Origin of the sequence: Geobacillus sp. Manikaran-105, from assembly GCF_002809955.1 — a bacterium.
Taxonomy (GTDB): domain Bacteria; phylum Bacillota; class Bacilli; order Bacillales; family Anoxybacillaceae; genus Geobacillus; species Geobacillus thermophilus.
In genome coordinates, this window is sequence record NZ_PIJG01000032.1 from 1 (window position 1) to 93342 (window position 93342).

Annotated in this window: 80 protein-coding genes, 9 pseudogenes and 2 riboswitches; of the genes and pseudogenes, 49 read left to right on the top strand and 40 right to left on the bottom strand. The window is 53.5% G+C overall.

The window, feature by feature from the left end; genetic code table 11:
- Positions 1 to 2: 2 nt before the first annotated feature.
- Positions 3 to 152, top strand: a pseudogene (locus CV945_RS10440) (terminase gpP N-terminus-related DNA-binding protein); the annotation flags it as partial.
- A 154-nt stretch (positions 153 to 306) separates the two neighbouring features.
- Positions 307 to 462 (top strand): hypothetical protein, encoded by a 156-nt coding sequence (locus tag CV945_RS17070; RefSeq protein WP_155116435.1) that lies wholly within the window; start codon positions 307 to 309, stop codon positions 460 to 462.
- Positions 463 to 620: 158 nt separating this feature from the next.
- On the opposite strand, the gene CV945_RS10445 is transcribed toward CV945_RS17070, so the two are convergent.
- The gene (locus tag CV945_RS10445; RefSeq protein WP_050368183.1) at positions 621 to 1499 is read right to left on the bottom strand and encodes an IS982 family transposase; all 879 of its coding nucleotides are present in this window, start codon (positions 1497 to 1499) and stop codon (positions 621 to 623) included.
- Positions 1500 to 1611: 112 nt separating this feature from the next.
- On the opposite strand from CV945_RS10445, the gene CV945_RS10450 reads away from it, so the two are divergent.
- The 5 genes and pseudogenes from CV945_RS10450 to CV945_RS10470 all read left to right on the top strand — a co-directional run bounded on the left by CV945_RS10450 (position 1612) and on the right by CV945_RS10470 (position 9293).
- A complete protein-coding gene (locus CV945_RS10450; protein WP_050368184.1) occupies positions 1612 to 1854 on the top strand; it encodes an N-acetylmuramoyl-L-alanine amidase family protein in 243 nt (80 codons plus the stop codon).
- A 192-nt stretch (positions 1855 to 2046) separates the two neighbouring features.
- Positions 2047 to 2691 (top strand): Rpn family recombination-promoting nuclease/putative transposase, encoded by a 645-nt coding sequence (locus CV945_RS10455; RefSeq protein ID WP_232722078.1) that lies wholly within the window; start codon positions 2047 to 2049, stop codon positions 2689 to 2691.
- A gap of 405 nt (positions 2692 to 3096) precedes the next feature.
- Positions 3097 to 4546: pseudogene (locus CV945_RS10460) on the top strand (UDP-glucose dehydrogenase family protein).
- A 151-nt stretch (positions 4547 to 4697) separates the two neighbouring features.
- Complete coding sequence (locus CV945_RS10465; RefSeq protein WP_033009537.1) at positions 4698 to 7769, top strand: efflux RND transporter permease subunit; 3072 nt, start codon at positions 4698 to 4700, stop codon at positions 7767 to 7769.
- Positions 7770 to 8039: 270 nt separating this feature from the next.
- Positions 8040 to 9293 (top strand): methyl-accepting chemotaxis protein, encoded by a 1254-nt coding sequence (locus tag CV945_RS10470; protein ID WP_100659715.1) that lies wholly within the window; start codon positions 8040 to 8042, stop codon positions 9291 to 9293.
- A 135-nt stretch (positions 9294 to 9428) separates the two neighbouring features.
- Positions 9429 to 9542, top strand: a riboswitch (TPP riboswitch).
- 18 nt (positions 9543 to 9560) lie between these two features.
- Here CV945_RS10470 and CV945_RS17075 read toward each other — a convergent pair.
- Positions 9561 to 9719, bottom strand: coding sequence for a hypothetical protein (locus tag CV945_RS17075; RefSeq protein ID WP_155266780.1), 159 nt, complete (start codon positions 9717 to 9719; stop codon positions 9561 to 9563).
- Between CV945_RS17075 and thiC the strand changes: the two genes are divergently transcribed.
- The 5 genes from thiC to CV945_RS10500 all read left to right on the top strand — a co-directional run bounded on the left by thiC (position 9697) and on the right by CV945_RS10500 (position 17798).
- Entirely contained in the window at positions 9697 to 11385 is a 1689-nt protein-coding gene (thiC, locus tag CV945_RS10475) for a phosphomethylpyrimidine synthase ThiC (protein WP_100659716.1), read from the top strand. The genes CV945_RS17075 and thiC overlap by 23 nt on opposite strands.
- 712 nt (positions 11386 to 12097) lie before the next feature.
- A complete protein-coding gene (locus CV945_RS10485; protein ID WP_157807521.1) occupies positions 12098 to 13276 on the top strand; it encodes an aminotransferase class I/II-fold pyridoxal phosphate-dependent enzyme in 1179 nt (392 codons plus the stop codon).
- Positions 13273 to 14928, top strand: a complete 1656-nt coding sequence (locus CV945_RS10490; RefSeq protein WP_100659718.1) for a thiamine pyrophosphate-binding protein — start codon at positions 13273 to 13275, stop codon at positions 14926 to 14928. The genes CV945_RS10485 and CV945_RS10490 overlap by 4 nt, the downstream gene beginning before the upstream one ends.
- A 70-nt stretch (positions 14929 to 14998) precedes the next feature.
- On the top strand, positions 14999 to 16480 hold the full coding sequence (locus CV945_RS10495) for an aldehyde dehydrogenase family protein (RefSeq protein WP_100659719.1): 1482 nt from the start codon (positions 14999 to 15001) through the stop codon (positions 16478 to 16480).
- Between the two features lie 157 nt (positions 16481 to 16637).
- Positions 16638 to 17798, top strand: coding sequence for a saccharopine dehydrogenase family protein (locus CV945_RS10500; protein ID WP_033009544.1), 1161 nt, complete (start codon positions 16638 to 16640; stop codon positions 17796 to 17798).
- Between the two features lie 227 nt (positions 17799 to 18025).
- Here CV945_RS10500 and CV945_RS10505 read toward each other — a convergent pair.
- From CV945_RS10505 to CV945_RS10530, 6 genes and pseudogenes are all read right to left on the bottom strand, one after another.
- Positions 18026 to 18397 (bottom strand): annotated as a pseudogene (locus CV945_RS10505) ((2Fe-2S)-binding protein); the annotation flags it as partial.
- A 54-nt stretch (positions 18398 to 18451) separates the two neighbouring features.
- A pseudogene (locus CV945_RS10510) lies at positions 18452 to 19954 on the bottom strand (xanthine dehydrogenase family protein molybdopterin-binding subunit); the annotation flags it as partial.
- Positions 19941 to 20574, bottom strand: a pseudogene (locus tag CV945_RS10515) (NTP transferase domain-containing protein). The pseudogenes CV945_RS10515 and CV945_RS10510, both read right to left, overlap by 14 nt.
- Complete coding sequence (locus CV945_RS10520; protein ID WP_063329893.1) at positions 20571 to 21599, bottom strand: XdhC family protein; 1029 nt, start codon at positions 21597 to 21599, stop codon at positions 20571 to 20573. Before CV945_RS10520 ends, CV945_RS10515 begins: the two are co-directional and overlap by 4 nt.
- Positions 21600 to 21802: 203 nt before the next feature.
- The gene (locus CV945_RS10525) at positions 21803 to 21982 is read right to left on the bottom strand and encodes a type II toxin-antitoxin system antitoxin (RefSeq protein WP_050368189.1); all 180 of its coding nucleotides are present in this window, start codon (positions 21980 to 21982) and stop codon (positions 21803 to 21805) included.
- Positions 21983 to 21997: 15 nt separating this feature from the next.
- Positions 21998 to 22843 carry an SPFH domain-containing protein gene (locus CV945_RS10530; protein ID WP_100659720.1) on the bottom strand — a complete coding sequence of 282 codons (846 nt, stop codon included), beginning with the start codon at positions 22841 to 22843 and terminating at the stop codon, positions 21998 to 22000.
- Between the two features lie 260 nt (positions 22844 to 23103).
- Here CV945_RS10530 and hutP point away from each other — a divergent pair, with 260 nt between their 5' ends.
- The 7 genes and pseudogenes from hutP to CV945_RS10570 all read left to right on the top strand — a co-directional run bounded on the left by hutP (position 23104) and on the right by CV945_RS10570 (position 30075).
- Positions 23104 to 23550 carry a histidine utilization transcription antiterminator HutP gene (gene hutP, locus CV945_RS10535; protein ID WP_100659721.1) on the top strand — a complete coding sequence of 149 codons (447 nt, stop codon included), beginning with the start codon at positions 23104 to 23106 and terminating at the stop codon, positions 23548 to 23550.
- 523 nt (positions 23551 to 24073) lie between these two features.
- Positions 24074 to 25588 carry a histidine ammonia-lyase gene (gene hutH, locus CV945_RS10545; RefSeq protein ID WP_100659722.1) on the top strand — a complete coding sequence of 505 codons (1515 nt, stop codon included), beginning with the start codon at positions 24074 to 24076 and terminating at the stop codon, positions 25586 to 25588.
- A gap of 582 nt (positions 25589 to 26170) precedes the next feature.
- The gene (locus CV945_RS10550; RefSeq protein ID WP_100659748.1) at positions 26171 to 26857 is read left to right on the top strand and encodes a TerC family protein; all 687 of its coding nucleotides are present in this window, start codon (positions 26171 to 26173) and stop codon (positions 26855 to 26857) included.
- A 23-nt stretch (positions 26858 to 26880) separates the two neighbouring features.
- The gene (locus CV945_RS10555) at positions 26881 to 27813 is read left to right on the top strand and encodes a D-2-hydroxyacid dehydrogenase (RefSeq protein WP_100659723.1); all 933 of its coding nucleotides are present in this window, start codon (positions 26881 to 26883) and stop codon (positions 27811 to 27813) included.
- Positions 27814 to 28109: 296 nt separating this feature from the next.
- Positions 28110 to 28286: pseudogene (locus CV945_RS10560) on the top strand (response regulator transcription factor); the annotation flags it as partial.
- A gap of 231 nt (positions 28287 to 28517) precedes the next feature.
- Positions 28518 to 29654, top strand: coding sequence for an amidase domain-containing protein (locus CV945_RS10565; protein WP_100659749.1), 1137 nt, complete (start codon positions 28518 to 28520; stop codon positions 29652 to 29654).
- Between the two features lie 82 nt (positions 29655 to 29736).
- Positions 29737 to 30075, top strand: a complete 339-nt coding sequence (locus CV945_RS10570) for a hypothetical protein (protein ID WP_100659724.1) — start codon at positions 29737 to 29739, stop codon at positions 30073 to 30075.
- 144 nt (positions 30076 to 30219) lie between these two features.
- On the opposite strand, the gene CV945_RS10575 is transcribed toward CV945_RS10570, so the two are convergent.
- The 4 genes from CV945_RS10575 to CV945_RS10590 all read right to left on the bottom strand — a co-directional run bounded on the left by CV945_RS10575 (position 30220) and on the right by CV945_RS10590 (position 33942).
- Positions 30220 to 30942 carry a LutC/YkgG family protein gene (locus CV945_RS10575; RefSeq protein ID WP_055358365.1) on the bottom strand — a complete coding sequence of 241 codons (723 nt, stop codon included), beginning with the start codon at positions 30940 to 30942 and terminating at the stop codon, positions 30220 to 30222.
- Positions 30939 to 32369, bottom strand: coding sequence for a LutB/LldF family L-lactate oxidation iron-sulfur protein (locus CV945_RS10580; protein ID WP_100659725.1), 1431 nt, complete (start codon positions 32367 to 32369; stop codon positions 30939 to 30941). Before CV945_RS10580 ends, CV945_RS10575 begins: the two co-directional genes overlap by 4 nt.
- Positions 32370 to 32387: 18 nt before the next feature.
- Complete coding sequence (locus tag CV945_RS10585; RefSeq protein ID WP_023633721.1) at positions 32388 to 33107, bottom strand: (Fe-S)-binding protein; 720 nt, start codon at positions 33105 to 33107, stop codon at positions 32388 to 32390.
- A 109-nt stretch (positions 33108 to 33216) separates the two neighbouring features.
- Positions 33217 to 33942, bottom strand: a complete 726-nt coding sequence (locus CV945_RS10590; protein ID WP_100659726.1) for a FadR/GntR family transcriptional regulator — start codon at positions 33940 to 33942, stop codon at positions 33217 to 33219.
- 306 nt (positions 33943 to 34248) lie between these two features.
- Between CV945_RS10590 and CV945_RS10595 the strand changes: the two genes are divergently transcribed.
- From CV945_RS10595 to CV945_RS10605, 3 genes are all read left to right on the top strand, one after another.
- Positions 34249 to 35925, top strand: coding sequence for an L-lactate permease (locus CV945_RS10595; protein WP_100659727.1), 1677 nt, complete (start codon positions 34249 to 34251; stop codon positions 35923 to 35925).
- Positions 35926 to 36006: 81 nt separating this feature from the next.
- A complete protein-coding gene (gene glcD, locus CV945_RS10600) occupies positions 36007 to 37443 on the top strand; it encodes a glycolate oxidase subunit GlcD (protein WP_369827714.1) in 1437 nt (478 codons plus the stop codon).
- Positions 37440 to 38804: a (Fe-S)-binding protein gene (locus CV945_RS10605; RefSeq protein ID WP_100659729.1), complete on the top strand. Its 1365-nt coding sequence runs from the start codon at positions 37440 to 37442 to the stop codon at positions 38802 to 38804. The genes glcD and CV945_RS10605 overlap by 4 nt, the downstream gene beginning before the upstream one ends.
- A gap of 113 nt (positions 38805 to 38917) precedes the next feature.
- On the opposite strand, the gene mreBH is transcribed toward CV945_RS10605, so the two are convergent.
- Both mreBH and CV945_RS10615 read right to left on the bottom strand, forming a co-directional pair.
- Positions 38918 to 39925, bottom strand: a complete 1008-nt coding sequence (gene mreBH, locus CV945_RS10610; RefSeq protein ID WP_095858853.1) for a rod-share determining protein MreBH — start codon at positions 39923 to 39925, stop codon at positions 38918 to 38920.
- A 329-nt stretch (positions 39926 to 40254) separates the two neighbouring features.
- Positions 40255 to 40707 carry a C40 family peptidase gene (locus CV945_RS10615; protein WP_100659730.1) on the bottom strand — a complete coding sequence of 151 codons (453 nt, stop codon included), beginning with the start codon at positions 40705 to 40707 and terminating at the stop codon, positions 40255 to 40257.
- Between the two features lie 437 nt (positions 40708 to 41144).
- On the opposite strand from CV945_RS10615, the gene CV945_RS10620 reads away from it, so the two are divergent.
- The 4 genes and pseudogenes from CV945_RS10620 to CV945_RS10635 all read left to right on the top strand — a co-directional run bounded on the left by CV945_RS10620 (position 41145) and on the right by CV945_RS10635 (position 44184).
- Positions 41145 to 42797: a PAS domain S-box protein gene (locus tag CV945_RS10620; RefSeq protein ID WP_100659731.1), complete on the top strand. Its 1653-nt coding sequence runs from the start codon at positions 41145 to 41147 to the stop codon at positions 42795 to 42797.
- Between the two features lies 1 nt (position 42798).
- Positions 42799 to 43170 (top strand): DnaJ family domain-containing protein, encoded by a 372-nt coding sequence (locus tag CV945_RS10625; RefSeq protein ID WP_063211824.1) that lies wholly within the window; start codon positions 42799 to 42801, stop codon positions 43168 to 43170.
- A gap of 9 nt (positions 43171 to 43179) precedes the next feature.
- A pseudogene (locus CV945_RS10630) lies at positions 43180 to 43392 on the top strand (PX domain-containing protein); the annotation flags it as partial.
- Positions 43393 to 43542: 150 nt separating this feature from the next.
- Positions 43543 to 44184, top strand: a complete 642-nt coding sequence (locus CV945_RS10635; RefSeq protein WP_100659732.1) for a precorrin-2 dehydrogenase/sirohydrochlorin ferrochelatase family protein — start codon at positions 43543 to 43545, stop codon at positions 44182 to 44184.
- 160 nt (positions 44185 to 44344) lie between these two features.
- On the opposite strand, the gene bshB2 is transcribed toward CV945_RS10635, so the two are convergent.
- Both bshB2 and CV945_RS10645 read right to left on the bottom strand, forming a co-directional pair.
- Positions 44345 to 44998 (bottom strand): bacillithiol biosynthesis deacetylase BshB2, encoded by a 654-nt coding sequence (gene bshB2, locus CV945_RS10640; protein WP_033009572.1) that lies wholly within the window; start codon positions 44996 to 44998, stop codon positions 44345 to 44347.
- Positions 44999 to 45011: 13 nt separating this feature from the next.
- The gene (locus CV945_RS10645) at positions 45012 to 45359 is read right to left on the bottom strand and encodes a YojF family protein (protein ID WP_025949074.1); all 348 of its coding nucleotides are present in this window, start codon (positions 45357 to 45359) and stop codon (positions 45012 to 45014) included.
- 163 nt (positions 45360 to 45522) lie between these two features.
- On the opposite strand from CV945_RS10645, the gene CV945_RS10650 reads away from it, so the two are divergent.
- Positions 45523 to 46293 (top strand): arginase family protein, encoded by a 771-nt coding sequence (locus tag CV945_RS10650; protein WP_100659733.1) that lies wholly within the window; start codon positions 45523 to 45525, stop codon positions 46291 to 46293.
- A gap of 99 nt (positions 46294 to 46392) precedes the next feature.
- On the opposite strand, the gene CV945_RS10655 is transcribed toward CV945_RS10650, so the two are convergent.
- From CV945_RS10655 to CV945_RS10690, 8 genes are all read right to left on the bottom strand, one after another.
- Positions 46393 to 46677, bottom strand: a complete 285-nt coding sequence (locus tag CV945_RS10655) for an acylphosphatase (RefSeq protein WP_100659750.1) — start codon at positions 46675 to 46677, stop codon at positions 46393 to 46395.
- Between the two features lie 70 nt (positions 46678 to 46747).
- A complete protein-coding gene (locus CV945_RS10660; RefSeq protein ID WP_100659734.1) occupies positions 46748 to 47494 on the bottom strand; it encodes a sirohydrochlorin chelatase in 747 nt (248 codons plus the stop codon).
- Between the two features lie 10 nt (positions 47495 to 47504).
- The gene (gene cobA, locus CV945_RS10665) at positions 47505 to 48281 is read right to left on the bottom strand and encodes a uroporphyrinogen-III C-methyltransferase (RefSeq protein ID WP_100659735.1); all 777 of its coding nucleotides are present in this window, start codon (positions 48279 to 48281) and stop codon (positions 47505 to 47507) included.
- Positions 48282 to 48697: 416 nt separating this feature from the next.
- Positions 48698 to 49309: an adenylyl-sulfate kinase gene (cysC, locus tag CV945_RS10670; RefSeq protein ID WP_047817773.1), complete on the bottom strand. Its 612-nt coding sequence runs from the start codon at positions 49307 to 49309 to the stop codon at positions 48698 to 48700.
- A gap of 12 nt (positions 49310 to 49321) precedes the next feature.
- On the bottom strand, positions 49322 to 50482 hold the full coding sequence (gene sat, locus CV945_RS10675) for a sulfate adenylyltransferase (protein ID WP_033009578.1): 1161 nt from the start codon (positions 50480 to 50482) through the stop codon (positions 49322 to 49324).
- A 31-nt stretch (positions 50483 to 50513) separates the two neighbouring features.
- Positions 50514 to 51587: a sulfate permease gene (locus tag CV945_RS10680; protein WP_055358377.1), complete on the bottom strand. Its 1074-nt coding sequence runs from the start codon at positions 51585 to 51587 to the stop codon at positions 50514 to 50516.
- Between the two features lie 15 nt (positions 51588 to 51602).
- Positions 51603 to 52310: a phosphoadenylyl-sulfate reductase gene (locus CV945_RS10685; RefSeq protein ID WP_033009598.1), complete on the bottom strand. Its 708-nt coding sequence runs from the start codon at positions 52308 to 52310 to the stop codon at positions 51603 to 51605.
- A gap of 121 nt (positions 52311 to 52431) precedes the next feature.
- Positions 52432 to 52538: riboswitch (SAM riboswitch) on the bottom strand.
- 127 nt (positions 52539 to 52665) lie between these two features.
- Positions 52666 to 52890, bottom strand: a complete 225-nt coding sequence (locus tag CV945_RS10690; RefSeq protein ID WP_033013939.1) for a DUF1128 domain-containing protein — start codon at positions 52888 to 52890, stop codon at positions 52666 to 52668.
- A gap of 203 nt (positions 52891 to 53093) precedes the next feature.
- Here CV945_RS10690 and CV945_RS10695 point away from each other — a divergent pair, with 203 nt between their 5' ends.
- Positions 53094 to 53582 (top strand): low molecular weight protein-tyrosine-phosphatase, encoded by a 489-nt coding sequence (locus tag CV945_RS10695; protein WP_033009583.1) that lies wholly within the window; start codon positions 53094 to 53096, stop codon positions 53580 to 53582.
- A 39-nt stretch (positions 53583 to 53621) separates the two neighbouring features.
- Complete coding sequence (locus tag CV945_RS10700; RefSeq protein WP_276521832.1) at positions 53622 to 54443, top strand: YihY/virulence factor BrkB family protein; 822 nt, start codon at positions 53622 to 53624, stop codon at positions 54441 to 54443.
- Positions 54444 to 54672: 229 nt separating this feature from the next.
- On the opposite strand, the gene CV945_RS10705 is transcribed toward CV945_RS10700, so the two are convergent.
- Positions 54673 to 54819, bottom strand: a complete 147-nt coding sequence (locus CV945_RS10705) for a BH0509 family protein (protein ID WP_033008327.1) — start codon at positions 54817 to 54819, stop codon at positions 54673 to 54675.
- Between the two features lie 118 nt (positions 54820 to 54937).
- Complete coding sequence (locus tag CV945_RS10710; RefSeq protein WP_100659751.1) at positions 54938 to 56071, bottom strand: MFS transporter; 1134 nt, start codon at positions 56069 to 56071, stop codon at positions 54938 to 54940.
- A 151-nt stretch (positions 56072 to 56222) separates the two neighbouring features.
- Here CV945_RS10710 and cax point away from each other — a divergent pair, with 151 nt between their 5' ends.
- Positions 56223 to 57275, top strand: coding sequence for a calcium/proton exchanger (gene cax / locus CV945_RS10715; RefSeq protein WP_033013951.1), 1053 nt, complete (start codon positions 56223 to 56225; stop codon positions 57273 to 57275).
- 141 nt (positions 57276 to 57416) lie between these two features.
- On the top strand, positions 57417 to 58205 hold the full coding sequence (locus CV945_RS10720; RefSeq protein WP_047817777.1) for a YfkD famly protein: 789 nt from the start codon (positions 57417 to 57419) through the stop codon (positions 58203 to 58205).
- Between the two features lie 90 nt (positions 58206 to 58295).
- Here CV945_RS10720 and yfkAB read toward each other — a convergent pair whose 3' ends face one another.
- Positions 58296 to 59420 (bottom strand): radical SAM/CxCxxxxC motif protein YfkAB, encoded by a 1125-nt coding sequence (yfkAB, locus tag CV945_RS10725; RefSeq protein WP_094239570.1) that lies wholly within the window; start codon positions 59418 to 59420, stop codon positions 58296 to 58298.
- Between the two features lie 231 nt (positions 59421 to 59651).
- On the opposite strand from yfkAB, the gene CV945_RS10730 reads away from it, so the two are divergent.
- The 5 genes and pseudogenes from CV945_RS10730 to CV945_RS10750 form a co-directional block, all read left to right on the top strand.
- Positions 59652 to 61199, top strand: coding sequence for a fumarate hydratase (locus CV945_RS10730; RefSeq protein ID WP_094239571.1), 1548 nt, complete (start codon positions 59652 to 59654; stop codon positions 61197 to 61199).
- A gap of 142 nt (positions 61200 to 61341) precedes the next feature.
- The gene (pdaA, locus tag CV945_RS10735; RefSeq protein WP_050368757.1) at positions 61342 to 62133 is read left to right on the top strand and encodes a delta-lactam-biosynthetic de-N-acetylase; all 792 of its coding nucleotides are present in this window, start codon (positions 61342 to 61344) and stop codon (positions 62131 to 62133) included.
- A 99-nt stretch (positions 62134 to 62232) separates the two neighbouring features.
- Positions 62233 to 63099 carry a DNA-3-methyladenine glycosylase family protein gene (locus CV945_RS10740; protein ID WP_100659736.1) on the top strand — a complete coding sequence of 289 codons (867 nt, stop codon included), beginning with the start codon at positions 62233 to 62235 and terminating at the stop codon, positions 63097 to 63099.
- Entirely contained in the window at positions 63096 to 64499 is a 1404-nt protein-coding gene (rlmD, locus tag CV945_RS10745) for a 23S rRNA (uracil(1939)-C(5))-methyltransferase RlmD (RefSeq protein ID WP_100659737.1), read from the top strand. Before CV945_RS10740 ends, rlmD begins: the two co-directional genes overlap by 4 nt.
- Before the next feature lie 148 nt (positions 64500 to 64647).
- Positions 64648 to 64908 (top strand): annotated as a pseudogene (locus CV945_RS10750) (PspA/IM30 family protein); the annotation flags it as partial.
- A gap of 170 nt (positions 64909 to 65078) precedes the next feature.
- Here CV945_RS10750 and CV945_RS10755 read toward each other — a convergent pair.
- Positions 65079 to 65546, bottom strand: coding sequence for a hypothetical protein (locus tag CV945_RS10755; RefSeq protein WP_050368217.1), 468 nt, complete (start codon positions 65544 to 65546; stop codon positions 65079 to 65081).
- Positions 65547 to 65734: 188 nt separating this feature from the next.
- Between CV945_RS10755 and CV945_RS10760 the strand changes: the two genes are divergently transcribed.
- The 7 genes from CV945_RS10760 to CV945_RS10795 all read left to right on the top strand — a co-directional run bounded on the left by CV945_RS10760 (position 65735) and on the right by CV945_RS10795 (position 76646).
- Positions 65735 to 67192, top strand: coding sequence for a protein adenylyltransferase SelO (locus CV945_RS10760; RefSeq protein ID WP_050368218.1), 1458 nt, complete (start codon positions 65735 to 65737; stop codon positions 67190 to 67192).
- 495 nt (positions 67193 to 67687) lie between these two features.
- On the top strand, positions 67688 to 69403 hold the full coding sequence (locus CV945_RS10770) for a putative bifunctional diguanylate cyclase/phosphodiesterase (protein WP_063211288.1): 1716 nt from the start codon (positions 67688 to 67690) through the stop codon (positions 69401 to 69403).
- A gap of 83 nt (positions 69404 to 69486) precedes the next feature.
- Positions 69487 to 71193 (top strand): ABC-ATPase domain-containing protein, encoded by a 1707-nt coding sequence (locus CV945_RS10775; protein WP_050368221.1) that lies wholly within the window; start codon positions 69487 to 69489, stop codon positions 71191 to 71193.
- Between the two features lie 158 nt (positions 71194 to 71351).
- Positions 71352 to 71720, top strand: coding sequence for a Na-translocating system protein MpsC family protein (locus CV945_RS10780; RefSeq protein WP_020754892.1), 369 nt, complete (start codon positions 71352 to 71354; stop codon positions 71718 to 71720).
- Positions 71721 to 72058: 338 nt separating this feature from the next.
- Complete coding sequence (locus CV945_RS10785; RefSeq protein ID WP_100659738.1) at positions 72059 to 73561, top strand: NADH dehydrogenase subunit 5; 1503 nt, start codon at positions 72059 to 72061, stop codon at positions 73559 to 73561.
- Positions 73554 to 76178: a DUF2309 domain-containing protein gene (locus CV945_RS10790; protein ID WP_100659739.1), complete on the top strand. Its 2625-nt coding sequence runs from the start codon at positions 73554 to 73556 to the stop codon at positions 76176 to 76178. The genes CV945_RS10785 and CV945_RS10790 overlap by 8 nt, the downstream gene beginning before the upstream one ends.
- Before the next feature lie 150 nt (positions 76179 to 76328).
- Positions 76329 to 76646, top strand: coding sequence for a DUF3870 domain-containing protein (locus tag CV945_RS10795; RefSeq protein ID WP_033005473.1), 318 nt, complete (start codon positions 76329 to 76331; stop codon positions 76644 to 76646).
- An 85-nt stretch (positions 76647 to 76731) separates the two neighbouring features.
- Here CV945_RS10795 and CV945_RS10800 read toward each other — a convergent pair whose 3' ends face one another.
- The 3 genes from CV945_RS10800 to CV945_RS10810 all read right to left on the bottom strand — a co-directional run bounded on the left by CV945_RS10800 (position 76732) and on the right by CV945_RS10810 (position 81557).
- A complete protein-coding gene (locus CV945_RS10800) occupies positions 76732 to 77931 on the bottom strand; it encodes an acyl-CoA dehydrogenase family protein (RefSeq protein ID WP_100659740.1) in 1200 nt (399 codons plus the stop codon).
- A 111-nt stretch (positions 77932 to 78042) separates the two neighbouring features.
- Positions 78043 to 79224, bottom strand: a complete 1182-nt coding sequence (locus tag CV945_RS10805) for a CaiB/BaiF CoA transferase family protein (protein ID WP_100659741.1) — start codon at positions 79222 to 79224, stop codon at positions 78043 to 78045.
- A gap of 320 nt (positions 79225 to 79544) precedes the next feature.
- Positions 79545 to 81557 carry a penicillin-binding transpeptidase domain-containing protein gene (locus CV945_RS10810; RefSeq protein WP_100659742.1) on the bottom strand — a complete coding sequence of 671 codons (2013 nt, stop codon included), beginning with the start codon at positions 81555 to 81557 and terminating at the stop codon, positions 79545 to 79547.
- A gap of 181 nt (positions 81558 to 81738) precedes the next feature.
- On the opposite strand from CV945_RS10810, the gene CV945_RS10815 reads away from it, so the two are divergent.
- Positions 81739 to 82569, top strand: coding sequence for a glycosyltransferase family 8 protein (locus CV945_RS10815; protein ID WP_033009875.1), 831 nt, complete (start codon positions 81739 to 81741; stop codon positions 82567 to 82569).
- Between the two features lie 53 nt (positions 82570 to 82622).
- Here CV945_RS10815 and CV945_RS10820 read toward each other — a convergent pair whose 3' ends face one another.
- The 4 genes from CV945_RS10820 to CV945_RS10835 form a co-directional block, all read right to left on the bottom strand.
- A complete protein-coding gene (locus tag CV945_RS10820; RefSeq protein ID WP_033009876.1) occupies positions 82623 to 82808 on the bottom strand; it encodes a YfhD family protein in 186 nt (61 codons plus the stop codon).
- 89 nt (positions 82809 to 82897) lie between these two features.
- Complete coding sequence (locus tag CV945_RS10825) at positions 82898 to 83026, bottom strand: YfhE family protein (RefSeq protein WP_078172606.1); 129 nt, start codon at positions 83024 to 83026, stop codon at positions 82898 to 82900.
- 131 nt (positions 83027 to 83157) lie between these two features.
- Positions 83158 to 83712 (bottom strand): GNAT family N-acetyltransferase, encoded by a 555-nt coding sequence (locus tag CV945_RS10830; protein ID WP_100659743.1) that lies wholly within the window; start codon positions 83710 to 83712, stop codon positions 83158 to 83160.
- Positions 83713 to 83980: 268 nt separating this feature from the next.
- Complete coding sequence (locus tag CV945_RS10835; RefSeq protein WP_100659744.1) at positions 83981 to 84874, bottom strand: TIGR01777 family oxidoreductase; 894 nt, start codon at positions 84872 to 84874, stop codon at positions 83981 to 83983.
- A gap of 93 nt (positions 84875 to 84967) precedes the next feature.
- Here CV945_RS10835 and recX point away from each other — a divergent pair, with 93 nt between their 5' ends.
- Positions 84968 to 85795, top strand: a complete 828-nt coding sequence (gene recX, locus CV945_RS10840) for a recombination regulator RecX (RefSeq protein ID WP_100659745.1) — start codon at positions 84968 to 84970, stop codon at positions 85793 to 85795.
- A gap of 2 nt (positions 85796 to 85797) precedes the next feature.
- Positions 85798 to 86136: a YfhH family protein gene (locus CV945_RS10845; RefSeq protein WP_033009882.1), complete on the top strand. Its 339-nt coding sequence runs from the start codon at positions 85798 to 85800 to the stop codon at positions 86134 to 86136.
- A gap of 80 nt (positions 86137 to 86216) precedes the next feature.
- Here CV945_RS10845 and CV945_RS10850 read toward each other — a convergent pair whose 3' ends face one another.
- From CV945_RS10850 to fdhF, 5 genes are all read right to left on the bottom strand, one after another.
- The gene (locus CV945_RS10850) at positions 86217 to 86378 is read right to left on the bottom strand and encodes a YpzG family protein (RefSeq protein WP_071880153.1); all 162 of its coding nucleotides are present in this window, start codon (positions 86376 to 86378) and stop codon (positions 86217 to 86219) included.
- 71 nt (positions 86379 to 86449) lie between these two features.
- Positions 86450 to 86611, bottom strand: coding sequence for a small, acid-soluble spore protein K (locus CV945_RS10855; protein WP_033009883.1), 162 nt, complete (start codon positions 86609 to 86611; stop codon positions 86450 to 86452).
- Between the two features lie 116 nt (positions 86612 to 86727).
- On the bottom strand, positions 86728 to 87708 hold the full coding sequence (locus CV945_RS10860) for a metal-dependent hydrolase (protein WP_100659746.1): 981 nt from the start codon (positions 87706 to 87708) through the stop codon (positions 86728 to 86730).
- A 247-nt stretch (positions 87709 to 87955) separates the two neighbouring features.
- Positions 87956 to 88444: a helical membrane plugin domain-containing protein gene (locus tag CV945_RS10865; RefSeq protein ID WP_033009885.1), complete on the bottom strand. Its 489-nt coding sequence runs from the start codon at positions 88442 to 88444 to the stop codon at positions 87956 to 87958.
- Positions 88437 to 91400 (bottom strand): formate dehydrogenase subunit alpha, encoded by a 2964-nt coding sequence (gene fdhF, locus CV945_RS10870; RefSeq protein ID WP_100659747.1) that lies wholly within the window; start codon positions 91398 to 91400, stop codon positions 88437 to 88439. The genes CV945_RS10865 and fdhF overlap by 8 nt, the downstream gene beginning before the upstream one ends.
- Before the next feature lie 268 nt (positions 91401 to 91668).
- On the opposite strand from fdhF, the gene CV945_RS10875 reads away from it, so the two are divergent.
- From CV945_RS10875 to CV945_RS10885, 3 genes and pseudogenes are all read left to right on the top strand, one after another.
- Entirely contained in the window at positions 91669 to 92016 is a 348-nt protein-coding gene (locus CV945_RS10875; RefSeq protein ID WP_100659752.1) for a Na-translocating system protein MpsC family protein, read from the top strand.
- A 261-nt stretch (positions 92017 to 92277) separates the two neighbouring features.
- Positions 92278 to 93069 carry a formate dehydrogenase accessory sulfurtransferase FdhD gene (gene fdhD, locus CV945_RS10880; RefSeq protein ID WP_050368230.1) on the top strand — a complete coding sequence of 264 codons (792 nt, stop codon included), beginning with the start codon at positions 92278 to 92280 and terminating at the stop codon, positions 93067 to 93069.
- Between the two features lie 16 nt (positions 93070 to 93085).
- A pseudogene (locus tag CV945_RS10885) lies at positions 93086 to 93259 on the top strand (MFS transporter); the annotation flags it as partial.
- Positions 93260 to 93342 lie beyond the last annotated feature (83 nt).

A 93342-nucleotide genomic window follows, 5' to 3' on the forward strand; every position in this document is an offset into this window, starting at 1 on the left:
AGATCGAAAAGTTGTCCACTGCCATGAAAGAAGCAAAAAGTAAACGAGCATATGAACGCTACCAAGCGATTTATCTTCATTTGCAGGGATATACCAAAGAAGAAATCGCAACGATTATTGGTCGATCCAAGAAAACTATTTATAACTATATAAGTTGCAATAAAGATTTTCCGATTGTTCGATTCTGTTTTTCTTCATAACAAGTCATTTTGATAGAATGCAGCGGGCGTTCTACTGGATGTAAAACAAAGTTTCAACTTATATATGTGTTATAATATGATAAACATCTGTTTTGGGGGGAAGATTGTGAAAGTATCTTTGGGGTTACTAATATTTTGGTGTCTTCTTTCAGGGTTAATTTTATATGTAATAATTGAAACAGCAGTTAGAAGAGCTATAGATAGCTCTAGATTAACTGAAAAAATAGATAAAATTTTAAATGAAAAGAACAAAAGAGATTAAAGTTCTGATTGATAATTCCCTACGTATCTGTACTTGAGCAAATTTACTAACATAAAACCCGTGGTGCTATATAAATCAAACTTGGTTTTTCAACTAATTAATATTACATTACGACAACGATAATCATTCACCTATATACCCGTGGTGCTAGTTGAGCGTTAGAACTCAACTAGCCCTAGTGTGACCAGCGAATAGGCTAACAATATGCCGTCGAGCGCTACTTCAAATCCGATCATGGAATTCGCTCGAATCTCTGTGATCCGGTATTGGTCAACCAGAACCGAGAACACCGTCTCGATCACTTTGCGTTTTTGTTGGATCCACTTCTCCCATGCCTCGGACGGGCGATGTTTCTGGTTTTTTCGAGACGGAGTCCAAAGCGCCATTTGGTATTCTTCGTACAGCCTTTTTTGCAAGTCACGGCTAATGAACCCTTTGTCCCCGAGGTTATAGGGATGAGGAATTTGGGTCATCACGCTTTCGGCTGCGATTCGATCGTGGCAGGATGCTTCCGTCACCACATATCCCATTGGCAAACCTTGATCGGTCACTTGAAGGTGCAGTTTCAACCCGTAGTACCATTGCTTTTTTGAAGCGCAATACCCGATGTCGGCGATCCCTTGAAACCGTTTGACACGATGCATTCTCGCAGCATGGCACAACTCTAACGGCAAGCTATCGACCACGGCATAGGCATGATGTTGGCCGCGTTTCGCCAGTTCATGGCGGATCCATTTGATCGCAAAGCGCAGCGCTCGACAACGGCGATTGTATCGAGAACGTTCGAGAAAATGTCCATCCGTAAACAAGTTCCCAGTCACAAAGCGATGCCATGCACGTTCGGAAGAGAAGCCAAGCAGCTTTCCTAAAAGATGAATAGCAATGATCACCGTATCTTCTTGTTTCACCAAATGACGATTGCGACGTTGAAGATAGAATTGAATTTGTGACAGCTGGGCAGAAACAAAAAAGAAAATGACTGTATATTGTTTTTGAATCTTTGCTTGATCTGTAGTAAAATGAAAGTGCTCTTGCATGGGGATTCTCCTTTCGAATGTTGGGTGACACTTTCATTCTACTGGAGATCCGCCAGCAAGGGCTATTTTTATGCTTGTCTGAGTTTTATCTAGCACCACGGGTTACTATGATATGTTTTCCGACTATTTGCTTGCATTGTCGCTGGAACATCCGTTTTCCCGCATGATGTCGATTCCGTTTCGCGGGGCGAGTTTCGGAGATTATTACGTGATTCGCGAAAACGAGCTTCCGTCCGTGCTAGTAGAATTAGGATATTTGAGCAATCCGACGGAAGCGAGCATCATTGCGACAGATCGTTACCAGCAGGAAGTGACAAGCGCGATTTCCACTGGGCTTCGCAATTATTTTGAATAATGAACGAAAAGGCAGGGTGTGGGAGTATCCTGTCTTTTTCTATCTTTAGAAGCAAAGAGACAACATTGTTCTAATAGAATCGTATATGGGGTTGGGAAATTGCTAAAATAGTATAACAGTCAGGGTGAGGGGAGAAGTCGATTGCGTTTCCGGTACTTGAGATAGTAGGAGCATGGCCGGGAAGTATGATGAGTGTATCACCGACACCATTACAAGCGCAAAAAAGTGATTTTGGTTGAAGAAGTGTATTCCGAACTTCCTCCAACCATTATGGTTACGATCCTCAACTACCCTTTATTTCCTCATGAAACAGACCGTTTTCATACCGTGTTTCATTTACGTGAAGATGAGGAACATTTCCTTTGGAGTGCTCATATCGAATTCCATGCGATTGATTTGTCGCAGTTTATGGTACAATGGAAGAAATATAGACGGGAGATGAAAAAGTCAGCAGAAGTGCCGTGGCTGATGATGTTATCGGTGGTAGACGGCCGTGATAGCAGATTAGATGAAACGATGTGGAGCGAATTGGAGGAGTGGGCGATGAATGAACAAGAAATTCGCGAAGCGTTAGAAGAATGGGAAAAGCTAAGTGTCAGTCCGGAAAACCGATATGCGTATGAAATGCGTTTAAAATGGCTGCGCGATCAGCTTTCCAATCTTCTTGGGGAGCGGCGTGCAGGACTAGAGGAAGGATTGAAGAAAGGGCGGGAAGAAGGACGAGAGGAAGAACGGAAGAAAATGATTCGCCATATGGCGGCAAAAGGAATGACAGCGAAAGACATCGCCGATCTCACTGGCCTTACCGAAGAGGAAGTGCGAAAGTGGATGAAATAGTACCGGTGTAGCGCATTGTTCCTTTTCGAGTTTTACCAAAGAGAAGGAGAGCTTGCCACAGTCAGAAGTGGACGGCTCTCCTTTTTGTTTTTTCAATAATTAGAAGTATCAAGCACATTAGTAACTTATAATAAAATCAACAAAAAACAATGAATTTCGTCATAAATAGGTAAATCGAATAAACCTTTAGAACACTCACATGGAATTCCATATGATGGATCTGCACTTACATACACAATCACGGAAAATGCAAAAGAGGTTCATTATCAGTTATAATAACTTCATATATGAATGAGAATATCATGGACGAATGCGAGCGTTTGGCAGAAATGATGGGTTATTGGATGGCCATATGCCATGAATCGCATTTGCGAGCGGAGTAAACCATCAAAGGTGTGATCGAATATGGATGTTGCCGTAGCGGGTGCGGGGTATGTAGGACTTGTCACCGCCGCGTGTCTGGCGGAAAAGGGGCACAAGGTGGTGTGCGTGGATGTCGATGCGGAAAAAGTGAGGCTGCTTCAGCGCGGGAAGCCGCCGATCTATGAGCCAGGGTTGGAGGAGTTAATAAGGAAAAATGGTGAGCGGCTGCTGTTTACGACCGATTATGCGGCAGCGTATCGGCGGGCAGATGTCATCATCATCGCTGTTGGCACTCCGGAAGAGCCGGATGGATCGGTGAATTTGCGGTATGTGTAGGAAGCGGCAAAGCAAATCGCCCAGACAGCGGAAAAAGACTGTGTGGTGGCGGTGAAATCTACCGTCCCCGTCGGTACGAGCGATGAAGTGGAACGTTGGATATATGAACATCAGAAGCACCCTGTCCACATTGAGGTTGCCGCGAATCCCGAGTTTTTATCGCAAGGGACAGCAGTCAAAGATATGCTGCATGCATCGAGAATTGTGCTGGGCGTGGAATCGCCGCATGCGGAGAAGGTCATGAAAGAGCTGTACGATCCGTTTTATCTTCCTTATGTCGTGACAGACCGGAAAAGTGCGGAAATGGTGAAATACGTATCCAACGTTTTTCTCGCCTTGAAAATATCCTATATAAGTTGCAATAAAGATTTTCCGATTGTTCGATTCTGTTTTCCTTCATAACAAGTCATTTTGATAGAATGCAGCGGGCGTTCTACTGGATGTAATGTATATTAATGAAATCGCGAATGTATGCGAAATGGTGGGCGCCGATATCGAAGACGTCGCGAAAGGAATGGGAATGGATCCGCGAATCGGGAGCCGCTTTTTGCGTGCTGGCATCGGTTATGGCGGGTCGTGTTTTCCGAAAGATACGAAAGCGCTGCGCTGGCTTGCGGACGGTCACGGTTATGAGCTGAAAACGGTGCAAGCGGCGATGGAAGTAAATGAAACTCAAAAAGTCAAATTGATCGAAAAGGCGAGAACGTACGTGAGCCATTTTCGCGGACTGGAGGTGGCGGTGTTAGGCCTTACGTTTAAGCCGGGAACGGACGATATCAGGGAGGCCCCTTCCCTCGCCAATATCGCGATCTTATTGGAGGAAGGCGCGAATGTAAGAGTGTGGGACCCGGTTGGGATGGAAAACGCAAAGCGCGTATTCCCGCAGGAGCTCACGTATTGTTCAACGATCGAAGAGGCGATTACGGACGCAGATATTTGTTTTATTTTCACGGAGTGGCCGGAAATCCGGCAATTTGATGTCCGCCAATATGCGAACTTAATGAAAACGCCGTTCGTGTTTGATGGCCGGAATTGTTACAGCCTAGAAAGCGCGCGCGAGGCAGGAATCATTTATGAATCGATCGGCCGGAAGCGGATGTGTCCAGCGGAAGACCACTACCGTCTGCGTGAACACGAGGATGTGTTAAATCGCTAGGCAAACAGGTTGTACTGTTATTGATCGCTTTGCATCGATGGACAAGCGTCTACATCTCCATCCGCCGCCATGGATGAGGACGGCGCGAATGGGAGTGGTGGATGCGGCTTATAGAAGAAAACTTTTTTGTTTACATAAGAGGGGGAAGACGATGAAAATCAGTGACTTTTCGATACGAAGACCGGTTTTTACGCTCGTTTCGATGATTTTAGTGTTGATTTTAGGAGCAGTGTCGCTGTTCAATATCCCGATGAAGCTGATCCCGGATATTAATCCGCCAGTCGGGGTGGTCGTAACGAGCTATCCAGGGGCGGGACCGAAGGAAGTGCTTGAGAAAGTCACGAAGCCGCTGGAGGCGAATTTGTCGACATTGCCTGGGCTAAAGTCGATCACATCGACATCGCAGGAAGGTTCTAATTTGATTTTGCTGCAGTTTTCGTGGTCGACATCGATTGATGATGTGCAAAACGATGTATTGCAGCGGATCGATCAGACGGCGCTTCCGGATGATGTCAACAAGCCGCGGTTTTTGAAGTTTGACCCGTCACAGTTCCCGATTATTCAGCTAACATTAACATCGAAGAAAGGGAACGAGGAACTTTTAAAACAATTAGCGGATCAGCTGCGAGCAGAGCTGACGAAGGTAGAAGGGGTCGCCAGTGTGAATGTTTCCGGCACGTTGACGAAAAACGTGCGGGTGCTGTTGGACCAGGAGAAATTAAAAACGTATAAGCTGAGCCAGCAAGATATTGCCAACTTTATCTCCGCCAACGATATTTCGCTTCCAGGCGAGACGGTCGTGATCGATGATAAGCAGTTAACGACCCGGATTATCAGCACGATCGACTCCATTGATACGTTAAAACAGCTCGTTGTCACGGTGAATCCGCTCAACGGCGAAAAAGTTCGTTTGCAAGATATCGCCGATATTGCGATTGTGCCGGAAAAAGAAGATACGATTACGCGCACGAACGAGAAGCCTTCTGTATTATTAAGCGTGCTGCAAAAAGCGGATGCCAATACAGCAGAAGTGTCGAAAGCGTTCGAAAAACGCTTGAACGAATTGTTGGATACGAAAAAATTTTCGGCGGTTCATGCGGATGTTTTATTTGACCAAGGCGATTTTATTCAGCGGACGATTCAGAACATTTTTCAGTCGCTCGTTCTTGGCGGAGTATTCGCGATGCTGGTGCTGTTTTTATTCTTGCGCAGTGCAAAAAGCCCGCTTATTATCGGCATCGCGATTCCGTATTCGGTCATCGTGACGTTTGTGTTAATGTATTTTGCTGATTTTACGTTAAACATGATGACGCTTGGCGGTCTTGCGCTCGGTATCGGAATGCTCGTCGATAACTCGATTGTCGTGATCGAAAATATTTACCGCCATTTATCAATGGGGAAAGATCCGAAACAAGCGGCAAGAGACGGGGTAAAAGAAGTCGGCGCTGCGATCACCGCGTCCACGTTGACAACGGTGGCCGTGTTTGTACCAGTCATTTTCATTACGGGATTAATCGGCGATTTGTTTACCGAATTTGCGTTAACGATTTCGTTTAGCTTGCTTGCGTCATTGTTCGTGGCATTGACGGTCGTGCCGATGCTGGCGAGCCGCTGGTTAAAACCGCCTCGCGAAAACATCGAGGAAAAACGCCAGTCTTCGCGCATGCTTGTCGGTCTGGACAAGATAGTGAGATGGTCGCTGCGCCATCGGATCATTGTGTTGTTGCTTGCGATCGGTACGTTAGCTTTCGGGTTATTTGGCGTTACGAAAGTCGGCATGCAGTTTTTGCCGAATACGGATGAAGGCTTTTTCTCCATCCGCGTCAACCTTGCCAACGGCAGCGCCCTCCGCGAAACGGAAAAGGTTGTTTCTTCCATTGAAGACGAGTTGAAAAAAGTAAAAGAAATTGATGCGTATGTCAGCTTAATCGGCTCGACGCAGGAGCAGGCGTTCCGCGGTACATCGCAAAGCAATGTTGCTGAAATATATGTGAAAATGAAAGACTTGGACGAGCGAGACCGTTCCGTATTTGACGTTGTCGATGACATAAAGAACGATATGGAACAGGCAGCGAAAAAAGCGAATCAAACGGCGGAAGTATCGATCAACTTGCAATCGACTGCAGGAAGTACGCCGAATACGCTTGTGTTCAGCGTGAAAGATACGAATGAAGCGCGGCTGGAAAAAGCGGTGGAAAAAATATACGACCGCTTAAGCAAACTCGATGAAGTGAACGAACTGACGACCGATATTTCGGAAACAGTCGACGAAATTCAAATCAAAGTCGATCGCGAAAAAGCGCTCGCGCAAGGGTTTACTCCAGCGCAAGTGGCGACGATGGTCAACGATATGACACGCGGTGTGACGGCGACACGCATGCTTGATAAAGAGTCGAATTTGTACAACGTTAACGTCGAATACGACGAATCGGTGAAAAACTCGGTCGACAATTTGAAAAAACTGCTGATCAAAAAGCAAGACGGCACGTTTATTCCGCTTGGCGACATTGCGGATATTACGATCGGGAAAAGCCCGGTTCAAATTCATCGCATCGATGAGCAATACGCCGTTCAGTTTACATTAAAATACAAAAACACGACGAATTTAGGGGAGATGTCCGCGATTGTCGATAAAGAAATCGCGAAATTGCATCTTCCGGAAGAGACGGAAATCGTCTTTGGCGGCGACCGCGAATTGTTAGAATCGGCGTTGGGTGATTTGCTGCTTGCCTTTGCCTTAGCGATTACGTTCGTGTACCTTGTCATGGCGGCGCAATTTGAATCGCTGAAATATCCGTTTGTCATTATGTTCACCGTGCCGCTGATGGCCATCGGTGTCGCGCTTGGCTTAATGGCAACGAAAACGCCAGTTAGCGTTATGGCGATTATCGGCGTCATCGTGCTTGCGGGTATCGTCGTCAACAACGCGATCGTGATTGTTGATTACATTAATCAAATGAAAGAAAAAGGTTTGGCGAGCTACGATGCGATTGTCACATCGGTGAAATTGCGCGTCCGTCCGATTTTGATGACGGCCTTGACAACGATTTTAGGGTTGCTGCCGCTGGCGTTTGGCATTGGCGAAGGAGCGGAAATGAACCAGCCATTGGCCATCACCGTCATCGGCGGCTTAATTAGCAGCACCTTTTTGACATTGTTCGTCATCCCTGTCGTATACAGTTTGTTTGATAAGGAAACGAGAAAAATGAAGCATAGCGGTTAAAGAAAACGATCTCCCAGCCTCGATTGGGAGGTCGTTTTTTATGGAAACGTACAAAGGAATTTCATATTATATGAAGAAAGAATTGTAATACATTTCCGTTTTGCACTCCGCAAAGTGCTACTTGCTTAGAAAAAGCGGAGACATTACTATATAAGTTGAAACTTTGTTTTACATCCAGTAGAACGCCCGCTGCATTCTATCAAAATGACTTGTTATGAAGGAAAACAGAATCGAACAATCGGAAAATCTAGAAAAAAGGAGGAGAATGGATTGTCGTTAAGCACTTATATCATTCGCACAATGTTCGTTGTCATTCCTGGCACAGCGGCGATCGGCATGGCCACATGCCTGGTCAACGGCATTCGCGGGGCGGCATTTTGGTGGACGCTTGTTGCTATGGTGCTGTTTGGCGCGATGCTCGGCTTCGTTTCGGCAACGCTCAACTATCGACGGTTTGTTGCCCCGATTGCCGTTATTAACGAACATTTAGGCAAGATGACAGGCGGAGATTTGACGGTGCGCATACCGCTTGATCGCGTGCAGCAGCTGCGGCCGATTGCGGCGTCGTTAAACGATATGGCAGACGCTTGGCAAAGTGTGATGGGGCAAATCCAACATCATGCCGAAGAAGTAGCGCAATATTCTCAGCAGCTTGCCGCCGTTGCTGAACAGACGACGAAAGCGACAGAGCAAATTGCGACAACGATGGAAACGCTTGCGGCAAGTGCGGAGGAACAGGCCGATGCTGTCCGCACCACCGCCGCGTCCGTGCATGATATTTCCCAAACATTGAGCGACGTCGCTTGCCATACGAAAGATGTGGCGCACCGCGCCGAGAAAACGTCGGCGAAAGCAGAGGACGGCAAGCAGTCAATCGGACAAATGTCCGAGCAAATGCAGTTCATTTACGACCACGTTCAAGCGCTTGGCCAGGTCGTTCAAAGGCTCGGGGAGCGCTCGAATGAGATTGGACAAATTACGGAAGCGATCACCGGCATTGCGTCGCAGACGAATTTGTTGGCGCTCAATGCCGCGATCGAAGCGGCGCGCGCCGGCGAGCAAGGGAAAGGGTTTGCGGTTGTCGCGGATGAAGTGCGCAAGCTCGCAGAACAATCCGCGCGCTCCGCGCAACAAATTTCCGAGCTGATCGGTTACATTCAAGAAGAAACGAAGCGGGCAGTTGCGTCTGCCGAACAGGTGATCGCCGAAGTGGCGAAAGGATTGAACGTGGCGGCGGCATGCGGCCAATCATTCGCCCATATTCGTGAGGAGGTCAGCCAAGTGAGTCAACAAATTGGACAAGTCTCATCCGCCATCGAGCAAATGAAGGAGCATGCCCGCCAAGTGAACGACGCACTCCAACAGATGACCAATATTGTCGAACAGTCAGCGTCCGGTGCGGCCAACGTATCGGCAGCGACGCAGGAACAAATGGCTTCCGTCGAGGAAATCGCCTCTTCGTCGACATCGCTCGGTCAGATGGCGGACGAGATGCGGGCAATGCTGAAGAAATTTTCTGTGTGAGTAAGGAAAAGGACGCTTTCTTCGAGAAAGAGGGGCTTTCAAACGACGTGTGGGAGTCAACGTTTGGAATAAAATGGTTTGCATCTTTGCCAATTGCCTGATAAAATAAAAAAAGTCAGTCATCATTGTGATACGCTCATCTGCTAGGGGAGTCCGAGAGCCGGGCTGAGAAAAGAACGCGATGAAGTTCTTTGACCCTTTGAACCTGATCTGGGTCATGCCAGCGTAGGGAAGCAGGCAGCGGGAACAGATGGACGCACAGGCTGTTCATTTGGCCTTTTTGCCTTGATCGGGTTCCGTTCGTTTTGCGGAACCCGTTTTTGCGTAAATATCCCCCGTTTTTGCCTCTCTTTTGCTGGTGCGGCTGCAGGTCTCAACCACCATTTCAAAGGAGGAAAGCCGCATGGAAAACATCCGCTCGTTCATGTCATTTCCAGCTAGCCGCAAGGTGTACATTGAAGGATCGCGCAAGGATGTGCGCGTGCCGATGAGAGAGATCGTGTTGTCGCCGACGAAAACGCCGCAAGGAACGGTGGAAAACGAGCCGGTGCGCGTCTATGACACAACCGGTCCATACACCGATCCTCATTTTGAGCCGGACGTCGAAAAAGGATTGCCGCCTCTTCGCCGCAACTGGATTGTTGAGCGCGGCGATGTCGAAGAAGTGAAGCCATCAGCGACCGCCGGCGTCCGCCCGCTGCCGTTCGTGCGCCGTCCATTGAGGGCAAAGCCCGGAAAAACCGTAACGCAAATGCATTATGCCAAACGGGGAATCATCACACCAGAGATGGAGTTCGTCGCCATCCGTGAACGAATCGACCCCGAAATCGTTCGCCAGGAAGTAGCGGCCGGACGGGCGATCATTCCGGCGAACATTAATCACCCCGAGAGCGAACCGATGATCATCGGACGTCGTTTCCATGTGAAAATTAATGCCAATATCGGCAACTCGGCTGTTTCTTCATCGATTGAAGACGAAGTGGAAAAATTGCTTTGGGCAGTGCGTTGGGGCGCCGATACGGTCATGGATTTATCGACCGGCAAACACATTCATGAAACGCGCGAGTACATCATCCGCAATTCGCCGGTCCCCGTGGGAACGGTGCCGATTTATCAGGCGCTCGAAAAGGTAGGAGGGGTGCCGGAGAAGCTGACATGGGACGTGTACCGCGAGACGCTCATCGAGCAGGCTGAACAAGGAGTCGACTACATGACGATCCACGCCGGTGTGCGGCTTCATTACATTCCGCTCACCGCCAACCGGACGACCGGAATTGTCTCGCGCGGCGGCTCGATCATCGCCCAATGGTGTTTGGCCCATCATGAAGAAAACTTTTTGTATACGCATTTTGAAGAAATCTGCGAGATTTTGAAACAATACGATGTCGCGATCTCCCTTGGCGACGGCTTGCGCCCCGGCTCCATCGCCGATGCGAACGATGAGGCGCAGTTTGCCGAACTGGAAACGCTTGGCGAGCTGACGAAAATCGCCTGGAAGCATGATGTGCAGGTGATGATCGAAGGGCCGGGCCACATTCCGATGCATAAAATTCGCGAAAATGTCGAGCGGGAACAGGACATTTGCCATGGAGCGCCGTTTTATACGTTAGGGCCGCTTGTCACCGACATCGCGCCGGGATACGATCACATCACGTCGGCGATTGGCGCCGCCATCATTGGCGCTTATGGAACGGCGATGCTTTGTTACGTAACGCCGAAAGAGCATTTAGGGCTGCCGAATAAAGAGGACGTACGCGCCGGGGTCGTGGCCTATAAAATCGCCGCCCATGCGGCTGATCTGGCGAAAGGGCATCCGGCCGCCCAGCAGCGTGACGATGCGCTCTCGAAAGCGCGCTTTGAGTTTCGTTGGAACGATCAGTTCAATTTATCCCTCGATCCGGAACGGGCCCGCGAATACCATGATGAAACATTGCCGGCTGAGGCGGCGAAAACGGCTCATTTTTGTTCGATGTGCGGGCCGAAATTTTGTTCCATGAACATTTCACATGAACTGCAACGGAAAATCAAAGAGGAGGGGATGAAAGAAAAAGCGCAACAATTTATTCGGCAAGGGTCATCGCTGTATCAATGACAAGAAGCGGGCTGCGATGCTCGGCATGGTGGAGAGGATATGGAAGTTCGATCAACGGAAAAAGCATGAGCTGGAAAGCGCTCAGTGCTGATCGAAGCAGCGGAGGGGGGCGAACGTTCATCGCCCCTCTTGTTTGTTGTGCAAATGGGTGTGGTTCTTTATTGTTTTTAAAATATATAATTTTCAAAAAATATATTTACAAATCGTTTCAGATGGATTATGATAATGGCATAAGGTGCAAATTTTGAATCATAGAATGATCATGCGGGGAAAACTGCGCAGTCTATCGCGGCGCCTTCGCCGGCGCTTCGCTTCCATAGACAGCGGCCAGTTGCGTCATCGAACCGTGGATGATGCCGGCCGCTTTTTTTTATGGCGAAAGGGCCGGGTTTCAGATGGTTGGATCGCGTTTTTCCAGAAGGCTGGTGAAAAACCGCTGTTTGCCTTGATCGATGGGTGAACGTGTGAAAATAGGGGCGATGCTACAAGCTTTTTCTACTTGAGAAGCGATTCCAGTAAGCTGTTGTTCCAGTAAATCACCGGCCTTCTAGCAGCTTCGTGAAAAAGCCTGCTATTCGAGAAAAAAGATTTTGATGATGTCTTGATGTGCGCAAGCCATTAATATTATAGGCTGCTTCTGGAACGTGAGACGGGCATGAGGGGGATGGGCGTGCGCATAAACTGAAACGAAGGGCCATGAGGAGGGATGGGATTGAACACATTTTCCGATATTGTGCAGACGATGCCGCCATATTTGTTCTCCCGATTTCAGAAGAAAAAAGAAGAACTGCTAAAGCTCGGGGTCGATGTCATTGATTTAGGGATCGGCGCCCCCGATTTGCCGCCCCCTTCCTTTATCATCGAAGCGTTGAAAGAAGCGCTCGATGCGCCAGAACACTATACGTATTCGCCGTATGGCGGCTGCAGGGAGTATCAGGAAGCGGTCGCGCGTTTTTATGAACGGGAATATGGCGTCAAGCTCGATCCGGAGACCGAGGTGTTGGCGTTAATCGGCTCGAAAGAAGGAATCGTCCATTTGCTGCAAGCCGTTCTCAATCCCGGCGAGCTCGCCTTAGTGCCTGATCCAGGCTATCCTGTCTACCGGACGGCCGTCCATTTTGCCCGCGGCCAGAGCCGATCGCTGCCGCTCGATGCGCAACATGGTTATATTCCTCGGTTTGATGCGCTTCCCTCGTCCGTTTATGACCAAGCGAAAATCATGTTTCTCAATTATCCGAGCAATCCGACGGCCGCCGCTGTCGATTTGGATGTATTGGCCGAAGCCGTTTCACTTGCCCGTCGGCACCGGATGTTCATTGCTCATGATGCGGCCTACTCGTTCGTGACGTTTGCCGGTTTTCAAGCGCCGAGCATTTTGCAGGTGGACGGGGCAAAGGAAGTGGCGGTGGAATTTGGATCGTTGTCCAAAAGCTATAACATGGCCGGCTGCCGCATCGGATACGTGGTCGGAAACCGGGACATGATTCGGGCGCTTTCGGTGATCAAGAGCAACACGGATACGTGCCAGTTTATTCCGATCCAGAAGGCGGCGGTGGCCGCTTTGATGAACGGACAGACGTTTATTCGAGAAAATAGCCGCATTTATGAACAACGCATGAATAGGATGGTCGAGAAACTCCGAGAACTGGGCATCGACGTGCAGCGGCCGAAAGCGACCTTTTTCTTGTGGATCCCGGTCTATGACGGATACTCATCCGAACGATTTGCCGCCAAACTGCTCGAAGAAGCGGGAGTCATCGTCACACCGGGAACAGCGTTTGGACCCGCAGGGGAAGGATATGTCCGCGTATCGCTGTCAGCGCCGCTCGAGCGTCTAGAGCAAGCCGTTGAACGATGGAAGCAAGTGAATTGGGAGGAATCGGCGCCATGAAGCGAACGATGCGTCACATCACGGTGGCTCAAGCCATCGTCGAATGTTTCAAACAGGAACAAATCCGTTATGTGTTTGGTGTGCCGGGGGAAAGTTATTTGCCCCTCCTTGATGCCATCTATGATGAGCCATCCATCGAGTTCATCTCCGCCCGCCATGAAGGGGGTGCTTCCTTTATGGCGGAAGGGTATGCGAAAGCGTCGCAAAAGTGCGGCGTCGTGCTGGCTACAAGGGCGGTCGGCGGAGCGAATTTGGCGATTGGCGTCCATACCGCGAGGCAAGATTCCACTCCGATGGTCGTGTTTTTGGGGCAAGTGAACAGCCGCTTCCTAGGGCGTGAAGGATTTCAGGAAGTCGATATGGAAGCGTTTTTTCGTCCGATCGCCAAATGGGCGGTCGAAATTCGCGAAGCCGAGCGGGTGCCAGAGCTGGTGCAAAGGGCGTTTCGCACCGCGAAAACAGGGCGGCCCGGCCCCGTCGTCGTTTCACTGCCAGAAGATGTCTTTTCCAAAACGATAGCGGAAGCAGTGATAGCCGAGACCGATGTGCCGAAGCCGGCACCAAGGCAAGAAGATATACAGCACATTGAAGAGATTCTGAAGCGCGCCAAACGGCCGCTCGTGATTGCTGGCGGCGGCGTCAAATGGTCGGGAGCGGAGCAGCTGCTGCGCTTATGGGCGGAAAAGTATGCACTTCCGGTCATGGCGGCGTTCCGGCGGCATGACGTGTTTCCCCACAACCATCCGTGCTATGTCGGACACCTAGGTCTAGGGTCGCCCAAAGCGGTCATCGAAACGGCCGAGCAGGCGGATGTGGTGATGGCATTGGGAACGCGGCTATCGGAAGTAACGACACAAGATTACCGTTTGCTCTCTCCCAATCAGACGCTGATTCACATCGATATTGACAGCGATGGGCTCGGAAAAGTGTATGCACCGGATCTCGCGGTTTGGGCTGACTGTCAGGAAGTGCTGTCCCGTTTGCTCGATCTCGCGGTGCGGCCGTCTTGGCAAGAATGGGCGGCTGAACGGAGGAAACGGTACGAACAAACAGCCAGGCTGCCGGTGGAACATCGCAATCTCTATGAAGCTGTGATGGCAAGTTTGGCGCGCCATTTGCCAAAAAATGCGGTCATTACGAACGATGCGGGGAATTTCGCCGGTTGGCTCCATGCTTTTTTCCCGTTTGGGGATGGGCACACGTACATCGGCCCGACGTCAGGAGCGATGGGATATGGCATGCCGGCCGCCATTGGCGCGAAACTGGCCTTTCCCGACCGGACCGTCGTTTCTTTATCCGGGGATGGCGGCTTTATGATGACGGTGCAGGAGTTGGAAACGGCCGCTCGATACGATATTCCGATCATCAGCATTGTGTTTAACAATCATATGTACGGCACCATCCGCATGCATCAAGAATTGCAGTTTCCGGGGCGGGTCATCGGCACCGATTTAGGCCGCGTGTCGTTTGCCCGTTTGGCAGAATGCCTAAACGGCCGCGGGTTCCAAGTACAGACGGAACAACAGTTCACGGAAGCGCTTCTGTTGGCGCTTGAAGCCAAGAAGCCGACGGTGATTGAAGTGTTGACCGATCCGAACCACATTTCGGTGGCGGCAACGATCCAAGACTTGCGGGCCAAGAGGAAGTCCTGACGATCATCGCTCGGCGTTCAATGTATAAATTATCTCAATAAATCATCTAGAAAAATGGGGGGAGTATACAGTGAAAATCCAAAACTATATCAATGGAGAATGGAAGGAGCCAAGCACCGGGCAATTTGCGCCGGTGATCAATCCGGCGACGGGGGAAACGATTGCCGAGGTGGCGATGTCCGGGCCAAACGATATCGATGAAGCGGTTCAGGCAGCCAAAGAAGCGCAAAAACAGTGGGCCCTCGTGCCGGCGCCGAAACGCGCGGAAATCTTGTATAAAGTTGGGATGCTGCTAAAGGAGCGGAAAGAACAGTTGGCCCGGCTGTTGACGATGGAAATGGGCAAGGTGATCGAGGAAGCGCGCGGCGAAGTGCAGGAAGGCATTGATATGGCGTTTTACATGGCGGGGGAAGGGCGGCGGTTGTTCGGCGATACGACGCCGTCTGAACTGAAAGACAAGTTTGCGATGAGCGTCCGCGTGCCGGTGGGGGTTGTCGGCATCATCACTCCTTGGAACTTTCCGATTGCCATCGCAACGTGGAAGTCGTTCCCCGCGATTGTGGCCGGCAATGCGGTCGTATGGAAGCCCGCGCCCGAGACACCGATCATGGCGCAGGAATTAGCTCGCATTTTTGAAGAAGCGGGCTTGCCTCCGGGAGTGTTTCATGTGGTCCACGGTGACGGACCGACAGTCGGCAATGCGCTCGTCGAGCATCCGGATGTCAAGGTCATCTCATTTACCGGATCGAATGAAGTCGGGCGGATGATTGCGGAAAAATGCGGACGGCTGTTGAAAAAGGTGTCGCTTGAAATGGGAGGAAAAAACGCCGTCATTGTGATGGATGATGCGGATTTGACATTGGCGGTTGACGGCATCATCTGGAGTGCGTTCGGCACATCAGGCCAGCGGTGCACGGCGTGCAGCCGGGTCATCGTCCATGAGCGGGTGAAACAGGAGCTTGAGCGGCGTCTGCTTGAAGCCGTGAAAACATTGAAAATCGGCAACGGGTTGGATGAAACGGTCAAAGTCGGACCCGTCATCCATGAAGAGGCGCTGCAAAAAATCGACCGCTACGTGCGCATTGGTGTAGAAGAAGGGGCGAAATTGCTGATTGGCGGTCATCGACTGCGCGAGGGCGACTATGCGCGCGGCTTTTATTACGCGCCGACGATTTTCACCGATGTCACGCCGAATATGCGCATCGCCCGCGAAGAAATTTTCGGCCCGGTTGTATCGATCATGTCCGTCCGCAGTTTGGACGAAGCGATCGCCGTCAACAACAGCGTCGATTATGGGCTGTCAAGCGCCATTTTCACCCGCGATGTCAACAATGTATTCCGAGCGATGCGCGATTTGGACACCGGCATCGTGTATGTCAACGCCGGCACGACAGGGGCGGAAATTCATTTGCCGTTTGGCGGCACGAAAGGGACGGGCAACGGCCACCGCGACTCCGGCGTCGCTGCGCTTGACGTCTTCACCGAATGGCGGAGCATTTATGTCGATTTCAGCGGCAAGCTGCAACGGGCGCAAATCGATACCGATGATTGAATCGGGCTGTCGCTTGCAACATGGCCGGCAAAAGAGAAGCGAAGATCAACGTGGAACCTATATCGTGAATCGAAGCGGCGGCCGCGGCAACGATGTGAAAAAAGCGGCTGTCATGTAAGCGTATGGCAAACAATCGGTGACAGAGGGGGAGAGAACGATGAAAGTGCTCGTGCTTGGAGCGGGGCTGATGGGCAAAGAAGCGGCGCGCGATTTAGTACAAAGCCAAGATGTTGAGGCGGTGACGCTGGCGGATGTCGATTTGGCTAAAGTGGAGCAGACGGTGCGGCAGCTTCATTCCGAAAAGCTTGCCGCTGTGCGGGTGGATGCCGGCGATCCGCAACAACTGGCAGCGGCCATGCAAGGGCATGATGTCGTCGTCAATGCCTTGTTTTACCGCTTCAATGAAACGGTGGCGAAAACAGCTATTGCAGCTGGCGTCCATTCTGTCGATTTAGGCGGCCATATCGGCCATATCACCGACCGGGTGCTTGAGCTGCATGAACAAGCCCAAGCCGCTGGGGTGACGATCATTCCGGATCTTGGCGTCGCGCCGGGGATGATCAACATTTTATCCGGCTATGGGGCGAGTCAACTCGATGAGGTGGAATCCATCTTGCTGTATGTTGGCGGCATCCCCGTCCGCCCTGAGCCGCCGCTCGAGTACAACCATGTGTTTTCGCTCGAGGGGCTGCTTGACCATTACACCGATCCGTCTCTCATTATCCGCGACGGCCAAAAGCAGGAAGTGCCGTCGCTTTCGGAAGTCGAGCCGATTTATTTCGACCGGTTCGGGCCGCTTGAAGCGTTTCACACCTCAGGCGGGACGTCGACGCTCTCGCGCTCGTTTCCGAACTTGAAGCGGCTCGAGTACAAAACGATCCGCTACCGCGGCCATGCAGAAAAATTTAAGCTGCTCGTCGATTTGAACTTGACGCGCCACGATGTGGAAGTGGAGGTCAATGGATGCAAAGTCAAACCGCGCGATGTGCTGCTTTCCGTCCTGAAGCCGCTGCTTGATTTGAAAGGGAAAGATGATGTGGTGTTGCTTCGGGTCATCGTCGGCGGCCGAAAAGGCGGGAAGGAAACGGTATTGGAATACGAGACCGTCACGTTTAATGACCGCGAAAATAAGGTGACGGCGATGGCGCGCACGACGGCCTACACCATTTCCGCTGTCGCCCAGCTCATCGGCCGCGGGGTGATCACAAAGCGCGGCGTCTATCCGCCGGAGCAAGCCGTGCCAGGAGAGGTGTATATTGAGGAAATGAAAAGGCGCGGGGTCGTGATTAGCGAGAAACAAACGATTCGCCCTTGCTAAAAGGAGAGGGAGCGAATGAACAGGCAGCCGATGGGAAGCCGCGCGAAACCCGAACAGGCTGCCGATAAAGAAGCGCCCGTTTTCAGGTGAAAACGGGCGCTGATCCATGCCAGCCAGCGGGTCTTCCAGCTTGCGTCAAGTTGTGCTGTTTTGGCCTTGTCGTTGGTCAGACTGTTTTCGTCGCCGACGGTTCGTGTTTGTGCCAGACGAGAAAGAGAAAAGCGACAAGCTCGATCCGCGCCCGGATGCCGCTCGATGAGTGCGTGGGCGTTCATAATGAATCCAGGAGTGCAATAGCCGCACTGAAAGGCGAAGTGGCGGACGAAGGCGTGCTGGATGGGGGCATCATCAAGCCCTTCGATCGTGGTGATTTCTTTGCCGACCGTTTCGATAGCCAGCATCATGCATGATTTGATCGGCGTGCCGTCGACTAAGACGGTGCAGGCGCCGCAGTCGCCGTTCAAACAGCCTGGCTTGGCTCCGGTCAGCCCCAGCCCATCGCGCAAAACAAACAGCAGCGTTTCGGCTTGGCGAGTGACGATCGATCTTCGTTCTCTATTAACGTGCAGCACAAGCTCCCGCTTTGTCGTTTCCTCCATGTCCGCATGCTCACCTCCTGTTTAGACGGTTTCTCCGTCTCCGAGCTCACGAAGCATATCTTCAAGCAGCTGGGCGGCGATGATTTGCGCAAGCACTGTTTTCGTGCCCGTGCCGATTTCGACGACGCCGGAGATGACGTTGACGCTGCCGTCGGAGTTGAACGTTAAGATGACGCCCGAGCTAGCATCTGTGTCGATCGTCGATGTTTTCCAGCCGCCGCTGATGCCTTTGGCCCGTACGGTATAGGCGTCAAGCTCAACGCACTGCCATTCGTCCCAGCGCATCAGCTCGCGCAGGCGGTCAAGGCAGGCTGGCATGTTGCCGACGTTGCTTTTCGTGAGCCGCACTTGTGTGGGCGTCGTGTGGCCCGGGCGAATGGCGTTTTTGCGCCGCACCTCCCATGGGTCAAGTTGAAGCGTCTTCGCCAACTCATCAATGGCCCGTTCGACGGCAAATGCCTGCTCGCAATGGCCAAAACTGCGAAACGGTGTCGCGTACGGGCGATTCGTATAGACGCACAAAGAATCACAAAAGACGTTTTCGACATGGTATGGGCCGGTGCAATCGACGGCTGCGGCGCGGCTGACATCGATCGCCTTGTCGGAATAAGCCCCGCCGTCAAATAGAAATAAGATTTCCATGGCCTTGAACAAGCCCTCTTTTGTCGCGCCGATTTTGACGGTTGCCTCCAACCCGATATGAACGGGGGAGGTGACCATGTCGCATTCCCGGTTGTTCCAGACGCTCACTTTTCGGCCGCCGACCGCTTTGGAGGCAAGGTAGGCAAGCAACTCAAGCTGGACGGGCGCTTTTCCTCCGTAGGCGCCGCCGACAAGCGGCGTATGGACGATGACTTTGCCGGTTTCTTCGCCAAAGTACGTATGGAGCAGTTTTTTGATCATAAACGGCGACTGCGAAGAGGCAGAGATATGGATCATGCCGTCCGGCCAAATTTCTGCCGTGGCGCAGCGTGTTTCCATCGCGATATGATCGGAAGGGGCGAACGATACGCTTGTTTCGACGATGACGTCGCTTTCCGCAAACCCTTGTTCAATGTTGCCTTTTCGGATTTTCGTCCGGTGGGCGACGTTTGTCCCTGGCTCAGGATGAGTCGTTTTGTTTTTTTCATAGCGGTCGAGATGTTCATGCAATAATGGAGCGCCTTCTTTCAACGCCTCGCGCGGCGAGCCGACGGCTGGAAGCGGTTCGTAAACGACGCGGACGAGGCGGGCCGCTTGTTCGGCTTGCGCGAGCGTATCGGCTACGACGACGGCGACGACTTCGCCATAGTAGCGCACTTTGTCGACGGCGATCGGCGGACGATCGCGCATGTCTTCACCGGTAAGCGGCAGCCCCTCGCCGGTCACAACAGCATGGACGCCGTGGACGGCGAGCGCGCGGCGTGCATCCAGCGAGAGGATGCGCGCATGGGCGTATGGGCTTGTCACCAAGGCAGCGTGAAGCATTCCTTGTTCTTTGAAATCGTTCGTATACTTCGCCCGGCCGGTCACTTTATCCCACGCTTCTTTGCGGATGATGCTTTTACCGATGGCCATGGGGGCGTCCCTCCTTTTCTTCTCGATAGATGGTGGCGCGTTCATAATCGTCTTTTGTGTCGATGTCAATACCGGTTGACGCATCACCTTCGTACAAAAGGCCATGCCAGTGGGGATCGCGAAAGAGCGTGCGCCCACCGGCATCGCCGTCCAGCGCCAAGAGAGCGGGAAACATTGGGCTTCCAAAAATAACTGGGGGCATCGGCACACCGGAGCAGGAGAAGGCGGCGTAATCGGGACGATGGCGTCGATAAAGGCCGGCCAGCGCATTGATCGTGTCGGATGTGACGAACGGCTGGTCGGCCAATAAGACAGCAGCGGCGTCCGCTCTTTCCTCCATCGCTCGGCGCAACCCGCAGGCCAGCGAATGAGCCAGGCCGCGGTGACAGGCGGCGCAACGGACAAGGCGGCATTTGCCTAGCAGCGCGTCAGGAAGCCAGGCGAGCGTATCGGACGGGGGGATGACGACGATGACAGGCGCTAGACAGGAACGAAGCGCCGCTTTCAGGCCGGCGGTGCCAAGCGTCCCATCCCCCCCATGGCAGGGCGCGTTTATCGGCCCCCATCCGCCGGCTTTGTCCGGCCGCTAAATAAATGGCGGCGATCGTGATGTCCTTCATTGGGCAGCCTCCGCTCCATGCCTGCGCAACACGCTGATCAGCTCGGCGGTGATGCTGATGGCGATTTCATGTGGGCTGCGCGCGCCGATGGACAGCCCAACCGGCGAACGGACAAACGGCGGGGCGGAGCCGGAAGGAAAGAGGCGGTCGGTGCGCCGCCGCGGGCCGAGCACGCCAAGGTAGGCGAGCGGTTTGTCAGCCAGCAGCGAGACGAGTTCGCGGTCGCGTTCAAATTGGTGGGTCATCACGATGACAAAATCGCGTTCATTCAAATGGAGCATTGGCACCGTTTCATGCGGAAAGCCAACCACCCATTCATCAGCGTCGGACACATGGGATGGATGGCAAAACGCTGGACGCCAATCGCTTACGGTGACGGAGAACCCGGCGGCTTTGGCGGCTGAGACGAGCGGCGGGGCGTCCGGACCGGCGCCGAATACGACAAGGCGAGGTTTTGGCCAAAAGTGCTGAACGTAAAATGTTTCCCCGTCCACTTCGTACAAACCGCTTCGCCCTTGATAAAACGGCGTTTTGTGAAGCCATTCGCGCCATTCCCGATGCGGCGTCCGACGGCAACCGCCGAATTGTTCGCCTGTTTCGCTTTGGAAAAACGGCCGCTCGTCTGGATACATGATGCTTCGGACCATCAGTACATGTTCGCCGCGGTCAAGGCAACGCTTGAGCGCCAGCCAATCGAGTTTTGCGTCGCTTGTGACCGGCTCGAGCCAAATGTGGACGAGGCCGTTGCAGCCGGCGCCCTGCCCCCACGACCAATCATCCTCAGTCCGCAAGTCAAACGAAACAGCGGCTGCCTGGCGGTTCGCCAATACCTCACGCGCGTAAGCTGCCGCTGCTTCTTCCAGGCAGCCGCCGCTCAGCAGCCCGACTGTTTCTCCGTTGGCGCCAATCCACATGCACGTCCCTTCTTTTTGGTAGGCTGAGCCTTCCACACTGATGATGATGGCTAACACACCGTCGACCGGCGCGGCGGCGATCGCCTCGAGCACAGCATGGTAACTCTCCATGGCTCATCCTCCTTTCGCATTGCGCCAAAGGCGGCCGAGCTGTTGAAAGCGCGGTGGGATGATGCATCAACTTTCGCAATGGCCGTAAGCGGCGGCAGCGGATGCGGCATCGGTTCGCCCCCTTTCAAAAAAGGCTCTGCTATCGTTATATTTCTGTAACAAATGCCCATGACTGAAAAACAAAAGAAGCCAGCCGTCATCGGCTAGCTTCCTTGTTGTTGATCTGTTTTTCCTTTTCCGAGCCGTCCGGCCCGCTTTGCCGCCTCCCGCAGCAAATACTCGATCTGGGCGTTGACGCTGCGAAACTCGTCCTGCGCCCATTGTTCGAGCGCGGCATATAATTCATGGTCAATGCGCAGGGGAAATTGTTTTTTCTTTGTCATCGCACTCCACAACCGTTAATATAGACTGCCGGTATTGATCACCGGCTGGGTGGCGCGCTCGGAGACGATCGCGACCATTAAGTTGTTCACCATTGCGGCTTTTCGTTCATCATCTAACTCTAAAATGTTTTCTTTGTCAAGTTGTTCAATCGCCATTTGCGCCATCGAGACAGCGCCTTCGACGATTTTTTTCCGGGCGGCCAAAATGGCGGCTGCTTGTTGACGCTGCAACATGGCGCTCGCAATTTCCGGGGAGTACGCCAAGTGAGTGAGGCGCGCTTCCATCACCTCGACTCCGGCGACACGCAATCGCTCCTGCAGCTCAGCGGCGAGAACATCGGAAATAATATCGGCGTTGCCGCGCAACGTAATCTCGTTGTCGTCTTCAAACGTGTCGTATGGATATTTCGTTGCGACATGGCGGATGGCCGCTTCGCTTTGAATCTCAACAAATTGTTCATAATCATCAACGTCAAACACCGCCTTGGCTGAATCGATGACGCGAAAGACGACGACGGCGGCGATTTCAATTGGATTGCCTTGAACATCGTTCACTTTTAGCTTCTTGCTCGTGAAGTTGCGCACGCGCAGCGATACTTTCTTGCGAACGGTGAGCGGCACGGTGAAAAACAGCCCGCTGTCGCGAATCGTGCCAAAGTAGCGGCCGAAAAAAATGATCACTTTTGCTTGATTCGGCTGAACGATCGTGATGCCAGTCGCCAAGAAGGCGGCAAGGGCGAAGCAGAAAACGGCCAATAAGAGCTGCGCTTGAATGAGGCTGACAAAACCAGCCAGAACGAAAAGGGCGACGCATCCGATGCCGATAAATCCATCTATGCGCCATGCTTCTTGTTCTCTCATCCCTATCCCCCTTATAATGTCGATTTGATATTTATATGATATCATATAATCAAAAAAATGGAAAGCTGAAGATGAGAAGGTGGAGTGGTTGATGGCTCGCCGCGAAGCACATGTTTCCCCTAATTTTTCATCCAGAGGCATCAACGGCGATCATTCATCCTGTTACTGTTTTAATGAACTAAAAAATGGAAATTCATCATTGACATCGCTTTCATTGTCATCATACAATAGAAAAAAAGACCAATAGGTGTGTAGAAGCAATGGAACCAAGACAAGCGCGCATCGGCCGGCAGGCGTTGCTGCTGGCGATGCTGGATGAGGGGGAGGAAGGCCCGGTCTTGAGCCAGCTTGAGGCGCTTTCGTGGCGCTATTGCCAAGGGCGGGTCGGGGCGATGGAGCCGCAAAAAATCGTCGCGGCGATTGAGACGGCGGCAAAGCGGCATGGAGTGGTGGACGGCGGCTTGTACCGCGAGATGCACGCCTTATACCATGCGATTTTAGAGGCGGTGCATGGCGTGACGAGGGGGCAGGTAGAGCTGGGAGATTTGTTGAGAACCGCTGGCCTTCGTTTCGCCGTCGTGCGCGGCATGCCGTATGAACAGCCGAACGAAGGGGAATGGATCGCCGTTGCGTTGTACGGGACGATCGGCGCCCCGGTGCGCGGGCTCGAGCACGAGGCGGCGGGGCTTGGAATCAATCATATATAAGCACGCTCCATGCCTAGAGCGATGAGTCATGAGGAGGCGAACACTGCCATATGGCAGGCCGCCTCCTTTTTAATTGGGAAAGGAGCTTGATTGGGAAAACCAGTCAACTACCCCCACTTCGCTCACGCTTGAAGTGGAGGCTTGCAACTCCCCAGAAGTGCAAACGGACTTCGTCCTCCTTCCTTGACTTGGGGTTGCATTAGGGGCAGGTTGACAGCTGCTCAACGACGCAGGTCATGCCTGCATCGTTACCGATTCTCTTGGTGTGTCTGTTGGCAGTACTTGGCTTCCACACACAACAGACAGACCTACGCTCGATGTTTGACGGTTGCAACGTTTCCTGCAGCCAACTCCATCCATCGAGCAGCCGTGATTGGAGTGCCTTTATTGAACGGTTTTCTCCACGTCTTTATTCTATCATACACAAAAGAAAGGGGGAACGCGCATTCCTCTCCCACTTACTTTCTTTGGTCGTTGAAGTGGGAGTCTTCTGCGCGAAATAGGATGAAAGGGGATGGGAATGATGGTTGTGTTGACCGGACATACATTGACGATTGATGAGGTAAGACGTGTTGTCTATGAGCAGGAGAGGGTGGCGGCTGCGGAGGAAAGTATGAGGGCGGTCGCGAAAAGCCGCGCGGCAGTGGAGCAAGCGATCTCCGATGGGCGGACGATCTATGGCGTGAATACCGGTTTTGGCAAGCTCGCCGATGTGCGCATTGAAGGGAGCAGTCTTGAGCAGCTGCAACTGAATCTTCTCCGCTCGCACGCCTGCGCGGTCGGCGCGCCGTTTGCCGAAGATGTCGTGAGGGCGATGCTTCTTTTGCGAGCCAACGCGTTGTTAAAAGGGTACTCCGGCGTGCGGCCGGCGGTCATTGAGCAATTGCTTGCCTTTTTGAACGCCGGCATCCATCCGATCGTGCCGCAGCAAGGCTCCCTCGGCGCGAGCGGCGATTTGGCGCCGCTTGCCCATTTGGCGCTGGCGCTGGTCGGCGAGGGTGACGTGATGTACGAAGGGCGGCGGATGTCTGCTCATCAAGCGCTCTCACAAGCAGGGATTTCGCCGCTTTCGTTGCAAGCGAAAGAAGGGCTGGCGCTTATTAACGGCACGCAGGCTATGACAGCGGTTGGGGCGCTCGCTTGCTTGGAAGCGGAGCAGCTTGCGTATGAGAGCGAGTGGATCGCATCGATGACAATCGAAGCGCTGTACGGCATTCTCGATGCCTTTGACGCGCGCATCCACGAAGCGCGCGGATTTTCGGAGCAGGCGGAGGTGGCGGAACGAATGCGCCGCTATTTAGCTGGCAGCCAGCTTGCCACAAGGCAAGGGGAGCGGCGCGTGCAAGATGCGTACTCGCTCCGCTGCATCCCGCAAGTGCACGGGGCGTCGCTTAGGGCGCTTCGTTATGTGAAGGAAACGCTTGAAATCGAAATGAATGCGGCGACGGACAATCCGCTCATTTTTGCCGACGGGGCGGTGCTCTCTGGCGGCAACTTTCACGGCCAGCCGGTGGCGATCGCTATGGATTTGCTGAAAATCGCGGCGGCGGAGCTGGCCAACATCAGCGAGCGCCGCATCGAACGGCTCGTCAATCCACAGCTCAGCGAAGGGCTGCCTGCGTTTTTAAGCCCAGAGCCCGGCTTGCAGTCAGGAGCGATGATCATGCAATATGTCGCGGCTTCACTTGTTTCAGAAAACAAGACGCTGGCTCACCCTGCCAGCGTCGATTCGATTCCATCATCGGCCAACCAGGAAGACCACGTCAGCATGGGAACGACGGCCGCCCGCCATGCGTACATGATCGTGCAAAACGCAAGAAAGGTGCTGGCGATTGAGCTCATTTGCGCGTTGCAGGCTGTTGAAGCGCGCGGCATCGAGCGTATGGCCACGTCAACGCAGCGACTTTACCACGAGGCGCGCCAAATCGTCTCTTCGATTGCCGCAGATCGCGTCTTTTCCGATGACATTGAAGCGGTGGCTAAGTGGCTTGAGGAAAGAGCCAAACATGGCGTTGTTTGCCAGGAAGTGCGGGTGTAAAAGAGAAATGGTGGGGAATGAGGAGGGGAAGTGAAGTGGACAAATGGGAAAGAGCTTCGATCTCGCCAAAGGATAGGTGTTTGGAAGGAGATGGCCAAAGAACGGTGAGGAGATCGTAGAACGCTCAATAGGATCAGAGTGAAACGAGCATGGATTCGTGCTCTGTCTCAGGAAAGATAAGGAAGACGCATTCGTGAAAGCTGGCTTCCTTTTTTTAGAGACGACTTCATGGGCCTTGGACCGTCCATTCACGTCTCTTTAGAAAACGGGAGACGAATGTTGGCTAAGCGCAGCCAAAAAGGTTGGTGAAAGATGACCAATTTCGCCAAACCCACTGCTTTCGGCTGAAAGAGAAGTCCGTTTGAGAAGAGAGTCCGTTTTCTGCGACTTTTCACGAGATGGACTCGGGAAGCTTCTGCTTTCAGTGTCAGTGTAGGCAACGGGATCATCGCCCATTGTGTATCATCTCATCCGAGATTTTCGGTTGATTTCCAGTGAGGCAGTGGATGGGTTGATAGTTGTCCCCCACTGAAATTTGCAGTATGATGAAGAAGAAAAGCAAAGGGGAGAGGGGGGCTTTTGTTGACTATTTCTGCCGCGGCGCTGTTGGCGTTATGGAAGATTATTGCAATTGATATCATTTTGTCGGGGGATAATGCGGTCGTCATTGCGATGGCGACGCGCCGGCTGCCGAATGACCAGCGGAACAAAGCGATCGTATGGGGAACGGCGGGGGCGGTGCTGCTCCGCATTTTGTTTGCGGCGGTCATCGTCTTTTTGCTCAACATCCCGTTCGTTCACTTTGTGGGCGGTTTGCTGCTTGTCTGGATCGCCTATAAAGTGCTTGTTGAGCGGGAGGAGGAGGCCAAAGTGCAAGCGGCAGACCGGTTGCTGAAAGCCATCATGACGATCATCATCGCCGATGCGGTCATGAGCTTGGACAATGTCGTCGCCGTCGCCGGGGCGGCGGAAGGGCATCTAGGCATGCTAGCGCTTGGGGTCGCCATCAGCATCCCGATCATGATTTTCGGCTCCAAAGCGATCGTCCATGTGATGGAAAAACATCGTTGGATCGCATACGTCGGCTCGGGCATTTTGGCGTGGACGGCCGGAAAGATGATGGCAGGGGATGAAGGGGTATTGCATTGGTTTCACCTTTCTTACGGCCCGTTCGTCTACGCGGTGGCCGTTGGCGTGACGATTTTGGTCGTGTCTGCCGGCTACATCACGAATAAAAGAGCCGAGCGTGAAGAAGGGACGTTGATTTGAGCGGTTGGGGGTGGTGTGATGCCATGAACATCCGACGCATTCTCGTGACGGGAAGGCTTTATGCCGAGCTTGCCGCCCTTCTTCCGGACAAGCGGCCCGATAAAGCGTTTCGCTTTGTGGCGGAGGAAGAACTGACGGACGATGATTTCGTCTGGGCGGATGCGTACGTCGGCTTTCGGCCGGCCGGGCCGTTTTCGCTTGCCAACTTGCGCTGGGTGCATTCGCTTGGCGCGGGCGTTGACGCGTTTTTATGGAAGCGGGAATGGAAGAAGGACGTGCTGCTGACGCGGACGGTCGGCTCGTTCGGCGAGCAGATCGCCGAATATTGTCTCAGCTACTTGCTGCGCGACGCCCAATGCCATGACGTTTATGCATGGCATCAAGAGCAGCGGCAGTGGAAGCCGTTCGCTCCGAAGCGGCTTGGTGAACAGCGGATTGTCATTTATGGGACGGGTGAGATCGGCCGGCGCATCGCGGAAACGCTTCGTCTGTTCGGCGTTTCGCCGATCGGCGTCTCGCGAAGCGGCCGAGACACGCCGCCGTTTTCGGCTGTTTACCGCCATGAAGAGGCGGGGGAAGCGCTTGCCCGTGCTGATTGGGTGATCGCGGCCCTTCCACTCACCAAGGAAACGCATCATCTCTTTGACGAGACGTTTTTTGCCTGCCTGCACAATGCAGGCTTTATCAATGTCGGCCGCGGCGCGACGGTTGATGAGACGGCGCTTGTCGGCGCGTTGGAAAACCGAAATGTGCGCCTCGCCGTGCTCGATGTGTTTGAAGAAGAGCCGCTTCCGCCGCACTCGCCGCTTTGGGTTCATCCGAACGTCATCATCACCCCGCATATCGCGGCGCTCACGTCAGCCGAAGACGCCGCCCAAAGCATTTTAGACACGCTCCGTTGCATCGAAACCGGCGAACCGCTTGCCAATGCGGTCGATGTCAGCCGGCAATATTGAAGGGAAAAGGTGTCTCAAAAACACAATGGGACGCCTTTTTTCTATGGCATCATTGTGAAAGGAAGAAGGAATGTTAGAAATCTCGTTGAAATTTATAGAAAAAGCTATCTGAAAGCCCACGGTTTCAATCGAGGGATGAAAGACGGCATTGCTCGGCAATCCCTTAAGAGGATGGCTTCGAGCCACCATTTTTCTCTTTCGGTGTGAAATCTCAAAAGAAAAGGGGGCGAAGCCATGTCCACGATCACACTCAGGCTGGAGCGGCACAACCTAACGAAAGTTGCCAAATTTGTTAATGCAATAAAGACATTGCCAAAAAACATCACACGAGCCAACGAACGATAGAAAGACGCTTATCGCGGACCTTCACGAAGCTGCATGTATCTTCGAGGGTAGAAGCCGTGGAAAAAGCAAAGCAATTAGGGCTCATTCCAGAGTTTCATATGTTGCGAACGCCTTCACCGGATCGGTGAGGGCGTTTTCTTTTTGAAGTCCGCCATTTCGTGTCGGTATCCGCCAAAAAATGGCGGGGTTCCGACACAAATTGGCGGTGAAAAAATGATCATGTTGATTTATATTAAAAATTAAACCACTAAAGAAGGGGGGATCGATAAATTAGGGTGACTTCGAGATATCTTTTTTATAAACTGACTTGGTGTTGATATGGTGATGAAAAATGGTGTAGAGGGGGGAGAGTGAAGGTTATGTTTCACCCATTATATTTGAGACGATTGGTTATTTCACTGATTGTGTTTGCAGGAGGATTAGCGGGTCTATTCATTTCAGGAGGCAACTCAGTTGGAGCTTCCAACTTAGTGGAAAACCCTTCAAGCGACAGTGATCTTGCTGCTGTGCAGCAGAAGGTTGTCCATGCTTTAGAGGCTCGATGGCAGTTGATGATTGATCCGCAAGTGAACGTGAAACGGTTTTATGATCCGAGTGTTTCCGAACAAGAGGAAAGCCGTGAGCGTGCTTACGTAAGAAGACATTACTTGGAACCTGCTTATCGTGCTGGATTTCGATATTCAAATGTGGAGGTTCACCCCGTTTTCGAAAGTGTTGAGATCAACGGTAAAATGGCTAAGGTCCGGGCTCTGGTTTCTGTTGAGTATGAGTCCGTGTTTCCAGGATCGAATGAATCTGTGATCACCAAAGAGGCCAACATTCCTTATTCAGCTACATTGATCAAACGTGATGGAGATTGGCTGATTGTTGGGATGAACTACCAAGATACGTATTCGAAAAGAGGACAGGAAAACGGGCGGAAGGTTGGGGCATCAGGTTCAGAGAATCTGCCTATCTCAATCGCTGGAGGCGATGTTGTCATTCAGGGTTTTTACACCTATTACTCTCGCCAAGGAGCTGTCAACTACGCGAATCGATGGTGGAATGGACGTAACCCGAAGTACCGATTCTTTTCGAATGACTGCGCTAATTTCGTGTCTCAGTCGTTCTACGAAGGAGGCTCCGCTCGGCAAGCTTGGGTGGAACCGTATGTTTGGTGGTACAATGCCAAGGGGACTTCGGGAACCGGGGATGATGCGTGGACTTACAGCTGGTCTGTAGCCCACGATCAAGCGTATCATCTTTCCCGCAATAATGAGACAGATGAGCATCGCGGCACATACGTTTCCAAGGCAACTGATCTGCAATTGGGTGACAGCATATATTACGATTTTGACGGTGATGGCATCTTGGATCACAGCGCTATTGTCGTTGAGATCAGGAATGGTCAGCCGTATGTCAACTATCATACCAATGATACGTATCATCGCTATTGGGATTTGGGGGCCAAGACGACCCGGTTCCTCCATGTGACAGATTACTATTGGGTGAACTGATGAGAAATCGCGATGGATGATCAATCCATTTGGCCGTCAAACGGGCTAATTCCAAAGCTAGTATCCTATGGGAGGGGATGAAGTGCGTATAGGCATCCCGCTAGTTTTGCTCCTTGTCATGATTTTCTTTTCAGGGTGTCAGCAACAACAGACGGTCCCAGGGTATGAAGATATTCCCCTGCACCCAAAGGCGAGTGACATTCGTTCGGTGGATGAACGGGTGGAGTTTGTTGTTGCGTCTTCTTCGGCGGAGGAAGTGGCTGACTATTATCTTGACGAATTGGAGAAACGTCAATGGACTCAAGTTGACCGGTGGGGGTCAGCTTTTGTGTATGAGAAGAAGGGAAGGCAGATTTTGCTGGTCGTTACGGATGTGAAAAATCACGCGAAAGTGTCTGTCAGTCCGTTCCATCCGAATTGATCAAGACGTCAAACCGTTGCGAACAACGACTTTCGCTGCATCGAAACCGGCGAACCGCTTGCCAATGCGGTCGATGTCAGCCGGCAATATTGAAGGAAAAAAAGGTGCCCCATGATATCAAGAAGGGGCACCGTTTCGTTTTGGTCAACGGTCGGTGACGACGATATACGCCGCTTTCATCGGCCCGTGGACACCGACGACCAAGTTCATTTCAATGTCGGCCGAGTTGCTCGGGCCGGTGATGAAGTTGATGCACGACGGGACGAGCCCGCCTTTTTCGATTTGCTCGTGAATGACCGCCGCCGCTTGCGTCATGCGCGGCACGACCGTGCTTTTCGGGACGATGGCGATATATGTTTTCGGCAAAAAGTGAATGGCCCGCCCTTGTTCATTGCGCGAAAACAACACGACTGTCCCTGATTCCGCGAGCGTGATGTCGCTGAAGACGATGCCGACGTTCGCCTGCTCGGCGGCGTCAATGTTTTGGCGTCCAAGCGCCGGATTCCAAATATGGACGGTCGTTTGTTCCGCGGGCCATTCGTCGCGAAGCAAGGCGGACAGCCCGTACTCAGCAAAGCGCGGGTCATCCGGCACGATGACCGGACCGCCGCCATAGGCGGCCACTTGCCGCCTCAGCGCGCCGGCAAGTTCGGCGCTTGTCGTCTCGATGTAATCGGTATGGATCAATCCGCATTGTTTTTGCAACACGTTCAGCAAGTCGTCTTGGCTATAGCCGGCAAACACCGTCCATTGCGGCGCATAATCCCATTGCGGCCGGGAGACGCCGGACAGGCGCGGGCTTCTCCCAAGGCGCTCGGCGATGGTTTGCAAAAACGCATCGCGGTTTTGAATGGTGCCACGCGTCATGATGGATTCCCTCCTTTTTGGCGTGTTTGGAACCAGTCACGGAACCGTTCTTTGCTCGGCGCCGGAAATTCGCGTCTTTCCGTCCATGCTTTCAGCGGCCCGGGTCCTTTTGTGACGCGCCCGTCCTCTACAAACGGAGCGAAGGCGATCGGTGCGAATTTCGTGCCGAAGCGGTAGAGCGACGATGAGGCTGTCCCGAGGCGGAACGCTTTCATCGCCAGTTTTTCTGCGACCGGCGCTTTTCCTTCCCGCTCGACGATGATTTGGCGATGCTTGATGAGCAGCTCGTGAAGCGGGATTTTCACCGGGCACGCCTCGGTACAGGCGGCGCACAGCGAGGAGGCGTACGGAAGCTCCTTGTAGTCGTCGTAGCCGCCCAACAGCGGCGACAATACCGCGCCGATCGGGCCGGAGTAAATGGAACCGTACGAATGGCCGCCGATATGGCGGTAGACCGGGCAGACGTTGACGCAAGCCGCGCAGCGGATGCACTGCAGCACCGGTTGAAACTCCGTGCCTAAAATTGATGAACGCCCGTTGTCGACGATGACGAGATGGAATTCTTCCGGACCGTCGACGTCGCCTTCATCGCGCGGACCGGTGAGAACGGTGATGTAGCTCGTCAGTTTTTGCCCGACAGAGCTTCGTGTGAGCATGCTCACTAGCACTTCCATCTCCTCAAACGTCGGCACGATCCGCTCCATCCCCATGACGGTAATTTGCGTTTTCGGCAATGCGGTCACCAAATCGGCGTTGCCTTCGTTCGTCACAAGCGTGATCGATCCCGATTCAGCGATGGCGAAATTGCAGCCGGTGATGCCGATGTCAGCCGTCAAATAGTCGCGCCGCAGCATTTCACGGGCGTGGCGCGCAAGCTCAACGGGGTCGGACGATTTCGTATAGCCGAGCTTCCGTTGAAAGACATCGCGGATTTGCTCTTTGTTTTTATGGAGCGCCGGACCGACGATATGCGACGGCGGGTCATGGTCGTCAATCTGCAAAATGTACTCACCGAGGTCGGTTTCGACCACTTGACAGCCGATGGCCTCAAGCACCGGATTTAAGTTGATTTCTTCTGTCACCATTGATTTCGATTTGACGATTTTTTTCGCTTGCTTTTCCAAAGCGACGCGGCGGATGTAGTCGTTCGCCTCTTCGGCTGTTTGGGCGAAAAAGACGTGGCCGCCCCGTTTGGCAACGTTTTCACTGAGTTGCATTAAATAAAAGTCCAAGTTTTCGAGCGTATGCTTGCGGATTTGTTCAGCAAGCGACCGCCACTCTTCCCAATGGCCGAGCTCTTCGATGACGCCAAGCCGCCGCACATAGCCGCGGTCTTGCATGCCGGCGACCGCCCCGCGCATAAAATCGTTGTGCAAGTTTTCTTCGACCCGCTTCCAAAACGGACCGTTTTCAATTTTCATCGGCATGTCCGGGATCCTCCTCTCTTACTTTCGTTGATTGAGCACTTCGGCGATATGCATGACGCGAATCGGCTTGCCGAGCCGCTCGATGCGCCCGCCGATGTTCATTAAACAGCCGCAGTCGGCGCCGATTAAATAGTCGGCGTCCACTTCTTCGATATGCGCGATTTTTTCATCGACCATTTGTTCGGAAATCGGCCCCATTTTGACGGAAAATGTGCCGCCAAACCCGCAGCACTGGTGGGCGTTCGGCAGCGGAACGAGCTCAAGCCCTTTGACGTTTTTCAATAGGCAAAGCGGCGCTTCTTTGACGCCAAGAAGGCGGGTCATATGGCAAGACGTATGGTACGTCGCCCGTCCGTGGAGCGAGGCGCCGACATCTTCGACTTTTAGGACATCAACGAGAAATTGCGTCAATTCGTACGTTTTCGCCGCAAGCTGTTTCGCTTCCTCTTCCCATTCCGGGTCGCCGTGGAAAAGGTGTGGATATTCTTTTACCATCGCCGCGCACGAGCCGGATGGGGTGACGACGTAATCAGCGTGGGCGAACGCGCGCATCATCTGTTTCATGGCTTCTTTCGCCTCTTTGACGTAACCGCTGTTATACGCCGGCTGGCCGCAGCATGTTTGCGCTTCTGGAAAATCTACTTCGCAGCCGAGCCGCTCGAGCAGTTCGACGGTCGCCTTGCCGGCGTTCGTATAAAAAAGATCGATGAGGCAAGTGACGAACAAGGACACTTTCATTCGTTTCCCTCCTGTTTTTTGAGGATTCAGTGAACTGGTCATCTGATGACTATATGTCTATTATAAACCATTTTTTCAGATTCGTAGCTCTTTTTTGCAAAAAACGCACTCAGTTTGGCTGCTGAGTGTGAACGTAGCGGCGCAACACGTTTTCGACGTTTGTCAAATGGTCGAGCATGCGCGCCCGGGCGGCGTCTGGATTTTGTTTGCGAATGGCTTCAAAAATGGCCTGGTGTTCCGCAAGCAGTTTTTCGGTCGTCGTGTGTTTCGAAAACAGCCAAATGCGGCGCGTTTCCCGCATCGTTTCAACGATCATCCCGGAAACGCTGTTCATGATGCTTGTGAGCATCGGATTTTGCGATGCTTCGGCGATGGCCATATGAAACGCCCAATCGGCTTTTTCGCCAAGCTCATCGCTGCCGATGCCTTCTTTCATTTGTCGGAGCGCTTCCGCCATGGCTTCAAGATCGCGCTCTGTCCGTTTGGCAGCAGCGAGCGAGGCGGCGCCTGCTTCGAGCAGTTTGCGCACCTCAAGCAAGTGCCAAATATCTTCTTTGTTCATTAAGACGGCGATCGAAAGCGGAAATGTCATCATCGTCGGATCGAACTCACGCACGTACGTCCCTTCGCCTTGCTTCAATTCAATCAGCCCCATCGCTTTTAACGCGGTGAGCGCTTCGCGGATGGCGGCCCGCCCGACTTGGAACTGCTCGGCGAGCTGCTGGACGGAATCGAGCTTATCACCGGGCTTCAACTCGCCGTTTTTGATCATATCAAAAATCGCTTCGGCCACTTCTTCGTAAATTTTTTTCGTTTTGATCCGTTTAAATGCCAATGGATCCACCTCAATACGATAAAGTAGATTTCCGATTGTAGGGGAAATCTCCTGCAATGTCTATTATGATACAGCATCATGGGAAGAGACAAGCGCTTTTTGCAGTTGGGGAGAGGAAGCAGTGAGTGGAAAGTTCAAAAAAATGAAAAAACACCTATTGTCTTTTGGGGAAAACGCTTTTATAATTTGAGACAGACGGCGTTTCTTATCCGGTCATCTGATGACTGGAAGAGTGAAACAGAAAGATCAGTGGGCGATCATTTGCAAACGCCGCTAAGTCGGGCATAAAGGGGAGGAGAAAACCGCATGCAGTGGAAGCAAGATTTTACGCCAATCGTCGACCAGCTTTGGTTATCGGCCATTGTCGCACTCATTCCGATTTTGTATTTCTTTTGGGCTTTGGCCGTCAAGCGGATGAAAGGGCATGTCACCGGGCTGACGACGTTGTTGCTTGCTTTGGTGTTGGCTGTAATCGCTTACAGGATGCCGGCCGGCAAAGCGGTCATGTCGGTGACGCAAGGGGCGGTGTACGGGCTGCTCCCGATCGGCTGGATCATCATTACGTCCGTCTTTTTATATAAGCTGACGGTGAAGACCGGCCATTTTGACATCATTCGCAACTCCGTCGTTTCCCTCACCGAAGACCGGCGGCTGCAGGCGCTGCTCATTGCCTTTTCGTTCGGGGCGTTTTTGGAAGGGGCGGCCGGGTTTGGCGCGCCGGTGGCGATTTCAGCGGCGCTTCTGGCCGGATTGGGGTTTAACCCGCTGTACGCCGCAGGCATCTGTTTGATCGCCAACACAGCGCCGGTGGCGTTCGGGGCGGTCGGGATTCCGATCATCTCGATGGAAGGGCCGACCGGTGTGCCGGCGATGGAAATTTCGAAAATGGTCGGGCGGCAGCTGCCGTTTTTATCGGTGTTCATTCCGTTCTATCTCGTTTTGATTATGGCAGGATGGAAAAAGACAGTCGAAGTGTTGCCGGCCATTATCGTCTCCGGCGTTTCGTTCGCGCTCACGCAATATTTGACATCGAACTTTTTAGGACCGGAGCTGCCGGACATTTTGTCCTCGCTCGTTTCGATCGTCGCATTGGCTGTCTTTTTGAAATATTGGAAGCCGAAAAGCACATTCCGCTTTGCAACGGAGTCGGAAGTGGCGGCTGCTGGGCAAGTTGCTCGCGCGACGCAACGCGGCGGGGAAGTGTTCCGCGCTTGGTCGCCGTTTCTCGTGCTGACGGCGTTGATCTCGCTTTGGGGCATCCCGCAGGTGAAAGCGGCGCTCACCGGTCATTATGAAGGAACAAACGGTTTGCTCAAGCTTGTCAATGCCATCGGAGCCCATTTGACGTTTATGCCGCCTGTGCCGGGGCTCAATAACCAAATTTTGAACCCAAGCGGTCAGCCGATTGCGGCGGTGTATAAGCTTGAGCTGCTCGGCACGGCTGGGACGGCGATTTTGTTGGCGGCGGTCGTCACCAAGTTCATCATCGGCATCTCGTGGAAAGATTGGGGACGCACGTTTGTGGAAACGCTTAACGAGCTGAAATATCCGATTGTGACGATCGCTTCGGTCGTCGGCTTTGCCTACATCGCCAACTCGTCAGGCATGAGCACGACGCTTGGGATGGCGTTGGCCAAAACAGGCCCGTTGTTCCCGTTCTTCTCGCCGATTTTGGGCTGGCTTGGCGTGTTTATCACCGGTTCGGATACGTCGTCGAACGTATTGTTTGGCAATTTGCAAAAAGTGACGGCAACATCGATCGGCATGGATCCGGTGCTGGCGTTGGCGGCCAACTCATCGGGCGGCGTCGTCGGGAAAATGATTTCGCCGCAGTCGATCGCGGTCGCCTGCGCGGCCGTCGGCTTGACCGGCAAAGAGTCCGACTTGTTCCGCTTTACGGTCAAACATAGCATATTCTTAATTATCTTGATTGGTATTCTCGTGTACCTGCAATCGACGGTATTGTCGTGGATGATTCCGTAACGGCAGCGAAGGGGGACGAGGCTTGGCCTGGATGGAAACAGACGCCAAGCCCAGCCCCTTTTCCGCTGTCGGCGAATGCAAATGGATGTGGAAAGGGTGAGACCATTGATTCCAAATGAAGCGAAAAAACGGTTGATTCAAGTCGTGGGAGCTGAAAACTACGATGACACGAAAACGGGGCGGCTCGTCTATTCGTATGATGCGATTCCGCAGTTTCAGTCGCTCCCCGATGCGGTCATTGCGCCGCGAAATACGAAAGAGGTCGCGGAAATTGCGAAAATTTGCAACGAGTATCGCATCCCGATCGTGCCACGCGGGTCAGGAACGAACCTTTGCGCCGGCACGTGTCCGATCGAAGGCGGGATCGTTCTCCTGTTTAACCATATGAACCGCATTTTGGAAATTGATGAGGAAAACTTAACCGCGACCGTTCAGCCAGGAGTGGTGACGCTTGATTTGGCGAAAGCCGTTGAAGAAAAAGGATTGTTTTATCCGCCGGACCCGGGGTCGATGAAAATTTCAACGATTGGCGGCAACATCAGCGAAAACTCAGGCGGCTTGCGCGGTCTGAAATACGGGGTGACGCGCGACTATGTGCTCGGGTTGGAAGTCGTCTTGGCGAACGGCGATGTCATCCGCACCGGTGGCAAGCTGGCAAAAGATGTAGCTGGCTATGACTTAACCCGTCTGTTTGTCGGATCGGAAGGAACGCTTGGCATTGTCACCGAAGCGACGTTAAAACTTATTCCGATGCCAGAGACGAAGCAGACGATGCTCGCTCTTTATCAAGATTTGGAGGCGGCCGCCCGTTCGGTGTCGAAAATCATCGCCAACAAGATCATTCCAGCGACGCTCGAGTTTTTGGACCAGCCGACATTGGAAGTGGTCGAAGATTTCGCCCGCATCGGCTTGCCGACCGATGTGAAAGCCGTTTTGCTCATTGAGCAGGATGGGCCGAAGGAAGTGGTAGAGCGCGATATGAAAAAGATGGCCGATATTTGCCGGGCCGAGCAGGCGGTGTCCGTTCAACTCGCCCGTTCGGAGGAAGAAGCAGAGGCGCTGCGGACGGCGCGGAGGGCGGCGCTGTCGGCGTTGGCGCGCTTAAAGCCGACGACGATTTTAGAGGACGCAACCGTGCCGCGTTCGGAAATCGCCAAAATGGTCAAAGCAATCAATGAAATTGCCGAGAAGTACCAGTTGAAGATCTGTACGTTCGGCCATGCCGGCGATGGCAACTTGCACCCGACCTGTCCGACCGACGCCCGCAATCGTGAAGAAATGGAGCGGGTGGAACGAGCGTTTGAAGAAATTTTCGCCAAAGCGATTGAATTGGGTGGCACGATTACCGGCGAACACGGCGTCGGGGTGATGAAAGCGCCGTATTTGGAATGGAAGCTCGGTCCGGCCGGCATCGCTGCCATGAAAGCAGTCAAGCAGGCGCTCGACCCGAACAATATTATGAATCCGGGCAAAGTGTTCGCCAAAAGCACGAGAAAACGGGTGGTGGTGACACGATGACAACGAAGATAGAACGAGCGCTCATTCAGAAAGCGTTTCAAGAACGGATGGATGAGGATGAACTGATGAACTGTATGCGCTGTGGCTTTTGCCTGCCATCATGTCCGACGTACATCGAATCGGGGCAGCAAGAAGCCCAGTCGCCGCGCGGACGGATTGCCTTAATGAAGGCGGTCGTCGATGGACTGATTGAGCCGGACGAAGAGGTGGAGCGGGCGCTCAACTTATGTTTAGGCTGCCGGGCATGCGAGTCGGTCTGTCCGTCCGGGGTCCGCTACGGCCATCTGCTGGAAGAGGCGCGCGACATTATCGCCCAGCATAAAAAAATGCCGCTTCCGGTTCGCCTCATCCGTAAGCTTGTGTTTGCCGGACTGTTTCCGCATCAAGGACGGATGCGGAAGGCGACGGCGCTTCTCGGTTGGTATCAGCGCTCCGGCTTGCGGACGCTTGCCCGCAAAACGGGGCTGCTTCGCCTGCTCCCGGCCTCGTTCCGGCAAATGGAGCGCGTGCTGCCGGACGTGCCGACGGCAAAAGAGATGAAAAATCGGCCGCATCGTTTGAATCCGGACGGTACGGTGAAAAAACGGGTCGCCTTTTTCGCTGGCTGTTTGATGGATACGATGTTTATGGAAACAAACGATGCGACGCTGCGTCTATTGCAGCTCGCCGGCTGCGAAGTCATCATCCCGCCGTCCCAAGGGTGTTGCGGGGCGCTGCACGGCCATGGCGGGGAAAAAGAGATGGCGAAAGAGTTGGCCAAGCGAAACATTTCCGCTTTTGAGCAGCTTGATGTCGACTGCATTGTGACGAACGCCGGCGGCTGCGGTGCGTTTTTGCTTGAATATGACCACCTGTTAAAGGATGATCCCGAATGGCGCGACCGGGCGGAGGCGTTTGCGGCGAAAATCAAAGACATTTCTGAAGTGTTGGTTGAACTCGGGTTTCACCAACTACCGCTTCGCGTGGCGCCGCAAACGATCACCTACCAAGATTCGTGCCATTTGCGCAACGTCATGAAAACGGCGGCCGCCCCGCGCCGTTTGTTGCGGGCGATTGACGGCGTCGAGTTCCGCGAGATGAACGATGCTGACCGCTGCTGCGGATCGGCCGGCATTTACAACCTTATGGAACCGGAGATGTCAATGCAAATTTTAGACCACAAAATGGAAATGGCGAAACAAACGAAAGCGACGACGATCGTCACCGCCAACCCGGGGTGTTTGCTACAAATGAAGCTTGGCATTGAACGGGCCGGGCTGTCAGGAAGCGTCCGCGCCGTCCATATTGTGGATTTGCTGCTTGAGGCCGCCGAGGGAGCACAAGCAACGCAAGGGGAGGAGCGCATTCGGCAGACGTCCTAACACCACAGTGGGCGGCCTCTCCGTGCCAGGAATGCCCATAGCTGGTCTAACAAGAACCCCCGCGATGGCGCGGGGGTTTTGAGTTGATTCAATGATCGGGAGTTGGAAATGAGCTACAGCGCTGCATCGAGGCGCTTTGGCATCGCCTGGAGCGCCTTCCCCGTGCCGATGGCGACCGCTTCAGCCGGATTGGGCGCGACATGCACCGGCACGTGCAGTTCCGTGCTCAGCCATTGCTCGATGCCATGCAGCAAGGCGCCTCCGCCGGTGAGCACGATGCCGCGGTCGATGATGTCGCCGCTCAGTTCGGCCGGGCATTCTTCAAGAACAGCGCGAACGGCTTCGGCAATTTGCCAAAGCGATTCTTTGAGGGCGGTTTGCACTTCGGTTGGGTCCAAGGAAACCGCTTTGAGGAAGCCGGTGACAAAATCGCGGCCATGGATCGTTACCGACTGATCCACGATCGTTCCTGGGGCGCTGCCGATTTCGAGTTTGACGTGCTCGGCTGTCTGTTCCCCGATTAACATGTTGTAGCGCTGGCGGACGTATTGCCTAATATCTTCGTCAAGCCGATTGCCGCCGATGCGAAGCGAGCGGCAGGCGACGACGCCGCCAAACGAGATGATCGCCGCTTCCGTTTTGCCGGCCCCTAAATGGACGACGACATTCGCGACCGGCTCGCCGACCGGCAAATCCGCGCCAATGGCGGCTGCGACGGGTTCCTCAATAAAATGAATATGCTTTGCTCCGCAATGTTTGGCGATTTCGTAAAAAGAGCGGCGCTCGACGGAGGTGGCGTGGAATGGGACGCTCATGACGATGTCTGGTTTTTTGAAAGCGAGGCCGAACTGTTTGCCCGACTGTTTGAAGACTTGCTGCAACAGCGCCTTGGCGCGGTCAAAATCAGCGATCACGCCGTTTCGCAATGGATACGTCACTTCAACATGGGGCGGAGTCTTGCCGATCATTTGTTTTGCCTTTTGGCCGATTGCCATAAGCTTGTCCGCCTGGCGGTTATAGGCGACTGTTGCTGGTTCGTCAAACAGAAGCCCTTTCGTCTGGCTGAACAGCCTGACATTCATCGTCCCTAAATCAACGCCCAGCTGTGAGGAAGCGAACAACGGAAACACCTGCCTTTGTCAAAAATCGATGAACGGACAACCCATCATCATCTATACCATTCGACAAGAGCCGCGGCTTTATGTCCATATTGTCGAAACGGGAGGGGGCAGCCGTTGCGGCTGGGGATCATAAAAAATTTTTTTGTTTTCATGTATAAAAGACGAAAAGGGAGGAAATGAATAATAGCGTAACGTTTCCAAGTATTCCCCCGATCCCCTATGAATATATATTGGGCCCTCCGGTTTCGGAGGGCCGCTTTTTTGGCATAATAAAAACCCCCTGCCTATTAAGCGCGCTTAATATGACAGAGAGCTTTTGCAATGAACCGCTACAGACGCTTGGCTCCGACATATCTTGTTTTCCAATAGCTGCTGTTTAAGCTGTCGATTTTGACACCGCGGGAAACGGCATGAATAACTTGATTGTTCCCAATATAGATGGCAACGTGGGAGACGCCTTTTGTCTGTTTCGAAGTGTCAAAAAACACCAAATCCCCTGGCTGCAATTTCGATTTATGTACGTATTTTCCTTTTTTATACATTTCTTTGGACGCGCGCGGCAACGTGACGCCGACTTTTTTATGGGTATAGTAAACAAATCCGGAGCAGTCAAATCCTTTTGGCGTTGTGCCGCCATACCGATACGGAGTGCCGACCAGTTTTTTGGCCTCGGCGATCAGCCTCGTCTTGTTGGCGGCTGCGTCAGAACTGGAAGTGTTTACAAAGAAGCAGGAAAAAAGAACGATGAATGCTACAGAAACAAGAGTGAGCCATTTTTTCATTTTCCCGAACCCCCGACAAAATCATTTTCCATTCGACGTTGTTTGATTACAGTATAACAGAGGAAAACAGTCTTGTTTTTTACAGTTGAATTAAATAATGTTACAGTGTGATTACAAATATATAAGTTGCAATAAAGATTTTCCGATTGTTCGATTCTGTTTTCCTTCATAACAAGTCATTTTGATAGAATGCGGTGGGCGCTCTACTGGATGTAAAGCATCTAGTCCTAAAGGTTTGTAGCAATCCAATCCTATCGTTTTATGAAAAGCGTTTGCATGTAAGTCGACGGTGGCACGCTTCTTCTAATACTTCAGTCCTATAGGCGGTTGGTTCATGTCGGATGCTGTCGAATGAATAGGAACGGCGGAGGGAAGCGAGCAGGGAACACCGACTTTATAATGAAAGAAGAGCATCGAAAAAGCTATGACGGTGATGAATGATGTCGAATAAACCGGAATATATCTTATATGTGGCAGGGCTTCTCACGACCGCTGTGGCTGTTTATGTGTACGGCCATTGGATGGCGAAGCGGCATCGGACGCTGTCGCCGTGGCGGTTCGCGCCGAAGCTTGTCGCCTCCTTTGCGTTGTTCGCCTTGCTTTTTCTCGGCGCAGGCATCGCATACATCCGCTATGCGGAACAGCATGAACATCGTGAATATGAAGAAGCTGCCAACCAAATCGCCGGCATGATCGCCGGCGATTTGGCCGCCATAGGCCATGACCGGCTCGATGAAAAGGCTGCTTCCTCTCCGGTGTATCCATCCGCGCTTCAGGCGCTTGAGCGCTGGCAAAGCCACGGCCGCCTTTTGAGTGTATACACGATGAAGAAAAATGAGCGCGGCGAGGTGTATTTCGTCGTGGCTCCAGCTGTTGATTACAACCGGAACGGCCGCATTGACGGCCCGAAGGAGCAGCCGGTGCCGCCGGGGACGGTGTACCGCCATCACCTTCCGGAAATAGAGCAGGCATTTCAGAGGCAATTTGTGATGGAGAAGGCTCCGACTCGCGATGAGTGGGGAAGAAGCATCAGCGCCTTCATGCCGATTCGCGCCGCCGATGGATCCATCGATGCCGTTGTGGGCATTGATTACGATGCGGCCGTGTACGATCTCCGGCTGCAAAAGGAGCGGCAAAAGGCGATGTGGGCGATGGCGATGCTGTTTTGGATCGGGGCGGCGATATACTTGCTGGCGCTCCATCAGCGCATGGAGCAGAAGGCGTTTGCCGCGTACAGAAAAATGCTCGCGGCCAGCGAACATCGGCTGCGGCGGTTGGCGGAAATGACGACGGAAGGCTTGATCGTCTACGCGGGCGGCAAAATTATCGAAGTCAACGAGGCGGCGTGCCGCTTGCTTGGTTATACAGAAAGTGAATTGGTTCATTTGCCTGTAGATGATCTTGTAGTTCAAGGGTCGATGACAGAAGTCCGCTCGGATGGGGAGCGCAAGCGGTTTGAAATCGAACTGCGCCGAAAGGATGGAACGGTGTTTCCGGCGGAAGTGTTGCAGCGCCGTTACGATTACGAAGGGCAAAACGTGATGGTTGCTGCTGTCCGCGACTTGACCGAGCAGAAGCAAAACGAAAGGCGGCTGCAATACTTTGCCAGCCATGATGAACTGACCGGTCTCCCGAACAAAGAAGCGATGTATAAACAGATCGAACAATGCCTCGCCGGCGCCAAACGGAATGGCCAAGAAGCGGCTGTCATGTTTTTGGAAGTGAGCGGCATTAAGACGATCAACGATTTTTACGGCTATGCTGTTGGAGACGAGGTCTTGCTCCATCTGGCCCGCCTTTGGCGAGAGCAGAAAGGGATTATGGTTGGACGTTGGAGCGGAAATGAATTTATCGCTGTGCTTCAAGGAAAAAAAGATGTCATCTTGCCGGCGATCATCCGCCTCGGGCATAATATAGGTGTCAAAGTGTTGGCCGAAGGGGTCGAAACGGAGACCGAAGCGGCCTATTTGCAAGGAAAACGGTGCGATGAGGCGCAAGGCTACTACTTTTCCCCACCGCTTCCGTATGATGAGTTTGTTCGCTTTTTGAAAGAGCAGCATGCGAGGCGGCGGGCGCAGGAGTTGACGTGAAATGGACGGATTTTGGCGCATCGCCGAGGAGAAAATTCGCGAGGCGATGAAAAACGGCGAGTTTGACAACTTGCCCGGCTTCGGCAAACCGCTTGAGATTGAAGACCTTTCCCGCATTCCAGAGGAGCTGCGGCTCGGGTATTTGTTGCTGAAAAACGCCGGCTATGTGAGGGAAGAAGCGGAGTTGCGCAAAGAGCTTTTGACGCTCGAGGACTTGCTTCGTTGCTGCGAGGATGACGAGAAAAAGCAGGAACTTACGAAAAAATGGACGGAAAAACAGCTTCGTTTTGCCGAACTGATGAAAAAACGGCAACCGGCAAACTCGAAGGCGCTGCGCGACTATGGGCGGCGTATTGAAGAGAAATTTCGCTAAACGTTTTTTTTCAAACAAGAGCTGAAACAGTTGCATAAAATGAAACGGTGGATGACGAAAGAAGAAAAACAACAGCTTCATCAGCTTCATGAACAAACGAGGCAAGCGATGGAGAACAATGATCAGGAGGCCATGAAAAAACTGCTCCCGCAATGGCTTGAGCATATGAAAAAGAAAAATGAACGGTTGGCGAAATGGCTTCAAGAAGTGAAACAAGGATGATATAATGAAGAAAAAGGCCGTGTTCGATGCACGGCTTCTTTTTTTACTTTTTGTTGTCAGCCAAGGCAGGCGGTCGGGGAAGATTGCGCCTGTTTGTGCGCAGAAACCGACTCAGTCTGCCTGATGGATGCCGGAATGGAGGGTTGCGCCGTGGGGTATCCGATTGTTCTTCATGTGCGCGGCCGCCGCGCGGTCGTCGTTGGCGGCGGGAAGGTGGCGGCGCGGAAAGTTTACGGTTTGCTCGAAGCAGAAGCGGACGTTGTGGTAATCGCCCCGGAGGCGGTGCCGGACATTGAAGCGCTCGCGGCCAAAGGAGAGATCGTTTGGCGTAAGAAAACGTTCGCTGAAGACGACTTGGCAGGAGCGTTTCTTGTCATTGCGGCGACAAACGACCGGAATGTGAACGAAGCGGTGGCGCAAGCAGCAGCGCCCGGCCAACTCGTAAATGTCGTGGATGACCCGAAACGGTGTGATTTTCACGTTCCCGCTGTCATCCGCCGCGGTCCGCTCACCATTGCCGTGTCGACCGGGGGGGCAAGTCCGGCGCTTGCCCGCCGCATCCGCCGCGAGCTTGAGGAGAAGTATGGTGAAGAGTATGAGCTGTATCTTCAGTTTTTGCAGAAGGCCCGCGATATCATTTTGCGTGAGGTGGCGGACGATGCCGCACGAAAGCGGCTGTTTCGGGCGCTCGCTGCTGAGTCTTTCCGGCAGCGGGGCCGATGGGATGAAGAGTTGGCCCAGCTATTGGTGAACGAAAAAGAACGAAACGGGGAAAGAGGGAAAGAGCTATAAACATTCCGATGTATATTGTCGATGCGTTCACTGACCGGCCGTTTTTTAGTTGTACAACGGAAGTTGATAGCTGGTTCAGCGGCTCGGCGGGGTTTCGGTGAACGCGGAAACAAGGTGTCCTCATCGGGATGGACACCTTGTTCAAGGCGGGTTAGGCAGGTCAATCATCCCAACGGTACGTCCAAAACCGCTCCGTTTTGAGCCAGGCAAGCGCATCGCCGCGTTTGGAGGCTGCCTGCATCAGCCCTTCGGTTTGCGAACGGTGGGCGCGGATGGCGGCCAGCTTCGTCTCGATCACCGGGCTGACATCGCGGATGACGTCTGGCTGGCCAAGATCTTGTTCACAGTTTTTCGCAAACGCCACACAATGGACGGTCGGCCGTTCTTCTTTCGGCCAGCGCGTCAAGGCGCTGATGACTGCAGCGCCGCATGCATCGTGGTCAGGGTGAACGCTGTAGCCGGGGTAAAACGTGATGACGAGCGACGGGTTTGTTTCTGCCACGATGGCGGCAATCCGGTCAGCGAGTTCGTTTTCATCCTCAAATTCGACCGTTTTGTCGCGATACCCGAGCAGGCGCAAATCGCGAATGCCGAGAACGCGGCACGCTTCTTCCAGCTCCTGCTTGCGGATGAGCGGAAGCGTTTCGCGGTTGGCAAACGGGGGCACGCCCATGTTTCGCCCCATTTCCCCAAGGGTCAGGCAGGCGTACGTCACCGGTGTGCCGCTTTGCACATGCTGGGCGATGGTGCCCGAAACGCCAAACGCCTCATCATCCGGGTGGGGAAACACAACAAGTACGTGTCGTTCCTTCATCGCAAGCCCCTCCTTATGCGAACGGCGTGTCGCTCAGCTCAAGAGCGACAGCCAGTTTCCCTTCGTAATCGTGTCCGGCCAACAACAATTGTCCTTCGTTCGTCCATTCCCAATGGGTCAGCCCTTCGGCGTACACCCAGCCGATTTGAAGCTTCAGCCCGACGCGGTACGGACCCGGGCCGGTGATTTTGCCGCGGGTGAAGCGGATGCGGGCGTTGCGGATGTAAGCGCCGGCGGAAAAGAATCGTTCGTTATGATGAGAGGCGTACGCCCCGTTCGTCGTTTCCAAATGGATGTATACGTCGCGATTGGCGAAGCGATCCAACGCCTCTTGAACAGCGGCGGCGTCAATCGGCTGCACGCGGGGTCCCTCCTTTAGCTGTTTTCTATTATTGTACATGACCAAGGCATAGGAACGGAAATATTTCGTCTTTCATTGTATAATGAAGAACGGACACAGCTTGGACTCATCCGCACCTGAGAGGCGTTGAACAACGATTCAGCGAAAGGAAGGGTGAGGAGAAATGGGGTTTCAAGGCAATGGTGTCACGATGCTCAATTTTGACGGCACTTACCGGCCGCAAAAGCGATTGTTCCGCTTTCCGCACGAATGGATCGATCTGTCGGATGTGCCGGAGACGAATTTGTATTGCAGCGGGGAGGCTCTCGCCGAAATCGAACGGCGGCTGTGCCGTCGGCGGATGCGCGGAGCGGTTTTAATCGGGAACGGCAACTTCCATTATGTAAGCTATTTGCTCATAAAGGAGATGAAAGAGCCGTTTACGCTCGTCTTGTTTGACCATCATACCGATGCCGAAGGGGGGAGCGACCGCCTCATTTCATGCGGCTCGTGGGTCGCTTACGCACTCGGACATCCGCAGCTGCAAAAAGTCATCATTGTTGGTCCGTCATGTTCTCCAAGCCATCTTCGTTTATCTCCAAAGATTACAGTTCTTCCTTTCGATGATCACGATGAATGGCCGACGGCGCTTTTGGACGCTATTCCGACCGGGAGCGTCTATATCAGCATTGATAAAGATGCGCTGCGCCGCGAAGACGCCGTGACGAACTGGGATCAGGGGATGATGCCGCTTTCCCGGCTGCTCGCTTGTTTGCGCCTTCTGCTATTCTATAAAAAAGTGCTCGGCGTGGACATATGCGGGGAGTACCCGCAAGCGGCTGTCGATGTATTCCATCCGTTTTGCCGTGAAGCGCAGCAAAAAAATGAGCGTGCGAATACGGCCATTTTGGAGACGTGTTTTCAATATGCGGCGCCGCATTTGCGGCCGGCTTAAGCAGGACGGATGGTGATCCCGCTTTTTCATTGGTGGAAAGAGCGCTTGGCGGCAGACGGACAACGTCTGCGCTGGGAATAGATCCAAGCGGTGCAACAGTCAAATGCCGCTTCCGTACACAATGCGGAACTTAGTTTCGTCAGGGCGGACGGGGCGCGGCTCAACGTGCATGCGGGAAACTTTGGCAAACATCGTGTCGGCTTCAATCGTATCCAAAAACAGTTGGAGCGCGCTTTCATGCCCTTGGGCTTCCATTTCCACCGTCCCGTCATCGTTGTTTTTCACCCAGCCGGTCAGCTGGCGTTTGAGCGCTTCGTGTTGGACGAAATAGCGAAACCCGACGCCTTGCACGCGCCCTTCGACCATGACATGAACCCGTTTCATCATGATTGAAGCCCTCCTTCGCTGCGGTCGCTTCGCTTCCATCATACCATGAAAAAAGGAGCTTGTCTGCTCAAGCTCCTTTTTTCGCTGCCGACAGCGCCTGCACCTGTTGTTGAATGAGCGTTACAAGCCGCGGATGATACCCTAAGTATGAGCATAAATGCCACTGTTGATCGGAAACAGGCATCGCTTGCAGCTTCCGTTCGACTGTTTTCATTAAAACGCCGGTAAACAGCAAATACGGCACGATAAAGACGCGCCGGTATATGGATGCCTGCGCCCGCTTGAACCCTTCGTCAAGCGTCGGGCGGATGGCGGCGAGAAAACAAACGTCAACGTGCGGCACGCTCGTTTTTTCTTGCAAGCGCCGGGCGATGGCGGCGATGTCGCGCTTCGTATCCGGGTCGCTGCTGCCTCGGCCAATCAGCAGAACCATTGATTCATGATCAAGCGGCGCCGGCTGCTCGCCGATGCGGTCGATGATGATGTCAATCATTGCATCGTGGACGCCAAACGGCGCTCCGCAGACGATCTCCAAAGACGGATGGCGCTGTTTCGCTGCTTTAAGCGCAGCCGGAATGTCCTGTTTGGCATGTCCGGCGGATAGAAGCAGCAATGGGATGACGATCACACGGGTTGCCCCTTGGGCGGCGCAACGGTCAACGCCGATCGCAATATCCGGCTCAGCCAGCTCAACGAAGCACAGTTCTTGAATCGGGATGTCGATGGCCGCCTTGCATTGTTCAACGAAGCGGGCTGCTTCTCGGCGCGCAGCCGGAACCCGGCTGCCGTGGCTGACGTACAAAATGGCTTCCATCGCCATTGCCTCACGAGGTGGCGCCGGCGGCTGCCGATGATGACAGCAACCGCTCAAACCATTGAATGTTGGCGCGCAGCCGGACGACATCCCCGATGATGACCATGCTTGGATTTTCGATGCGTTCTTTGGCGGCAATAGCGGCGATTGTCGCCAGCGTGCCGGTGACCGTGCGCTGGATGGGGGTCGTTCCCCACTGAATGATCGCTGTCGGCGTATCCGGCGCCTTGCCGTATTTCATCAGCTGGCCGCAAATGTATGGCAAATTGTGGACGCCCATGTAAATGGCGATCGTATCAATGCCTTTGGCGAGGCTTTCCCACTTAATGTCTTCGCGGGTTCCGTCGCGGCGATGCCCCGTGACAAAGGCGACGCTGGAGCTGAACTCGCGATGGGTGACAGGAATACCGGCGTAAGCGGCCGCCGCGATGGCCGATGTGACGCCAGGGACGATCTCAAACTCGATCCCGTGCTGAACGAGCGCTTCCGCCTCTTCACCGCCGCGCCCGAACACAAACGGATCGCCGCCTTTTAAACGGACAACTGTTTTTCCTTTTTTTGCATGCAGAACGAGTGAACGGTTGATCGTTTCCTGCTGCATAGCATGGTAGCCGGGCAGCTTGCCGCAAAAAATGAGTTCAGCGTCTGTCTTGGCATACGCCAGCAAGTCTTCATTAATGAGGCGGTCGTACAAAATGACGTCGGCTTGTTGAATGCATTTCAACCCTTTGACGGTAATGAGTTCCGGATCGCCGGGGCCGGCCCCGACCAAATATACTTTCCCCATCGTTGTTTCAGCCCTTTCTGTCGTGATCCCGTCAGCTGCCGGCAGCAGCGCAAACGTTCCGTTGACGGGCGTATTGATTAACCATTAAAAACCAGTTGATATCGCTCTATTCCTAGCTTTTCTGCCGTAGTCGGCAAGCAGTTCGCTTACCGTGCCGACTGGGCATGCGTACAGCATGCCCTCCTCGAACAATGAACGCTTTGCAGGCAAATGACATTTGCCCGCCGGCGTTCTTGTTCGTGGGAAGAGGCAGAAAAGCTTGTGTTCAGCCATATGATTCTGTGTTTTTAAGTAAAGTAATGGATAATCAACACTCGTGTTCCGTTGAATTTCATTGTAAACGGCCTGGCCGTGGCATGAAAACGACTTTGTAAAATCGTCTCCCACTCTTTTTTCGAGTGGGAGACACGGTATCGTTAATGGGTTTCCGATGCGGGGATGAATCCGCGCTCCCGCAAATACGCGAGCACTTGCTCGACACATTCGTCCACCGAATAACGATGCGTTTCGATGGTCAGCTCCGGCGCTTCCGGCGCTTCATACGGCGAATCGATGCCGGTGAATTCGCGGATTTCCCCGCGGCGCGCTTTTTGATACAGCCCTTTCGGATCGCGCTTTTCGCATTCTTCAAGCGGGCAATTGACGTAAATTTCGATAAACTCGTCTTCTTCGACTAAGCGGCGGACGAGCGCCCGGTCTTCGGCAAACGGCGAAATGAATGCCGTTAACACGAACTGGCCGCTGTCGACAAACAGTTTGGCGACTTCGCCGATGCGGCGGATGTTTTCTGTCCGATCGGCGGCGGAAAAGCCGAGGTCTTTATTGAGCCCGTGGCGGATATTGTCGCCATCGAGAACGTAATTTTGAATGCCAAGCTCAAACAGCCGTCTGGAGACGGCGTTCGCCACCGTCGATTTGCCGGAGCCGGACAGCCCCGTGAACCAAAGGACGGCGCTATGATGGCCGTTGCGTTGGCGGCGATCTTCTTTTGTCACCGATGTATGATGCCAAACGATATTCGTGCTCATCTCGCTCCTCCTTTAGCGTGTCGACGGGGTGACCGTTTCGCGTTCTTGCAGCCCTTTGATCAAAACGGCGGCCACTTCCGGACGGCTGAATGTGCTCGGCGGCACTTGGCCGTTGCGCAACATTTCACGGACTTTCGTGCCAGAAAGGACAACGTGATATTGCGCGTCGTGCGGGCATGTTTTCGTCGATGCCATGCCTTCGCATTTCGTGCAATAAAAGCTGTGTTCGAAAAAGAGCGGTGTAATGCCAAGCTCTTCGGCCGTAAAGTTCGAGAAGATTTTTTGCGCATCATACGTGCCGTAATAGTTGCCGACGCCCGCATGGTCGCGGCCGACGATGAAGTGCGTGCAGCCGAAGTTTTTCCGCACCATGGCATGGAAAATCGCTTCGCGCGGACCGGCATAGCGCATCGCAGCTTGGAAGACGCCCAAGAAAACGCGGTCTTTCGGATAATAGTTTTCCAGCAGCACTTGATAGCTTTCCATCCGGATGTCGGCCGGAATATCGTCCGCTTTCGTTTCGCCGACGAGCGGGTTTAAAAACAAGCCGTCCACGATTTCAAGCGCGCATTTTTGAATGTATTCATGGGCGCGGTGAACCGGGTTGCGCGTTTGGAAGCCGACGACGGTATTCCAGCCGAGTTCGGCAAATCGTTTCCGCGTTTCGGCCGGATCGAAATAAAACGGAGCAAACTGGCCTTTGTCGGTCCGTTTGACGAGCGTAACCGCTCCGCCGACGTACACATCTGGTTTTTCAAACAGCTTGCGCACGCCCGGGTGAGCGAGTTCATCGGTTTTATAGACGAGCTTGGCTTCTTTCGTTTTATCCGGGCGGTAAATATCGGCGATTTCAATGACGCCGTAGACGTCGCCGCCATAAACGAGTTTCGCTTTGTCGCCGACAGCGAGTTCACTCGCTTTTTCTTCCGTCACCGCCAGCGTGATCGGAATGCTCCAGACAGTGCCATCAGCGAGGCGCATCGTTTCTACGACCGCATCGTAATCGGCTTTCGTTAAAAACCCGGTGAGCGGGCTGTAGGCGCCTGTGCCGATCAGCTCAAGGTCGCTTAGTTCGGCTTTGGACAGCTCGATCGTTTTCGTTGCTTCATCGATTGGGTAATCCGGATTCCAACGGTTGATCAATGTGCCGCCATGCGGAATGCTCAAACTCATGTTCATAACCTCCTAGATTGATAGATGTTCATTAAATGCCGCCGCCATGTTCATGAAGCGAACGCTCTTCTTCGGCGACTGTTTTTTTTAAGCTGATGACGCCAAGCGTCGCCAGGCAGACGCTGAAGATGGCAATCACCGTGTAAACATCGCTGTCAAGCAACAGTTTCACAAGGCTGTACGAAATGACAAGGGAAAATATTGGCGAAACAAACCACACTTTCAACAGTTGCACGACAATCCGCTTTTGCCAAATCGACATCCCGCTTTTCGCCGTGCCGATGCCGATGATCGCCGATGTCGTAATCTGCGTAAGCGGAACAGGCAAACCAAACAGCGACGAAATGATGACGAGCACGGCTCCCGTGCCGGAAATGGCGCTTCCTTCAAACGGGGAGAAGTTTGTAATTTTCTTTCCGTTTGTTTCTAACACGCGATGCCCAAGCAACAGGGCGCCGGCAGCGACAAACAAGCCGCCGAAGATAGTTGCCGGCCCGACCGCCATCAGCCCGGCGCCGACGAGCGGCCCGACGGCATTGGCCACATTGTTCATGCCGGCGGAAAACGCCTCGAGAAAGCCGGTGACAACGAGCAAGGCCATGAATGTTTTTTGCCAGCGCCCTTGTTCAAGCTGCGGATATTTTCGCTTGAGCGCCAAAAACCATTTGCCGACAGCCAGCGTAAACGAAAAGGCGACGATCGGGATCACGATCCATACCGACACGATAAACAGCAGCTTATGAAAGTACAACGCCTGATAGGCGATGCCAACGCCGACGACTGATCCGACGGTGATCTCGCTCGTCGAGAGCGGAATGCCCATGATGTTCGCCGCAAAAAGTGAAATGGCCGCCGCCGTTAAAATGATGACGACGATTTTGACGGTGAGGATCGAAGACGGAATAATGCCCGACCCGATCGTTTTCACTACTTCTCCGCCGCCGAGGCTGCCGAGAAACACGCCGATGCCGCAAAGAAGGAGGGCCATCGACTTTTTCGGAATGGCGCCCGACCCGTACGCGACACCCATCGAGGCGGCCGCGCCGCTCGCCCCGATGTTCATGGCGAAGAAAAAGGACACAATAAAGGCAATGGCAAGGAGCATATCGTTGTTCTCCCCTTATGTGAGATGGAGCCCGCACTCCGTTTTCCCCTGGCCGGCCCAGCGCCCGGAGCGCAAATCGTTCGGATCCGATGCCGGCGCTGTGCAAGGGGCGCAGCCGATGCTCGGGTAGCCCCGGTCATGGAGCACGTTGTACGGAAGACCGTGTTTATATACGTAATTCCAAACGTCTTTCCACGTCCAATGAATGAGCGGGCACACTTTAATGGAGCGGAATTTGTCGTCTTTATTGATGTACTCGACATGGCGCCGCGTCGGCGACTGTTCGCGGCGCAAGCCGGAAATCCAGGCGGTGACGCCGGTCAAGACTTCCCGCAGCGGAATGACTTTGCGCAACTCACAGCATTTGTTCGGATCGCGTTTCCATAGTTCATCGCCGAACTGTGCAGCCTGCTCCTCCAGCGTCAAGTGCGGCTGTTTCATCACGATGCGGAGCGACGGGTATTTTTCCTGTACGTTCGCGATCGTGTCGTACGTCTCTTGGAAATGCAGCCCTGTATCCAAAAAGACGATTTCCGCATCCGGCTTGACTTGGGAAATCAAATCAATGAGCACAATCCCTTCAATGCCGAAACTGCACGCATAGACAATGTCATCGCCGTATTCGCGGTACGCCCAAGCAAGGACAGCCAACGCCCCTTTCGTTTCATCATCGGACGGAAAAGACGGTTTTTCGGCCGTTTCCCATTGGTCATATGTGAGCATCGTTTCCCCCTCCTTAAAAACAAAGAAAATCAACATAATTAGTCGGATATTCATCCGGCAACGGGCAGCCTGGCGATAAAAACGCCCCTTCCATTTCGGAAAGAGCGGAAGAACGAGGGACGCCTTATCTTCCAAAATGGATCCCATTTTGCTGGAATTAGCACCTTGCCAAACGCGGCAGGTTGCCGGAGTTCATCGGGCCAGTCCCTCCCCCGCTCTTGATAAGCGTATGTAATTTATATTGATTAAAATTTTAACACAATTGGCGCTAATGTCAATCCTAGTTTTTCGATAGGAATTTTTTATATACATAGGCAGCTTCGCGATGCTTCCATCCGGTGACGGAAGGAGAGGATTACCGCTTGCGCAGGCTTCCGAGCTCCTCAACAATGGCCTGTATTTCGCTTGGACTGAACGTTTCACGCTTCATGACCATGTCGTAAATGTCTTTCAGTTCGTCATACCATGCCTCGGAAAAATGGGCCGGCTTAATCGCATCAAAATTGAGCACTTTTAATTTTTTCTTCAGCTGTTCAACGATATATTCGACGTTTTCTGCGGACGGTTTCGATAAATCCATGGTTTCGCTCCTTTCGTGGCAGGTTATCATGTATTGTACCACACCGGCGGTGAAAAAGGGGAGAGGCAATATAGTCCGCGCCAGCGTTAGGTGGTAAAATATAGGTGCATGTGCACGAGCTGCTAGAAAGCGGCTATCAAGCGCTTGGATGAAAAGGGAAAACTAATGCCAAGAAAACGGGATGGAAAGGAGTGGCTGCTTCGATGGTCAAAGTGTTGTTTGTTTGCCTCGGCAACATTTGCCGTTCGCCGATGGCGGAAGCGGTATTCCGTCATTTGGTGAACGAACGGGGGCTTGACGGACAGATTGTCGTTGATTCAGCGGGAACGGGCAGCTGGCATGTCGGGGAGCCGCCGCATGAGGGGACAAGGCGGATTTTGAGTGAAAACGACATTGACTATTCCGGCATCCGCGCCCGGCAAGTCGGGCGCCGCGACTTGGAGGAATTTGATTACATCATCGCCATGGACGCCGCCAATTTGAGCGATTTGCGCCGGCTCGCCGGGCCGAATTCGCCGGCGGTGATCGCCCGGCTGCTTGATTTTGTCCCGGATCGGGAAAAAGACGATGTGCCGGATCCGTATTATACCGGGAATTTTGCCGAAGTGTACCGCCTGATTCGCTCCGGCTGCGAGCATTTGCTTGACGCGATCGTCCGCGATCATCGGCTGGCCCCTAGGGAAAGAAAATGATGAAAAAACGGAAAAGGAGGGCGACCTGTGTTGGTGGATATGACGTTCATCCGCGAGTTGGCCCGGCGCTTTACGGAGGATGAAGTTCCGCGGCTGTCGGCGGAATTGGCGTATTACTTTCTGTTGTCGTTGTTTCCGTTTTTATTGTTTTTAATGACGCTGCTGGCTTACTTGCCGATCCCGCACGAAGATGTGCTTATGCTTGTGCGGCAGTATGCGCCGAAAGAAGCGCTTCATCTGATCGAGACGAATGTCCACCGTCTGATGGATGAGCAAAACGGAAAGCTGCTGTCGTTAAGCATTATCGGCGCCATTTGGTCGGCATCGAACGGCATGAGCGCCATTATGCGGGCGTTCAACCGCGCATATGACGTACAAGAGGACCGTCCGTTTTGGGTTGTGCGGGGCCTGTCGATTGTGCTGACGCTCGGGATGATCGCGGTCATTATCGTTATGCTTGTATTGCCGGTATTCGGGCGGATGATCGGGTTGTTTTTGTTTTCCACCCTCGGGTTGTCGCAGCCGTTTTTGACGATATGGAACACATTTCGCTGGGTGACGAGCGTGATCATCTTGTTTGTTGTTTTTACCGCCCTTTATTATTTTGCCCCGAACAAACAGCTGCGTTGCGTCAATGTCGTGCGCGGCGCTTTGTTCGCCACCGCCGGCTGGATTGCGACATCATGGGCGTTTGCCTATTATGTCAACCATTTTGCTGACTATACAGCCATGTACGGAAGTCTCGGCGGGATGATTGTGCTGATGATTTGGTTTTATTTATCGGGCATGATTCTCGTGTTAGGAGGGGAAATGAACGCCATTTTCGATTGTGAACGTGAAGGAAGAAAGCGGCTCCGTTGATGTGCATAAATGCTCCGCAAACCGGATAACGTAACGATGCGGGGGATTTTGATACAGGGGGGATTGCGATGACGAAGCACACGAAAAAAGACGGGGGTACGAAGCAAAAAGGGAAAAACAGGCCGAAACATAAAACGAGCGGCAGCGCCAACGGCCAAAACGGCTATCATTAGAAAAGGTGTCCCAATGCGGGACACCTTTTTCGCTGGGGCGGTCAGCGAACGGCGCTTTACTCCACAATTTCTTCATGATGGTGGTAATACCGCTCGTAAATGTACTCGATCTCGGCGTCAGTCATGCAGGCGAGCTCTTCCCGCGACAACCCCCGCACTTTTTCGATAAACTCGATCATGTTTTTCCGTTCTGCTCTGCTCATCATCGCCACTCCTTTTTCTGTTTTAAAACAGTAACTTGTTATCTTGTTTTTATTATATAACAGTAAAAATAAAATGGTCAATGATTTTTTTAAAAAAAAACAAAAAATAAAAAAGCGGTCAAGCCGCTTTTTCCTGTTCCTGCCGTCCGGCAAGGCAGACGGCGGGGATGAGAAGAACAGCGGTGACCGTCAGAAAAAAGGCGTTCGTTGCCGCATCGACGGCGCTTCCGGCAAGGGGCGGGCCCACCATGCTGCCGAGGCTGTACAGCATTCCGCACAACAAGTTGCCGGTCGGGAGGAGCGCTTTCGGCAACAAGTCGGTCATATAGGCAATGCCAAGGGAGAAAAGGGAGCCAGTAAACATGCCGGCGGCAAACAGACAGGCAGCGAGCCCGACAGTGGACGCACCGACCGTGAGCGCGGCCAAAAAACAGCTGGCGCCGGCCAGCAAGGCAAAACGAATTACCGCCCGCCGCCCGAACCGGTCGCTGAGCGCCCCGAGCGGGAGCTGAAAGACGATGCCGCCTAACGAGAAAAACGGCAAAATGAAGGCGATCTGTTCGGCGCTCATCTGCTTGCGCAAGGCATACAGCGGGAACACGGAATGAAGGGACGCTTCCAAAAAGCCGTAGGCAAGCGGCAGCAAGAGCGCTGGCCATGCATGTTTCCATGCACCGACCCACCGGCCGGCGGCTGAGGAAGAGCGTTCAAACGGCTTCGGTTTTTCTTTTGGCAGCCAAAAGACGGCCACCCACCCGCTGAAACTGAGGAGAGCGGCCAAATAAAACGGCCACGCCTCATTGATCGAGGCGAGCGAAGCGAGAAGCGGGCCGGCTGTAAAACCAAGGCCGAATGCCAAACCATACAGTGACAGACGCCGCCCGCGCTTAGCCGGCAGCGAAAGGTCGGTGATCCATGTCTGAGTCGCGAAATGAAGCATATGGTCGCCGACGCCGATCAAAAAACGGAGAGCCAGCCAAATAAAAAATGAAGAAAAAAGTGGAAAAAGAGTAAGCGAACATATTACAATAGAACCACCAAGGAGAATGATGGGTCGATACCCATACTTCCCCAACGGCCGCTCCAGAAACGGTGAAATGGCCAGCACGCCGATATATAGAGCAGCAGCATGCACCCCGTTGACGGACGAAGGGACGCCGTGTTCATCAAGCAACATGGCTAACAGCGGAAGCAACATTCCTTGGGACAAGCCAGAGATGGCCACGACCGCAGTTAAAATGGCGAAACGCATCGTCATATCCTCACTTCTTTAAATTGGCCAGCCCGCGAACAAACAGAATCCGTCTTTTCACGGCGGAACGGCTGGCCCGTATTCCATCGTACATACAAGCAACGATCAATGCAACGAAAAAATGTTGATGGGAAAGGTGGAAGAAACACAAATGAACAGGTTGTTTGCCTGGATGGCATGGATCGGCGTGCCGGTGTCAGTAATCGGCGGCTTTCTTCACTGGCCGACCGTCTTGATGTTTGGGCTGTATTGTTTGACGATCATTGCGCTCGCCAGCTATATGGGGCGGGCGACAGAGAGTTTGGCCATCGTCGCCGGACCGCGCATCGGCGGGCTGTTAAACGCCACCTTTGGCAATGCGGTCGAGTTGATCATCTCGATTTTTGCCTTGCAAGCCGGACTCGTGGATGTCGTGCTCGCCTCCTTGACCGGCTCGGTGCTGGGAAATTTGCTGTTGGTTGCCGGGTTATCGTTTTTTGTCGGCGGTTTGAAATATAAACGGCAAGAATTCAATATTTATGACGCCCGCCATAACGCCGGGCTGCTGACGTTTGCCATTTTCGTCGCGTTTGTCATTCCGGAAGTGTTTACAATGCAAATGGACGGCGGCGAACGGCTTGCGTTGAGCGTCGGCATTTCGATTATTATGATTTTGCTTTACATCGCTGCCCTTTACTTCCGGCTTGTCACCCACCGCGGCGTATACCAGCATAAATCGGACGAAGCGGAAGAACATGAGGAGCCGGAATGGGGAAAAGGAAAAGCGACCGCCATTTTGGCACTGGCTACGCTCGCGGTTGCCTACTTGTCAGAGCGGCTCGTCCATACGTTCGAAACCGTGGCGGAGTCGTTTGGCTGGAGCGAGCTGTTTATCGGGATCATCATCGTCGCCATCGTCGGCAATGCGGCGGAGCATGCTTCGGCTGTCATGATGGCATACAAAAATAAAATGAACGTCGCCGTCGAGATCGCCGTCGGCTCGACCTTGCAAATCGCCATGTTCGTCGCGCCGGTGCTTGTGCTCGTTTCGCTTTTGTTTCCGGAAAAAATGCCGCTTGTCTTTTCACTTCCCGAACTCGTCGCGATGGCCGCTTCGGTGCTCTTGATGATCGTATTGTCCAACGACGGCGATACGAACTGGTTTGAAGGGGCGACGCTGCTGGCGGCCTATATCATTATGGGCATTGGTTTTTATTTGCTTTGACGGATTCACCCGGGCGGTTGGCGCTCGGGTTTTTTGGACAGAGGCACGGCGCCGGGACGGAAGAAATTTTCACTGTCACGGATAAACGGTGCGTTTTGACGGAAAATAACAGTGAATATGAGATAGAAAGGAGCGAATGCGATGAAAAAATGGGCGGTTTCGCTGTTTGCGAGCGCACTGCTTCTGTATGCGGCAGCGTTCCCGGCATTGGCAGCTTCTGGAAAGCCGGCGCCCGGTGCGGTGATCGATATCTCGAAAGAGAACACATACCCGAATCCAACGCAAGACTTGCCGCATCTAGAGCCAAGCTCGTTTACGAAACAGCTGCTGAAATCGGCCAATGTGAACATTGAGAATCCTGAATTGGTTCATCTCTTTAATGAATCTTCGGCAACGAACGCGCCGTGGGCCATCGGCTACCGGGCGACGATTTATTTAGGCCAATGGCCGCTCAACTACCAATCGCTCGAAACATCAACAAATTGGGAGTATCAAAAGGTCAATACGAATTTTCTCGACAACCGCGGCGGCGACACAGCACAAAAACTGTATTACAAACAGGAAATGCAAAAATACGTCCGTGGCGGCTTGACGGTGAAAGTGCCGAATGAAGACGCCGTCAAACGGATGATGTTGAACAAGGCCATGGAAAAAACAAATTTACCGCTCGCTTTCAGCACCGTTGTCGGTCTTGGCACGAAAAAGGATCAGCCGTACAACGTGCCGGCGAAAAAAATGGGCTATTTGTATGCGTATGCTCCGGCTGTGAATGAAAAAGGGAAAGTGACGTACGGGGAAGTGTATATCGTCTTGAAAGGAAACAAAAAGAAAATCGTCGTCAAAAACGTGACGACAAGAGGGGTCGGGGCATGGATTCCGGTGCAAGACCGGCTGTATATGTCCTATGTCGTCAGCGAGCAGCCGCGATAAAAGAGTCGGGCCCAAAAAGCAGGCGCGTTTTGGGCCTCCTCTTTTTTATGCGTATGGCTGATGATGCACTTGCCTCTGCGGCGTTGCTGTTTATCGGGCGATGCGCGCCGCCCGTTTTGTAAAATCGACGCCGCGGTAATACGTCTGCTTGACGAGCACATTGGGCCCTAAGCAGCGCGCGGCCGGGCAGTGGCAAAGAAGTTCATTGGCGAGTTTCGAGCGCCGCCATCGGTTATACACATCCGGCAATGAATCGCGGACGATGTTGCCAAGCGGCGGTTCATCGCCGAAATCGGTGACGATGACATCGCCGGTGAAAATGTTGACATTAAGCCGCGAACGGCCGTCAGGGTCGTTGCGGACGGTGACGTTTTTGCTTTCATACAGCCGCTTTAATAGGCGAAGATCGTCTTCATTGTCGCTGCACGGGTAAAATGGCAGCGTGCCAAACAACATCCAGACGTTTTCATCGCGAATGTCAAGCAAATGGTGGATCGCCGCGCGCAGCTCATCGAGACTTAGCGTCTCTAAGGCGCTGGCAAAATCGCTTGGGTACATCGGGTGAATTTCATGGCGCCGGCAGCCCATTTCCTCAACGACTTGGCGATGGATCGTTTCCAAATGGCGGACGGTCCGTTTGTTTAACATCGTTTCCGCCGATACCATCACGCCGGCATTGGCCAGCGCTTTTGCATTGTCAAGCATGCGCTGGAAGTATTTCTCGCGTTGGGCGCGCGTCGGTTTCCGCTCCATCATAGCGAATCCACCGTCGATGAAATCGTCGATTGACCCCCAGTTGTGGGAGATATGGAGCACATCCAAATACGGAATCACTTTTTCGTAGCGGGACAAGTCAAGCGTCAAATTCGAATTCAGCTGCGTTCGCACCCCGCGCTCATGTGCATAGCGGAGAAGCGGAACGACGTATTGTTCAACCGATTTTAATGACAGCATCGGCTCGCCGCCGGTGATGCTTAATGAGCGTAAATGCGGAATTTCTTCAAGCCGGCGGAGCAACAACTCAAGCGGCAGCGCCTCGGGATCTTTCGCTGTCAACGTATAGCCGACGGCGCAATGTTCACAGCGCATATTGCAAAGCGTCGTTGTCGTAAACTCGACGTTCGTCAGTTCCAACTTTCCATACTCTTCTAGATCAACGTACGCCTCCCACGGATCGTACGCCGGCGTAATGGCCGGCATGGCGGATGAACGCATCGCTTTCTCCTCTCTCTATAAAAAAGTTCCATCGTTCATTATTAGCCGCCTTAGCAGCCCTTGTCAATCGTTTTAGCTGTTTTGCCTCTACCCCATTCGTATGATGAGAAAGGAGCCATCATGAGATGGAAAAGAAAGATTTTTTACACAACAGCGAGAAACGGAGTATAATAGAAAAAGATAAGGACAACTGCCTATGCACGATGAACAGGGGAAGGGGCGTTTAGACAAATGGAAAAGTTCCAGCAAAGCATGTACGACTTGATCGTCGAGACGTCGACGAAGCTGCCGAAGGACGTCCGTCGAGCGATCGCTCGGGCGAAAGCGCGCGAAAACGCCGGCACGCGGGCGGCGATGGCATTGGATACAATCGTTGGCAACATTCAAATGGCGGACGAAAACGTATCGCCGATTTGCCAAGATACGGGCTTGCCGACGTTTAAAATCAAAGTGCCGGTCGGCGTCAACCAAATCGAAATGAAAAAAGCGATCCGGGCTGCCATTGTCGAAGCGACGAAAAATGGCAAACTGCGCCCGAACTCGGTCGATTCGCTCACCGGCAAAAACAGCGGCGATAACTTAGGGGAAGGCGTGCCGGTCATTAAATTTGAACAGTGGGAAAACGATTACATTGACGTTCGCCTTATTTTAAAAGGCGGCGGCTGTGAAAACAAAAACATCCAATACAGCCTGCCGTGTGAACTCGAAGGGCTCGGCCGCGCCGGCCGCGATTTGGACGGCATCCGCAAATGCATTTTGCATGCGGTGTATCAGGCGCAAGGGCAAGGGTGCAGCGCCGGCTTCATCGGCGTCGGCATCGGCGGCGACCGCTCATCCGGCTATGAGCTCGCCAAAGAACAGCTGTTCCGTCCGGTTGATGACGTCAACCCGATTGAAGAATTGCGCCAGCTGGAAGAATACATTATGGAAAACGCCAACAAGCTCGGCATCGGCACGATGGGCTTTGGCGGCGAATCGACGCTGCTTGGCTGTAAAATCGGCGTCATGCATCGCATCCCGGCGAGCTTCTTCGTCTCCGTCGCCTACAACTGCTGGGCGTTCCGGCGCATGGGCGTGAAAATCGATCCGGCCACCGGTGAGATCATCGAATGGCTGTACCAAGACGGCGAAGACGTCGATTTTGCAAAAGAGTTGGAAAAAGCGGAAGCGGCCGCGGCGCTTGAACAAGGAGAGGCGCGCGTCATCGATCTCGTTCCGCCGCTGTCGGAAGAACAAGTGCGGAAGCTCCGCGTCGGCGACGTCGTCCGCATCAGCGGCGTCATTTACACCGGCCGCGACGCCATTCATAAATATTTGATGGATCACGATGCCCCCGTCGATTTGAACGGGCAAATCATTTACCATTGCGGCCCGGTCATGCTAAAAGACGAAGACGGCCGCTGGCACGCCAAAGCCGCCGGCCCGACGACCAGCATCCGCGAAGAGCCGTATCAAGGCGACATTATGAAAAAATTCGGCGTCCGCGCTGTCATCGGCAAAGGCGGCATGGGCGCAAAGACGCTGCAAGCGTTAAAAGAACACGGCGGCGTGTACTTAAACGCCATCGGCGGCGCGGCCCAATATTATGCGGACTGTATCAAATCAGTCGAAGGCGTGGATCTCATGGAATTTGGCATTCCAGAAGCCATGTGGCATTTGCGTGTTGAAAACTTCACCGCCGTCGTTACGATGGACTCGCACGGCAACAGCTTGCATGAAGATGTAGAAAAATCATCGTTGGAAAAACTGGCCCAATTCAAAGAACCGGTGTTCAAGTAAACGTGAAGAAACGATTGGCAGCGTGACTCCCCAAAAGCATCCGCTTTTGGGGTCTTTTTTTGCAAAAAATGGCGTGCGTAAAGCAGCTGAGGGCGAAAACAATAAAAAAGAGGAAAAGACGGCGGCCAAGGAGGAACCAGGCATGAGATGGCTTATTTCTCTCGTTTTAGCGATTGCGCTTTTTCCCGCTTCTGCGTTTGCCGCAAGCAATCAAGCGATCCATTGGGGATTCAAGCGGAGCGAAAACCACGAGCCCCCGTCGGCGGGAAAAGAGCTCGATGAGCTGCTTGCCAAATATGACGCGTTTTATTTAGGCGATACGAGTGAAAAAACGATTTACTTGACGTTTGACAACGGCTATGAAAACGGCTATACGGCGCAAATTTTGGACATCTTGAAAGAAAAACATGTGCCGGCCGCCTTTTTTGTCACCGGCCATTATTTGCAAACCGCGCCCGATTTAGTCAAACGGATGGCGGCGGAAGGACATATCATCGGCAACCATTCGTGGCACCATCCCGATTTAACGACCGCCAGCGATGAGCGGGTGCGCGAAGAGTTGGAAAAAGTCAAGGAAAAGACAGAAGAGCTGACCGGGCAAAAAGGGATGATGTACCTTCGCCCGCCGCGCGGCATTTTCAGCGAACGGACGTTATCTCTCGCCCGCGAGCTCGGCTATTACCACGTCTTTTGGTCGCTGGCGTTCGTCGACTGGCAAACCGACCGTCAGCGCGGCTGGCAATATGCCTATGACCAAATCATGAAACAAATTCACCCAGGCGCGATTTTGTTGCTGCACTCCGTATCGAAAGACAACGCCGACGCGCTGCCGAAGGTGATCGACGACTTGCGCAAACAAGGGTATACGTTTGCCAGCTTAGATGAATTGATGGCGAAAAAGATGGGACTCCATCCGTGGCTGTTTCGCCCATAAGCGGTTTCGTTTGAAAAATGGCCCCACCCGTGAGCCGCTTGGTTCAGCGGGTCTTTTTCGTTATAATGAGGATACGGACGAAAGAAACAGGTGAATGCGATGTGGACAAAAACAGTGACGGTGCCGGCGCCGTACGATTTCGCCCACGCCCTTGAGCGGCTTTCGCTCGACCCGCTGTTGGCCGTGGATCGGGAACGGCAGCGCATCACCGTGCCGCTCGCCCTCGACGGCTGTTTCGTGCCCGTAACGGTGGAAGGCGTCGGCACAAAAGATGACCCGAGATTTGTCGTTTCAGCTCCTTTTCCCGAGCGGCAAGACGAGGTGATGGAGCGGATTTCGCATCTGTTTCAATGGCGGACGCCGCTCGGGCCCATTTACGAGCATTTCCGCCGCACTGACCTGGCGCCGCTGTTTGCCGAGTATGAGGGGCTGCCGCTTGTGCTCGATTTTGACTTGTATTTTTGCCTAATGAAATGTTTGATCCACCAGCAGCTTCATCTTAAAGTCGGTTACCGGCTCACAGAGCGGTTTGTGAAAGCGTTTGGCGAGGAGCGGGACGGCGTTTGGTTTTACCCGCGCCCGGAAGAAGTGGCCGCCCGTTCGTACGATGACTTGCGCGCCTTGCAGCTGAGCGGGCGGAAAGCGGAATATATCGTCGATGTGTCGCGTCTCATCGCTGACGGAAAGCTGCGGCTTGATGAACTCGAGCAGATGGAAGACGGCGAGGTGATGGAGAGGTTGACCGCCGTGCGCGGCATCGGTCCGTGGACCGTGCAAAACTTCCTTCTCTTTGGCCTTGGCCGTCCAAACGTCTTCCCGCCGGCGGATATCGGTTTGCAGCGGGCGGTTGAAAAACAATTCGGGCTTCCGAAGCGGCCGACCGCAAAAGAGATGGCGGCGCTCGGCGAGCGGTGGAAACCGTACGCCAGCTATGCGGCGCTTTATTTGTGGCGAAGCATTGAATGAGAGGGACCGATATGGCAAAGCAACAAACGAACATCAAAATCAAAAAAGGCGACCAATTTCCTGTGACCATTCAACGGATCGGCATTAACGGCGAAGGGGTCGGCTATTTCCAAAAACAAGTCGTCTTCGTCCCCGGCGCGTTGCCGGGGGAAGAAGTCGTCGTCGAAGCGACGGACATCCATCCAACCTACGCCGAGGCGAAAATCAAGCGCATCCGCAAGCGCTCGCCAAACCGTATCAAGCCGCCATGCCCGCTCTATGACCAGTGCGGCGGCTGCCAGCTCCAGCACTTATCGTACGAAGCGCAGCTTGAAGCCAAACGCGACATCGTCATCCAAGCATTGCGCCGCCACGCCCGCCGCCTCGATGTCGACAAACTTGACATCCGCCCGACGATCGGCATGGCCGACCCGTGGCAATACCGAAACAAAAGCCAATTTCAAGTCGGGATGAAAAGAGGGAAGGTGCTCGCCGGGCTGTACGGCCTTGACTCCCACCGACTCGTCGACCTATCGGAATGCCGCATCCAGCATCCGCAAACGACGCGCGTGACGAACATCGTGAAAACGATTTTGCAAGACTTGCGCATCCCGATTTACAACGAGCGGACGAGAACGGGCGTCGTGCGGACGATCGTCGTCCGTGTCGGCTTCCATACGGGCGACATCCAGCTTGTGCTGGTGACAGCGACAAAAGACATTCCGCGCAAACAGCTGCTCATTGACGAAATTCGCCGCCGCCTTCCGGAAGTGAAATCAATCGTGCAAAACATCAACGGCGAAAAAACGTCGCTCATTTTTGGCAACGAAACCGAAGTGCTCGCCGGCGACGAGTACATTCAAGAAACGCTCGGCGACTTGTCATTTGAACTGTCGGCGCGCGCCTTTTTCCAGCTTAACCCGATCCAAACGGTCAAGCTGTACGACGAAGTGAAAAAAGCGGCCGCCCTCACCGGAACGGAGCGGATCGTTGACGCCTACTGCGGCGTCGGCACGATCGGGCTGTGGCTCGCCCGCGATGCGAAAGAAGTGCGCGGCATGGATACGATCCCCGAAGCGATTGAAGACGCCAAGAAAAACGCGGACAAACATGGCTTTACGAACACGCACTATGTCGTCGGCAAAGCGGAATATTGGCTGCCAAAATGGGTGAACGAAGGCTGGAAGCCGGACGTCATCATCGTCGACCCGCCCCGCGTCGGCTGCGACCGGGCGTTGCTTGAAACGATTCTCCACGTCCGCCCGAAAACGGTCGTCTACGTCTCGTGCAACCCATCGAGCCTCGCCCGCGATCTCGATGCCTTGGCCGCACAATACCGCGTCGACTACATCCAGCCGGTCGACATGTTTCCGCACACGGCGCATGTAGAAAGTGTAGCTCGATTAGTATTAAAGTTGTAAACACAAAATAAACTCGTTCCACTGAAAACATAACCGTTCATCACGAGAAAGAAAGTTGAGTATTGGAAGATGTTTGTTGGAAAAGGAAAACGCCCTCTTTCGTTCCAACGGATGTTCATGAAATCAATGAAAAAGGAGCGAATCGATGATGAGTGTGTTCTCTCGCTTGAAAACGATCATTGAAGCCGATCTCCATGAATGGCTTGACGAAAAAGAAAAGAAAAACCCGATCGCGCTTCTCAATCACTATTTGCGCCAATGTGAACAGGAAGTCGAACGGGTGCGGCAGCTGCTTGAGCGCCAGTATGCGCTGAAAGAGCAATTTGCCCGCGAACATCGCGAAGCCGAACAGATGGCGGAAAAACGAAGCAAGCAGGCGGAGGTGGCGGCGCAAGCGCGGTGCATGGAGAATGTGCGAGGTCGAACGCGATTCATTTTTGGATCAGGAATAGCTGCTCTGTGAACGTGAAAACCGCTCCGTTTGCTCGGCGTAAAGCGAAGACCAAGAAGAATGATAAAACGGGAGCGGTTTTCGTTTGCGGTGGATCGGGACATTTGGGTTGATCGGCGAAAGAGGAGTTACGCTTGCTTGGCCAATTGGCGAAGTTTTCGGTCGTGATGGAGCACTTTCGTTGTCAACACTTCGACCGAGGTTTGTGTGTCTGTCAGTTCTTCTTCTAAGCGGTCGATTCGCTCATTCAGTTGTTGGTTTATCTGATGCATTTCTTCGCGAAGGGCGTCGATTTTGGCCTCAAGCCGAGTTTCAACAGCGTGGATTTCCGACCGCAGCTGCTGCCCCATTTCTTGCATCTCGCTGCGGAGTTGTTGCCCCATTTCTTGCATCTCATTGCGCAGCTGTTGTCCCATTTCCTGCATCTCGCCGCGGAGTCGTTGCTCCATTGTTTGCATTTCATGGTGAAGTCGCTGTTCCATCGTTTGCATTTCATGATGCAGTCGTTGCTCCATTTCCTGCATTTTCGAGCCGATTTTGTCAGAATGCTGTTCGAGCGCGTGGAGCACGGCTTGAATGATCGTGTTCTCTTCCATTTGTTTCACCTCCTTATGGCCATTATAGGAGAAACGGAACGGGGAAGGAAAGAGAAAAGATGGCGGTTTTCGTCGAAGGAAGGCAAGCGGTTTTGGTTGAAGACAGCACATTTTCGATTTATGATGCCGGCTGTCTTGCTGTACAATAAAACGTAAAAGAACAGGCGTTGGCCGCAAAGGAGATGACGATGTTGGACGCAGGATGGAAGTTCGACAACAGTTATGCAAGGCTGCCGGAGCGCTTTTTCAGCCGTGTTCTCCCCACGCCGGTGCGCGCGCCGAAGCTCGCGGTGTTGAATCGTCCGCTGGCCGCGGAGCTTGGGTTGAATGAGGAAGCGTTGCGAAGCGAAGAGGGAGTGGCGGTGTTCGCCGGAAACCAAATTCCGAACGGGGCGGAGCCGCTGGCGCAGGCGTATGCGGGGCATCAGTTCGGGTACTTTACGATGCTTGGCGATGGACGGGCGGTGCTGCTTGGCGAGCACATCACGCCAAGCGGGGAGCGGGTGGACATTCAGCTGAAAGGTTCGGGCCGGACGCCGTATTCGCGCGGCGGCGATGGGCGGGCGGCGCTTGGGCCGATGCTGCGGGAGTACATCGTGAGCGAGGCGATGCACGCGCTTGGCATCCCGACGACGCGAAGTCTGGCGGTCGTCACCACGGGAGAGACGATTGTGAGGGAGACGGAATTGCCTGGGGCGGTGTTGGCCCGCGTCGCCTCAAGTCATTTGCGCGTCGGGACGTTCCAATACGCGGCGCAATGGGGGACGAAAGAAGAGCTGCGCGCGTTGGCTGACTACGCGCTCTGGCGCCATTTACCCGGTTTTGAGGAAGCTGAGAACCGCTATTTGTTTTTGCTTGAACAAGTGATCGAACGGCAAGCGGCATTGATCGCGAAATGGCAGCTCGTTGGTTTCGTCCACGGGGTGATGAACACCGACAATATGACGATCAGCGGGGAAACGATCGACTACGGGCCGTGTGCATTCATGGATACGTATGACCCCGCGACGGTGTTCAGCTCGATTGATACGCAAGGACGGTATGCATACGGAAACCAGCCGTATATCGGGGGCTGGAATTTGGTAAGGTTTGCGGAAAGCTTGTTGCCGCTGTTCGATGCCGATGAAGACAAAGCGATTGCGCTTGCTCAAGAGGCGCTTGATGAGTATCCGAAGCAGTACCATCGCCATTGGCTTTCCGGAATGCGGGCGAAGCTCGGCCTTGCCGAGGAGCAGGAAGGGGATCAGGAGCTGATTGCGGATTTATTGCGGCTGATGGAACAATACCGCGCTGATTATACGAACACGTTCCGGGCGTTGACGTTAGGTGAGTATACGGGAATGGCGCTCTTTGACGCTTCGGAGTTCCGCGAGTGGCATGAGCGCTGGCAAACAAGGCTCAGCCAAGAATCGGCGTCAAGGGAAGAAGCGTATGAGCGGATGCGCCGCCATAATCCGGCTGTCATTCCGCGCAACCATCGGGTTGAAGAGGCGTTGGCCGCCGCGGTCGATGACGGCGATTACAGCGTGATGAATCGTCTCCTTCAAGCTCTTTCCGACCCGTACGCCTACTCGCGGGAGCAAGAGAAATACGCGGAACTGCCGCCGCCGTCCGACCGCCCGTATCGGACGTTTTGCGGGACGTGATGAAGGAGGGCTTTACGGCCATACCCGTCAAGTTAGCGGTATAAAATTTTTTAGGATGATACGCATGTTCGAAAAATCAATCAAAGGATGAAGAGAAAACCAAATGCTGGGCATGCCATTGGCATTTATATCCATAACCCACACTACCATATCCCCAAAAAAATAATCCTTTCCAACGCTGATTTTCGTTAGAAAGGATACCATGTTTTTGGCGCTGAAAAAAGATCAAATTCTTAACTTGATGGCTATGGTTAGCCGCCCTCTCCTACTCGATGGATGTCTGCCTTTGATGATGTTGCCTATTCCCCAGTGCACAATCGAATCCTTTCTGTGCGGCATCGCGTCAGCGATTGGAAAGCAATGTTTTCAAACAGAAGCGTTTCATTCAACACAATTTAGGACGATGACGTATTTCAGCGCTATGCCATTGAAATGGTCATACGTTATCATTAAAATTTGGAGCATAAGAATTCAAAGTACAATGAGGTGAATGGTATGCCTTCTCTTCCGGAAGAGTTGAAAGATCTAGAATCCAAACTGCAACATACATTAAGAAAATTAGAGTCAATTCAAAAAGCGTTGGATGAATCGACGATTGTTGTGATTACCGACCAGACGGGAAAAATTACATATGTGAATGAGGCTTTCTGCCGCATCTCACAATATAGCCGTGAGGAACTGATTGGAAACACCCATCGCATTGTCAATTCGGGATACCATAGCCGAGAATTTTTTAAACATATGTGGAAAACCATCGGGACAGGGAAGATATGGAGGGGAGAGATCAAAAATAAAGCGAAAGACGGGAGTTACTACTGGGTTCAGTCTACCATTGTCCCCTTTTTGGATGAACGAGGAAAGCCGTATCAATACGTGTCGATTCGAACGGATATTACCCGTTTGAAACAGTATGAAGAGCAAATCAAATATATGGCCAACCATGATGATTTGACGGGCCTTCCCAATCGCCGTTTTTTAAGAGAGCAGTTTTCTAAATTGCTGAAAGAGACGAAAGAGGAGGAACGACTGCTGGCCGTTTATTTTATTGATTTAGCGCGGTTTAAAAACATTAATGATTCATTGGGGCATTCGGTGGGAGACGAAGTGTTGAAACAAATGGCTGATCGTTTTCAAACAGTATTAGATCAAAAGCTGTTTTTGACTCGCGTGGGCGGTGATGAGTTTGTCGCTGTGGCGCCGCGGGTGAATTATCAGTCTATCCTTGCGTATGTGCGGACAATCCAACAAATGTTGGCCCGACCATTGGAGATTGAAGGAAGAGAGTTTATTCTCTCCGCCAATATCGGAATCAGCGTTTTTCCTTTTGATGGAGAAGATTTAAACACGTTGCTCGGCAATGCGGACATGGCCCTGTATCATGCGAAAGAGGAAGGAAAATTTTATCAATTTTATCATCGAACGATCAATCAGCGCTTAATTAGGGAAACGATATTAGAAAGCCATTTGCATCGTGCTATCGAAAGAGATGAATTTATTCTGTATTATCAGCCGCAGTACGATTTGTTCACTGGGGAACTGATTCGCCTAGAAGCGCTGATTCGTTGGTATAATTCAGAGCTTGGATGGATCCGCCCGGATCAGTTTATTCCTTTAGCTGAAAAAATAGGATTGATGCCAAAACTCGATGAGTGGGTGCTGTCTACGGCATGCCGGCACAGGAAAATGTGGAAACAAAGAGGGGGGGTCGAAGCGGATTTATCCATCAACCTGTCTGCTTCCCATTTCCAAATACCAGGCATGGCTAAACGGCTCCTTTCCATTATTGAAAGCAATGGAGATGATCCATGTCGATGGGAATTTGAAGTGACTGAACATATTATGATGCAAGATAGTGCGGTCGTGTACGAAAACATAAGCCAGTTAAAAGAGGCAGGCGTTAAACTGGCGATTGATGATTTTGGCGTAGGATATAGTTCATTAGGATATATAAAGAAGTTAAAAGTGGACCGTTTAAAAATCGATCGTTCGTTTATCAAAAACTTACCGCAATCCGCTGATGACCAAGCCATTGTGGCTGCTGTGATCACGATGGCTCATCAATTGTCGATCGATGTCGTTGCAGAAGGAATTGAAAATGAGAAGCAAATTCAAATATTAAAGGAAATGGGGTGCAACGGAGGGCAAGGGTATTTTTGGAGGCAACCTGTGTCGGAAACGGAGATTGGATCGTTGTTGCAATGCAATGAGTGAACAGTTCAAAATGGCAATATAGGTTGTCTTGCCATACTCGGGTATGTTGAGGCAACGAATGAAGAGGAAAAGGAGCTGGTTTCATGGAAACGCTCAGACAACGGCTGCGATCCATTGATCAAAAGGGATATAAAGCGTATAAAACGATCGAAGGGACGTATTCGTTTCCATTGTTTACGCTCGCGATTGACCACGTGCAGGGCGATCCGTTCGCTGAGCCGTCCAAGGTCCGCGTGATCATACCGCGGGCGAAAACGGCGTTGGCAGCGGAGTGGATGAATACGAAACCGCGCCGCATCCGCTGTGAAGATGTGCTGGCGCGCCGCGTCCATCATGAATTGCGGCAATGGCCGCTGCGGGCGCGCGGATCGGGAAAAAGCGGGCTCGTCTTGATCGATGCCCCAGAGCAGAAGGTGCTCGAGCGGACAGCAGTGCAAGTGACGGACGAGACGGTCACTGTCTGTTTGTCGGTCGGGTTGCCGGCGAACGGGCGGCGCATTTTGGCGAAAGAAGCCGAGGCCATCTTTTTCGAGCAAATTCCATCCGTCATCGAGCGGGCGGTGTACGGCCTTCGGGAGGAGGATATTCGTGCGGCAGTCGAGCTTGCCGATCAGCAGCACGCCATTCGCCGCTATTTGCGTGAACACGGATTGGTGGCGTTTGTCGCGAACGGTGCGGTTTTGCCGCGGGAGAGCGGAGTGAGCGACAAGCCGCTGCAACGTGGAGCGGTGCCGTTTCAAAGCCCGCCGGAGCTGGAGATCGCGATCCCCGTTCCGCATCGCGCTGAACCGATCAAAGGCATGGGCATCCGCAAAGGGATTACGCTGATTGTCGGCGGCGGCTACCACGGCAAATCGACGCTGCTGCAGGCGCTGGAGCACGGCGTGTATGATCATGTCGCCGGCGACGGGCGGGAGTTTGTCATCACAGACAGCGGGGCGGTGAAAATTCGCGCCGAAGACGGCCGGAGCGTCGCCAGTGTTGACATTTCCCCGCTCATTGGCACGCTGCCGTATGGAAAAGAGACGAAACAGTTTTCGACGGAAAACGCGAGCGGCAGCACCTCACAGGCCGCGAGCATGATCGAAATGATTGAAGCGGGGGCATCGGCGTTTTTGATTGATGAAGATACGAGCGCGACGAATTTGCTCATCCGAGATGGACGCATGCAGGCGCTCGTGGCGAAAGATGCCGAACCTATCACGCCGTATATCGACAAGGCGCGTCAACTATTTCGCGATTACGGCATTTCGACCGTTCTTGTCGTCGGCGGATTGGGGGATTACTTGGATATCGCGGATTGCGTGATCAAAATGGAGCAGTACGTCCCGTTTGATGTGACGGCAGAGGCAAAACAAATCGCCTTGCAGATGCCGTCGGGACGGAAAGCGGAAGGCGGCGAGTCGTTCGGCTGCATTCATGAGCGCATTCCGCTGCCTGGGAGTTTAAACAGCCAAAAAGGAAAAAAAGAAAAAGCGGTCGCGCGCGGACGGCACGTCATTCAGTACGGGCAAACCGATCTATTGCTTTATGCGCTTGAGCAGCTGGTCGATGACAGCCAAACGCGGGCGATTGTCGCGGCGCTGCTGTATATGGAACGAAAAGGATGGTTCGACGGAAAGAAAACCGTCCGCCAACTGCTCGATGCGATCGAAGAACAATGGGATCGCCAAGGCTTGGGCTCCGTTTCGTTCCGAAAAGGGCATCCGGGTGAACTTGCCCGCCCGCGCCGATTCGAGCTGGCGGCGGCGCTCAATCGGCTGCGGACGCTCCGTTGCCGCCAACGCTGAACCATTGCGGGCGGAAGCGGATTGAACCCGCTTTCGCTTTTCGTTTCCGTTGATTTTGTCTAGCGTCCCCTTTCGATTATCGTTATAATTATGTTTATCAGTGCAATGAAACGGCTGGCGGCGGGGAGGCCGCGGTTTGGCTGAAGGGGGATCGAGGCATGGGCAAATCAAAAGGTTCGATTGAATCGGAAATCAGCAAAGCATTGACAAAATGGGAAAAAGATTTTCTTGGCCGCGGTTCGGTATCGGTGAAAACCGATATTTTGCGCGATATGATCATCGTTTCGTTGCACGGCATCCTGACGCCCGCCGAGTACGCGCTTTGCGAATCAAAAGAAGGAATGTTATCGGTAAAGCGGTCGCGGACGAGTTTAGTGGAGTCTGGAGTCGATGACTTGAAAGAAATGATTTTTGAAATCACCGGCGAGAAGGTGAAGAGCTTCCATACGGATTTAAGCACCCGAACGGGCGAGCGGATTATCGTCTTCAAGCTGTTCAACGATTTAGAAAAGCAGCTTGCAAAATAAATTCATGGATGAAATGTTGACAAAGTTGTTGTATAATTAAAACAACTTTTGTATAGTGAATATAGAATCAAATGGAAACGATAAGGTCGGGAGTCCTTCAAAAAACCTACATAAACGTCGTTTAGGTTCGTTGAAGGGAAACCGACGGATGCCTGCCTCACTACGATAAGGAACGGGAGATCTTCAAACAATCGGTTGGCGATTGGTTGAAGGTAAACCGGCTATGGCAATCGATAGGCAATGGGACGGCCTTTAGAGGGCTGGCTTGCCTGATTGACATAGCCGGTTTTTTCTTTTTTCTCCCGAACGAAGACAAAGGACGAGGGGAGGAGAATGTGATGGCAGCACAATGGTTCATATGGGGATGGCTCGCCGCAGTGGCCATCGTTTTCATCAGCGCAGCCGCATGGCTGCATCCGCGCATGCCGGAGCGGTATGTGCATGTGCACGTCTGGCTGTTGCTTCTTCCGGGAGCGGCGGCTGCCGCCGGATGGATCGGCGCCGGCAACGCAGAGGCCGGGCCGTGGCGGTTTGATGCGGTCAGTTGGTTGGTGGCCGTCTATATTTCACTTCTCAGTTGGGCGATTCAACGGTTTGCCGTTCGCTATTTGCATGGCGACCGCGCTTACCGGCGCTATTTTTCCTTGTTGACGTGGACGGTGTCGGCCGCTTCTCTGACATGGGCAAGCGGCGACATGCGCCTCGTTGCCGTCTGCTGGGGGCTTCCATTGATGGGCCTTGTGGCGTTAACGGCATTGAAAAAAGAATGGAGGCCGGCGCAGTTTGTCGCCCGGCAAATGGCGGTCGTGTTCAGCCTGAGTTGGCTGGCCGTCGTCATCGCTGCCGTCTGGCTCGGAACGGCGGCCGGCGAATGGCAGCTTGCTTCTGCGCTGTCGGCGGAGCGCCTTGCTCGCCTAGACGCCTGGGAGAAGGCGGTGATGAACGGACTGCTTATTTTGGCCGCCATTATCCCAGCTGGGCAATGGCCGTTTCATCGCTGGCTGATGGAATCAGCCGTGACGCCGACGCCGGTGTCAGCGGTGATGCATGCCGGTCTTGTCAACGCTGGGGGGCTCTTGCTTTGGCGCTTTTCTCCGCTTTTTCACGAAACATGGGCGCATGTGGCGCTGTTTCTGATCGCTTTTGCCTCGATTTTGATTGGCACGGGCATCAGCTTAGTTCACGTCGACTATAAGCGCCAGCTTGTCGGTTCGACGATGGCGCAAATGGGTGTCATGCTTGTGCAATGCGCCCTGGGCGCTTACGGGGCCGCAGTAGTGCATTTAGTGCTGCACGGGTTGTTTAAAGCGACGCTCTTTTTGCAGTCCGGGTCCGTCGTGCCGCGAGTCGGTCGGGCAGGATTGCGAAAAACAGGCAGTTCGTGGCCGGGCGGCATCATCCTCGGCGTGCTGCTTGGGTGGGCGTTTTGGCAGGCGGCTCCGCACGAACCGGCCCGGCTGTTGAGCGCGCTTTTGCTTGCGGCCTCGGCGGCGGTCGCTTGGGGACGGCTAGCCGATTTCCGCGAAGGCCGCTGGATGGGCCTGGCGGCGGTGGCTGTGTTGGCGTTTGGTTCGGAAACGGTGCGCCATCAGTTTTTGACGCTGCTCGGCCAGGGGGAAGCGACGGTTTTTGTGCCGCCTGCCGCGTTTGAATGGACAGTAGGCGTCTTGTTTGCGATGGCGGCATTGACCGCTGCCTGGCTGGCAAACCGGTGCACATCGGCGCTTGCCGTTCGGGTGTATATGCATCTCGTTCATCTCGGGGAGCCGCGCCCAGCGGCTATGGAGGCGCATCCCCGTTATTTGGCATCCTATCTGAAGGAGGGAATGGCTCATGAGTAAAAGTGCAATGCCGCTTGAACGGCTAACGGGGGAATCGAAGCCCACCGGCGCAGAAGCCCGCCCGCTTGCTATGCTTGTCAGCGAAGCGGCAAAGGCGGTTGCGCCGCTTTGGCCGATTTCCGCCTTTATCGCCCGCCATCCGTGGATGGGGCTTGAAGAGCAGACGTTTGCCGACGCAGCCGACCGCCTGCAGCAGGCGCATGGAATTGATTTGTATCCGCCGATGGCGGTTTTCCATGCGGCGATGGCAAAAGGGGAGATTGACCTTGTATTCGTCGAGCGGCGGCTGCAGCGTTGGCTTGACAACAAGCCGCTCCCGGTGCGGCGCCAAGAAGCAGAGCGAATGTGCCGCGCCCTCCTTTGGAATGAGACGGTGCCCAACGAGGCGCTTCGTCTGCCGGAACTGGCGGAGCTGGCGCATGCGGCGGCATGGCGTCCGGCGGCTGTTCGGACGGCGGGCGCCGCGTTGCACGGCGTAAGCCAACGCCTTGACCAACAAACCGTCAAATGGTGCAAACTGTTTTATGGTTCGAACACGGCGCCATGGGCGCTTCCACATCGTGAGCTGGGGTTTTACGGAGCATGGCGCCGGCTCATCGCCGCCGACCCGGCGCTCTCGAAAGAGGAACGGAAGCGGCTTGCCGATTGGCCGCACGACGGGGAAGAGGCGCTGCGTCAAGCGTTGATGAAGCTTGGCGTACAGGAGGAAGAGACCGCCGCTTACTTGGAGGCGCATTTGTTGGCGTTGCCCGGCTGGGCTGGCATGGTTGTATGGCAGTCGCGCCGGACGGGCGACGAATTGCGGGGATTGATTGACTATTTGGCGGTCCGTCTGTCGCTTGAATGGACGCTTGTGGCGCCATATTTGCCGCTTGAACGGGAGGATCATGCGGACATCGGCGCTGCTCTTTCACTGTTGGCCGCTTGGCTGCATTGGGGAGGGATGACGCTGGAAGACTGGCGGAACCTGTCCGGCAAAGAGCAGCGCGCCCGGTTGGCGTTTATCGATCGGTTTTGGCGAATTGACCGGTGTCATCTTTGGCTTGAAGCGTGGGAAGATACGTATGAAGCGAAATTGAAAGAAGCGGTATTGGCGCATCAGCCGATGGATGAGACGAAGAAGGCGGCAGCGCAGCTATTGTTTTGCATCGACGTCCGTTCCGAGCCGTTCCGCCGCCATTTGGAAGCGGCCGGACCGTTTGAAACGTATGGCTGCGCCGGCTTTTTCGGCTTGCCGATTCAAACGCGCGCACTTGACAGCGATGACGCTCACCCGTCATGCCCGGCGATCGTCGCGCCGCAGCATGAAATCAACGAAACCGCCGCTTTGGAAGCGGCGCGTCCGTACCGTCGCCGGCGCGATGCATTCCGCTTTGTCGGCCAGACGTTTAAAAAGATCAAACAGCATATGTTGGCCGGCTTATTGCTTCCGGAAATGAGCGGACCATGGCTCGGCCTTCATACCTTCGCCCGCAGCGCCGCGCCGGCTTGGGCTGGCCGGGTCGTCCGCCAGGCGGAAGCGGCAGCCGAACATAAGCCGAAGACGGACTTGTCGCTCCACCGCTATGGAAAGGATGAATCGTCTGGACTGCCGATCGGCTTTACAACCGAGGAACAAGTGCAATACGTGAAGCAGCTGCTCGTCAACATTGGCTTGACGTCTTCGTTCGCTCCGCTTGTGGTTGTTTGCGGCCATGAAAGCGAGACGGCCAACAACCCGTACGCTTCGGCGCTCGATTGCGGGGCGTGCGGCGGTGCGGCCGGGGCGTTCAACGCCCGCGTATTCGCCGCGTTGGCCAACTTGCCGGAAGTGCGCGCTGGACTGGCGGCTGAAGGGATCAACATTCCGGATGAAACGGTGTTTGTCGCTGCGGAACATATTACGACCGTCGATGAAGTCCGCTGGCTTGATGTGCCGCCGTTGCCCGCAGCGGCTGAGGCGGCGTTTCGACAGCTGAAGCAGGTGCTTGGCGAAGCGAGCCGCCGTGCGAACGCTGAGCGGATGGCAAAGCTCCCCCATGTCGGACAGACGCCGCGCGATCCGGTGGCGGAAGCGCAACGGCGCGCCGTTGATTGGAGCGAGATCCGTCCAGAATGGGGATTGGCCCGGAATGCTGCGTTCTTGATCGGCCGCCGCAAGTTGACAAAAGGAAAGGACTTAAACGGCCAGGTGTTTTTGCATAGCTACGATTGGCGCGAAGATCCGACCGGTGAGGCGCTCGCCGGCATTATCGCCGGGCCGGCGACCGTCGGACAATGGATTAACTTGCAATATTACGCTTCAACAGTCGCACCGCACTACTACGGGAGCGGCGATAAAACGACCCAGACGGTGACCGGCGGCATCGGCGTCATGCAAGGGAACGGGAGCGACTTGTTAGCCGGCTTGCCATGGCAGTCGGTCGCCGCGTCCGATCGCGAACTGTTTCATGCTCCGCTTCGGTTGCTTGTCATCATCGAAGCGCCGTCCTATTATATCGAGCAGCTGCTCGACAGAAATGAAGAGTTTCGTCGCAAAGTGCAAAACGGTTGGCTCCGTCTCGCCTCGATTGACCCAGACAGCGGGGCGTGGGTGAACTGGGAGGCAGGCCGTCTTGCATCAAGGCAGAAGCGCTAAAAAGCAACGATTTGCCGCTTGCCGAGTTTGCTTGGCGGGCGGCTTTTTTTGCTGCCTGCCAAACGAGGCAGGGAAAATGGATGTACGCCGCGAAACAAGATAATAGTTGGTATAACAGCAACAAGAAAGACGAGGAAAGAGGGAAAGCGGATGAAAACGCAGTTTATCGCCGGCCATGCGCGGCTGCCGGCCGGAATGGCGGCCAAAAGCCTTTACGATACGCTGACGATTACGGCGGAAATTGATAAAAAGTACGGGGTGATCGTGGAGGCATCATGCACACTGGCTACTGAACACGGGCGCGATTATGTCGCCCGGCTGCTGCGCGGCCATTCACTGCGCGACGGCATTGACGAGCTGTTGGCGGAGCTTGACGAAGGGTATTTAGGGAAAGCCCATTCTGCTCTGTGCGCGGCGCTGAAAGATTTGTACAAACAATATTGCAAAATGGAGGAGAAAGAGCCATAAGCCGCTGCCCCCTCATCGGTTGATGGGGGGCAGCGGCGTTTTGGTGCGGCTCAGCGGTTTGGCCCCCCATGATTTCGTTCGTGATTCAGTTTTCAGCTGGCCGCCATGCCGGCAGCGTTTTGCGCAACGGTTTGTCTTGGCGGTAACCGAGCACATATTCGGCCTGCATGATCGTATGAATTTCCCGTGTTCCTTCGTAAATGACCGGCGCTTTCGAATTGCGCAAGTAGCGCTCGACCGGATATTCGTTCGAGTAGCCGTAGGCGCCGTGGATTTGGACCGCATCGTCAGCCGCTTTGTTGGCGTAATCGCAGGCGATCCATTTGGCGAGCGATGTTTCCCGCGTGCAGCGGCGGCCTTCGTTTTTCAAAAAGCCGACTTTGTACACGAGCAGGCGGCTGATTTGCAGGCCGGCTTCCATACGGGCGATCATTTGCTGGACGAGCTGATGGCGGCCGATTTCTTTGCCGAACGTTTTTCGTTCATGGCAGTATTTGACGCTGGCTTCCAAGCACGCCATAATGAGGCCGACGGCGCCGGCGGCGACGGTGAAACGGCCGTTGTCAAGCGCGGACATGGCGATTTTGAATCCTTCGCCTTCTTCCCCGAGCAAGTTTTCTTTCGGGACGCGGACGTTGTCGAAAAACAGCTCGCCAGTGTTTCCGGAACGAATGCCAAGCTTCCCTTTGATCGGGCGCGACGAAAAGCCGGGCATCGTCCGTTCGACGATAAAGGCGGAAATACCGCGATGTTTTTTCGATTTGTCCGTATAGGTGAACACAAGGAAGTGGTCAGCGATATCAGAGAGGGAAATCCACGTTTTTTGTCCGTTTAAAATATAGTCATCGCCATCGCGGACAGCGGTCGTCTGGATCGAAGCGACGTCCGAGCCGGCGTTTGGTTCAGTGAGGCCGAACGCGCCGATTTTTTCCCCGCGGGCTTGCGGGATAAGGTATTTTTGTTTTTGTTCCTCAGTTCCCCATTGCAAAAGAGTGAGGCTATTGAGTCCGGTGTGGACCGACACGGCGGTGCGAAACGCCGTATCGCCGCGCTCAAGCTCTTCGCAGACGATGGCGAGCGAGTTGTAGTCCATGCCCATGCCGCCGTATTCTTCCGGGATGCACACTCCCATTAAATTGAGCTCGGCGAGCCGTTTGAAAATGTTGCGGTCGAATTCGCCGCGTTCGTCCCATTCTTTGATATACGGCATGATCTCTTTGTCGACGAATTTGCGCACCGTTTGCCGGAGCATTTCTTGTTCCGGTGTAAAGTCGAAGTTCATCATCGTTTCCATCCCCCTATGCATCCGTTGTTGTGTAAAGGCGGTTGCCATTGCATGCCAGTGCACTGGCGGGCGTTCAGCCGGCCGTTTCCAGAAACTTTGTCTTCGCGTTGGTTATGGCGATTCGTTATCGTTGCCTTCGGCTTCTGGATCGTTTTGCCACCTGGTTTCGGCTTCGTTGTTATGTTCGCCGGCGAGCGGCGGCGGCAGCCGGTAGGAGACCGGTGTCCCAGACAGCTTGAGCGGGCTGGCGACAAGTTTCAGCGGACCGACGGTTGGGTGGTGCATGGTGACCGTCATATGACGCGCGTTGGTTTGCGGATGGCGAAACAGTTCGTCCATCGTTTGCACCGGGCCGCACGGGATCCCTTTTTCAGCGAGAAGGCGCTGCCATTCGGCGCGCGTCCGCCGCTTGATTTCTTCATTCAGCCGCCGGTTTAGTTCGTCCCGATGGGCGACGCGGCCTGGGTTTGTCTGAAAACGCGGGTCAGACCCGATCGAGCGGTCGGACAATAGCGAGCAAAGCGCCTGAAATTGCCGGTCATTGCCGACGGCGATGACGATCGGACCGTCGCTTGCCTCGTACGTTGAATACGGAACGATGTTCGGATGCTCATTGCCAAGCGGCTGCGGAATGTCACCTGACATTAAGTAGTTCGCCGCCACATTCACCAATGCACTGACAGCGCAGTCAAAGAGCGATAAATCAATTTTTTGTCCGCGCCCCGTTTTTTCACGAGCCAAAAGCGCCGCTTCGACGGCGATGGCCGCATACAACCCTGTAAACACGTCGGTGACGGCCACTCCCACTTTGAGCGGGCCGGTGTCCGCGGTGCCGTTGATGCTCATCCAGCCGCTCATCGCCTGAATGATGTAGTCGTAGCCGGGAAGCGAAGCGAGCGGACCGGTTTCGCCGAACCCGGTGATCGAGCAGTAGATGAGGCGCGGGTTGAGGCGGGACAGCGCTTCATAGTCAAGCCCCCATTTGTCCATCGTCCCGGTTTTGAAATTGTGGATGACGACATCGGCTGTCTCCGCCAGACGGCGAACGGTTTCCCGCCCTTGTTCTGTTTTTAGATCGACGGTTACACTTCGCTTGTTGCGGTTGACGGCCGTGTAGTAGGCGCTCATCCCATTTTGGAACGGCGGCCCCCAAAACCGGGTGTCATCCGACCCGCCCGGCGCTTCGATTTTGATGACATCGGCCCCTAAATCGCCTAAAATCATCGTCGCATACGGGCCCGCCAATACGCGCGACAAGTCAAGGACGCGCACGCCATCAAGCGCTCCCGCCATTCGTTTCCCCCCTTTCCTGACATGCAAAAAGCCGGTTCCCAGGCAAGGTAAAGACAGGAACCGGCTTGAACGGACTGAGAAGGCATTCCGGCGCGGAAATGCCGTCAGGCCGCACAGTTCTTTTTCAATAATATGGAAGGCAAACATAGCGATGAATGCTGCCGTGACGGATAGCGAAGTCAATGAACAGTGATGCCAGCCGTCTGATCTGCCGGGCGGTGAAGCGGGCAGGAGACGACTCGATACATTTATTATAAAATATTGTTTGATAATTGTAAATAATCTAACTTGTATAAAAAACATCCGCCAGCCTTAATCGGCTAGTGGAGGGAAGTAAAGATGCGCTTCGCTGCGTTGACGGCGTAGCGGCTGCCGCCGTCGTTTTCCACCCCTTCGATCAACAGGGCAAGCAACAGATCACGGCGGTCGGCCGGGTAGGCAACGAACAAACCATTTTCCTTTCCTTGTGTTCCTTTTTCCTGCTTCAGCTCGGCGGTCCCGGTTTTGCCGGCAAGCGGAATAGATTTGATGTAAGCATCATGAGCCGTTCCGTTCGGATCAGCGACAACACGGACTAAATCGCCGGCGACGATGGCGGCTGTCTGGCTGGAGATGACGCCTTGTTTCCAGACGGTTTTCGGTTGGCCTTTTTCGAGCACCGGTTGAAGCAAATCACCTCCCGTTACAAACGGGGTGTAGGCAGCGGCAAGGTGAAGAATGCTCATTTGCATTTCCCCTTGTCCATAGGCAGTATCGGCCAGTTGTGGTCCCGTTTTCAAGCTCCCGCTATTGGAAAAACGCGACGCCGGAATTGGGTACGGAAATGGTGGCTTTTCTCCAAACCCGAATGAGCGAAGGCCGGACTCCATCCGTTCCGGGCCGAGCTCGAGGCCGGCCATGGCAAAGTAGATATTATCAGAGTAAACAAGGGCTTTGGTCAGGTCGACGCGCTCCGGTCCATCGTGGACGCGGGTGATGAAATAGTTGCCCCATGAACGATCCGGCTGCCAACGTCGGCCGTGAATCGTTTTTGTTTCTTTTGGCGTGATGGCGCCTTGTTCAAGAGCGATGGCGGCAATAATTGGTTTGATGGCTGATCCCGGTGCATAGGTCGCAGCAAAGCGGTTAACGAGCGGGCGGAGCGGGTCATTTTGCCATTTTGCGTATTCCGATGATGAAAGGCCGAGCACGAACCGGTTTGGATCAAACGACGGGGAACTGACAAGTGCCAAAATTTCTCCCGTTTGCGGATGGATGGCCGCCGCTGTGCCGGCGCGACCTTTCATTTCGCGGTAAATGGCCTGCTGGACTTTGGCGTCAATCGTTACCGCAATCGTTTCGCCGTCTCTCGGCTTTGTTTCTGCGATGGTCACGGTCGATCCGTCCGCTTTTTCGATATAAAGGCGGGCTCCGTCATGGGCGCGCAGTCGCCCTTCCCAAAGCTCCTCAAGACCGCGTTTCCCAATCCGGGAGGTTGGTGAGTAGCCTTCATCTTTCTTTGCCTCCCATTCTTCTTTCGTGATCGTGCCCACATACCCGACTAAATGAGCGGCTGCTGCGCCAAGCGGATATTCCCGTTCGGGCGTTTCTTTAACGGCGACGGCTTGGATGCGGCGAGCTTCCTCAACCCGCTTATCCGTTTTCGACACCTTTTGAATCGGTACGAAATAATCGGGACGCACCCAAGGCGCGTTTAGCTTTTCTGTAATTATTTCGGGCGAAACGCCAAGCAGCGAGGCAAGCTTCTGTTTGATGGTTTCCGCATTGTCGCCCATTTGCCCTGGAATTACTCCGATCTCATATGCCGTACCGTTCATGGCAAGCGGCTGGCCGTTGCGGTCGATAATTTCTCCCCGTTTTCCCGGCGTGATGTTCAGCCGCACTTTGTCATTGGGGCCAAGCTGTGGGAAAATATAAGACGGATCCCACTTTATGCGCCATTGTTCTTTGTCATTGGATTGTTCTTTGACAAGCTTTGCCTCGTGGCGAAACTGCACGGGCCCGGCAACTGTGTCCATTTTTACGGAAAACGGCAAGGAGATTTCCGTTTTGTCACCGTCTTTTTTATCAGTTTGAACAGGGACTGGGGCAACGGATAAGTGAGACACCTGGATGTCGCCGTAAATTTTTTTATAGCGGTCAACAAATTGCTCTTTGCCGACTGTTTTTTTCGTTTCTTCTGAGAGCATGTCGTACATTTTCGCAAATTGCTGTTTCGTCCAGTAGGAGGTGTACGTTTTTAATGCATCGTGCGGCGATGGCGGTTTGCTGCAGGAGAAAAGTGTGATTGCTAAAAACGAAATGAGAGCCAACACCCAACGAACATTCCCCATATGTTTCCAATCCCCCTTTTTCTGTTCTCTTTCTACTATATCATGGACAGGAAATATGATCCAACGAAAAGGATGATAGGAAAACATTGCTGTCCAAGGCCAAAAGGGGGGCAACATTTGCCTGCGTTCAGATATAATTGTAGAGAAAGGGGAAACGATGACGCAAAGGAAGTGATGATGCATGTTCCGCATTTTAGTGACGGCAGACGCCAATTATCTTCCACCGCTGAAAGTGCTTATGCATTCGTTATTTTGCAATAACCGGCGCCCGTTTACATTTTATTTGCTTTATTCGCGCATTGCGGAGGAGGAGATCCGGGCGCTTAGTGATTTCGTTCGCAAGCAAGGGCATGAACTGGTGCCAATTTATGTCGACCCGCAGCTGTTTCATGACGCTCCGGTGTTTCGCCACTATACGGCCGAGATGTACTACCGGCTGGCGGCGCATTTGTTTCTTCCGCCCGATGTCGACCGGGTGCTGTACTTGGATCCGGACATTGTCGCCATCAATCCGATCGATGAGCTGTATGAGATGGACTTTGAGGGGAACTGGTTTATCGCCGCCGAGCATACGCATTCGACCAAAGTGGCCAATTTGTTCAACAAACTTCGCTTGAAAACGCCGAACGCGAAAGGCTATTTCAACACGGGCGTCATGATGATGAACATCGCGGCGATGCGCGAACACGTCCGGCTCGCGGACATTTACCAGTTTATCCGCGACAACCGGTTTAAGCTTGTCCTTCCTGACCAAGATGTGCTCAACGGGCTGTATTGGGACAAAATCAAACCGGTCGATGGCTACCGTTACAACTATGATGCCCGTTATTACGATTTTTTGCAGCTGTTGCCCAACCCAAAACATAATTTGGCGTGGATCGAGGAAAACACCGTCTTTATTCATTATTGCGGCAAAGAAAAACCGTGGAAAGACAATTACAAAGGGGAGCTCGGCCTCTTTTACAGGCGATACAGCCAAGTGCTCGAACCGGAGGGGGAGGCGGCGACATAACGGTGCGGTCTGCACAGGAAAGAGGTGTCCCATTGAAAGGACACCTCTTTCCGTTACCGTTTGCGCTCTTGCCGGCGGATGCCAGCAGCGGCCGCGCGCGCCTGCGCCTCGAGGTCTTCATGGTCGGCAAATTCCGCCGAATATTCGACGTCAATGCCGTCAGATTTCAATTGTTTGGGAACCTGCGGCAAAGTTGCCTTGTTTTTGTCGCGCGTCCGTTGTCCGCGAGATCGGCCCATCGTCCATGCCCCCTATAAAGAAGTGTGAATCGTACGATTCATTCATTAGCATGGCATGGACGGCGCCGCCATATAAATAGCAATCATTTCTAATGGCGCGCTTTTTTGGCAGTGTAACCGCCCGCTTGGTCCGCCATTTTAAAATCGCGGGCATAGCTTACTTCTTGGGCGCTTGTCAACGTATGCTTCACTTTTTCACGTTTTCGTTTTTCCGCCATCGCTCGTTCCCTCGCTTTGCATGATATGCCTTTAGTTCCATTTTGGACGAGGCCAGCCGTTTTTATGCATAAATAAAAGAGGATGTCCGAACGGACAGCCTCTTTTTCGATCGTCATGCGTCCTTCCGCGCTTACGCTTCTTTTCGTTGTTCCTTTTCCAGCGTAAAGGAGGGATGGCGCATCGTATAAAGCGTGTAGTTGTCTTTTGTAATTTCGTACAAATTGTATACATCCGCGCCGATTTGCTCGAGCAGCGCCCGCCGCGTTTCGTTGGCCGGCGTGACGTACGGCAGTTTTTCCGCCGCTTTGATCGAGCGAACATTGACTTTGCGGATGCGCAAAAATACTGTTTCGATGGAAAGCTCATAAAACAGTTCGTGGAAAAACGTTTCCTTGGCGCGCTGATTGTAGCCGCGCCCGTGGTACGGTTTGCCAAGCCACGTTCCTAAAAAGCCGGCGCCATCTTGAATGTCAAAGAGGCTGATCGTGCCGATCGGGTTTCCCCATTCGTCCAAAATCGTGCGCGAAATGAGCTCGCCTCGTTCTTCCGCCTCAATGAGCTGTTTCGTCATGAACAAAAACTCCTCGTACGAGCCGGCTTTTTGGCGCACAAAAGGGAAGACGTCCGGGTGCACCATCAGCTCGTACAGCGCATGGCAGTCTTGCAGCTCGCGTTTTTTCAGCATGGCCAATCCCTCCTTTAGTCCCGAGGGCAGCCTCCTAGCGGGAAACCACCCTCGAAATTTTTTTATAAAAACATCGTTAAAAAAATTTCGGGGTGGGAATCGAACCCACTAGAACCAGCGCGAGCGCTGGTGGCGCACCATTTGCCTTCCCCTTATTCCTGTCCGTATGCGGTTATGAACAACAACTGCCCTGAAGTCTTCTTTATCATACACGATTAGATGAAAAAAGGGAATTGCTTTTTTGTTAATTTTTTTTGGATATTTTTTGTCAGCCTTGCGGCAAAAACAAATCCGTGAGACAATCTTCTAACGTTGGAAACGAAAAGCGGAACCCAGCTTGCAGCAGCTTTTCCGGAATGACGCGTTGCCCTTCGGCAACAAGCATGCTCATTTCGCCGAGGACAAGGCGAAGTGCCCAGGCGGGAACCGGAAGCCAGTGCGGGCGGCGAAGCAGGCGGGAGACCGTACGACCGAACTCGTCCATTTGCACAGGATGGGGAGCGGTGAAATTGATCGGGCCGGACAATTCCTCGTGTTCGATGATGTACGAGACTGCGCGCACGACGTCTTCAAGATGAATCCACGATAGCCATTGCCGTCCGCTGCCGACCCGGCCGCCGATGAACAAACGGTAGGGCATGACCATCATCGGCAAGGCGCTGCCATGTCGGGCAAACACGACGCCAAAGCGAGCGTAGACGGTGCGGATGCCGAGTTGTTCGATGGGGCTCGCTGCTGCTTCCCACGCCTGAACGGTCTTGGCGAGAAAATCGCTGCCGTAATCGGCTGTTTGTTCCGTAAATGTCGCGGAGTCCGAAGTGCCGTAAATGCCGATGGCGCTGGCATTGATGAATAAGATAGGCCGTTCGGACAGCGAGCGAATGTAGTTCACCATTGCCTCCGTTGCCCGGAGGCGGCTGTTAACAATCACCTCTTTTTGCTTTGCCGTCCAACGTTTTCGGTTGAGCGGCTCTCCAGCCAAATTCACGGCCACGTCGATGGCGGCCGGCTTCCGGTTATCGTCGAAGGAAAGGTAGTGAATCCGGTCTTCTGAAGGTTTCGGAGAGCGGGTGAAAATGTAGATGTCATGTCCTTGATCGGAAAAATGGCGGGCGAGCGCCTGGCCGATCAGCCCGGTTCCGCCATTGATGGCGATGCGCATCTTGATTCCCCTTCCATTGGTTTATTTTATGACTTCGCTTTTGGTGTCAGAAGTTCCTGCTTATGATACCATAAAAGATAAGGGGGACAAACAATGGGAACGATTGCCGACATTGTCGCAACCGAACAAAATGCTGAACGATTTTGGATTGTCGTGCACCGTGACGGCGCACCGTCGTTGAGATTGACAGTTGATCAAGATGTATTGCTTCAATTCCGCTTGAAAAAAGGGCTGGAGATCAGCGACGACCTGCTTCAACATATTGTGTATGCCGATGAGGTGAAAAAGGCGTATCAACAGGCGCTTTACTTTTTGGCGCACCGGATGCGTTCGGAGCATGAGGTCGCCGCACACTTGCGAAAAAAAGGCGCTCCGGATTCGGTGATTGATGAAGTGCTCAAAAAACTTCGCGCCGAGCGGTATGTCGATGACGAGGCGTTTGCCGCCGCTTACGTACGCACGCAAAAAAAGACGGCGGCGAAAGGGCCGCTTCTCATCCGCGCTGAACTGGAACGGCTCGGTGTTTTGGGCTGCTTGATCGAGCAGAGTTTGGCGGAGTATACGTTGGATGAACAGATGGCCATCGCCCGCTCGCTTTACGAAAAAGCGAAAAAACAGCGCCGGGCTGAATCGGCTCGCGCGTTTTTGGAACGGGTGCGGCAGCAGCTGATGCGCAAAGGGTTTCCGCATGAGGTGATTGCCGCCGTTTTGGCGGATGGCGGCGCTCATACTGAACAAGAAGAACGGGCGGCGCTCAGTGTTCAGGCGGAGAAAGCGCACCGCCGTTATGCGCACCACCCGCGGTCGCTTTATGAGCAAAAGATGCGCCAAGCCCTTTATCGGAAAGGGTTTTCACTCGACTTGATCGATGAATGGCTGCGCGGGCAAGGCAGCGGTGAAAACCAAAAAGGGGGATCGTGACCATGAGAGAGGACCAAAAACGGTATAGCGAGATGACGAAAGAGGAGTTGCAGCGGGAAATCGCCGTGTTGGCTGAGAAAGCGCGCAAGGCGGAGCAGATGGGCATGGTGAATGAATATGCTGTCTATGAGCGAAAAATGGCCATGGCGAAAGCGTATATGCTTAACCCTGCTGATTTTCCCCCGGGAGAGATTTATGAAATTGAAGGAGCACCTGGGGAATATTTCAAAGTTCGCTATTTAAAAGGAGTGTTTGCCTGGGGCTGGCGGCTGAAAGGAAACGGGGAGGAAGAAGCGTTGCCGATTTCGCTGCTCCGCAAGCCGAATTTGCCCTCCTCATGACAGGCGGGCTCAGTTTGCAACCAGACGGAAAGCGAGTCGAAAGAAAAAAACTTAGGGGGAACAACCCCTAAGTTTTTTCGCTACGACTGCTTGCGCGTCTGCCGCTCTAAAATGATGAGGTCGAGCGTTTGCTGCGTTTCACCGTTCACCTGCGAATGAGCGTGTTTCGGATTGGCCCACGGCTGCTGGAACGGATTCGAGTAAAAGTTGTCATAAAATTTTTTGCGCCGATGGTGACCCATGACCGTTCACCTCGCTGCTGAATGTGCCGGGGAGCAGGCGAATGTGTCCATGCTCCCCGGTTTTTCTCTCTTTAGAAGAAGTCGCTGCGCTTGCCTGAAGCGCGCATCCGCTCTTGTGGGTGAGTGTTGGTCGTCCCGTCAGCCCGCTTGGACGCGTATTCCGCTTTGGCGCGCGGCTCGCCTTCGAGCTTGTTGTTGTTTTGGTTCGGGAAGTTGCGCTCCTTATTTCGCACGGCCCATTCCCCCTTTTGAGGCGAGCTCGTGTTGGATGGCCAACACGTATTCTTATTATGAAACGAAGGGGGGCGCTTATGTGTGCAAATTGTTGGGATCAAAACAAGCCGCTCTGTCAGTTTGGCGTCACCTCGAGCTTTTTCCGCAGCCTTCCTTCGCTGAACATCCAGCCCGTGTATGAGCTGACAATGTTGAGGTTGCGGTCTAGCTGAACGACGGCCACGAATGGATAGTATCCTTTGCTCCGGTAGCGCAAATCAGTAAAGCGCACTTCATAATAGTCGTCGTATTCGTTCATTTCCCAACGGTACACCGGGGAAAACGACAAAAAGGCGGCGGCGTTTTCATCGCGCTTGGCGGCGTTGATCACCGGGTGGTCGGGAAGCGGCCGTTTTTGGAAGCGGTCGAGGATGATGAGCTCGCCGTGTTTGACGCGGGCAACGTAAAATTCGTCGCAGGTTGAAATGGCTAAATGCCATTCGCGCGGCCGCCACGTCGGCACAGTAATGATGTCCGTCACTCCTTGTATAGAGGCGTGCACGAGCTGTTTAATGTTGGCTTGCTCGCGGAAGCGGAACACATAATACGCGGCCACGAGCGCATAAACGACGAGAAACGCATAACCGGGGTGGACGTTGAGAAACAGGGCGCCGACGCCGAGTAAATGAAGCGCAAAAATAACTGGGTCAAACGTATGAACGACGCCAAGGGCGATCCATTTTTTTGTGAACGGGCGCAGCGCTTGCGTCCCGTAAGCGTTAAAAATATCGACAAACACGTGAAAGGCAACAGCCACAAACGTCCAAAGCCAAACGCGGAGCCAGTCCGTTTCCGGATAGACGGCGGCCATGATGCCGACGATCAACAGCGGCCAAATGACAACGGCGGGAATCGAATGGGTGATGCCGCGATGGTTGCGAATATATTTGGCGTTATTGCGCAACTTTAAAATCGTATCGATATCGGGTGCCTGTGATCCGGAGAGCGTGCCAATCAATACGGCATGGGATAAAAACGGGTCATGGGCAATGGCGGGGTCGAGCGATGCTAAGCTGCCGAGCGCCACTCCCATCAAAACATGTGTGCCTGTATCCAACGTGAAGGCGCCTCCTTTGTCAGCGTCGTTTGTTAGTATATCCCGCCCGGGGTCGGGCCAATAACCGTTCTCTTGTCCAGTTGGGGCAAACAACGGTATGGCTATTGTATCATACGACGCCGACAGCTGGGAGGGGCGGAATCACTAAAATTCATTGCCGACGCAAGCCTGCAACGGATGGTGTTTTGGCAAACAAAACAGCGCCCTGCTTTTGCACAGGACGCTGTTAGTTTTGGAAGAAGAGGTTTCAGTTGTCAGCTCCAAGCCGCTGGCCAATCGCTTTAAGCGCGGACAGGAAAAAGCGAATGGCGCGGTTGACATCAGGATCGTTCAGCGCCTTCAACAGGTCAAACAGCCCGATCTTTTTCGTCTCAACAGCTGTCTGTTCGTACGCCTCCATGGCGCCTTCGGCGATATGCTCAAGCAATTTGGCCGTTTTTTCTGGATCGAGCGAAGAGGCGAGGCCAGCCAAGGCGAACGCGTGGTTGATCATCGTCGTCACCGGTTTTTGATTGAGTTGGCCGACCACGATTTTGGCCACCTTTTCGCGCGACTTTAACAAAGCGCTGGCTGCTTCAAGCAAGCCGCTTTCGTGGAGCTGTTCGATGACGTCCAATAGTTCGCGGACTGCTTCTTCGCTGTCGCCGACCGCTGCTTTTAGCTTTGCGAGCGCTTCGGACCGCTTTTCTTCTTCGTTCATCTGGCGTTTCTGAATCGTGGCAATCGGTTTAGCCACCGACTTTCACCCCTTTTTCCTCGTCTGTGAGCGGCACGTAGTCGCGGCGCTGCCATTTCCGCTCGACTTCAACGCCGTTTTGCGGATGGCGCTGTTTAAAGCGCGGATTCGTGCGCGGCAACGGCGTGTCTCCCGAGCGTTCGATCACTTCCATGCGCACCCGCGTTTGTTTGTAGGCCGGCGTATTCGTGCGATGGTCGGTTTGCGGTCCGGTCAAAATGTTAATCGCGCTCTCATTGGCCATTGAATGCATCGGCAAAAACAGCTCGTTGCCTCTGACCCGGTCGGTGACGAGCACGCGCACTTTGACGCGGCCGTACGGCGAGATGAGCCGAACGAGCGCCCCATCTTCAATGCCGCGTTCCTTGGCGAGTTCAGGGGATACTTCGACAAACACTTCTGGGAATTTATGCTCGATGCCTTTTGATTTGTACGTCAAGTTTCCTTCATGGAAGTGTTCAAGCAGCCGGCCATTGTTGACGAGCAAATCGTACTCTTCCGGATATTGCGCCGGTTCGACCCAATCAGCCAGCGCAAAGCGGGCCTTGCCGTCCGGGAAATTGAACCGCTCTTTGTACAACAGCGGCGTATCGGCGCCATCATAGCTGCCCCAGCATAAGCTGTTCCAGCCTTCGAGCCGGTCATAGTGCGCCTGCGAGTACAGCGGGGCGAGGCTGGCGATTTCATCCATAATTTCCTTCGGACCGGCGTAATGCCAATCGGCGCCAAGCCGTTTGGCGATTTCTTGAATGATCCACCAGTCCGGTTTTGAATCGCCGAGCGGTTCGAGCGCTTGATAAAACCGTTGGATGCGGCGCTCGGTATTCGTGAATGTTCCTTCTTTCTCCAAGTTCGGCGCCGCTGGCAAGATGACATCCGCAAATTGCGCTGTTTTGGATAAGAAAATGTCTTGGACGACGACAAAATCAAGTTTCGCCAACGTCTCTTGCACGTGGTTGGCGTTGCAGTCGACGAGCGCCATGTCTTCGCCGACGATGTACATCGCTTTCAGTTCGCCGCGCTCGGCCGCTTCGAGCATTTGGATGTTGTCAAGGCCTGGTTTCGCATCAATGCGGACGCCGTACGCTTTTTCAAATTTTGCTCGCGCCGCATCATCGGTCACATGTTGGTAGCCCGGCAGCCAAGCTGGAAGCGACCCCATGTCGCACGCCCCTTGGACGTTGTTATGACCGCGCAATGGGAACGCGCCCGCCCCTGGACGGCCATAGTTGCCGGTTGCCAAAAGCAAGTTGGAAATCGCCGCCGATGTGTCGCTGCCGCCTGTGTTTTGCGTGACCCCCATGCCCCAGAGGACGCACGTGCCGTCCGCTTCATGGATCATTTCGGCGATGCGGATGAGATCGGCTTTGGCGACGCCGGTGACTTGTTCGGCATAATCAAGCGTATATTTTTCCAGCAATTGTTTAAACTCTTCAAAGAAATGGACGCGTTCGCGAATGAACGCCTCATCGTGCCAGCCTTGGTCGATGATGTATTTCGTCACGGCCATCAGCCATACTTGGTCGGTTCCTTGTTTGGGGCGGATGAACAAATCAGCCCGCTCGGCCATTTCATTGCGGCGCAAGTCCGCGACAATGAGTTTTTGCCCAAACAGTTTATGCGCCCGTTTGACGCGGGTGGCGATGACCGGGTGCCCTTCCGCCGGGTTGGCGCCGATGATGATGACTAGACCTGCAGAAGCGATGTCATGAATCGTGCCGGAGTCGCCGCCCATGCCGACCGTGCGGAACAGGCCGTCGGTTGCCGGCGATTGGCAGTAGCGCGAACAGTTGTCGACATTGTTCGTTTCAAATACTTGCCGCGCCAGTTTTTGCATTAAATAGTTTTCTTCGTTGGAAATTTTTGATGACGAAATAAACCCGATGGCGTTGCCGCCGTATTGCCGCTTGATCGCGCCCAATTTTTCGGCAACGAGGTCGAGCGCTTCGTCCCATGTCGACTCGACGAAGACGTCGCCTTTGCGGATGAGCGGTTTCGTCAGGCGCTCTTCGCTGTTGACGAAATCCCAGCCGAATTTCCCTTTGACGCATGTCGAAATGGCGTTGACCGGCGCTTCAGAAACCGGCTGGATTTTTAAAATTTTCCGCCCTTTCGTCCACACTTCAAACGAACAGCCGACACCGCAGAACGTGCAAACCGTTTTCGTCTTTTTGATCCGTTGTTCGCGCATGGCGGCTTCAATTTCGGAAACGGCGAAAATGGCGGTGTAATTCGGCTCCACTTCTTTGACGAAATCGATCATCGGATTGAGCACGTCTTTGTCCAGCCCCGTCATAAATCCGGCTTCGCCGAGCATCGATTTTTCCATTAAGGCGTTGCACGGACAGACGGTGACGCAATGCCCGCAGCTGACGCACGACGACTCGTTGATCGGCACGCCCCCGTCCCAGACGACGCGCGGCCGCTCGGCGCTCCAGTCAATGGACAGCGTCTCGTTCACTTGCAAGTTTTGGCACGCTTCTACGCATTGCCCGCAGGCGATGCATTGGTTCGGGTCGTAGCGGTAAAACGGATGCGACATGTCCACCTCGGACGGGTCGACTTTTGGCCGGTACGGATACGTTTGATGTTCAATTTGCATCATTTCCGCGGTGTTGTGGAGCTTGCAGTTGCCGTTGTTGTTGTCGCAAACCGTACAGTACAAGAGATGATTTTCCAACAGGCGGTCCATCGCTTCTTTTTGCGCTGCTTTTGCCCGCGGCGAGCCGAGTTCGACGGTCATGCCGTCCTCAACCGGCGTCGCACAGGCGCGCACGAGTTTTCCGTCCGCCTCCGCGATGCACGTGTCGCACGTTTGAATGGCGCCAAGCTCCGGCGTGTAACAAACTTGCGGATGCGGGATGCCGTGCTCATTGACGACTTCCAAAATGGTCATCCCTTCTTTGGCGCGGTACGGACGACCGTTAATGGTCACTGTCACGAGTTGCGCTTCCATCGATCGCTCCTCCTTCGCAAAATAAAAACCCCACCAGCGATGAGAATCGTGCTTCATCGTGGTGGAGTAGTTCTTTAGCATGGCGGTACTAAACAACCAATCCAGCGTCTGCTAGAATCGTAGAAAAATAACAAGGTGGCGTTCGGCCTTATTATTTTTCCACTGTGTATACGTTTGCTATGATTTATTATTATTATAGTATGGCCGGATGGAGAACACAATGGATTCGCAAGAAGTTTTTCAGGCGCTGGTGAAAGGAGGGAGGCAGATGTCAAAAAAGGAAGCCGCGTTTAATGATATTGTCCGTAAAGTGCGCAAACAGCTGTTTGGCAAAGGGCCCGAGCGGATCAAAACGTATTTTGTCGACAATTTGGCGATTACGATTTTGCACGGCAATTTGACGCCGACGGAGAAATTTATCGCCCGCACGCCGGAGGGACGGGAGATGGTGCATGCGGCGAGAACGAAAATGATCCAAGATGTGTACGTCCAGCACGTGCCGGACGGCATGGAAGAGCTTGTCGGTTCGAAGCTGCTCTATTTGTTCAGCGATATTAAAGTGGAAGAAGATATGGCGGTGTCCGTTTTCGTTTTTGAGAAGCCGATTGAATTGTGACGATTTTGTGAACAAAAACAATTGTTTTTCGTTGCTGTTCGTGATATGCTTATGAATAGTTAGCACGATGAAAATAGTGGAAGCCTCGCCGGCTAAACGGTTTTGCCGCTTGGCAGGCAGGTTTCGGAAACGGATGTGCGTTGGTTTCGCTGCAGAAGTGCTGGGCGCAAACTACCGCTGCTTTTCGCTGACAGGGGGCGAGTGTGTCCTCTTGTCCGGAAGGCGGCGGTTTTATTTTGCATGGAAAGGGGGAATGGCAAGGTGAGCGGGTTTGCGTCGAAACGGCGGCTGATCGTTCGATATGATGGCGGCCAGTTGGCTGAGGAGGAAGATGAGATTGCGCTTGAGTTTCCGTTGACGGTCATGGTCAATGGCGAGGAGTTCGCCACCATCGTTTGCACGCCGGCGCATCTAGATGAATTGGTAATCGGATTTTTAGCCTCGGAAGGAGTCATTCGGACGTGCAGTGACATCAAAGGGATGACCATTGATGGGGAGCGGGGCTTTGCTTATGTCGAACTCGCCGCGGGCGGACTGCCGGCCAAACAGTTTTATGCCAAGCGGTTCATCGGCTCTTGTTGCGGAAAAAGTCGGCAGTTTTATTTTTACAACGATGCGAAAACGGCGAAAACGATCGTCGGCGGCATCACGGTGAAGGCGGATGACTGCATTCGCCTCATGAAAGCGCTGCACGAGCGGTCGACGGACTTTGCGGCGACGGGCGGTCTTCACAACGCCGCGCTCGCCACACCGGATGAGATGGTCGTGATTCGCTCTGACATCGGGCGTCATAACGCGCTCGATAAGCTGTATGGCTATTGCCTGCGTCATCAAGTTGCGATGAAAGACAAGCTCATTGTATTCAGCGGCCGCGTTTCATCGGAAGTGCTGTTAAAGGCGGCGAAAATGGGAGTGAGCGTCCTGCTCTCAAAATCGGCGCCGACGACGCTGGCCTTGGATTTGGCGGATGAACTCGGCATAACCGTCGTTGGCTTTTTGCGCGGGCAGGCGTTTAACGTGTATACGCATGAGAGTCGGATCATCATCGGGTAAAAGGGGAGGAGAGGCTGTGAAAAACCGTTGGCTCATTGCGTTATCGGCTGTCGGCGTTCATATTTCGATTGGGTCTGTTTATGCGTGGAGCAATTTCACCAATCCGTTAAAACAATTGTTTGGATGGTTCGATCAGGAAGTGGCGCTCACGTTCAGCATTGCCATCTTATTTTTAACCCGTGGTGCTAGTTGAGCTTTAGCGCTCAACTAGCCCAAGTGTAACCAGGGAATAAGCTAACAATATACCGTCTAGTGCCACTTCAAATCCGATAA

Coding starts and splice junctions, on each gene's coding strand:
- CV945_RS10700 (WP_276521832.1), top strand. CDS start 53,622: ATGACGTTCATCCGCGAGTTGGCCCGGCGCTTTACGGAGGATGAAGTT.
- CV945_RS10730 (WP_094239571.1), top strand. CDS start 59,652: ATGGAAAAGTTCCAGCAAAGCATGTACGACTTGATCGTCGAGACGTCG.
- CV945_RS10780 (WP_020754892.1), top strand. CDS start 71,352: ATGGGCAAATCAAAAGGTTCGATTGAATCGGAAATCAGCAAAGCATTG.
- CV945_RS10800 (WP_100659740.1), bottom strand. CDS start 77,931: ATGATGAACTTCGACTTTACACCGGAACAAGAAATGCTCCGGCAAACG.
- hutH (WP_100659722.1), top strand. CDS start 24,074: ATGGTTGTGTTGACCGGACATACATTGACGATTGATGAGGTAAGACGT.
- CV945_RS10580 (WP_100659725.1), bottom strand. CDS start 32,369: ATGCCGATGAAAATTGAAAACGGTCCGTTTTGGAAGCGGGTCGAAGAA.
- CV945_RS10465 (WP_033009537.1), top strand. CDS start 4,698: ATGAAAATCAGTGACTTTTCGATACGAAGACCGGTTTTTACGCTCGTT.
- CV945_RS10530 (WP_100659720.1), bottom strand. CDS start 22,843: ATGAGAGAACAAGAAGCATGGCGCATAGATGGATTTATCGGCATCGGA.
- CV945_RS10575 (WP_055358365.1), bottom strand. CDS start 30,942: ATGACGCGTGGCACCATTCAAAACCGCGATGCGTTTTTGCAAACCATC.
- CV945_RS10595 (WP_100659727.1), top strand. CDS start 34,249: ATGCAGTGGAAGCAAGATTTTACGCCAATCGTCGACCAGCTTTGGTTA.
- CV945_RS10720 (WP_047817777.1), top strand. CDS start 57,417: ATGAAAAAATGGGCGGTTTCGCTGTTTGCGAGCGCACTGCTTCTGTAT.
- CV945_RS10760 (WP_050368218.1), top strand. CDS start 65,735: ATGTTGGACGCAGGATGGAAGTTCGACAACAGTTATGCAAGGCTGCCG.
- CV945_RS17075 (WP_155266780.1), bottom strand. CDS start 9,719: ATGAACGAGCGGATGTTTTCCATGCGGCTTTCCTCCTTTGAAATGGTG.
- rlmD (WP_100659737.1), top strand. CDS start 63,096: ATGAGAGGGACCGATATGGCAAAGCAACAAACGAACATCAAAATCAAA.
- pdaA (WP_050368757.1), top strand. CDS start 61,342: ATGAGATGGCTTATTTCTCTCGTTTTAGCGATTGCGCTTTTTCCCGCT.
- CV945_RS10845 (WP_033009882.1), top strand. CDS start 85,798: ATGAGAGAGGACCAAAAACGGTATAGCGAGATGACGAAAGAGGAGTTG.
- CV945_RS10795 (WP_033005473.1), top strand. CDS start 76,329: ATGAAAACGCAGTTTATCGCCGGCCATGCGCGGCTGCCGGCCGGAATG.
- CV945_RS10825 (WP_078172606.1), bottom strand. CDS start 83,026: ATGGCGGAAAAACGAAAACGTGAAAAAGTGAAGCATACGTTGACAAGC.
- CV945_RS10650 (WP_100659733.1), top strand. CDS start 45,523: ATGGGGTTTCAAGGCAATGGTGTCACGATGCTCAATTTTGACGGCACT.
- CV945_RS10830 (WP_100659743.1), bottom strand. CDS start 83,712: ATGCTGAAAAAACGCGAGCTGCAAGACTGCCATGCGCTGTACGAGCTG.
- CV945_RS10805 (WP_100659741.1), bottom strand. CDS start 79,224: ATGGCGGGAGCGCTTGATGGCGTGCGCGTCCTTGACTTGTCGCGCGTA.
- CV945_RS10685 (WP_033009598.1), bottom strand. CDS start 52,310: ATGCTCACATATGACCAATGGGAAACGGCCGAAAAACCGTCTTTTCCG.
- cobA (WP_100659735.1), bottom strand. CDS start 48,281: ATGGGGAAAGTATATTTGGTCGGGGCCGGCCCCGGCGATCCGGAACTC.
- CV945_RS10585 (WP_023633721.1), bottom strand. CDS start 33,107: ATGAAAGTGTCCTTGTTCGTCACTTGCCTCATCGATCTTTTTTATACG.
- CV945_RS10815 (WP_033009875.1), top strand. CDS start 81,739: ATGTTCCGCATTTTAGTGACGGCAGACGCCAATTATCTTCCACCGCTG.
- CV945_RS10705 (WP_033008327.1), bottom strand. CDS start 54,819: ATGAGCAGAGCAGAACGGAAAAACATGATCGAGTTTATCGAAAAAGTG.
- cysC (WP_047817773.1), bottom strand. CDS start 49,309: ATGAGCACGAATATCGTTTGGCATCATACATCGGTGACAAAAGAAGAT.
- CV945_RS10695 (WP_033009583.1), top strand. CDS start 53,094: ATGGTCAAAGTGTTGTTTGTTTGCCTCGGCAACATTTGCCGTTCGCCG.
- CV945_RS10555 (WP_100659723.1), top strand. CDS start 26,881: ATGAACATCCGACGCATTCTCGTGACGGGAAGGCTTTATGCCGAGCTT.
- CV945_RS10625 (WP_063211824.1), top strand. CDS start 42,799: ATGGACGGATTTTGGCGCATCGCCGAGGAGAAAATTCGCGAGGCGATG.
- CV945_RS10500 (WP_033009544.1), top strand. CDS start 16,638: ATGAAAGTGCTCGTGCTTGGAGCGGGGCTGATGGGCAAAGAAGCGGCG.
- CV945_RS10785 (WP_100659738.1), top strand. CDS start 72,059: ATGGCAGCACAATGGTTCATATGGGGATGGCTCGCCGCAGTGGCCATC.
- CV945_RS10810 (WP_100659742.1), bottom strand. CDS start 81,557: ATGGGGAATGTTCGTTGGGTGTTGGCTCTCATTTCGTTTTTAGCAATC.
- CV945_RS10450 (WP_050368184.1), top strand. CDS start 1,612: ATGTTTTCCGACTATTTGCTTGCATTGTCGCTGGAACATCCGTTTTCC.
- recX (WP_100659745.1), top strand. CDS start 84,968: ATGGGAACGATTGCCGACATTGTCGCAACCGAACAAAATGCTGAACGA.
- CV945_RS10790 (WP_100659739.1), top strand. CDS start 73,554: ATGAGTAAAAGTGCAATGCCGCTTGAACGGCTAACGGGGGAATCGAAG.
- CV945_RS10520 (WP_063329893.1), bottom strand. CDS start 21,599: ATGGAGAGTTACCATGCTGTGCTCGAGGCGATCGCCGCCGCGCCGGTC.
- glcD (WP_369827714.1), top strand. CDS start 36,007: ATGGATGTGGAAAGGGTGAGACCATTGATTCCAAATGAAGCGAAAAAA.
- fdhF (WP_100659747.1), bottom strand. CDS start 91,400: ATGGAAGCGCAACTCGTGACAGTGACCATTAACGGTCGTCCGTACCGC.
- CV945_RS10850 (WP_071880153.1), bottom strand. CDS start 86,378: ATGGGTCACCATCGGCGCAAAAAATTTTATGACAACTTTTACTCGAAT.
- yfkAB (WP_094239570.1), bottom strand. CDS start 59,420: ATGCGTTCATCCGCCATGCCGGCCATTACGCCGGCGTACGATCCGTGG.
- CV945_RS10835 (WP_100659744.1), bottom strand. CDS start 84,874: ATGCGCATCGCCATCAATGGCGGAACCGGGCTGATCGGCCAGGCGCTC.
- CV945_RS10660 (WP_100659734.1), bottom strand. CDS start 47,494: ATGGAAGCCATTTTGTACGTCAGCCACGGCAGCCGGGTTCCGGCTGCG.
- CV945_RS10775 (WP_050368221.1), top strand. CDS start 69,487: ATGGAAACGCTCAGACAACGGCTGCGATCCATTGATCAAAAGGGATAT.
- CV945_RS10445 (WP_050368183.1), bottom strand. CDS start 1,499: ATGCAAGAGCACTTTCATTTTACTACAGATCAAGCAAAGATTCAAAAA.
- CV945_RS10710 (WP_100659751.1), bottom strand. CDS start 56,071: ATGCGTTTCGCCATTTTAACTGCGGTCGTGGCCATCTCTGGCTTGTCC.
- CV945_RS10740 (WP_100659736.1), top strand. CDS start 62,233: ATGTGGACAAAAACAGTGACGGTGCCGGCGCCGTACGATTTCGCCCAC.
- CV945_RS10680 (WP_055358377.1), bottom strand. CDS start 51,587: ATGCTCCTTGCCATTGCCTTTATTGTGTCCTTTTTCTTCGCCATGAAC.
- hutP (WP_100659721.1), top strand. CDS start 23,104: ATGGAACCAAGACAAGCGCGCATCGGCCGGCAGGCGTTGCTGCTGGCG.
- CV945_RS10755 (WP_050368217.1), bottom strand. CDS start 65,546: ATGGAAGAGAACACGATCATTCAAGCCGTGCTCCACGCGCTCGAACAG.
- CV945_RS10655 (WP_100659750.1), bottom strand. CDS start 46,677: ATGAAACGGGTTCATGTCATGGTCGAAGGGCGCGTGCAAGGCGTCGGG.
- bshB2 (WP_033009572.1), bottom strand. CDS start 44,998: ATGAAGGAACGACACGTACTTGTTGTGTTTCCCCACCCGGATGATGAG.
- CV945_RS10565 (WP_100659749.1), top strand. CDS start 28,518: ATGTTTCACCCATTATATTTGAGACGATTGGTTATTTCACTGATTGTG.
- CV945_RS10875 (WP_100659752.1), top strand. CDS start 91,669: ATGTCAAAAAAGGAAGCCGCGTTTAATGATATTGTCCGTAAAGTGCGC.
- CV945_RS10770 (WP_063211288.1), top strand. CDS start 67,688: ATGCCTTCTCTTCCGGAAGAGTTGAAAGATCTAGAATCCAAACTGCAA.
- CV945_RS10620 (WP_100659731.1), top strand. CDS start 41,145: ATGATGTCGAATAAACCGGAATATATCTTATATGTGGCAGGGCTTCTC.
- CV945_RS10605 (WP_100659729.1), top strand. CDS start 37,440: ATGACAACGAAGATAGAACGAGCGCTCATTCAGAAAGCGTTTCAAGAA.
- CV945_RS10525 (WP_050368189.1), bottom strand. CDS start 21,982: ATGACAAAGAAAAAACAATTTCCCCTGCGCATTGACCATGAATTATAT.
- CV945_RS10820 (WP_033009876.1), bottom strand. CDS start 82,808: ATGGGCCGATCTCGCGGACAACGGACGCGCGACAAAAACAAGGCAACT.
- thiC (WP_100659716.1), top strand. CDS start 9,697: ATGGAAAACATCCGCTCGTTCATGTCATTTCCAGCTAGCCGCAAGGTG.
- CV945_RS10615 (WP_100659730.1), bottom strand. CDS start 40,707: ATGAAAAAATGGCTCACTCTTGTTTCTGTAGCATTCATCGTTCTTTTT.
- CV945_RS10690 (WP_033013939.1), bottom strand. CDS start 52,890: ATGGATTTATCGAAACCGTCCGCAGAAAACGTCGAATATATCGTTGAA.
- sat (WP_033009578.1), bottom strand. CDS start 50,482: ATGAGTTTGAGCATTCCGCATGGCGGCACATTGATCAACCGTTGGAAT.
- cax (WP_033013951.1), top strand. CDS start 56,223: ATGAACAGGTTGTTTGCCTGGATGGCATGGATCGGCGTGCCGGTGTCA.
- CV945_RS10490 (WP_100659718.1), top strand. CDS start 13,273: ATGAAGCGAACGATGCGTCACATCACGGTGGCTCAAGCCATCGTCGAA.